This is a genomic window from Leisingera daeponensis, from assembly GCF_019801465.1.
In the GTDB taxonomy this organism is placed as follows: domain Bacteria; phylum Pseudomonadota; class Alphaproteobacteria; order Rhodobacterales; family Rhodobacteraceae; genus Leisingera; species Leisingera daeponensis_A.
Genome location: NZ_JAHVJA010000001.1, coordinates 390921 through 504852, shown reverse-complemented (window position 1 = coordinate 504852; position 113932 = coordinate 390921). Strand labels below are relative to the sequence as shown.

General features: G+C 63.3%; 100 protein-coding genes, 1 tRNA gene and 1 pseudogene. 53 read left to right on the top strand and 49 right to left on the bottom strand.

The window, feature by feature from the left end:
- Positions 1-94 precede the first annotated feature (94 nt).
- Positions 95-427, top strand: coding sequence for a PilZ domain-containing protein (locus KUV26_RS02455; protein ID WP_222502545.1), 333 nt, complete (start codon positions 95-97; stop codon positions 425-427).
- 31 nt (positions 428-458) lie between these two features.
- Here KUV26_RS02455 and KUV26_RS02450 read toward each other — a convergent pair whose 3' ends face one another.
- Positions 459-1331: a LysR family transcriptional regulator gene (locus tag KUV26_RS02450; protein ID WP_222507200.1), complete on the bottom strand. Its 873-nt coding sequence runs from the start codon at positions 1329-1331 to the stop codon at positions 459-461.
- Between the two features lie 99 nt (positions 1332-1430).
- Here KUV26_RS02450 and KUV26_RS02445 point away from each other — a divergent pair, with 99 nt between their 5' ends.
- The 3 genes from KUV26_RS02445 to KUV26_RS02435 are packed head-to-tail and all read left to right on the top strand — an operon-like array spanning position 1431 to position 3835.
- Positions 1431-2564, top strand: a complete 1134-nt coding sequence (locus KUV26_RS02445) for a gamma-butyrobetaine dioxygenase (RefSeq protein ID WP_222507199.1) — start codon at positions 1431-1433, stop codon at positions 2562-2564.
- A 3-nt stretch (positions 2565-2567) separates the two neighbouring features.
- On the top strand, positions 2568-3173 hold the full coding sequence (locus KUV26_RS02440) for an HD domain-containing protein (RefSeq protein ID WP_222507198.1): 606 nt from the start codon (positions 2568-2570) through the stop codon (positions 3171-3173).
- Positions 3170-3835: an ureidoglycolate lyase gene (locus tag KUV26_RS02435; RefSeq protein WP_222507197.1), complete on the top strand. Its 666-nt coding sequence runs from the start codon at positions 3170-3172 to the stop codon at positions 3833-3835. The genes KUV26_RS02440 and KUV26_RS02435 overlap by 4 nt, the downstream gene beginning before the upstream one ends.
- A gap of 66 nt (positions 3836-3901) precedes the next feature.
- Here the strand turns inward: KUV26_RS02435 and KUV26_RS02430 are convergent, their stop codons facing one another.
- The 9 genes from KUV26_RS02430 to KUV26_RS02390 form a co-directional block, all read right to left on the bottom strand.
- Positions 3902-5122, bottom strand: a complete 1221-nt coding sequence (locus tag KUV26_RS02430; protein WP_222507196.1) for a cysteine desulfurase — start codon at positions 5120-5122, stop codon at positions 3902-3904.
- A complete protein-coding gene (locus tag KUV26_RS02425; protein ID WP_222502539.1) occupies positions 5115-5699 on the bottom strand; it encodes a YIP1 family protein in 585 nt (194 codons plus the stop codon). Before KUV26_RS02425 ends, KUV26_RS02430 begins: the two co-directional genes overlap by 8 nt.
- Positions 5696-6181 (bottom strand): YIP1 family protein, encoded by a 486-nt coding sequence (locus KUV26_RS02420; protein ID WP_222507195.1) that lies wholly within the window; start codon positions 6179-6181, stop codon positions 5696-5698. Before KUV26_RS02420 ends, KUV26_RS02425 begins: the two co-directional genes overlap by 4 nt.
- Complete coding sequence (locus tag KUV26_RS02415) at positions 6181-7461, bottom strand: SufB/SufD family protein (RefSeq protein WP_222507194.1); 1281 nt, start codon at positions 7459-7461, stop codon at positions 6181-6183. The genes KUV26_RS02420 and KUV26_RS02415 overlap by 1 nt, the downstream gene beginning before the upstream one ends.
- Complete coding sequence (gene sufC, locus KUV26_RS02410; protein ID WP_174146999.1) at positions 7462-8217, bottom strand: Fe-S cluster assembly ATPase SufC; 756 nt, start codon at positions 8215-8217, stop codon at positions 7462-7464. It lies immediately after the preceding gene.
- 74 nt (positions 8218-8291) lie between these two features.
- Complete coding sequence (locus KUV26_RS02405; RefSeq protein ID WP_222502536.1) at positions 8292-8606, bottom strand: YbjQ family protein; 315 nt, start codon at positions 8604-8606, stop codon at positions 8292-8294.
- Between the two features lie 38 nt (positions 8607-8644).
- Positions 8645-10168 carry a Fe-S cluster assembly protein SufB gene (gene sufB, locus KUV26_RS02400; RefSeq protein ID WP_222507508.1) on the bottom strand — a complete coding sequence of 508 codons (1524 nt, stop codon included), beginning with the start codon at positions 10166-10168 and terminating at the stop codon, positions 8645-8647.
- Between the two features lie 14 nt (positions 10169-10182).
- The gene (locus tag KUV26_RS02395) at positions 10183-11226 is read right to left on the bottom strand and encodes a cysteine desulfurase family protein (RefSeq protein WP_222507193.1); all 1044 of its coding nucleotides are present in this window, start codon (positions 11224-11226) and stop codon (positions 10183-10185) included.
- Between the two features lie 129 nt (positions 11227-11355).
- Positions 11356-11814 (bottom strand): Rrf2 family transcriptional regulator, encoded by a 459-nt coding sequence (locus KUV26_RS02390; protein WP_222507192.1) that lies wholly within the window; start codon positions 11812-11814, stop codon positions 11356-11358.
- A 185-nt stretch (positions 11815-11999) separates the two neighbouring features.
- On the opposite strand from KUV26_RS02390, the gene KUV26_RS02385 reads away from it, so the two are divergent.
- From KUV26_RS02385 to KUV26_RS02375, 3 genes are read left to right on the top strand one after another with little or no spacing between them, the layout of a single operon-like run.
- Positions 12000-12653, top strand: coding sequence for an alpha/beta hydrolase (locus tag KUV26_RS02385; protein WP_222502533.1), 654 nt, complete (start codon positions 12000-12002; stop codon positions 12651-12653).
- Positions 12653-12898: a hypothetical protein gene (locus KUV26_RS02380; protein ID WP_222502532.1), complete on the top strand. Its 246-nt coding sequence runs from the start codon at positions 12653-12655 to the stop codon at positions 12896-12898. The genes KUV26_RS02385 and KUV26_RS02380 overlap by 1 nt, the downstream gene beginning before the upstream one ends.
- Complete coding sequence (locus KUV26_RS02375) at positions 12895-14064, top strand: HD domain-containing protein (protein WP_222507191.1); 1170 nt, start codon at positions 12895-12897, stop codon at positions 14062-14064. Before KUV26_RS02380 ends, KUV26_RS02375 begins: the two co-directional genes overlap by 4 nt.
- 30 nt (positions 14065-14094) lie before the next feature.
- Here the strand turns inward: KUV26_RS02375 and KUV26_RS02370 are convergent, their stop codons facing one another.
- Positions 14095-14877, bottom strand: a complete 783-nt coding sequence (locus KUV26_RS02370; protein ID WP_222502530.1) for a class II glutamine amidotransferase — start codon at positions 14875-14877, stop codon at positions 14095-14097.
- 253 nt (positions 14878-15130) lie between these two features.
- Between KUV26_RS02370 and KUV26_RS02365 the strand changes: the two genes are divergently transcribed.
- From KUV26_RS02365 to KUV26_RS02355, 3 genes are all read left to right on the top strand, one after another.
- Positions 15131-15466, top strand: a complete 336-nt coding sequence (locus tag KUV26_RS02365; protein WP_222502529.1) for a DMT family transporter — start codon at positions 15131-15133, stop codon at positions 15464-15466.
- Positions 15467-15559: 93 nt separating this feature from the next.
- Positions 15560-17380, top strand: coding sequence for a translational GTPase TypA (gene typA, locus KUV26_RS02360; RefSeq protein ID WP_222507190.1), 1821 nt, complete (start codon positions 15560-15562; stop codon positions 17378-17380).
- Positions 17381-17711: 331 nt separating this feature from the next.
- Positions 17712-18569 carry a hypothetical protein gene (locus KUV26_RS02355; protein WP_222507189.1) on the top strand — a complete coding sequence of 286 codons (858 nt, stop codon included), beginning with the start codon at positions 17712-17714 and terminating at the stop codon, positions 18567-18569.
- 123 nt (positions 18570-18692) lie between these two features.
- On the opposite strand, the gene KUV26_RS02350 is transcribed toward KUV26_RS02355, so the two are convergent.
- The 3 genes from KUV26_RS02350 to recA all read right to left on the bottom strand — a co-directional run bounded on the left by KUV26_RS02350 (position 18693) and on the right by recA (position 22934).
- Entirely contained in the window at positions 18693-18980 is a 288-nt protein-coding gene (locus tag KUV26_RS02350) for a DUF1330 domain-containing protein (RefSeq protein WP_174147010.1), read from the bottom strand.
- 78 nt (positions 18981-19058) lie between these two features.
- Positions 19059-21710, bottom strand: a complete 2652-nt coding sequence (alaS, locus tag KUV26_RS02345) for an alanine--tRNA ligase (protein WP_222507188.1) — start codon at positions 21708-21710, stop codon at positions 19059-19061.
- Positions 21711-21866: 156 nt separating this feature from the next.
- Positions 21867-22934 (bottom strand): recombinase RecA, encoded by a 1068-nt coding sequence (recA, locus tag KUV26_RS02340; RefSeq protein WP_222502525.1) that lies wholly within the window; start codon positions 22932-22934, stop codon positions 21867-21869.
- A 192-nt stretch (positions 22935-23126) separates the two neighbouring features.
- On the opposite strand from recA, the gene KUV26_RS02335 reads away from it, so the two are divergent.
- A complete protein-coding gene (locus KUV26_RS02335; RefSeq protein ID WP_222507187.1) occupies positions 23127-23726 on the top strand; it encodes a gamma-glutamyl kinase in 600 nt (199 codons plus the stop codon).
- Between the two features lie 49 nt (positions 23727-23775).
- Here the strand turns inward: KUV26_RS02335 and KUV26_RS02330 are convergent, their stop codons facing one another.
- The 3 genes from KUV26_RS02330 to guaB all read right to left on the bottom strand — a co-directional run bounded on the left by KUV26_RS02330 (position 23776) and on the right by guaB (position 28844).
- The gene (locus KUV26_RS02330; RefSeq protein ID WP_222507186.1) at positions 23776-26091 is read right to left on the bottom strand and encodes an ATP-binding protein; all 2316 of its coding nucleotides are present in this window, start codon (positions 26089-26091) and stop codon (positions 23776-23778) included.
- Between the two features lie 95 nt (positions 26092-26186).
- Complete coding sequence (locus tag KUV26_RS02325) at positions 26187-27359, bottom strand: RsmB/NOP family class I SAM-dependent RNA methyltransferase (RefSeq protein ID WP_222507185.1); 1173 nt, start codon at positions 27357-27359, stop codon at positions 26187-26189.
- A gap of 36 nt (positions 27360-27395) precedes the next feature.
- Positions 27396-28844: an IMP dehydrogenase gene (gene guaB / locus KUV26_RS02320; RefSeq protein WP_222507184.1), complete on the bottom strand. Its 1449-nt coding sequence runs from the start codon at positions 28842-28844 to the stop codon at positions 27396-27398.
- A gap of 186 nt (positions 28845-29030) precedes the next feature.
- Here guaB and KUV26_RS02315 point away from each other — a divergent pair, with 186 nt between their 5' ends.
- From KUV26_RS02315 to KUV26_RS02300, 4 genes are all read left to right on the top strand, one after another.
- The gene (locus tag KUV26_RS02315) at positions 29031-30215 is read left to right on the top strand and encodes a CaiB/BaiF CoA transferase family protein (protein WP_222507183.1); all 1185 of its coding nucleotides are present in this window, start codon (positions 29031-29033) and stop codon (positions 30213-30215) included.
- Between the two features lie 128 nt (positions 30216-30343).
- The gene (locus KUV26_RS02310) at positions 30344-32392 is read left to right on the top strand and encodes an ASKHA domain-containing protein (protein WP_222507182.1); all 2049 of its coding nucleotides are present in this window, start codon (positions 30344-30346) and stop codon (positions 32390-32392) included.
- A 73-nt stretch (positions 32393-32465) separates the two neighbouring features.
- Positions 32466-32539 (top strand) — tRNA-Gly (locus tag KUV26_RS02305).
- Between the two features lie 156 nt (positions 32540-32695).
- Complete coding sequence (locus tag KUV26_RS02300; RefSeq protein ID WP_222502518.1) at positions 32696-33178, top strand: hypothetical protein; 483 nt, start codon at positions 32696-32698, stop codon at positions 33176-33178.
- A gap of 44 nt (positions 33179-33222) precedes the next feature.
- On the opposite strand, the gene pgi is transcribed toward KUV26_RS02300, so the two are convergent.
- From pgi to zwf, 3 genes are read right to left on the bottom strand one after another with little or no spacing between them, the layout of a single operon-like run.
- On the bottom strand, positions 33223-34830 hold the full coding sequence (pgi, locus tag KUV26_RS02295; RefSeq protein ID WP_222507181.1) for a glucose-6-phosphate isomerase: 1608 nt from the start codon (positions 34828-34830) through the stop codon (positions 33223-33225).
- Between the two features lie 17 nt (positions 34831-34847).
- Positions 34848-35519 (bottom strand): 6-phosphogluconolactonase, encoded by a 672-nt coding sequence (gene pgl, locus KUV26_RS02290; protein ID WP_222507180.1) that lies wholly within the window; start codon positions 35517-35519, stop codon positions 34848-34850.
- On the bottom strand, positions 35516-36991 hold the full coding sequence (zwf, locus tag KUV26_RS02285; protein WP_222502515.1) for a glucose-6-phosphate dehydrogenase: 1476 nt from the start codon (positions 36989-36991) through the stop codon (positions 35516-35518). The genes pgl and zwf overlap by 4 nt, the downstream gene beginning before the upstream one ends.
- A 139-nt stretch (positions 36992-37130) precedes the next feature.
- On the opposite strand from zwf, the gene KUV26_RS02280 reads away from it, so the two are divergent.
- The gene (locus KUV26_RS02280) at positions 37131-38084 is read left to right on the top strand and encodes a radical SAM protein (RefSeq protein ID WP_222507179.1); all 954 of its coding nucleotides are present in this window, start codon (positions 37131-37133) and stop codon (positions 38082-38084) included.
- Between the two features lie 352 nt (positions 38085-38436).
- A pseudogene (locus KUV26_RS02275) lies at positions 38437-38928 on the top strand (caspase domain-containing protein); the annotation flags it as partial.
- A gap of 572 nt (positions 38929-39500) precedes the next feature.
- Here KUV26_RS02275 and KUV26_RS02270 read toward each other — a convergent pair.
- Positions 39501-39770 carry an usg protein gene (locus KUV26_RS02270; protein WP_222502511.1) on the bottom strand — a complete coding sequence of 90 codons (270 nt, stop codon included), beginning with the start codon at positions 39768-39770 and terminating at the stop codon, positions 39501-39503.
- A 222-nt stretch (positions 39771-39992) separates the two neighbouring features.
- Between KUV26_RS02270 and gyrA the strand changes: the two genes are divergently transcribed.
- Together gyrA and KUV26_RS02260 are read left to right on the top strand one after the other, a co-directional pair.
- Positions 39993-42701 (top strand): DNA gyrase subunit A, encoded by a 2709-nt coding sequence (gene gyrA / locus KUV26_RS02265; protein ID WP_261399731.1) that lies wholly within the window; start codon positions 39993-39995, stop codon positions 42699-42701.
- A gap of 129 nt (positions 42702-42830) precedes the next feature.
- Positions 42831-43181 (top strand): DUF6614 family protein, encoded by a 351-nt coding sequence (locus KUV26_RS02260; protein ID WP_222507177.1) that lies wholly within the window; start codon positions 42831-42833, stop codon positions 43179-43181.
- 193 nt (positions 43182-43374) lie between these two features.
- Here KUV26_RS02260 and KUV26_RS02255 read toward each other — a convergent pair whose 3' ends face one another.
- The 3 genes from KUV26_RS02255 to KUV26_RS02245 are packed head-to-tail and all read right to left on the bottom strand — an operon-like array spanning position 43375 to position 46806.
- Entirely contained in the window at positions 43375-44844 is a 1470-nt protein-coding gene (locus tag KUV26_RS02255; RefSeq protein WP_222507176.1) for a carboxypeptidase M32, read from the bottom strand.
- A 3-nt stretch (positions 44845-44847) separates the two neighbouring features.
- Positions 44848-45993 (bottom strand): heme A synthase, encoded by a 1146-nt coding sequence (gene ctaA, locus KUV26_RS02250; RefSeq protein ID WP_222507175.1) that lies wholly within the window; start codon positions 45991-45993, stop codon positions 44848-44850.
- A 60-nt stretch (positions 45994-46053) separates the two neighbouring features.
- Positions 46054-46806, bottom strand: a complete 753-nt coding sequence (locus KUV26_RS02245; RefSeq protein WP_222502506.1) for an RNA methyltransferase — start codon at positions 46804-46806, stop codon at positions 46054-46056.
- Between the two features lie 166 nt (positions 46807-46972).
- Between KUV26_RS02245 and KUV26_RS02240 the strand changes: the two genes are divergently transcribed.
- On the top strand, positions 46973-47605 hold the full coding sequence (locus tag KUV26_RS02240) for a thiamine phosphate synthase (protein WP_222502505.1): 633 nt from the start codon (positions 46973-46975) through the stop codon (positions 47603-47605).
- A 26-nt stretch (positions 47606-47631) separates the two neighbouring features.
- On the opposite strand, the gene KUV26_RS02235 is transcribed toward KUV26_RS02240, so the two are convergent.
- A complete protein-coding gene (locus KUV26_RS02235) occupies positions 47632-48783 on the bottom strand; it encodes a HupE/UreJ family protein (protein WP_222507174.1) in 1152 nt (383 codons plus the stop codon).
- Between KUV26_RS02235 and KUV26_RS02230 the strand changes: the two genes are divergently transcribed.
- From KUV26_RS02230 to KUV26_RS02215, 4 genes are all read left to right on the top strand, one after another.
- Complete coding sequence (locus KUV26_RS02230; protein ID WP_261399705.1) at positions 48722-49591, top strand: DUF4198 domain-containing protein; 870 nt, start codon at positions 48722-48724, stop codon at positions 49589-49591. The two genes, KUV26_RS02235 and KUV26_RS02230, sit on opposite strands and share 62 nt — an antisense overlap.
- Positions 49592-49632: 41 nt before the next feature.
- Positions 49633-50541 (top strand): PfkB family carbohydrate kinase, encoded by a 909-nt coding sequence (locus KUV26_RS02225; RefSeq protein ID WP_222507172.1) that lies wholly within the window; start codon positions 49633-49635, stop codon positions 50539-50541.
- Entirely contained in the window at positions 50538-51452 is a 915-nt protein-coding gene (locus KUV26_RS02220; protein ID WP_222507171.1) for a pseudouridine-5'-phosphate glycosidase, read from the top strand. The genes KUV26_RS02225 and KUV26_RS02220 overlap by 4 nt, the downstream gene beginning before the upstream one ends.
- A gap of 80 nt (positions 51453-51532) precedes the next feature.
- Positions 51533-52249: a DUF502 domain-containing protein gene (locus tag KUV26_RS02215; RefSeq protein ID WP_222502500.1), complete on the top strand. Its 717-nt coding sequence runs from the start codon at positions 51533-51535 to the stop codon at positions 52247-52249.
- On the opposite strand, the gene KUV26_RS02210 is transcribed toward KUV26_RS02215, so the two are convergent.
- Together KUV26_RS02210 and KUV26_RS02205 are read right to left on the bottom strand one after the other, a co-directional pair.
- Positions 52246-53274 (bottom strand): patatin-like phospholipase family protein, encoded by a 1029-nt coding sequence (locus tag KUV26_RS02210; RefSeq protein ID WP_222507170.1) that lies wholly within the window; start codon positions 53272-53274, stop codon positions 52246-52248. The genes KUV26_RS02215 and KUV26_RS02210 overlap by 4 nt on opposite strands.
- Positions 53275-53375: 101 nt before the next feature.
- A complete protein-coding gene (locus KUV26_RS02205; RefSeq protein WP_222507506.1) occupies positions 53376-54149 on the bottom strand; it encodes a 3-hydroxybutyrate dehydrogenase in 774 nt (257 codons plus the stop codon).
- A 429-nt stretch (positions 54150-54578) separates the two neighbouring features.
- Between KUV26_RS02205 and KUV26_RS02200 the strand changes: the two genes are divergently transcribed.
- Together KUV26_RS02200 and KUV26_RS02195 are read left to right on the top strand one after the other, a co-directional pair.
- Positions 54579-56294 (top strand): extracellular solute-binding protein, encoded by a 1716-nt coding sequence (locus tag KUV26_RS02200; protein ID WP_261399704.1) that lies wholly within the window; start codon positions 54579-54581, stop codon positions 56292-56294.
- Between the two features lie 616 nt (positions 56295-56910).
- On the top strand, positions 56911-57141 hold the full coding sequence (locus KUV26_RS02195) for a hypothetical protein (RefSeq protein WP_222502496.1): 231 nt from the start codon (positions 56911-56913) through the stop codon (positions 57139-57141).
- An 8-nt stretch (positions 57142-57149) separates the two neighbouring features.
- On the opposite strand, the gene KUV26_RS02190 is transcribed toward KUV26_RS02195, so the two are convergent.
- On the bottom strand, positions 57150-57773 hold the full coding sequence (locus tag KUV26_RS02190; protein ID WP_222502495.1) for a helix-turn-helix domain-containing protein: 624 nt from the start codon (positions 57771-57773) through the stop codon (positions 57150-57152).
- 64 nt (positions 57774-57837) lie between these two features.
- Here KUV26_RS02190 and KUV26_RS02185 point away from each other — a divergent pair, with 64 nt between their 5' ends.
- From KUV26_RS02185 to KUV26_RS02170, 4 genes are all read left to right on the top strand, one after another.
- The gene (locus KUV26_RS02185; protein WP_222507168.1) at positions 57838-59343 is read left to right on the top strand and encodes a class I adenylate-forming enzyme family protein; all 1506 of its coding nucleotides are present in this window, start codon (positions 57838-57840) and stop codon (positions 59341-59343) included.
- Complete coding sequence (locus tag KUV26_RS02180; RefSeq protein ID WP_222507167.1) at positions 59340-60005, top strand: DsbA family oxidoreductase; 666 nt, start codon at positions 59340-59342, stop codon at positions 60003-60005. The genes KUV26_RS02185 and KUV26_RS02180 overlap by 4 nt, the downstream gene beginning before the upstream one ends.
- A gap of 152 nt (positions 60006-60157) precedes the next feature.
- Entirely contained in the window at positions 60158-61381 is a 1224-nt protein-coding gene (locus KUV26_RS02175; protein ID WP_222507166.1) for a multidrug effflux MFS transporter, read from the top strand.
- Between the two features lie 60 nt (positions 61382-61441).
- The gene (locus KUV26_RS02170) at positions 61442-63115 is read left to right on the top strand and encodes a tetratricopeptide repeat protein (RefSeq protein WP_222507165.1); all 1674 of its coding nucleotides are present in this window, start codon (positions 61442-61444) and stop codon (positions 63113-63115) included.
- 53 nt (positions 63116-63168) lie between these two features.
- Here KUV26_RS02170 and mfd read toward each other — a convergent pair whose 3' ends face one another.
- Both mfd and KUV26_RS02160 read right to left on the bottom strand, forming a co-directional pair.
- Positions 63169-66624 (bottom strand): transcription-repair coupling factor, encoded by a 3456-nt coding sequence (gene mfd / locus KUV26_RS02165; protein ID WP_222507164.1) that lies wholly within the window; start codon positions 66622-66624, stop codon positions 63169-63171.
- Between the two features lie 42 nt (positions 66625-66666).
- Positions 66667-67188, bottom strand: coding sequence for a component of SufBCD complex (locus KUV26_RS02160; RefSeq protein ID WP_222507163.1), 522 nt, complete (start codon positions 67186-67188; stop codon positions 66667-66669).
- Between the two features lie 182 nt (positions 67189-67370).
- On the opposite strand from KUV26_RS02160, the gene hemB reads away from it, so the two are divergent.
- Positions 67371-68369, top strand: coding sequence for a porphobilinogen synthase (gene hemB, locus KUV26_RS02155; RefSeq protein ID WP_222502488.1), 999 nt, complete (start codon positions 67371-67373; stop codon positions 68367-68369).
- A gap of 150 nt (positions 68370-68519) precedes the next feature.
- Entirely contained in the window at positions 68520-69095 is a 576-nt protein-coding gene (locus tag KUV26_RS02150) for a YSC84-related protein (RefSeq protein WP_222502487.1), read from the top strand.
- A 97-nt stretch (positions 69096-69192) separates the two neighbouring features.
- On the opposite strand, the gene KUV26_RS02145 is transcribed toward KUV26_RS02150, so the two are convergent.
- Positions 69193-70095, bottom strand: coding sequence for an NAD(P)-dependent oxidoreductase (locus KUV26_RS02145; RefSeq protein WP_315900075.1), 903 nt, complete (start codon positions 70093-70095; stop codon positions 69193-69195).
- Positions 70096-70181: 86 nt separating this feature from the next.
- On the opposite strand from KUV26_RS02145, the gene KUV26_RS02140 reads away from it, so the two are divergent.
- The gene (locus KUV26_RS02140) at positions 70182-72659 is read left to right on the top strand and encodes a penicillin acylase family protein (RefSeq protein WP_222507161.1); all 2478 of its coding nucleotides are present in this window, start codon (positions 70182-70184) and stop codon (positions 72657-72659) included.
- A 49-nt stretch (positions 72660-72708) separates the two neighbouring features.
- On the opposite strand, the gene hflX is transcribed toward KUV26_RS02140, so the two are convergent.
- The 4 genes from hflX to trkA all read right to left on the bottom strand — a co-directional run bounded on the left by hflX (position 72709) and on the right by trkA (position 77253).
- Complete coding sequence (gene hflX, locus KUV26_RS02135) at positions 72709-73980, bottom strand: GTPase HflX (RefSeq protein ID WP_222502484.1); 1272 nt, start codon at positions 73978-73980, stop codon at positions 72709-72711.
- Complete coding sequence (hfq, locus tag KUV26_RS02130) at positions 73980-74219, bottom strand: RNA chaperone Hfq (protein ID WP_005611588.1); 240 nt, start codon at positions 74217-74219, stop codon at positions 73980-73982. The genes hflX and hfq overlap by 1 nt, the downstream gene beginning before the upstream one ends.
- A gap of 120 nt (positions 74220-74339) precedes the next feature.
- Positions 74340-75875, bottom strand: coding sequence for a TrkH family potassium uptake protein (locus KUV26_RS02125; RefSeq protein ID WP_222507160.1), 1536 nt, complete (start codon positions 75873-75875; stop codon positions 74340-74342).
- 1 nt (position 75876) lies between these two features.
- Complete coding sequence (trkA, locus tag KUV26_RS02120) at positions 75877-77253, bottom strand: Trk system potassium transporter TrkA (protein WP_222502482.1); 1377 nt, start codon at positions 77251-77253, stop codon at positions 75877-75879.
- Positions 77254-77366: 113 nt separating this feature from the next.
- On the opposite strand from trkA, the gene KUV26_RS02115 reads away from it, so the two are divergent.
- A complete protein-coding gene (locus KUV26_RS02115) occupies positions 77367-77834 on the top strand; it encodes a hypothetical protein (RefSeq protein ID WP_222507159.1) in 468 nt (155 codons plus the stop codon).
- Between the two features lie 407 nt (positions 77835-78241).
- Complete coding sequence (locus tag KUV26_RS02110) at positions 78242-80584, top strand: caspase family protein (protein ID WP_222507158.1); 2343 nt, start codon at positions 78242-78244, stop codon at positions 80582-80584.
- A 41-nt stretch (positions 80585-80625) separates the two neighbouring features.
- On the opposite strand, the gene KUV26_RS02105 is transcribed toward KUV26_RS02110, so the two are convergent.
- The 5 genes from KUV26_RS02105 to dusB form a co-directional block, all read right to left on the bottom strand.
- Positions 80626-82035 (bottom strand): sigma-54-dependent transcriptional regulator, encoded by a 1410-nt coding sequence (locus KUV26_RS02105; protein ID WP_222502479.1) that lies wholly within the window; start codon positions 82033-82035, stop codon positions 80626-80628.
- Positions 82032-84314, bottom strand: a complete 2283-nt coding sequence (locus KUV26_RS02100) for a sensor histidine kinase NtrY-like (protein WP_222507157.1) — start codon at positions 84312-84314, stop codon at positions 82032-82034. The genes KUV26_RS02105 and KUV26_RS02100 overlap by 4 nt, the downstream gene beginning before the upstream one ends.
- A 100-nt stretch (positions 84315-84414) precedes the next feature.
- Positions 84415-85782 (bottom strand): response regulator, encoded by a 1368-nt coding sequence (locus tag KUV26_RS02095; RefSeq protein ID WP_222507156.1) that lies wholly within the window; start codon positions 85780-85782, stop codon positions 84415-84417.
- Positions 85783-85785: 3 nt separating this feature from the next.
- A complete protein-coding gene (locus KUV26_RS02090) occupies positions 85786-86865 on the bottom strand; it encodes a two-component system sensor histidine kinase NtrB (RefSeq protein ID WP_222507155.1) in 1080 nt (359 codons plus the stop codon).
- Positions 86862-87848 (bottom strand): tRNA dihydrouridine synthase DusB, encoded by a 987-nt coding sequence (dusB, locus tag KUV26_RS02085; RefSeq protein ID WP_222507154.1) that lies wholly within the window; start codon positions 87846-87848, stop codon positions 86862-86864. Before dusB ends, KUV26_RS02090 begins: the two co-directional genes overlap by 4 nt.
- Before the next feature lie 182 nt (positions 87849-88030).
- Between dusB and KUV26_RS02080 the strand changes: the two genes are divergently transcribed.
- The 4 genes from KUV26_RS02080 to KUV26_RS02065 all read left to right on the top strand — a co-directional run bounded on the left by KUV26_RS02080 (position 88031) and on the right by KUV26_RS02065 (position 91485).
- Entirely contained in the window at positions 88031-89167 is a 1137-nt protein-coding gene (locus KUV26_RS02080; protein ID WP_222507505.1) for a bifunctional 2-C-methyl-D-erythritol 4-phosphate cytidylyltransferase/2-C-methyl-D-erythritol 2,4-cyclodiphosphate synthase, read from the top strand.
- Entirely contained in the window at positions 89164-89670 is a 507-nt protein-coding gene (locus KUV26_RS02075; protein ID WP_222507153.1) for a phosphatidylglycerophosphatase A, read from the top strand. Before KUV26_RS02080 ends, KUV26_RS02075 begins: the two co-directional genes overlap by 4 nt.
- A gap of 2 nt (positions 89671-89672) precedes the next feature.
- Complete coding sequence (locus tag KUV26_RS02070) at positions 89673-90164, top strand: CinA family protein (protein ID WP_222507152.1); 492 nt, start codon at positions 89673-89675, stop codon at positions 90162-90164.
- A 139-nt stretch (positions 90165-90303) separates the two neighbouring features.
- Entirely contained in the window at positions 90304-91485 is a 1182-nt protein-coding gene (locus tag KUV26_RS02065) for an ammonium transporter (RefSeq protein WP_222502472.1), read from the top strand.
- 92 nt (positions 91486-91577) lie between these two features.
- On the opposite strand, the gene KUV26_RS02060 is transcribed toward KUV26_RS02065, so the two are convergent.
- Positions 91578-92075 carry a hypothetical protein gene (locus KUV26_RS02060; RefSeq protein ID WP_222507151.1) on the bottom strand — a complete coding sequence of 166 codons (498 nt, stop codon included), beginning with the start codon at positions 92073-92075 and terminating at the stop codon, positions 91578-91580.
- 145 nt (positions 92076-92220) lie between these two features.
- Positions 92221-92670 carry a type II toxin-antitoxin system RatA family toxin gene (locus KUV26_RS02055; protein ID WP_222507150.1) on the bottom strand — a complete coding sequence of 150 codons (450 nt, stop codon included), beginning with the start codon at positions 92668-92670 and terminating at the stop codon, positions 92221-92223.
- Positions 92671-92744: 74 nt separating this feature from the next.
- Between KUV26_RS02055 and hpt the strand changes: the two genes are divergently transcribed.
- Complete coding sequence (gene hpt / locus KUV26_RS02050) at positions 92745-93290, top strand: hypoxanthine phosphoribosyltransferase (RefSeq protein ID WP_222502469.1); 546 nt, start codon at positions 92745-92747, stop codon at positions 93288-93290.
- A 293-nt stretch (positions 93291-93583) separates the two neighbouring features.
- On the top strand, positions 93584-93964 hold the full coding sequence (locus KUV26_RS02045; protein WP_222502468.1) for an RcnB family protein: 381 nt from the start codon (positions 93584-93586) through the stop codon (positions 93962-93964).
- Between the two features lie 3 nt (positions 93965-93967).
- Here KUV26_RS02045 and KUV26_RS02040 read toward each other — a convergent pair whose 3' ends face one another.
- A complete protein-coding gene (locus KUV26_RS02040) occupies positions 93968-95110 on the bottom strand; it encodes an amidohydrolase (protein WP_222507149.1) in 1143 nt (380 codons plus the stop codon).
- Positions 95107-96057: a lipoyl synthase gene (gene lipA, locus KUV26_RS02035; RefSeq protein WP_222502466.1), complete on the bottom strand. Its 951-nt coding sequence runs from the start codon at positions 96055-96057 to the stop codon at positions 95107-95109. Before lipA ends, KUV26_RS02040 begins: the two co-directional genes overlap by 4 nt.
- A gap of 209 nt (positions 96058-96266) precedes the next feature.
- Here lipA and KUV26_RS02030 point away from each other — a divergent pair, with 209 nt between their 5' ends.
- Together KUV26_RS02030 and KUV26_RS02025 are read left to right on the top strand one after the other, a co-directional pair.
- Complete coding sequence (locus KUV26_RS02030) at positions 96267-97181, top strand: hypothetical protein (protein WP_222507148.1); 915 nt, start codon at positions 96267-96269, stop codon at positions 97179-97181.
- A 196-nt stretch (positions 97182-97377) separates the two neighbouring features.
- Positions 97378-97926 (top strand): peroxiredoxin, encoded by a 549-nt coding sequence (locus KUV26_RS02025; protein ID WP_222502464.1) that lies wholly within the window; start codon positions 97378-97380, stop codon positions 97924-97926.
- 72 nt (positions 97927-97998) lie between these two features.
- On the opposite strand, the gene KUV26_RS02020 is transcribed toward KUV26_RS02025, so the two are convergent.
- Positions 97999-99072 (bottom strand): DUF6456 domain-containing protein, encoded by a 1074-nt coding sequence (locus KUV26_RS02020; RefSeq protein ID WP_222502463.1) that lies wholly within the window; start codon positions 99070-99072, stop codon positions 97999-98001.
- A 232-nt stretch (positions 99073-99304) separates the two neighbouring features.
- Between KUV26_RS02020 and KUV26_RS02015 the strand changes: the two genes are divergently transcribed.
- Positions 99305-99655, top strand: coding sequence for a DUF6477 family protein (locus KUV26_RS02015; protein WP_222507147.1), 351 nt, complete (start codon positions 99305-99307; stop codon positions 99653-99655).
- A 15-nt stretch (positions 99656-99670) separates the two neighbouring features.
- Here the strand turns inward: KUV26_RS02015 and KUV26_RS02010 are convergent, their stop codons facing one another.
- Positions 99671-101218 carry a trimethylamine methyltransferase family protein gene (locus tag KUV26_RS02010; protein WP_222502461.1) on the bottom strand — a complete coding sequence of 516 codons (1548 nt, stop codon included), beginning with the start codon at positions 101216-101218 and terminating at the stop codon, positions 99671-99673.
- 245 nt (positions 101219-101463) lie between these two features.
- Between KUV26_RS02010 and guaA the strand changes: the two genes are divergently transcribed.
- From guaA to KUV26_RS01965, 9 genes are all read left to right on the top strand, one after another.
- Positions 101464-103032 carry a glutamine-hydrolyzing GMP synthase gene (gene guaA, locus KUV26_RS02005; protein WP_222502460.1) on the top strand — a complete coding sequence of 523 codons (1569 nt, stop codon included), beginning with the start codon at positions 101464-101466 and terminating at the stop codon, positions 103030-103032.
- Positions 103033-103422: 390 nt separating this feature from the next.
- Entirely contained in the window at positions 103423-104928 is a 1506-nt protein-coding gene (locus KUV26_RS02000; RefSeq protein ID WP_222507146.1) for a hypothetical protein, read from the top strand.
- A 104-nt stretch (positions 104929-105032) separates the two neighbouring features.
- Positions 105033-105917 carry a DMT family transporter gene (locus KUV26_RS01995; RefSeq protein WP_222502458.1) on the top strand — a complete coding sequence of 295 codons (885 nt, stop codon included), beginning with the start codon at positions 105033-105035 and terminating at the stop codon, positions 105915-105917.
- Between the two features lie 103 nt (positions 105918-106020).
- On the top strand, positions 106021-107145 hold the full coding sequence (locus tag KUV26_RS01990) for an OmpP1/FadL family transporter (RefSeq protein WP_222502457.1): 1125 nt from the start codon (positions 106021-106023) through the stop codon (positions 107143-107145).
- A gap of 139 nt (positions 107146-107284) precedes the next feature.
- Positions 107285-108148 carry an ATPase gene (locus tag KUV26_RS01985; RefSeq protein ID WP_222507145.1) on the top strand — a complete coding sequence of 288 codons (864 nt, stop codon included), beginning with the start codon at positions 107285-107287 and terminating at the stop codon, positions 108146-108148.
- Between the two features lie 59 nt (positions 108149-108207).
- Positions 108208-109125: a homoserine O-succinyltransferase gene (gene metA / locus KUV26_RS01980; RefSeq protein WP_222502455.1), complete on the top strand. Its 918-nt coding sequence runs from the start codon at positions 108208-108210 to the stop codon at positions 109123-109125.
- A 1-nt stretch (position 109126) separates the two neighbouring features.
- Positions 109127-110080: an alpha/beta fold hydrolase gene (locus KUV26_RS01975; RefSeq protein ID WP_222507144.1), complete on the top strand. Its 954-nt coding sequence runs from the start codon at positions 109127-109129 to the stop codon at positions 110078-110080.
- Positions 110081-110139: 59 nt separating this feature from the next.
- Positions 110140-111009: a polyphosphate kinase 2 gene (gene ppk2 / locus KUV26_RS01970; RefSeq protein ID WP_222507143.1), complete on the top strand. Its 870-nt coding sequence runs from the start codon at positions 110140-110142 to the stop codon at positions 111007-111009.
- Positions 111002-111619: a TetR/AcrR family transcriptional regulator gene (locus KUV26_RS01965; RefSeq protein ID WP_222502452.1), complete on the top strand. Its 618-nt coding sequence runs from the start codon at positions 111002-111004 to the stop codon at positions 111617-111619. The genes ppk2 and KUV26_RS01965 overlap by 8 nt, the downstream gene beginning before the upstream one ends.
- Here the strand turns inward: KUV26_RS01965 and KUV26_RS01960 are convergent.
- The 3 genes from KUV26_RS01960 to KUV26_RS01950 form a co-directional block, all read right to left on the bottom strand.
- On the bottom strand, positions 111616-112674 hold the full coding sequence (locus KUV26_RS01960; RefSeq protein ID WP_222502451.1) for an adenylate/guanylate cyclase domain-containing protein: 1059 nt from the start codon (positions 112672-112674) through the stop codon (positions 111616-111618). The genes KUV26_RS01965 and KUV26_RS01960 overlap by 4 nt on opposite strands.
- A complete protein-coding gene (locus tag KUV26_RS01955) occupies positions 112671-113039 on the bottom strand; it encodes a group I truncated hemoglobin (RefSeq protein WP_222507142.1) in 369 nt (122 codons plus the stop codon). The genes KUV26_RS01960 and KUV26_RS01955 overlap by 4 nt, the downstream gene beginning before the upstream one ends.
- A gap of 133 nt (positions 113040-113172) precedes the next feature.
- The gene (locus tag KUV26_RS01950) at positions 113173-113784 is read right to left on the bottom strand and encodes a CatB-related O-acetyltransferase (RefSeq protein ID WP_222507141.1); all 612 of its coding nucleotides are present in this window, start codon (positions 113782-113784) and stop codon (positions 113173-113175) included.
- Positions 113785-113932: the final 148 nt, after the last annotated feature.

The following is a 113932-nucleotide window of genomic DNA, read 5'->3' as shown; positions in this document are numbered from 1 at the left end:
AAAAGCATCAAAAAGTCTCGCCTCTTTAAGGCTTCTTAAAGGGCGTGATGTTAGCAACACTGGCTACAGTTCTTGGTGCGGCCAGCGAGGCAGAATGGTACATTCAAACTCTATATTCCGCGAAGCGGAACCGACAGAACCCCGGCTTCGACTGAACTTGCGGTGTTCCCTCAATCTCTCCGGATCCAGACTGGACGCCGCGCTGTACAACATCAGCTACAGCGGCTTTGCTGTCCGCCTGCCGGAAGGGCAAAACACTTTTCCTCTCGCTGAATTAAAGTCTGTGACCATCGAGCAAATCGACGAGTTTGAGGTATGTGCCCGCTGGCGCAAGGACGACAGGATAGGCTTCAAATTTCTGAGCAAGCGCGGCGCCCGTCCGGTGCTGGATGAATTTTTTGCCGGAATTGGAGAGTACCCGACCTGACATCGCCGGCGGTTATTCTTCCCAATAATCTTTACAAGTTCTGGAGCGCTGCGGTGAGTGATGCCAGAACTTCAGCCTGCCGCTTGGATTTTCCCAGGCTGGCGGGCCAGGTCATCCAGTAGCCGTCGATGGTGGCCAGCTCCGGAGCCGCAGCACATTCGAGCTGCCCGGTCTGCAACAGGCTGGATGCCAAAGCCCTGGAACCCAGAACCACCCCAATGCCCCGCCGCGCCGCCCGCAGCGCGTGCCCCATGGAATCGACGGAGACCGGCCCCATCTCCGGCTCGCCTTCGCCGGTTACACGTGCCCATTCGGACCAGCCCGGCCGCTCGCCGCGCAGCTCGATCGCCGGAAGGCTGCGCCAGGCTTTCGCATGTTCCGGTGCCGTCATCGGCTGCAGAACCTCATTGGCCAGCAGCACACCTTCACGCCCGTCCCAAACACCGCGCCCGTAGCGGATATGCAAAGCCCGGTCGGCAGCCTCAAAGTCCTGCCGCTTGGGCACGGTTTCCGTGACAATCCGCATGTCAGGATAGCTTTCAGAAAACACAGTAAGCCGCGGCAGCAGCAGCATTTCCAGATGGGACGGCTGCGCGGCAATACGCAGCTCCCTGACGCTGTGTCCGAACAGGTTTTCGGTCCCCTGCTCAAGGGCGCGCAGGGAATCATGCACCAGCGGCAAATAGCTTTCACCGTCCACTGTCAGCGAAACGCCGCGGGCCGAACGGATGAACAATTGCCGCCCGAGCCAGGATTCCAGGTTGCGGATCCGCTGGCTTACGGCAGCCTGCGTTGCGCCGAATTCCTCTGCAGCAGCGGTAAAGCTGCCGTGGCGGCCTGCGGCCTCAAACACCTTAAGCCAGTCCAGTGGCGGCAAGCCCTGTTTGCTGATTTTCCTAGACATTAGAAAACCTAACTCTCGAACCCCGTTTTCCGTCGTTCTCTTGATGACTCAGTCGCGATAGCAAGGCAAGCAAGAACCAGGCCAACCGGAGAAACCCTTATGCCCCGTTCCGTATCCGCCGACGCATCCGGCAGTTTCCTGACCCTGACATTCGACGACGGCAGCAAGCGCCGTTTCCATGCGATCTGGTTGCGCGACAATGCGCTGGATCCCGAGACCCGCTCACCCGGCAATGGCCAGCGGCTGATCACCATCGGCGACATACCGGCCGACACCAAAATCAGCACCGCTTCGGTGGAAAATGATGCATTGACCGTAACCTTCGCCCCGGATGGCAAAACCGTTAGCTTTCCCGGTGCATGGTTGAGGGATCACGCCTATGACATTGAACAGGCTTCGCAATTCGGCCGCGTGGCCCCGGGGATCGACACTTGGAGCAGCAGTCAGCCCGCACCGGCCTTCGACTGGAACAAGGTGACATCGAGCCCTAAGGCCAAACGCGACTGGCTGGACGCCATTGCCCGGCTCGGCTTTGCCAAACTGGTGAACGGCCCGGTCAAAGAGGGCGCGCTGGTCGACTGCGCCGAAATGTTCGGCTTTATCCGCGAGACCAACTACGGCAAGTTTTTTGAAGTCCGCACCGAGGTGAACCCGACCAACCTGGCTTACACCGGTCTGGGACTGCAGGCGCACACTGACAACCCCTACCGCGACCCGGTGCCCTCCTTGCAGATTCTCTATTGCCTGGAGAACTCCGCCGAGGGCGGCGAAAGCATTGTGGTGGACGGATTCCGCGCAGCCGAACGTCTGCGTGACGAGAACCCGGAAGGCTTTGCGCTGCTGGCCGGCTACCCGGCCCGGTTTGAATACAAGGGCTCCGACGGTGTGCACCTGCGCTCGCGCCGCCCGATGATCGAACTGTCCCCTGACGGGGAGATGATCGGCATTCGGTTCAACAACCGCTCCTCCGCCCCGTTTGTGGACATCCCGTTTGACAAGATGGAATCCTATTACGCCGCCTACCGCCGTCTGGGCGAGTTCATCGACGACCCCGATATGGGTGTATCCTTCAAACTTGAACCGGGCGAGAGCTTCATCGTCGATAACACGAGGGTGATGCACGCGCGCCTGGGCTACTCCGGTTCCGGCTCGCGCTGGCTGCAGGGCTGCTACGCCGACAAGGACGGACTGCTCTCGACCCTGAACGTTCTGCACGCCCAACTGGAGGGCTGAACCATGAGCAAGCCGGATTTCAGCAAGCTGACCCAGGACAACATTGTCGCCTTCATCGGTGATATCTTCGACCGGCGCGGCGACGAGGAGTATTTGGGCGAGCCTGTCACAATGACCGAACACATGCTGCAGGGCGCCACCATCGCCGAGGCGAACGGCCAGCCGGAAGAGATCATTGTGGGGGCGCTGCTCCACGATATCGGCCATTTCACCAGCGAGTTCGGCACTTTCTCCATGGACGACACCGAGGACCGCTTTCACGAGGAAGCCGGCGCCGAAGTATTGGAGCAGTTCTTTCCTTCAGTGATCACCGACTGCGTGCGGTACCATGTGGCGGCCAAACGCTATCTCTGCGCCACCAGACCGGAATATTTCAACCGGTTGTCAGAGGCTTCCATCCATTCTTTGAACCTTCAAGGCGGCCCAATGAACGCCGAGGAAGTTGCCGAGATGGAAAGGAACCCGAACCTCAAGCAGATCATCGCGGTACGCTATCTGGACGAGGCCGGAAAGCGTGCGGACATGGAAACACCTGACTATTGGCACTTTGCGCCGATGGTGCAGCGGATGGTCGACAAACACCTCAAGGCGGGAGGGGCGGTACTATGAACGCGCCGGAGTACATCTTTGAAGCCAGCACAAAACCCTCATTGCCCTGGCATGAGGTTCCGCTGATCCGTGCGACCGAAGAAAGCGTCAAGGGCTATGGCTGCCTGGTGGATGATCCGGAAAACTTCGAGATCGAGATCGTGCAGTGGCCCGCACAGGGCTGGCGGCCGATTGATCAGGGTACAGGTGACGAAGCCGGCTGGGTTGAGGGCATCTTCCGCGGCCACTGGCGCGGTGACGTGCTCTATGGTGAGAACGAAGCGGTCAATGGCAACTATGTGCTGGGCTGGTCCACAGACCCGCAAAAGGCGCAAGTGGAGACGCAGACCGCACCGCGGGACCAAGTGCTGCTGTGGCACATGAACTACCACCCCGATGGCGGACAGCTGTTTTATCCGCTGGACAACAAGCCATTCATCATTCCTGCAGCCCTGCCGGGGGATGATCTGAAGCCCGAGAAGGTGGTGGCCTTTTGGTGTGACGGCTCCAAGGGGCTCTATATCCACCCGAATATCTGGCACGAGGGCATCTTCCCGGTGGAGGACAGCCAGCGCTTCCTGGACCGTCAAGGCAAGGTACATGCGCGCGTCAGCTGCGATGTAGGGCAGGAATTCGGCGTCTACCTTTCCTGCCCGCTGCGGGCGGACAAGATCCAAGGCTAACACTCTGCACATGAATCAAAAACGGCGCCCAATAGGGCGCCGTTTTCTTTTCGCATACGGCCAGCGTCAGGCGAACAATTCGTGTGCCAGCTCCAGTGCGTCGATCAGGGTGTCGACCTCATCCTTGGTGTTATAGAGGCCAAAGGACGCGCGGCAAGTTGCAGAGACACCAAGGTGATCCATCAACGGCCCGGCGCAATGGTGGCCGGCGCGCACAGCCACACCTTTCTTGTCAAGGATAGTGGAGATGTCATGCGCGTGCGCCGCGCCTTCCATGGTAAAGCTGAAAATCGCTGCCTTCCCAGGTGCTTGCCCTTGCACATTTATCCAGTTCAGTCCGGTCAGACGCTGCATCGCATAATCGCGCAAGCCGCCCTCGTGCTTGGCGATGTTGTCCAGGCCAAGCGCCATCATGTACTCCAGCGCCACCCCCAGGCCGATGGTCTGCACAATGCCCGGTGTCCCGGCTTCGAACTTCATCGGCGGATCGTTGTAGATGATCTGCTCCTTGGAGACTTCTTTGATCATGTCGCCGCCGCCGATGAAGGGGCGCATTTCCGCCATCCGCTCCGGCTTGATGTAGATCGCGCCGGACCCGGACGGGCCATAGAGCTTATGGCCGGTGATCGCGTAGAAATCGCAACCGATGTCCTGCACGTCCACCGGCATATGCACGGCCCCCTGCGAGCCGTCGACCAGCACCGGTACGCCCTTGGCATGAGCGCCGCTTGTGATAGCCTTCACGTCCACCACGGTGCCCAGCACATTAGAGCACTGGGTAACCGCCACCAGCTTGGTCTTCGGACCGATGGCGTCAATCACCTTCTGCGGGTCCAGGCTGCCGTCATCCGCAACATCGACCCATTTCAGAACCACGCCCTGACGCTCGCGCAGGAAATGCCAGGGCACGATGTTGGCATGGTGTTCCATCACTGACAGAACAATCTCGTCGCCCGCTTCAAACCGCGGCATCGCCCAGCCATAAGCGACCAGGTTGATGCCCTCGGTGGTGCCGGAATTCAATACGATGGTGTCTTCATTCCCGGCATTCAGGAACCGCGAGATGATGCCGCGGACGGCCTCGTACTTCTCGGTCGCCAGGTTGGAAAGGAAGTGCAAGCCGCGGTGAACGTTGGAATATTCCTCAGCATACGCCTTGGTCACCGCGTCGATTACCACCTGCGGCTTTTGAGCCGACGCGCCGTTGTCGAGATAGGTCAGCGGCTTGCCGTTCACCTCACGTGAAAGGATCGGGAAGTCGGCACGGATTTTTTCCAGGTCATACATTGTCGGGAAGTCCCAGATTGGCAGGGCCGATCAGACCCACGATGAAGAGAAGGGCAAAAACCAGGATCATGCTGGCCATCAACACGACGCCGAGCGAGCGCCATACGGAGCCGAAGCGGTGCGCCGCGTTGACAAAATGCAAGAGGATAAAGAACACAACGATATTGGCGGCGATGTTGAGCAGCGCAGCCACAGCGGGCATCACCAGGAATGCTGCCACGATGGCCCCGTTCAGCCCCGCCTGCAAGAGCTGCAGCCAAGTGATCAGCGCCAAAAGAGACGTCAGATCGCCCTGCCCGCCCAGCCAGCGGCCAGTTGCGGACAGCATGGCGATAAAGCAAAGCTGAAGCACCAAAACCACCGCGAAATAGGCACCTGGCGCAAAGCGCGGCAGCAGAACCTCCGGCGGCAGCGGGAACAGCACCTGTTGCAGGGTATAGACGCATGTATTCAGCACCACTGACAGCAGGAATGCGGTCCACAGCGCCTCTCGCGGCCACTCCCGTGCCAGGATTTGCTGCGCCGCATCCCGCGGCGCTTTGAGAGTCAGCAGTGCAAAGGCAGCCAGCGCATTCATGACTTGGCCCAATACCCCTGAAGCATTCCGGACACCCAGAACCAGAAAAAGACTGCGCACCACAGGAGGCCCACCAGATTCAGGGCCGGGCCTGCGCCGATAAACCCTGCCACCAGGCCGTTCAAAAGCATCAGCGGGCTGGCCGCCAGGAAAGCCCAAAACAGCGCCAGGCGCGCACGGTAGGCGTCGCCCTGCCCGCCCGCCGCCCGGGCGATCCAATGAGCTGCCAGCGCCAACGTGTAAAGCAGCAAGGGCGCGATGAAGACGAGGGCCAGCAGCGAACTTCCGAGCAGCATGTTCAGCTCCTGGCCGCTCAGATGCGCTTCGCGGGCCAGCCTCGGCATCTGCGCAACAAACGTCAGCACACAGCCCGCGATGAGGAAAATCAGCAGCCGGTCCTCTCGGGCACCCATGTTCAGAAGCCGCGCAAATACCTTGCGCGGCCCCTTGTAGGTTGCCGGGATATCCGTGGTGACAGACATCAGTGGCGCCGGGCCAGCCAGCCTTCGAGGCGTCCGATGATTGCAGCGGCAACCTCGGCGTCCTCGATCTCGTCCACCGCTTCGGCCAGGAAGGCCAGCGTCATCAGGTCCGTCGCCTCGGCCTTCGGCACACCGCGCGAACGAAGGTAGAAGAGGCCTTCCTCGTCGATTGCACCGGAAGTCGAGCCATGCGAACAGGCGACGTCATCGGCATAGATTTCCAGTTCCGGCTTGGCCAGGAACTGGCTGTCGTCGTCCAGCAGCAGCGATTGGGAGATCTGGTAGCCGTCCGTCTTCTGCGCGCCTTCCTTCACAAGGATCTTGCCCTGAAACACGCCTGTAGCGCCGTTGCGCAGAACCTTCTTGAAGACCTGGCGGCTTTCGCAGTTCACTGCGTCATGGGTGATGAACACGGTGTCGTCGTGGTGGAAATCGCCATCACCGACACAGGCGCCTGCAATATGCGCAACCGCATCGTCGCCGGTCAGTTCGACAACCGCCTCGTTGCGGGTCAGCACGCCGTTCACGGTCAGGGTGAAGGACTTGAACACGGATTCACTGCCGAGGCGCGCGAAAAGATGGGTCGCGGCACGGCGCTCGTGGTCGCGGCCCTGAGCCCGCACCAGATGCAAAGCGCCGCCATCGGCCACGTCGATTTCCATGCACTTGTTGAAACGCGCGGCAGCCGGACCGTTTTCCAGAATGGTTGCCGACGCTCCGGAATCGACCTTGATGACGTGGTGCAGGATAGCGTCGGACTTCTCGTCCGCGTGACGGTAGACCAGGTTCACCGGCTTGGAAGGGGTGCCGGTCACATGGATCACCACGCCATCGGTAGCAAAGGCAGTGTTCAGGGCCGCCAGCGGCCGTTCAACCGGCGTCTGGCCCCGCGCCTCAAGAACCCCGTACAAGTCCTTGGCCCAGTGAATGTCTTTCTCGCATATATCCGCGATGCGCTCGATGGAAATCCCCTCCAGCGACAGGTCGTCGGAGGCTTCCGCGTCAAACACGCCATCGACAAAGACAACCTTCAAGCGGTCAAAGCCGTCAAACATCGGTGCTTCGCCGGTCTCAAAGACAGCGGCCTTGGACGCCTCGGCCTGCACCAGCGTGTCGGGCTTGGTGTATTTCCAGTATTCGTCCCGGCGCGACGGCAAACCCATGGTTTGCACCCGCGACAGCGCCGCATGGCGGGCTGCCTTTAGGCAGCCGCCTTCGGGCAGGGTGAGCGCCGACAGCCGCGCCTCGGTTGCGCTTTGCTTGACTTCGGGCAGAGCCATTTACGCCTCCTCTGCCAGAATGCCGGCGTAACCGTTGTTTTCGACTTCCAGCGCCAGCTCGGGGCCGCCGGTCTTGACGATACGGCCGTTCGCCAGGATATGCACCACGTCGGGTTTGATGTGGTCCAGCAGGCGCTGATAGTGGGTGATCACCAGGAAACCGCGGCCTTCATCGCGCAGGGCGTTCACACCATCGGCCACCAGCTTCATCGCATCCACGTCGAGACCGGAGTCTGTCTCATCCAGGATGCACAGCTTCGGCTCCAGCATCGCCATCTGAAGGATCTCGTTGCGCTTCTTCTCACCGCCGGAGAAGCCGACGTTGACCGGGCGCTTCAGCATCTCGGCGTCGATCTTCAGGGTCTTGGCCTTGGCGCGCACTTCCTTAAGGAAATCGGACGCCGACAGCTCCTCCTCGCCGCGCGCCTTGCGCTGTGCGTTCACTGCGGTGCGCAGGAAGGTCATGTTGCCGACGCCGGGGATTTCCACCGGGTACTGGAATGCCAGGAACATGCCCGCCGCGGCGCGCTCTTCCGGCTCCAGCTCCAAGATGTCCTCGCCTTCCAGTTCAGCAGAACCTTCGGTCACTTCATAGCCGTCGCGGCCGGACAGCACATAAGACAGGGTGGATTTGCCCGAACCGTTCGGCCCCATGATGGCGTGCACCTTGCCGGCCTCGACCTTCAGATCGACGCCTTTCAGGATCTGCTTTTCCTCGTCTTCAAGTTTGACGTGCAGGTTTTTGATTTCGAGCATTTTTTCCTCGTCTCACATGTCGTGCGGGCAAGCCGCCCGCGATATTCCCATGGCCCACCGGGGCCGTTTCATTTCTATCCCAGCACCACTGCGGTGCCGCTGGCCGAGACCATCAGCATGGACTGCCCGACCACTTCGTAATCCAGATCGACACCGACCACGGCGTTGGCGCCCTTGGCCCGGGCACGGTCCTCGAGCTCTGCCAGAGCCGTTTCGCGGGCATCCTGCAGCTTGCTTTCATAAGCCCCGGAACGGCCGCCGACGATATCGGTGATCTGGGCAAAGACATCGCGCACCACATTGGCACCCATGATCGCCTCGCCCACCACGATCCCCTTGTACTCGGCAATCTGATAGCCTTCGACGGAGTTGGTGGTGGTAACGATCATGCTGCTGCCTCCTTGAGTTGATGCCCAGGGGCCTGCCATCAGCCGACAGACCCTTCCAGCGAGATCGCAACCAGCTGCTGCGCTTCCATGGCGAACTCCATCGGCAGCGCCTGCAGCACGTCCTTGCAGAAGCCGTTGACCACCAGGGCCACCGCTTCTTCCTCGTCCATGCCGCGCTGACGGCAGTAGAACAGCTGGTCGTCGTCCACCTTGGAGGTGGTCGCCTCATGCTCCACGCGGGAGGAGTTGTTCTTGACCTCGATGTAGGGAACCGTGTGGGCGCCGCATTTGTCGCCGATCAGCAGGCTGTCGCACTGAGTATAGTTGCGCGAGTTCTTGGCCTTGGGGTGCATCGACACCAGGCCGCGGTAGGTGTTCTGCGCCTTGCCGGCCGAGATCCCCTTGGAGACGATGCGCGACTTGGTGTTCTTGCCCAGGTGCACCATCTTGGTGCCGGTGTCGGCCTGCTGCATGTTGTTGGCAATGGCGATCGAGTAGAACTCGCCCTGGCTTTCATCACCACGCAGGATGCAGGAGGGGTATTTCCAGGTCACAGCGGAACCGGTCTCCACCTGGGTCCACATCACCTTGGCGCGGTCGCCGCGGCAATCGGCGCGCTTGGTCACGAAGTTGTAGATGCCGCCCTTGCCGTTCTCATCGCCCGGGTACCAGTTCTGGACGGTGGAGTATTTCACCTCGGCGTCTTCCTCGATGATGATCTCCACCACCGCGGCGTGCAGCTGCGCGGTGTCGCGCTGCGGCGCGGTGCAGCCTTCGAGGTAGGAGACGTAGGACCCCTTGTCGGCGATGATCAGAGTGCGTTCGAACTGGCCGGTGTTTTCCGCGTTGATGCGGAAATAGGTCGACAGCTCCATCGGGCAGCGCACGCCCGGCGGCACATAGACAAAAGAGCCGTCCGAGAACACCGCAGAGTTCAGCGTCGCATAGAAGTTGTCGGAAACAGGCACCACGGAGCCGAGGTACTTCTTCACCAGCTCCGGGTGTTCGCGGATGGCCTCGGAAATCGAGCAAAAGATCACGCCCGCTTCCTTAAGCTCCTTCTGGAATGTGGTGCCCACGGAAACCGAGTCGAACACGGCATCCACAGCGACCTTGCGGCCTTCCTCAGGAGCGTTGCCCGCGCCTTCGACGCCTGCCAGGATCATCTGTTCTTTCAGCGGGATACCCAGCTTTTCGTAGGTCGCCAGCAGCTTTGGATCGACTTCATCCAGCGACTTGGGCTTGGTTTCCATCGATTTCGGGCGGGCATAATAGTACTGATCCTGGAAATCGATCTCCGGATAGCTGACCATTGCCCATTTCGGCTCGTCCATCTGCTCCCAGCGTTCAAAGGCCTTCAGGCGCCACTCGGTCATCCATTCGGGCTCTTCGTTCTTTTCCGAGATCAGGCGCACGATATCGGGGTTCACGCCCTTCGGCGCGTATTCCATTTCGATATCGGTTTCCCAGCCGTATTTGTACGCACCGCCAACCTCGCGCACCGCATCCACGGTTTCCTGGTCAACACCTTCCTTGACTTGGGTCTGGTCCAAAGCGGCCATCGTCATCTCCTCACTCACGCCGCGCGGGCGCGATGTTTCTTTTCTTTTTGCAGCCACGCCTCGGCAAAGCGCAGCACATCTTCTTCCGTTGTCTCGGGCCCCAGCGACACGCGCACGGCGCCCTGGGCTGTGGCCTCGTCATATCCCATCGCGGTCAGCACCGCGCTGGCGCGCACCTTGCCGCTGGAACAGGCGCTGCCGGCGCTGATCGCGAAGCCCGCAAGGTCCATCTGCATGACCTGGGTTTCGCCCTTCCAGCCCGGCGTTGCGAAACACAGGGTGTTCGGCAGCCGCTTCTGATCCTTTCCGACAAAAATAGTATGGCTTACGCCAGACACAAGCGCCTTTTCTAGAATATTTCTAAGTTCTGCAACCCTGTCCCAGACACCATTTGCCAGATCTTTTGCCGCCGCTTCAGCTGCGGCGCCGAAGCCCGCGATTCCTATGACATTTTCGGTGCCAGAGCGGCGTCCCATTTCCTGGCCGCCGCCCTTGATCCGGGCCGTCAGATCGGTGCCGCGTTTCATAACGACCGCACCGATACCCTTGGGGCCGCCCAGTTTATGGGCCGAAATCAGCGCCATTTGGGCGCCGAGCCAATTAAAGGCAACCGGCAGTTTGCCGAGAGCCTGGGTCGCATCCGTCACGGCCAGACCTTCCGGCAGTGCCTGAATGATACCGGTTTCGGAGTTCGCAAGTTGCAGAGCGGACTGAGCGGGGTCGCTGATCTCAACCGCGCCTTCGCTTGTCACGGGCAGGTCCTTGGTGATCCAGGCGCGCACGGCGTCATGCTCCACAGGTGCGCCATGCAGACCGCGGCCGGCCAGTGCCAGAGCCGCGCCTTCGGTAGAGCCGGAGGTGAACACGATATCCGCCCCGTCCGCCCCGAACGCGGCAGCCACCTGTGCCCGCGCCTTCTCAACCAGAGCCTTGGCAGCCCGGCCCTCGGCATGCACCGAAGACGGGTTGCCGCAGATCTCCATCGCCGCAATCATCGCGGCCTGTGCCTCCGGGCGCAGGAGAGCGGTGGCATTATGGTCAAGATAAACGCGCTTCATAGATACATCTTTTTGCGGATCACTGCCGCGTCATAAGCCGCCTTGCGGTAATTGGCAAAGGTTCCGCGCAAATTCCGTTCGGAATACGTCCTGGCGGGGCGGGATGATGCGGGTTGCTCGCCCCCCAAATCAGTCGTCCACAACAGCAAACAGATTGGGCACTGCCGGGCATGGGGCCAGATCGTTGTTGATCACATCCGACAGCCGGGTCTGGTGCAGGAACACGTACACATGCGCGCTCAGCCCTTCCCACAGGCGGTTGGTCAGCGATTGCGCACGGCTCCCGGACAATGCGCCCGATGCCCCTGCTCCTTTGTGCATGGCGTCAACTGTTTCATCCACGGCGGAAAGCACGTCCACCACCCGCACTTCGGACGGCGGCATGGCCAAGCGGTAGCCGCCGCCGGGGCCGCGCACCGACTCGACCAGCCCGGCCCGGCGCAGCTTGACGAACAACTGCTCCAGATACGGCAGCGAGATATCCTGGCGCTTGGAAATATCGCCCAGCGGCACCAGATCGCCCTGCGGCTGCAGCGCGATATCCGCCAGCGCAACCATCGCGTAGCGCCCTTTGGTGGAAAGCTTCATAATTTATCCCTCGAAACCAGGGCGCGAGTGCGAAAACATTGACCTTCCCTCCGACTGTGCGTATCTCAGCCTGACGGTGTATGGCGAGGCCAGCGCCTTTGATTAGAACTGTTCTAAGATGCCTGACCGAACCCGTCAAGTATTCTGCGGCAGACCCGACAACGAGAGTAGGATTTTAACCGCCCATGCCCGAGGTCATCTTTCCTGGACCCGAAGGCCGCCTCGAAGGCCGCTATCACCCGCAAAAAGAAAAAGACGCCCCGATCGCCATCGTGCTGCACCCGCATCCGCAGTTCGGCGGCACCATGAACAACAAGGTGGTCTACAACCTCCACTATGCGTTCTACAACATGGGCTTCACGGTTCTGCGGTTCAATTTCCGCGGCGTCGGCCGCAGCCAGGGCGAATATGACCAGGGCGTGGGCGAGCTGTCCGATGCCGCCTCGGCCCTGGATTACCTGCAGTCGATGAACTCCAACTCCAAGCATTGCTGGGTTGCGGGCTTCTCCTTCGGCGCCTGGATCGGCATGCAGCTCTTGATGCGCCGGCCCGAGATCACCGGCTTCATCTCGGTCGCGCCGCCGGCCAACATGTACGACTTCTCCTTCCTGGCGCCCTGCCCGTCCTCGGGCCTGATCATCAACGGCACCGCCGACCGCGTGGCGCCGCCTGCCGACACGGCCAGCCTGGTCGGCAAGCTGCATGAGCAAAAGGGCATCACCATCACCCACACCGAGGTGGAGGGCGCGGACCATTTCTTCCAGGAGCCGCATATGGACACGATGATCGGCAGTGTGACCGATTACGTGAAGCGCCGTCTGACGGAGAACACCCGCTGATGAGCGGCACCATCGAAACGCTGGCCCAAAAACTGGCGGTCGATACCCTCAAGGTGCAGGACGCCAGCGGTGAAGAGCGGCTGTATGTGGAGGTGGGGCAAGTTCTTGGCGCTGCGTCCCAGTCGCTTGAAGAAGCTTTTCTGACGGAAATCCGCGTGCGCCTGGCTGAACGCAAGGCGCGCGACTTCCTCAACAAAAAAGTTGCCGAGCTGCAGGCGCAGCTTGGCGCCTCAGGTGAGGCGTGAACGCCCGCCTAGAGGCGCAGTTTGCCTTTCTGCTGGAAGCAGACAAGCTGCGCCGAGTTGAGCGCCAAAACCTGATTATTGATTGCAGCCGCTGCGAAAACTCGGCTGAGCACAGCTGGCACCTGGCGCTTTATGCGCTGGTGCTGGCCCCCTTTGCAGCGCCGGAGGTGGATGTTTTCCGCTCCATCCGCATGCTGCTGCTTCACGACCTGGTTGAGATCGACGCAGGCGACCATCCGATCACCAGTGAAGTTGACTGGGACGCAGTGGCCAAAGCGGAAATGGCGGCCGCCAAGCGGCTATTCGGTCTGCTACCCCCGGATCAGGGCGCTGAGTTCCTGTCCTTGTGGCGGGAGTTCGAAGCGTCCGAGAGCCCGGACGCGCAGTTTGCCAAGCGGGTGGATCATTGCCAGCCGATTTTCCAGACGCTTTACGGCGCAACCCCGCTCGACTGGCATGTCGACGTTGTCCGGCACAACCTGTTTGGGGGCCGCGCCGCCGCTTTGGAGCAACATCTTCCCGAAGCCTTCCATCACGCACTGGCGCTGCTGGGCGAGGACACCGGATACGACTGCAGCCGCCTGACCGCCCGCCTGCCCTTCCTGAATGAAGCAGACAAGCTGAAACTTGTCAGCCGCGCTTCCAAGCTCGGCGACGGCTCGCGCCACGAGAACTCTGCCGAGCACAGCTGGCACATCATGCTGTACGCCTGGGTGCTGGCCGAACACAGCCCCAGCACCGTCAGCACCGACCGGGTGCTGCAGATGCTGCTTCTGCATGACTTGGTGGAAATCGACGCAGGCGACGCCCCAATCCACGGTGTCACGGATCCGGCCGCTCTTGCTGCGCTGGCCGTCAGGGAAGAAGAGGCCGCAGACCGCCTGTTCGGCATGCTCCCCTCGGACCAAGGTGCGCCGATGCGCGCGGTCTGGGAAGAATTCGAGGCAGCCGAGACCGCGGATGCCGTCTATGCCAAATCCATTGACCGGGTGCAGCCCGTGCTTTTGAACCTGCTGAACGGCGGCGGCAGCTGGCTGGATTACAACGTCAGCCTGCCGCAGCTTGACACCCGTGTCGGCGGCAAGGTCAACCGCGGCGCGCCCGAGGTCTGGACCTATGTCCGCGCTCAAATCGAACCCTGGTTCCGCAAGGCCGGACGCCTCTGAAGCTTCCCCGCCCTGCGGCGCCGCAATTTCTCACTCCGTAACTGGCAGAAACGGCTGGGTTTCAGCGCCCTTGGGCGTCAGCGTCAGAAACTCACCCGGTTTCAGCTCATTCCACGCCTCGCCTGTGTCTTCCAGCGGTTCCGACACCACTGCCCAGCCCTTCATGCTCTCGCTCCACCGGTAGTAGACTGACGGCGCAATGCTGTCAGAGGAATAGCGCGCAGCAAAAAGTGTCTTGCCGTCAGACATCGCCACCGACAAGCGCATATGCGGTGTGCATCCGCGCGCCCGGGACAGGGCTTCCATCCGGGCAACAGCCCGTTCCAGCGCCCCCTTTGGGTCCGCATCCAGGCCTTCGCGCAGGGCAAGCAAAAACAGCACCTCGCTGTCAGTCGCCCCCTTGCGGTGTTCATACAGCTCGTCCGGAATGCACATATCCGCGTGGCGGCGGAACTTTTCGAACCCGCCGACCTGCCCGTTGTGCATGAAGCTCCACTTGCCAGCGGTAAAGGGATGACAGTTGTTCCGGCTTGTGGCGGACCCGGTGGACGCCCGGACATGCGCCAGAAACAGGCGCGATTGCACCTGGTGCACCAGCGCCCGCAGATTGCAGTCGGACCACGCCGGATAGACATCCCGGTACAGCCCCGGCTCCTGCCGCCTACCATACCAGGCAATGCCGAAACCGTCGCCATTGGTCGCGGTCTTGCATTTAACTGCCTTCTGGCTTTGCGCAATCAGCGAATGGGCCGGTGTCGAGATGATGTCTTCCAGAAAAACCTCCGCACCCGTGTAGGCGGCCCAGCGGCACATATGGCAGTCCCCATTCTGTTTTCGGGAATCAGGTCAGCGTTTCCGCCTGCCCCTCATTATCGGAACAGGGTCCTAAGATTTCTCCAATTCACAGTCCAGCGTATCCGTGCACAACCGCATGTTCATTTCCGCTGCAGGCGAAAACGCAGCACCCGGTGACGCATCGGGACTTCCTCCCGCCGACAGGATGCTGTAGCGGAGGAACTGGCAGAGGCCCGCCACGCCGGGCAAAGCGCGGATAACGGAGGCAGCGATGCCGGTACATTACGTCTACCTGATCATTGCAGTGGCAGCGGAAACCATCGGCACCACAGCCCTGCAGGCCAGCCAGCAATTCAGCAAGCTGGGACCGTCACTGATCGTTCTGGTCGCTTATGCCTTCTCCTTCTACATGATGGGGCTGACCCTAAAATTCATGCCAGTCGGCATTGTCTATGCCATCTGGTCCGGCCTTGGCATTCTTCTGATCGCGGTCATTGCCTTCATCGTCTTCGGCCAGAAACTGGATCTGCCTGCTGTCATCGGCATGGTGATGATCATGTCAGGAATTGTCATCATTCACCTGTTTTCCAAGTCGTCGGGCCACTGAACCGCATTTGCAGGCGCCCGCGGCCGTTTTCCTCTGGCCTTTGTGCGGGGTTCGGGCTATGCGCGGCCCAACTTCCTTACAAAGGCGAACGTCATGGATATGCGCAACATTGCGATTATTGCTCACGTTGACCACGGCAAGACCACCCTGGTTGACGAGCTGCTGAAACAATCCGGCGCCTTCCGCGAAAATCAGGCTGTGGCGGAACGCGCCATGGACAGCAACGATCTGGAGCGCGAACGCGGCATCACCATTTTTGCCAAACCCACCTCGGTGGAATGGCACGGCACCCGCATCAACATCGTCGACACCCCCGGCCACGCCGACTTTGGCGGCGAGGTGGAGCGGATCCTGTCGATGGTGGACGGCGTAGTGCTGCTGGTCGACGCCGCCGAAGGCCCGATGCCGCAAACCAAATTCGTGACCTCCAAGGCGCTGGCCCTGGGCCTGCGCCCGATCGTGGTTCTGAACAAGGTCGACAAGCCCGACGCCGAGCCCGACCGCGCGCTGGACGAATGCTTTGACCTGTTTGCCTCGCTGGACGCAACCGAAGACCAGCTGGACTTCCCGCATCTTTATGCCTCCGGCCGCTCCGGCTGGGCCGATGCCGATCTGGACGGCCCGCGCAAGGACCTGCACGCGCTGTTCAACCTGATCGTGAACCACGTGCCGGAACCCAAGCAGATCAAGCAGCAGAACGACGACTTCCGGATGCTGGCCACCACTCTGGGCAGCGACCCGTTCGTCGGCCGCATCCTGACCGGCCGCGTCGAATCCGGCAAACTTAAGGTCGGCGCAACCGTGCAGGCGATTTCCCGCATCGGCCAGAAGATCGAACAGTTCCGTGTGACCAAGATCCAGGCCTTCCGCGGCCTGGCCCAGCAGGACATCGAGGAAGCCCAGGCTGGCGACATCGTCTCCATCGCCGGCATGTCCAAGGCCACCGTTGCCGACACCATCTGTGCCCTGGCTGTGGATGAGCCGCTGGACGCCCAGCCGATCGACCCGCCGACCATCACCGTGACCTTCGGCATCAACGACAGCCCGCTGGCCGGCCGCGACGGCAAGAAGGTGCAGTCCCGCGTCATCCGCGACCGTCTGATGAAAGAGGCCGAAAGCAACGTCGCCATCAAGATCCAGGACACCCCCGGCGGCGAAGCTTTCGAGGTTTCCGGCCGCGGCGAACTGCAGATGGGCGTTCTGATCGAAAACATGCGCCGCGAGGGCTTCGAACTGTCGATTTCCCGCCCGCAGGTGATCATGAAGGAAGTCGACGGCGTCAAAATGGAGCCGATCGAGGAAGCCACCATCGACGTGGATGACGAGTACTCGGGCGCGGTGATCGAAAAGCTGACCGGCGCCCGCAAGGGTGAACTGGTCGAGATGAAGCCCGCAGGCGCAGGCAAGACCCGGATCATCGCCCACGTCCCCTCGCGCGGCCTGATCGGCTATCACGGCGAATTCCTGACCGACACCCGCGGCACCGGCGTGCTGAACCGCGTGTTCCACGGCTGGGCGCCGCACAAGGGGGCAATCCCGGGCCGCCGCGCCGGCGTGCTGATCTCGATGGAGAACGGCCAGTCGGTGGCGTACGCGCTGTGGAACCTGGAAGAGCGCGGCAAAATGATGATCGGGGCCCAGGCCGACATCTACACCGGCATGATCATCGGCGAGCATTCGCGCGACAACGACCTGGAAGTGAACCCGCTGAAGGGCAAGAAACTGACCAACGTGCGGGCTTCCGGTACAGACGACGCCGTGCGCCTGACCACGCCGATGACGCTGTCGCTGGAAGAGGCCATCGCGTATATCAACGACGACGAACTGGTTGAGGTGACGCCGAACAACGTGCGCCTGCGCAAGCGCTACCTGGACCCGCATGAACGCAAGCGGATGGCCAAAGCGGCCAGCTGATCAGAGAAAGGCGCCTGCGGGCGCCTTTTTTTATGGAAACGGCGTCAACCGTGCATCCAGCTCATGCGGTCTCTTCGATCTCTAAAGTCTCAAGTTTTTTATAGATCCGACTTCGCCTGGAACTCCTGAAGCTCTCTTTGCCTTACTGCGGCTTACTCCCTCTAACTCCCTGGATCGCCTGAGAACTTTCAACGCGCAGCTTCTATCTGCAGGCGAAATGGCGCGAGAAGATTGGTTAGGATTGTATTAATTTCATCCAATAACACACCCTTGAAGTGATTTTTTCAAGCACCACTCCTCTAATGACAGTTTCAATCCAAGGAGAGGACCGATGCGAATTTCGAAGTTCATAGCCAGCCGAGCCCTGCCTGCAGTGTTTCTGCTTTCGGTAACCGCAGCTCCCGGTTCAGCCGATCAGAAACCCGTCCTTGAGGCTGCCAGTCCCGCGATCGAGCTGATGCGGGAAGAGGGCTTTACGGTTTCCAAGCTCAAACCCTTGATGTTCAACCGGATTGAAGTCTCTGCCTATAAGGACGGATATTACCGTGCGATTGTATTGAACAGGCGCACAGGAAAAATTCTTTCGGATGAAATCATCATGCCGACAGCCTCGGCACAGCAAACCTTCGCCGGCCGAGCAGACAGAAGCGGCTCGCTTTCAAACACGTCGCCTGGCAACGGCAGCGGGTCCGGGAACGGAATTGGCGGCGGCTCTTCAGGCGGAGCCGCTAACGGATCCGGCTCGGGAGGCGCCTCCGGCGGCGGAGTTGCCTCCGCCGGCGCTGGTGCAGGCGCGTCCACCGGTGGCGGCGGCGTTTCCGCTGGGGTTGGCGCAGGCGCGTCCACTGGCGGCGGCGGTATCTCCGCTGGGGTTGGCGCAGGCGCATCCACTGGCGGCGGCGGCGCTTCCGCCGGGGTTGGCGCAGGCGCGTCGACTGGCGGCGGCGGTATCTCCGCCGGGGTTGGCGCGGGCGCGTCCACCGGCGGCGGCGGTGTCTCCGCCGGGGTTGGCGCAGGCGCATCCACTGGCGGCGGCGTCTCCGCCGGGGTTGGCGCAGGCGCGTCCACTGGCGGCGGCGGTGTCTCCGCCGGGGTTGGCGCAGGCGCGTCGACTGGCGGCGGCGGTGTCTCCGCCGGGGTTGGCGCAGGCGGTGTCTCCGCTGGCGTCGGGGCTGGTATATCGGGTTAAACGGCCTCCATGTCCCACACAAGCAAAGCTGCATGGAAAAAGGCGCGGCCTTTGCCGCGCCTTTCTTGATCTTCAAGCGGGCCTAAACTCTGTCATGCCGCAGCCGAAAGTGTAGCAATCCTGCTACTCGCTGGTCTCCACCACCATCAGTTCGCGCTCGGAGGCGCCGCGCGCATGGTCCAGTGCTTCCTGATACTCCGGGCTGTGGTAGCAATCCACTGCCGCTTCGACGCTCGGGAACCTGGCCACCACATTGCGCGGCCGTTCCTTGCCTTCCAGCTGCACAAAGCGCCCGCCGCGGGCGATGAATTCCCCGCCATGCTTGGCAATCGCCGGGCCTGCCAGCTCGGCATATTTGCCATAGGCATCGGCGTCGGTAACGGTCACATGTGCAATCCAAAGTGCGGGCATCGCAGCCTCCCAGTTTCAAGAATTTTCCGGCAGCTTAGGCAGTTTGCCGGAAAGACCAAGTGTTTTTTGACCAAATGGTCAGCCAGCCAGCACGGCCTCGGCAGCCTTGATAGCTTCCTCGGCGCCAGAGAAATCCTTGCCGCCGCCCTGGGCCATATCCGGCCGGCCGCCGCCGCCCTTGCCCCCGACAGCGGGAACAGCCGCTTTCAGCACGTCCACTGCTGAAATTTCACCGGTCAAATCATCTGTAACACCCGCAGCCACGGCCACCTTGCCGTCTTCCTCGGCGATCAACAGGATCACCCCTGAGCCGATATTCTGCTTGTGCTTGTCGATGAGGCCGCGCAGATCCTTGCCGGACACGCCCTGCAGCGCCTGGGCCAGAAACTTCTTGCCATTCACATCCTTGGCTTCGGCGCCGCCGCCGGAGCCGCCGCCCATCGCGATCTGCTGCTTGAGATTGGAGATCTCATTCTGCAGCGCCTTGCGTTCCTCCATCATCGCCTTGAGACGGTCCAGGACATCCGCAGGCTGCGCCTTCAGCGCCGCGGCAACCTCGGCCATGCGGCCGGCTTCGCGCTCCAGGTGTTCAACGGCAGCGGCGCCGGTCAGCGCCTCGATCCGGCGCACCCCGGCCGAGGAGGCGCTGTCGCCCAGGATCACGAAGGTGCCGATGTCACCGGTCTGCTTCACATGGGTGCCGCCGCACAGCTCGATCGAGTAGGTGTCGCCGTCGTGCCCCTTGCCGGTCGGCGCGCGTCCCATGGAGACCACCCGAACCTCTTCGCCGTATTTTTCGCCGAAAAGCGCCTGGGCACCCAGCTCGCGCGCGTCATCCGGGGTCATGATCCGGGTGGAAACCGGCGTGTTCTGGCGGATGAAGTCATTCACCTCCGCACCGACCTTGGCCAGTTCATCGGCGCTCATCGCCTTGTTGTGGCTGAAGTCGAACCGCAGCCGGTCCTCAGCATTGAGCGAGCCTTTCTGCGCCACATGTTCCCCCAGCGCATTGCGCAGGGCTTCGTGCAGCAAGTGGGTGGCGGAGTGGTTCGCACGGATCTTGCTGCGGCGCGCGTGATCCACTTCCATCGCAGCGCCCTTGCCGACGGCAATTTCGCCCTCGGTCACTTCGGCAATGTGCAGAAACAGCCCCTCCACCTTTTTGGTGTCGGTGATGCGGGCCGCGCCGCCTTCGACGGTCAGCACACCGGTGTCGCCGACCTGGCCGCCGCTTTCGCCGTAGAACGGTGTCTGGTTCAGGATCACCTGCACCGTGTCGCCCTTGGCCGCGGATTGCAGTTGCGCGCCGTCCTTGACGATTGCAACGATCTGGCCTTCGGCCTTTTCGGTCTCATACCCCAGGAAATCGGTGGCGCCCGCTGCATCGAGAATGTCGAAGTAGACCTTCACATCCGCAGCTTCGCCCAGCCCGATTCCGCCGGCACGGGACTGCTCCTTCTGTGCCTTCATGGCGGCATCGAAACCATCGGTGTCGACTTCGATCTCCTTGGCACGCAGCGCGTCCTGCGTCAGGTCGAGCGGGAAGCCGTAGGTGTCGTACAGTTTGAAGGCGGTCTCACCCGGCAGCACGTCGCCCTTGCCCAGATCGGCGGCGGCTTCATCCAGCAGCTTCAGACCGCGGTCCAGCGTCCTGAGGAAACGGGTTTCCTCCTGCTCGAAGGTTTCCTCGATCAGCGCCTGCCCCTGGCCAAGTTCCGGATAGGCCGCGCCCATCTTCTGAACGAGCGCCGGAACCAGCTTGTGCATGACAGGATCGGTGGCGCCCAGCAGTGAGGCATGGCGCATCGCGCGGCGCATGATCCGGCGCAGAACATATCCGCGGCCCTCGTTCGAGGGCAGCACGCCTTCAGCGATCAGGAAGGAGCAGGAGCGAAGGTGATCGGCGATCACCCGGTGATGCACGTTCTGATCCCCGAACGGATCGGTGTTCGTCACGTTGGCCGAGGCTTCGATCAGCGACTTGAACAGGTCGGTCTCATAGTTGTCGTGGGTGCCCTGCAGCAGCGCTGCAATCCGCTCCAGCCCCATGCCGGTGTCAATGGACTGCATGTCCAGATCGACCATGGAGCCGTCCGCGAACTTCTCGTTCTGCATGAAGACGAGGTTCCAGATTTCGATGAACCGGTCGCCGTCTTCCTCCGGCGAGCCCGGAGGGCCGCCCCAGATGTGGTCGCCGTGGTCATAGAAAATCTCGGTGCAGGGCCCGCAGGGGCCGGTATCACCCATCTGCCAGAAGTTGTCCGAGGTCGCGATCCGGATGATCCGCTCCTCCGGCACGCCCATCTTCTTCCAGATTTCAAAGGCCTCGTCATCAGTATGATAGACGGTGGTGTAGAGCCGGTCTTTCGGAATATCGAATTCCTTGGTGATCAGCTCCCAGGCAAAGGGGATCGCCTCATGCTTGAAGTAATCGCCAAAGGAAAAGTTGCCGAGCATCTCGAAGAACGTGTGGTGGCGCGCGGTGTAGCCGACGTTGTCGAGGTCGTTGTGCTTGCCGCCGGCGCGCACGCATTTCTGCGAGGTGGTCGCGCGCTTGTAGTCGCGGGTTTCCACGCCGGTAAAGCAATTCTTGAACTGAACCATGCCCGAATTGGTGAACATCAGGGTGGGGTCGTTGCGCGGCACCAGCGGACTGGAATCGACCACCTCATGCCCCTGTTTGGCAAAGTAGTTCAGAAAGGTTGAGCGGATATCGTTGAGCGTCGGCATGTGCGGGATCTCTTGCGGGCTTAAAACAAGCGTTCCGGGCAGGTTTACCCGTCAGCCTGCATACTGTCCACAGCGGGAAGCGGCATGGCCAGCGAAAAAGGACGCAGCCTGCGCCGCGCCCTTCCGGATTCGAGTTTTGATCAGATTTACCGGCGCTTAGGCCTCAAGTATGTCGTCCGCGTCGCCCATATCCGGGCGCTCGAACTCCAACCCGTGCGACGCGCGGATCTTGTCCTCGATGTCAAAGGCGATGGCCGGGTTTTCCTTCAGGAAGGTCTTGGCGTTCTCCCGCCCCTGCCCGATCCGCTCATCCCCGTAGGAGAACCAGGCGCCGGACTTGTTCACGACACCGGCCGCGACGCCCAGATCCAGCAGCTCGCCCATCTTGGAAATGCCTTCGCCGTACATGATGTCGAATTCCACCTGCTTGAACGGCGGCGCCACCTTGTTTTTGACGACTTTCACGCGGGTCGCGTTGCCGACCACCTCGTCGCGGTCCTTGATCGAACCGATGCGGCGGATGTCCAGACGGACGGAGGAGTAGAACTTCAGCGCGTTGCCGCCGGTGGTGGTTTCAGGGGAGCCGAACATCACGCCGATCTTCATGCGGATCTGGTTGATGAAGATCACCATGCATTTGGAGCGGCTGATGGAGCCGGTCAGCTTGCGCATCGCCTGGCTCATCAGGCGGGCCTGGACGCCGACGTTGCTGTCGCCCATGTCGCCTTCAAGCTCCGATTTCGGGGTCAGCGCCGCCACCGAGTCGACGATCACCATGTTGACCGCGCCGGAGCGCACCAGCGTGTCGGTGATTTCCAGCGCCTGCTCGCCGGTGTCGGGCTGGGAGATCAGCAGCTCGTCCAGATCAACACCCAGCTTGGCTGCATATTGCGGGTCCAGCGCGTGTTCCGCGTCGACAAAGGCGCAGACGCCGCCCTTTTTCTGCTGCTCTGCAATGCAATGCAGCGTCAGCGTGGTCTTGCCCGAGCTTTCCGGGCCGTAGATTTCAATGATCCGGCCCATCGGCAGTCCGCCGATCCCCAGCGCGATGTCCAGGCCCAGGGAGCCGGTCGAGCTGGCTTCGATCTCCTGCATGGCGCTGCCGTCGCCAAGCTTCATGATGGAGCCTTTGCCGAACTGCCGCTCAATCTGGGCAAGCGCGCTGTCCAGCGCCTTTTGCTTGTCACCGCTTACTTTATTTTTCATGGTCAAAAGATCCGCCATAGTCCCTTGTCCTTCTCGTTGTGTCACACACCGGAGCGCGCGGCAATCACTGCTTTGTTCACCTCTTGTTCCTTATGAGATCAAAAAGAGAACATTGCAACAGAATTCTCGTGTACCCACTTCGGGAGCAGGGTGTTAAAGATTGGTTTATGGTTAATCCGCAGCAAGAATTTTTACCGGGCAGTTAACGGAATGATGATATTTTTCAAGGAACGGCTGGCGCTTCTCTCTGTTCCCAAAACCGGCACCACCGCGTTTCAGGCGGCCCTGCGCGATCGCGCCGATCTGGTGATTTCCGACCCGCCGGAACTGAAGCACGCGCCGCTTTACCGCTACAACCGCTGGATCCGCCCGATGTTCGAAAAGGTCTGCGGCGCGGAACTGGAGGTCGCGGCCGTGATGCGGGAGCCGATCAGCTGGCTGGGCAGCTGGTACCGTTACCGTCAGCGGCCCGCGCTGGACGGCAAACCCAATTCGACCAAGGGCGTCAGCTTCGAAGACTTCCTGCACGGCTATTGCAAGGGCAAGCCGCCCGCCTGCGCCAATGTCGGCAGCCAGGCAAAATTTCTGGAAGCGCAGCCCAACGGCTGCAAGGTCAGCCACCTGTTCCGCTATGAGGATCAGCAGGCTTTGAAGCTGTTCCTGGAGCTGCGCCTGGGCACGGAAATCCAACTGGAGCGCAAGAACGTCAGCCCTCAGGCGGACCTTGCCCTCAGCCCGGGCGCAGAGGCGCATGTCCGCCGCAAACGCGCAGCCGAATTCGAGCTTTACAGCTCCATTCCCTCGCGCTGAAAGCAAAACGCCGCCGGGTCGGGCGGCGTTTCACCGGCTATTTCAGGCCTTAATGCAATTGCGCGTGCACCGTCTCGGTCAACTGGTTGAGCGAGAACGGCTTGGGCAGGAAGACTGAGTTCGGCACGTCCGGCTCCGCCTCGCCGAAAGCACCTTCGGCATAGCCGGAAACAAAGACAACGCGCGTCTCCGGCCGCTCCTTCAGTGCTTCACGCACCCAGCTGGGGCCGTCCATGCCGGGCATCACCACGTCTGTCACAAAGACGTCCACTGTCAGCCCGGGGTCTTCCAGCGTGCGCAGCGCATCCTCGGCAGACTCGGCCTCCAGAACTGTGTAGCCGCGCATCCTGAGCGCACGGGAGGCAAAGGCGCGCACCGGCGCCTCATCTTCGACCAGCAGCACCACGCCCTCGCCATGCTGCGCGGCTGCTGCCTTGTCAGCGGCCGCTTCAGGTTTCTCTGCGGCCAGGTGTTCAGCCTGCTGCTTGTAGACGGGGAAGAACAGGGTGAACTGGGTGCCGTGCCCTTTCACCGAATCGACAAAGATATACCCGCCGGTCTGCTTGATGATGCCATAGGCCGTGGACAGGCCCAGGCCGGTCCCCTCGCCCGTGCGCTTGGTGGTGTAAAAGGGCTCGAACACTTTCTGCAGCTTGTCCGGTGCGATCCCGACCCCCTCGTCGGACACCTTCACCGTCACCCAGTCCCCGGCGGGCACGGTGGCCCGGTTCCGCTCCAGCGGCTTATCCAGCGATACAACTTCGGTCTCGACTCGGATTTCGCCGCCCTGCGGCATGGCATCCCGGGCATTCACGACCAGGTTCATCAGCACCTGCTCCAGCTGCCGCTTGTCGGCGCGGATCGCCTTCATCACCGGGTCGTGGCTGAGGGTCAGGGTCACCTTTTCCCCCACCAGACGGTTAAGAAGATGCGTCAGGTCCGACAGCGTGTCCCGCACGTCCAGGATTTCCGGCTGCAGGGTCTGTTTGCGCGAAAACGCCAGCAGCTGGCTGACCAGCGAGGCCGCGCGGTTGGCGTTCTCGTGAATCTGGATCAGATCGCCGTAATCCTGGTCGCCCTGATCGTGCCGCAAAAGCAGCAGGTCGCAATGGCCGGAGATTGCTGTCAGCAGGTTGTTGAAGTCATGCGCAACGCCGCCCGCCAGCTGGCCGATCGCCTGCATCTTCTGGCTTTGCACGAATTGGGCTTCCAGGGTCTTCAGCTCGGTTGCGTCGTTCAGAACGGCGATCAGCAGCGGCGTCCCCTCCTCCACAACGCGAGTCAGCGTGACCTGAACAAAAACCTCCTTGTCGGAGCGCGACAGCCGCAGGAATTCCGATTTGTTCGGGGCCAGCCCGTCCGCAGTATCGCGCAGCCAATCCGACATCGGACGCCCCAGCCCCTCCATCAGCTGCCCCAGTTTCAAATTGGCGCAGCTTTCGACGCCCAGCAGCCGCAGCGCCATCCGGTTGCTGCTCATGATCTCCCCGGTCGGGGCAACCTTCAGGAACGGCACCGGCAGGGCTTCAAACCCGGCCTGGGCTGAAGCGAAACTGCTTTCGTCCACCTCCATCAGGAACAATTCGCTGCGGCCCTGGGTGCGGTTCTTTTCGCTGACCAGAACCTGCACCGGCCCGTTCTTGGTGCTGAGCGTGTTGATCTGCCCCGGCAGCACCGGCAGCGCCGGAAACAGCCGGTCAGTGGATTTCACCCGCTCGCCGATCAGAGTGCGGGCAGCCTCATTCATGAACAGGACCGCACCTGTGCGGCCCACAGTGATCATCGGAACCGGCAGCGCGTCCGCGCCGCGGCCATTGCCGCCCCGGTCTAGGATATCTTCAACCCGCCACAGGAAACTGCCGCCGCTCATCTGGTGCACGGCCAGCCGCACATGGCCGCGCCGGGTAACGATGTCCTCCCGCGCCGCGCCATCCACGCGGGCGCGGCACTGCAGCCGGTAGAGCACCGCGGAGGGGTTGGCCAGGATCGAGCGTAGCGTGCCCGCCAGCGTTTCCCGGCTGGCATCCTCGAACCGCTTGACCGCGGCGCCGTTGCAGGCGTGGATCATGCCCTCGTCATCCGTGACGAAGCTGGGGGTCGCGTCCTTTTCGATGAAGCCGGTCAGCAGTTCCGCCGCCATCGCGCGCGCGTTCAGCCGCATCCGCGCCTGCACCGCCATCAGCACCGCGACCGCCGCCAGTGTCAGCCCCACCATGATGAAGCCGCGGCCCATCCAGTCAGGCAGCGGCAGCAGCCACGGCCCGGCCATCAGCATCAGCGCCAGCAGCAATGTCGCCGCCAGCCTGGCGTGCTCAGGTGCGTAAACGCGCAGTTCCGGAACGGAGGTGTCTTGGCGACCGGACATTACGGCTCCATGGTCTGTAGAGATTTCCGCCATAACGCGGCGGTTTAGGTTAAAACCACGTTAAGAAACACACAGGTCTTCCAGCGGGAACCCTATCAACCGTGTTTCGCGCGCGTCAACACGGCAACATAGAAGCCATCAGTGCCGTCCTGTACTTGCCAGCGTTTCTGACCGGTCAGCTCCCACTCCGGGTTCTCATCCGTAAATCGCCGGACCTGCTCGATATTTTCTCCGTCCAGCATGGAGCAGGTCGCGTAGGCCAGCACTCCTTCCGGCGCAGTCAGCCTGGCGGCCTTGCGCAGGATTTCCGCCTGGATCCTTTGCAGGCCCGCAAGCCTTCCGGGAGTCAGGTTCCATTTACCTTCAGGCGCCCGCCGCCACGAGCCGGAGCCGGAACAAGGCACATCGCACAAAACCAGATCAAACGGTGCGCTGCTGGCCAGATCCGCTGCCGGAAGCAACGCGACCTTTGCACCTGCCCGTGCTGCCCGCTCCGGCAGATCCTTCATCCGCTTGGGGTCGGCATCATGGGCGAAACACTGGATACCGGCCCGGGCCGCCATGGCCAGCGTTTTGCCGCCGCCGCCGGCGCAATAGTCCAGCACCTTCATGCCGCCCTGCAACGGCAGCTGCTCCGTCACGGCCTGGCTGGCTGCGTCCTGAAGCTCGACCAGACCGTCCTGATAGGGTTTGGAGTTGCGCAGCTTCCGCGCGCCTTCAGTCACCTCCAGCGCGGTTTCCGCTGCCGGATGCGGCTGGGCCGCAATGCCCTCCGCAGCCAATGCCTTCACGGCCTTCTCGGGTGTTCCGCGCGCAGCATTCACCCGCAGATGCACCGGCGCCCGGCTGCGCAGGGCTAGGGCCGCGGCCTCGGCCTGATCTCCGAGGCTGCCGCGGAACTCCGGCCACAGCCAATCAGGAATATCCAGCGCCTCAGCGCCCTCGGGCGGCTCCGGGAACGCGCGTTCCGCGTCTGACAGCGGCGCGGGTGCATGGCCCTGACCGGTGAAGAATTCCTCTGCGTCCTGCCCCGCCTCGCGAAGCGCGCCCAGGATCAAGCCGCGCCCCGTGCGGGAACCGCCAAGCGCGGCGTGCGAGCGCATGCAGCGCACCGCATCAAACACGTGATCGCGCACAGCTACGCGGTCTTTGGACCCGGCAAAGCGGCTGCGGCGCCCCCAGGAGGTCAGCGCCTTTTCCGCGGGGTCCCCCGCCAGCACCTGATCCAGGATTTCGATGGCCGCCTGCAGGCGGGCGGCGGGGGTCATGCCCCTGCTCTGATGTCACATGCGGCCATCATCCGCTCAGCCCACCCGGTAGTTCGGCGCTTCGCGGGTGATTTGAACGTCATGCACGTGGCTCTCCTTGAGCCCGGCGCCGGTGATGCGGACGAAATTGCAGTTCTTGCGCATCTCGTCGACAGTGGCGCAGCCGGTATAGCCCATCGCCGCGCGCAACCCGCCCACCAGCTGGTGGATCACGGCATTGGCACCGCCTTTATAGGGCACCTGGCCTTCGATCCCTTCCGGCACCAGCTTGTCGCTTGCCGCATCCTTCTGGAAGTAGCGGTCGGCCGAGCCCCGCGCCATCGCGCCCATCGAACCCATGCCGCGGTAGGACTTGAAGGAACGGCCCTGATACAAGATCACCTCGCCCGGGGATTCGTCCGTGCCTGCGATCATGGAACCGACCATGGCGCAGGAGGCACCGGCAGCAATCGCCTTGGCGAAGTCTCCCGAGAACTTGATACCGCCGTCGGCAATCACCGGAATGTCGCCTGCGGCACCGGCACAGTCCATGATCGCGGTCAGCTGCGGCACGCCCACGCCCGCAACCATGCGGGTGGTGCAGATGGAGCCCGGGCCGATGCCGACCTTGACAGCGTCGGCACCGGCATCGATCAGCGCCAGTGTGGCTTCGGCCGTTGCCACGTTGCCCGCAATCACCTGGACTCCGCTGTATTGCGCCTTGATACGTTTCACGGCGTCGATCACACCCGCGGAATGGCCGTGCGCGGTGTCAACCACCACAACGTCCACGCCCGCATCAATCAGCGCTTCGGAGCGTTCAAAACCGCTGTCGCCGACAGAGCTGGCAGCAGCCACCCGCAGGCGGCCCAGTTCATCCTTGCAGGCGGTGGGGTTCAGAACCGCCTGTTCGGTGTCCTTGAGGGTCAGCAGGCCGGTCAGCTTGCCGTTCTTGTCGGTGACCAGCAGCTTCTCGATCCGGCGCGCCTTCATCAGAGATTTGGCTTCTTCCAGATCTGCCGGCTCCTGCAGCATTGCCAGCTTCTCCGAGGTCATCATCACCGAAACCGGGGTGCTGTCGTCGGTGGCAAAGCGCATGTCTCGGTTGGTGACAATCCCGACAACGCGGCCTGCCCCATCAACGACCGGGAAACCGGTGACCCGGTAACGCTCCTGCAGCGCCTGGGCATCCGCCAGGGTCTGATCCGGGGTCAGGGTAATCGGGTTGTAAACGATGCCGGAGACGAACCGCTTGACCCGGCGCACTTCGCGGGCCTGCTCCTCGGTATTCAGGTTCTTGTGAACGACGCCCATGCCGCCGGCCTGCGCCATGGCAATCGCCATCCGCGACTCGGTCACCGTATCCATCGCCGAGCTCAGGAGCGGAATATTGAGGGCGATCGACTTGGTCACCCGCGTGCGCGTATCCGCCGTGTTGGGCAGAACGCTCGACGCGCCTGGCACCAGAAGAACATCATCAAAGGTGAGAGCCTCACGAATCTGCATTGGTCGTCCTCATGCATAACCCCGTTTGGCGGTGACCCTATGGCACAGAACCTTGCGGGTGGAAAGAGGCCCGGGGCAAGAATTCCTGCACCGCAGCAATTCTTTGGCAGGCAGCTGATCTGGGTCAAGGCGCGCCGCGCCGTCGGGGCTATCGGTAAAGCTGCGGAAATGATGCAGGATTTTGCCATGCCAGCCCCCTTGGAAGACCTCACTATCCTGGACCTGACCCATGTTCTGGCAGGTCCCTATTGCTCAATGATCCTGTCCGGCCTCGGTGCCATGGTAATCAAGGTCGAGCGCCCGGGCGAAGGCGACGACACCCGCGCCTTCCCGCCCTTCAAGGACGGTCAAAGCGCCTATTTCGCGACCATCAACCACGGCAAGAAGAGCATTGCGCTGGATCTGAAAGCGGCCGCGGACCGGGAAATCTTCGAACGGCTTCTGGCCCGGGCGGACGTGCTCCTGGAAAACTACCGCCCCGGCGTGATGCAGCGGCTGGGCTACGGCTGGGAAGACCTGCACGCCCGGTTTCCGAGGCTGATCTACGGGGCCGTCTCAGGGTTCGGCCATACCGGGCCGGATGCCCTGCAACCAGCCTATGACATGGTGGTGCAGGCGCGCGGCGGGGTTATGTCGGTCACCGGCGAGAAAAACCGCGAGCCGGTCCGGGTCGGCGCCTCCATCGGCGATATCGTTGCCGGCATGTTCCTGGGCCATGGTATTCTGGCCGCCCTCTTGGACGTGCGGAAGACCGGCCAGGGCCGATTCATCGATGTTGCCATGCTGGACAGCCAGCTGGCACTGCTGGAACACGCCATCGCCATCACATCCGTCACCGGCGAGGCGCCGCAGCCCTCCGGCGCGCGGCATCCGTCGATCACCCCGTTTGAAACCTTCCACGCCGCGGACGGGCTCTTTGTGATCGCCGCCGGCAATGACACGCTGTTTGCCCGGCTGTGCAACGCCCTGCAGCTGCCGCTGGCCGCGGCCCCGCGCTTTGCCACAAACCCTGCGCGCTGCGAAAACGCCCGCCTTCTGAAACGCCTGATCGAGGCCGTGACGCTGGATCACCCCAAGGATCACTGGATCGCGCTGCTGGCAGAAGCAGGCATTCCGGCGGGACCGATTCAAACCGTTGATCAGGTGCTGCGCGATCCTCAGATCCTGGCGCGCAACATGGTTGTCGACGTGCTGGGCGAGGACGGCCGCCCGGAGAGCCTGGCCGCAGGCAACCCCATCAAGATGAGCGGCCTCGCCGATCCGCAAACCCGCCGCCCGGCCCCGCGGCTCGATGGCAACCGGGAAGAGATTCTGGCATGGCTAGAGGACGTTGAGACACAAAGCGCCAGCAGACCGCCCGGCCGCCGGTAACCCGCATCCCGGACTCATCAAATCTTTAAAAATGCCGCCGCCGGACGGGAAAATGCCGCCCATTGCCTTTCGCTTGCCGCAAAAGACCATATGCTCCGCCTAAATTGCGGAATGAGAAGGCCACAGGCATGACTGACGAACCCCTCGTTGTGTTTACCCCCTCCGGCAAGCGCGGGCGTTTTCCCGTGGGAACGCCGATCCTGACTGCCGCCCGGCAGCTTGGGGTCGACCTCGACTCGGTCTGCGGCGGCCGCGGGATCTGCTCGAAATGCCAGATCACGCCCTCCTTCGGCGAGTTTCCCAAGCACGGCGTGACTGTGCAGGAAGGCGCGCTCAGCGAGTGGAACAAGGTTGAGCAGCGCTACAAGGACAAGCGCGGCCTGATTGATGGCCGCCGCCTCGGCTGCCAGGCCACCGTGCAGGGCGACATCGTGATCGACGTGCCGCCGGAAAGCCAGGTGCACCGTCAGGTCGTACGCAAGCGCGCCGAGGCCCGCGACATCACCATGAACCCCTCCACCCGCCTGTTCTATGTCGAGGTGGAAGAACCCGACATGCACAAGCCGACCGGGGATATTGAGCGGCTTATCGAGGCGCTGGAAACCCAGTGGGACCTGAAGGGCGTCAAGACGGACCTCCACATCCTGCATGTGCTGCAGCCGGCACTCCGCAAGGGCGGCTGGAAAGCAACCGTTGCGGTGCATCTTGGCGACGCTAACCATCCGCCGAAGATCATGCATATCTGGCCCGGCTACTATGAGGGCTCGGTCTACGGCCTCGCGGTCGACCTCGGGTCCACCACCATCGCCGCGCATCTCTGCGACCTGCACACCGGCGAAGTGGTTGCCTCCTCGGGCATCATGAACCCGCAGATCCGTTTCGGCGAAGACCTGATGAGCCGGGTGTCCTATTCGATGATGAACAAGGGCGGCGACCAGGAGATGACCCGCGCGGTGCGCGAGGGCATGAACGCGCTGTTCACCCAGATCGCGGCCGAGGCCGGAATCGACAAGGCGCTGATCGTCGATGCGGTCTTTGTCTGCAACCCGGTGATGCACCACCTGTTCCTCGGCATCGACCCGTTCGAACTCGGCCAGGCGCCGTTTGCGCTGGCAACTTCCAACGCGCTGGCATTGCGGGCAAGCGAGCTGGATCTGAACATCCATCCGGCCGCCCGCGTCTACCTTCTGCCCTGCATTGCCGGCCACGTCGGCGCCGACGCCGCTGCCGTGGCGCTGTCGGAAGCCCCCGACAAATCCGAGGATCTGGTTCTGGTCGTCGATGTCGGCACCAACGCAGAGATCCTGCTGGGCAACAAGGAAAAGGTTCTGGCCTGCTCTTCCCCCACCGGCCCGGCATTTGAGGGCGCGCAGATCTCCAGCGGCCAGCGGGCCGCACCCGGCGCTATCGAACGTGTCGAAATCAATCCGGAGACAAAGGAACCCCGTTTCCGGGTGATCGGCTCTGACGTCTGGTCGGACGAGGAGGGTTTTGCCGAATCCATCGCCACAACCGGCATCACCGGCATCTGCGGCTCCGGCATCATCGAGGCGATTGCCGAAATGCGCCTGGCCGGCGTGCTGGATGCCTCCGGCCTCATCGGCTCGGCCGAGCAGACCGGTTCCGCCCGCTGCATCCAGGACGGCCGCACCAATGCCTATATGCTGTGGGACGGCTCCGCCGAAGGCGGCCCGACGATCACGGTCACCAACCCAGACATCCGGGCGATCCAGATGGCCAAGGCGGCGCTCTACTCCGGCGCGCGCCTGCTGATGGACAAATTCGGCGTCGACAAGGTGGACCGGGTGGTGCTGGCCGGCGCCTTTGGCGCGCATATCTCGGCCAAGCACGCGATGGTGCTGGGCATGATCCCCGACTGCGTGCTGGACAAGGTGACTTCCGCCGGCAACGCCGCAGGCACCGGCGCCCGCATTGCGCTGCTGAACACCGAAGCCCGCGGCGAGATCGAGGAAACCGTGCGCCGGATTGAGAAGATCGAAACCGCTGTCGAGCCGCGGTTCCAGGAGCATTTCGTGAACGCCTCGGCGATCCCGAACTCGGCGGAACCATTCCCAATCCTGGAAACCGTGGTGACCCTGCCGCAAGTGAACTTCAACACCGGCGGCGGTGACAGCGACGGGGCCGGCGGCGGCCGCCGCCGCCGCCGCCGCGGCTGATCCGGGGCCGGCAAGAATTTCGCTGCGGCGCCCTTGACCTTACCGGCGCCGCGGCATAATCCTGCCTTCACGAGCGGGTATGGTGAAATGGTATCATGCGAGCTTCCCAAGCTTAAGGCGCGGGTTCGATTCCCGCTACCCGCTCCAATCCTCATGTTTTCCAGACACTTGCCATTCGCTCTCTGCGTCCCGGGCAAGGCTTCGCCGGGCATCCTCGCAGCGTGGCGCAAGGGCCGCCAGTTTATGGTAGACTGACCGCGCAGATCCGATTGTTACGGGCTGCCAGTAAGGGAGTGTACCAGTATGACAAGACACTATTCAGCCGCCGCATTTCTTTGCGCCTTCAGCGCGGGGACCGCAATAGCAAGCACGACATGGGATCAGGGCGGCACTGGCACCGGCATCTCAACCAATTCAGCCTTTGAGATCGCCGACGGCCATATGGTCATGCAAATCAGCAGCTCTTACGAAAACGTGGAAATGGAAGATGCAAGCCACCCGATGAGCGGCGCGGCCGGCCCCTGTTTCGGCGCGGTTGAGGTTTCCTCCAGCGCGGTGTCCGGCGGCGGCATCTGCGCCTTCACCGACAGCGCCGGCGACAAGGTCGTGCTGCATTGGCACGCCGACGGCATGGACGCCTCCGGCGCCCTGACCGGCAGCTGGAAACTGAGCGGCGGAACCGGGCATTGGGATGGCGCCGAAGGCGGCGGAACCTTCTCCTCCCTGACCGACCAGGCGACAGGGAAGTTCGTCAACACCATCACCAGCAGCGTCACACTGCCCTGACATGGCCGCGGGGCGGGGACGCCCCGCCGCGTCCGATGGCACCGTCAGCCCTTGGTTCCACGCACATAGTCCAACAAGGCGCGGGTGGATCCGTCCTTGCCGTCCGGGTTCGTCTCCCCTGCCAGCAGCGGAGCCAGCGTATTGGCCAGTTCCTTGCCCAGTTCCACGCCCCACTGGTCAAAGGAATTGATGCCCAGGATCACGCCTTCAACGAACACCCTGTGTTCATAAAGAGCAATGATCTGGCCCAGCACATACGGTGTCAGCTGCGGATAGATCAGCGTGGTGGACGGCCGGTTGCCGGGGAACACCCGGTGCCGCGCCTGCCGCTCCAGTTCTGCGCCTTCATAGCCCTCTGCCCGCATCCGCGCGCGGGCCTCGTCCAGGCCGCGCCCGCGCATCAGCGCCTCGGACTGGGCCAGACAGTTTGCCACCAGCAGCTTATGATGATGCGCCAGCTCCGGCTCGTGGCCCATCGCTGCCACCAGAAACTCGGCAGGAATGACCGAGGTGCCCTGATGCAGCAGCTGGTAGAATGCGTGCTGACCGTTGGTGCCGGGCTCGCCCCAGACGACGGGACCGGACGGAAACGGCAGTGCAGAACCGTCCATTGCCACCGACTTGCCGTTGGATTCCATTTCCAGCTGCTGCAGATAGGCCGGAAGCCGCCGCAGCCGCTGGTCATACGGCAGCACTGCCCGGGTCGGATAGCCGCAAACCTGATTGTGCCAAATCCCGGTCAAGGCCAGCATCACCGGCATGTTCCGCTCCCAGGGGGCGCTGAGGAAATGGTCGTCCATCGCCTTGCCGCCCGCCAGAAAGGCGCGGAAGTTCTCCGGCCCCACGGCCAGCATAACGCTCAGCCCGATCGGTCCCCAGACCGAATAGCGGCCGCCGACCCAGTCCTCGAAACCGAATACATGCTCCTGCGGAATGCCGAAGGCTTCGGTTTCCTCCTCGGAAGTGGACAAGGCGAGAAACTGCTGCGCCGGATCACCGCCTCCGGCCTCGACCCAGCGCCTCGCCGTTCCGGCATTGGTCATGGTCTCAACCGTGGTGAATGTCTTGGAGGCAACGATGACCAAAGTTGTTCTAGGATCAATCCGTTGCAGGATATCATGAATGTGTGCGCCGTCAACGTTGGAAACAAAGTGGCAGCGCGGCCCGTCATGATACGGCGCCAGCGCCAAGGTTGCCATCACCGGCCCCAGGTCGGACCCGCCGATGCCGATGTTGACAACATCGGTAAAGGCGCCGCCCGGCCCCTGCATGGCACCGGAACGGACCCGGCGGGCCAGGTCTTCCATCCGCTCAAGCGTTTCGCGCAGCGGTCTGCGGATATCTTCACCATCAACCAGCAGCTCGGGCCCCTCTGGGTCGCGCAAGGCGGTATGCAGAACCGCACGCTTTTCGGTTTCATTGATCCGGCCGCCCCGGAACATGGCGTCGCGCTTGGCAGCAACGCCCCGCTCCTCGCAGAGGGACGTCAGGCCAGTCCGGACCCTGGAGGTGATCCGGGTCTTCGAATAGTCGAACAACAATGTTTCATGCCGCACACTGAACGTCGCGGCGCGGTCCGGATCCCTATCAAACAAATCGGTAATATCTTCGCTGCAAATCTCGGAATGCAGCGACTTCAAATCAGTGAACATTTTTACCTTTCCAGAATTCAAGGCGCCCAATGGACGGACACCTCGGACAGAACAGCCTGAACCGGAGCGTTTTCCGGCGGCAGAGCCATCGCCTGTTCCAGCGCCTCGCGCTTGGCATCGCCGAAAATCACCAGATGCTTGGCAATCGCCGCATCCAGGACCCTTGCCGTCAGAGTGATCCGCGCTTCCGGCTGGCTGTCCGGACGCATCACCGCCAGCGGCGGTGCATCCGCCGCCAGCGCCGCCTCTATGCCGGCAGCACCGGGAAACAGCGAGGCGGTGTGCATATCCTCCCCCATGCCCAGCAGCAGCACCGACAGCGGCAGCTCAGGCACCACTCGGCTTTCCAGCTCAGCCAGAACATCCTCGGGCTCGCGCCCCGGCACATGGAACGGCAGAAACTGCGCCGCTGCGGCCCGGTTCTGCAGCAGCCGCTTGCGGATCATCGCCGCGTTGGAGCGGGCATTGTCCTGCGGCACCCAGCGCTCATCCGTCGCCATCACATGCACCCGGTCCCAATCGATATCAGCGGCGCAAAGGTCGTCGAAGATCAGTCCCGGCGTGGTGCCGCCCGCAACCGCAAAAGACACCGTGTCTTGATGCAGCAAATGGGTCTTCAGATCCCCGGCGATCTCGTTCGCAACCTCAATCGCCAGCATGTCCTGATCAGGGTATTCGTTGAATTTCATGGGTTAATCCCCCTCCATTCCCGCCCGTCACGGCGCATCAGCAAATCGGCATCTCCGGGACCGGTGCTGCCGCTCTCATAGGGTTTAGGCACATCGCCCCGGGACTTCCAGCCCGCAATAACCGGATCCGTCCAGCCCCAGGCGGCCTCGACCTCATCGCCTCGCATAAACAACGTCTGGTTGCCGCGCACAACATCCATGATGAGCCGTTCATAGGCATCCGGCGGATCGCCGCCCTCGGGTCCCAGCGCCTCGGCAAAACTCATGTCCAGAGGCACGTCAATCAGCCGCATGCCGCCCTGCCCCGGCTCCTTGATGGTCACGCTGAGCGTGATACCCTCGTTCGGCTGCAGGCGGATTTTCAAGTGGTTGGCATGGCGCCCGGCCTCTGCTCCGAAAATCGAATGCGGCGCATCCTTGAACATCACGTTGATGACCGAAGACCGGTTCACCAGCCGCTTCCCCGTGCGCAGATAGAACGGTGTGCCCGCCCACCGCCAGTTGCTGATATGCGCCTTGAGCGCCACATAGCTCTCAGTCGTGCTGCGCGGGTTGCCGACCAGGCCGCGGTAGGACGGGTGCGGCGCCTCCGGATCCAGCCGTGCCTGGTACTGGCCCCGCACGATGTGGTGCGGCTCCACCGGGTCCAGCGCCCGGATCACCTTGAGCTTTTCGTCGCGCACCGCATCCGGGTCGAACTTGGCCGGCGGCTCCATAGCGATCAGGCAGAGAAGCTGCATCAGGTGGTTCTGCATCATGTCGCGCATGGCGCCGGCGCGCTCATAATATTCCTCGCGCCCCTCCACACCGACGGTTTCCGCCACGGTGATCTGGATGTGGTCGACATACTGGCTGTTCCACAGCGGCTCGAACAGCATGTTGCCGAAGCGGACCGCCATCAGGTTCTGCACGGTTTCCTTGCCCAGGTAATGGTCGATCCGGTAGATCTGGCCTTCGCCGAAATGGCCTGCCAGCGTCCGGTTCAGCTCCCGCGCAGAGGCAAGGTCATGGCCGAAGGGTTTCTCTACAACGATCCGGGCATCCGCATTGGCCAGCCCGTGCCGGTGCAGCCGCTCCGCCAGCGGGCCGAACAGGCCAGGCCCCACCGAGAAATAGAACATGCGGATCGGCACATCATCTGAAGGGCGGAGCTGGCGGCTCAGCTCCTGCCAGCCCTCTTCGCCCAGGGCATCCAGTGCGACATAGCTTATCCGCTCCAGAAAGGCCTCCAGCGCGCCGCCGCCGCAGGCCTTTGGCCCGGCGTGAGCGCGCACCGCTTCGGCCACGACGGTGCGGTATTCCTCGCTTGTCAGGCTGGTGCGCGCGGCGCCGATGATCCGCTCTGCCCCGGTCAGCTGACCGGCGCAATGGCGGCGGAACAGCGCCGGCAGGATCTTGCGCTGCGCAAGATCGCCAGTACCGCCAAAAATCACCAGGTCAAACGGATCGACCGGTATCACACGCGAAACCATTCTTATTCTTCCCGTCTGCGCCGGTCAGGCGCGGCACACTGCCGCTCACATCCCTGTCATGTGCCCGCCCGGCTGCTTTCATTTCCTGCCCAGTATAAGGTAGCTTCCGGCGAAAGGAACTGCCCCAAAGGACATCCGCATGAAAGACCTGCAAAAATCTGCCGCGAACCTAGGCAAGTTCCAAGACGCCTTTGTGACGGCAGACGGTCAGCAGCGCGCCTCAGTGCCGCTCAGCCATCCGGAAACGCTTTGGTTCAACACCGGCACCCTGTGCAATATCGAATGCAGCAACTGCTACATTCTGAGCTCCCCGACCAATGACGCGCTGGTCTACCTGACCGAAGCCGAAGTGAAGGGGTATCTCGACCAGATCGAGGACCGAAACTGGCCAGTCCGGGAAATCGGTTTCACCGGCGGCGAGCCGTTCATGAACCCCGAGATGATCCCGATGGCCCGTGCCGCGCTGGAGCGCGGTTTTGAGGTTCTGATCCTCACCAATGCCATGCGCCCGATGATGCGCAAGACGGTCAAGGCGGGCTTGCTGGCCCTGCTGGAAGACTTCGGGGACAAGCTGACCCTGCGGATCTCGGTCGACCACCACAGCGCCGAACTGCACGACAAAGAGCGCGGTGCGGGCAGCTTTGCCAAGACCATCGAAGGCATGGAATGGCTGCAGGACAACGGTTTTGCAATGGCCGTGGCAGGCCGCACCGTCTGGGGCGAGACAGATGCCGAGGCCCGCGCCGGCTATGCTGCGCTGTTTGCCGAACACGGCTTTGCCATTGACGCGCAGGATCCGGGCCAGACCGTGCTGTTCCCGGAAATGGATGAAACCGTGGAAGTGCCCGAAATTACAACCGCTTGCTGGGGCATTCTGAATAAATCCCCGGACAGCGTGATGTGCGCGTCCTCCCGCATGGTGGTAAAGCGCAAGGGGGCTGGCGCACCGGCCGTTCTGGCCTGCACCCTGCTGCCCTATTCGCCGGAGTTCGAGCTGGGGCAAACCCTGGAAGAAGCCGAGCGGCCGGTCCAGCTGAACCACCCCCATTGCGCCAAATTCTGCGTCCTGGGCGGGGCCAGCTGTTCAGCATAACCGGCCGGGCCGCGGGTCGGAGCAAAGCTGTTTTGACCTTTCCGGCGCAGGATGGCCCCATGAGCCGTTTTGTCTTCCGTGGTGTTGTGTCATGCGTTTCCTGTTTTCTCTCCTGCCTTGCCTTCTGCCGGTTTCTGCAATTGCACAGAACCGGATGGCCCTGATCATCGGCAACAACGACTATTCCGATGTTCCGGCTCTGGCCTAGGCGCGGGCGGATGCGCAGGCGATCGGCACGAAGCTGAATGAGCTTGGCTTCACCGTCACCGCGGCCCTGGATCAGGACCGCCGCGGTCTGAACCGGGATATTTCCGAATTCACCGCCCGGCTGTAACCCGGCGATGCGGCCTTTGTCTTCTTCGCTAGTCACGGGGTCGAGATCGACGGCGAGAATTACCTGCTGCCCACGGACATAGCGGCCCCCAGCGCCGGTGGCAGCGCCTTTGCGACATCCAAATCCATCGCGCTTTCGGACCTTCTGGACCGCGTCCGCAAAACCGGCACCCGGTCTGCCGTGGTGTTCATCGACGCCTGCCGCAACAATCCGTTCAAACTGGTCGAGGGCCGCAGCATCAGCACCACCCGCGGCTTGGGCCGGATCGCCGCCCCGCAGGGCACGTTCGTGATCTTCTCCGCCGGGGCCGGCCGGCTGGCGCTGGACCGGCGTAACGAGGACGACACGTCGGAAAACTCGGATTTCACCCGCGCGTTGCTGCCGCTGCAGTCCGAACTGGGCCTCGAACTGCGCACTCTGGCCGCCGGCCTTCGGCGCGAGGTGCGCGATCTGGCCCTGACCGTGCAGCACATCCAGGTTTCTGGAAGGCTACACAGGCCGCGAGGATGAATACACTTACACGGTGGCGCTGCAACTGAGACAGGGTTTGGAGACATCTCTTCCGCGACCGGACGCTCCTGCCCGGCAAACCTCGGAAATGCCTTCCGTCCCGGTCATACCGGACTCACGTGAAGTGATGCGGTAAACACAGGCGGCGCTGAACAGCATCGGATGCCCGGACGGCGTCCGGCCGGGCGCCCGGATGGCATAGCCGGGCCAAGAACCCGCAGCGCCTTTGCGGCCTATCTTGCCGCGGCAGAGACCCGCCTTGGCGCTGGCGAACTCGGCACCGCGCATGCGCTGGAGGAACACCGCCGGACATCCGGAAAGAACTGCAAGCCCGCGCCCGCCTCCGCTCCGGCGCCTGCCGCAGCAGCAGCGGCTCCGCTGGCGGGCGCCTCAGCGATTCACTGGGCCAGAATGCCAATACCGAGGTCTACCTGAACGGCCAGCAGCTCAACGGCACCGACTATTTTCCGGGCATTACCGTGACATGGCCCGGCCGGCTGGCCGCGGACGGGCGCAGTTTCACCGCCAGCGGCTCCACCGGCTGCGCGGTCTATGCCTGGCGCTGACCCCGCTCAGTGGATCTGGAACTCTCCGACAACATTGCGCCATTCTCCGGGGCCGATCATCTTTCGGTGATTGAACCGCACCGAATGCAGCGGCCCCTCGATTTCGCGCTGCCAGAATTCGATGAACTCGAACAGCTTCGGGTGGTCCGGCGCCAGATCGTACTGCTGCCACACGAAGGTGTTCAGCACATGGATATGATCCGGCATGTGATAGGTGAATTCTGCTGTGGTCAGCCCGTATCCCTTGAGCATCAGTTCGGTTTCACTGGTCTCCATCTCTAGCCTCCAATTTTACCCCCTTCTGATGATGCTAGAGTGCAATTGGTTAATTTCCTCAAAAACAGTGCGTTACCATTGCGTGAGCCGGCGGATCGAGGCTTTCGGGGCTGTGTGCTTGCGCCCCATATACGGTATCTGATAGGGTGCGAACACAATATATAGACCCAGAAGAAAGAGCGGGCAGCCAACGTGAGCGATACGCCGGAAACTCCTGAAAACATGGAAGAAAACAAGCCGGAACGCCCGGCTTATCATGGGCCGACGGTCTCCATCGAGACCGAGATGCGCAACTCGTATCTCGACTATGCGATGTCGGTCATCGTCAGCCGCGCGATTCCGGACCTGCGGGACGGGCTGAAACCGGTGCACCGCCGGATTCTTTACGCGATGCACGAATCCGGCAACACTCACGACAAGGCCTACCGCAAGTCGGCGCGCCCCGTGGGCGACGTGATGGGTAAATACCACCCGCACGGGGACAGCGCGATCTACGACGCGCTGGTGCGGATGGCGCAGGACTTCTCGATGTCGCTGCCGCTGCTGGACGGCCAGGGCAACTTCGGCTCGATGGACGGCGACAACCCGGCGGCGATGCGCTACACCGAGGTGCGCATGGACAAGCCCGCCGCGGCGATCCTGGCGGATATCGAGAAAGAAACCGTCGATTTCCAGGACAACTACGACGGCAAGGACCGCGAGCCCACCGTGCTGCCGGCCCGCTTCCCGAACATGCTGGTCAACGGCGCCGGCGGCATCGCCGTCGGCATGGCGACGAACATCCCGCCGCACAACCTGGGCGAAGTGGTCGATGCAACGCTGGCACTGATCGAGGACCCGGATCTGACCAGCGAACAGCTGATCGAGTATATCCCCGGCCCCGATTTCCCGACCGGCGGCGTGATGCTGGGCCGCTCCGGCGCCCGCAAGGCCTATCTCGAGGGCCGCGGCAGCGTGGTCATCCGCTCGAAAACCCGCGTCGAGGAGATCCGCAAGGACCGTTATGCCATTGTCGTGGATGAGATTCCCTATCAGGTGAACAAGGCCGCGATGATCGAGAAGATCGCGGAACAAGTCCGCGAGAAGAAGATCGAAGGCGTCGCCCATGTGCAGGACGAATCCGACCGCAACGGCGTGCGGGTGGTTGTCGAGCTGAAGCGCGACGCAACGCCCGAGGTGGTGCTGAACCAGCTGTTCCGCTTCACCCCGATGCAGACGTCCTTCGGCTGCAACATGCTGGCGCTCAACGGCGGCCGGCCGGAACAGCTGACGCTGCGCAGGTTCCTCACCTCCTTCATCGACTTCCGCGAAGATGTGGTGGCACGGCGGACCGCGTATGAGCTGCGCAAGGCGCGCGAACGCAGCCATATCCTCTGCGGTCTGGCTGTTGCCGTCTCCAACGTCGACGAAATCGTCGCTACCATCCGCTCCTCCGCCGACGCCGCCGAGGCGCGCGAAAAGCTGATGACCCGCCGCTGGCCGGCCTCCGACATCGCGGCCTACATCCGCCTGATCGACGATCCGACCCACACCATGAACGACGACGGGACCTACAACCTGTCGGAAACCCAGGCCCGCGCCATCCTCGAGCTGCGCCTGCAGCGCCTGACCCAGATCGGCGTGAAGGAAGTCACCGACGAGCTGGAAGAGCTGGCCCGCAAGATCAAGGAATACCTTGAGATCCTGTCCTCGCGCGAGCGCATCATGGGTATCATCGGCGATGAGCTGCGCGAAGTGCGCGACAATTTCGCCGTGCCGCGCCGCACCGAGATCGTCGACTGGTCCGGCGACATGGAGGACGAGGACCTGATCGAGCGCGAGGACATGGTGGTGACCGTGACCTCCGGCGGCTACATCAAGCGCACCCCGCTGGCCGACTTCCGCGCCCAGAAACGCGGCGGCAAAGGCGTGTCGGGGATGCAGACCAAGGAAGAGGACGTGATCACCACCCTCTTCGTGGCCAATACCCATACCCAGCTTCTATTCTTCACCACCGACGGCATGGTTTACAAGCTGAAGACCTGGCGCCTGCCGCAGGGCGGCCGCACCTCCAAGGGCAAGGCGATCGTCAACATCCTGCCGATCCCGCCGGGCGTGTCGATTGCCGCCATCATGCCGGTCGATGTGCCGGACGAGGAATGGGAAAACCTGCAGGTTGTCTTTGCCACCTCCGGCGGCGACGTGCGCCGCAACCGGCTGTCGGATTTCACCAACGTCCGCCGCAACGGCAAGATCGCGATGAAACTGCCCGAGGACGGCTCCGTCCAGCTGGTGAACGTGCGCATCTGCTCGGAAGACGACGACGTGATGCTGTTCACCAATTCGGGCCGCGCCATCCGCTTCCGCTCCACCGACGTCCGCGTGTTCAACTCGCGCGAATCCACCGGTGTCCGCGGCATCAAGCTGACCGGCGAGGACAGCGTTGTGTCGATGTCGGTGATCCGCCACTCCAAATACACACCGGAGCAGCGCACCGCCTACCTCAAGATGCGCCGGGCCATGGCCGGTCTGACCGACGAGGCCGAGGCTTCGGATGAGGATGCGCCGGAGGATCCGAACTTCTCGACCGAGCTTTATGCAGAGATGTCGGCAGCCGAGAACCTGATCCTGACCATCACCACCGGCGGCTCCGGCAAACTGTCGTCCTCGCACGACTACCCGGTGCGCGGCCGCGGCGGCATGGGAGTCACCGCGATGGACAAGGCGATGCGCGGCGGCGAGATCGTTGCCTCCTTCCCGGTCGAACTGGATGACCAGATCATGCTCGCCACCTCCAAGGGCCAGTCGATCCGGGTGCCGGTCGACGGCATCTCCTTCCGGTCGCGTTCGGCCGGCGGCGTGCGGGTGTTCAACACCGGCAAGGGCGAAGAGGTCGTCTCGGTCGCCTGGATTGCCGAAAACGGCGAAGATGAGGACGGCGGCGAGGAATAAGCCCCTTCTGAATAAACAGATTGAACGCCGTCCCGTTGCCGGGGCGGCGTTCGCAGTGTTAACGGCCCCCTAACGGATCTTAGGTATTGTTACGGTCAAGTTCTGATTTCTCATGAAGGGAATACCCCAATGAACTTGTACCACTGCTCCATCGACCTGCATCACGAGGCCAAGGCGCTGAGTTTTGCCAGCGCGGTCGATCAATGGATGGGATATCTGCACGAACGCGGCGCAATCCAAAGCTGGCGCCTGCTGCGCCGCAAGCTGGACATGGCCAGCGACAATTGCCGCGACTTCCTCCTGGAAATAGAATTCAAGGACATGACCCAGCTGGATCAGGCATTCCGGGTTCTGGGCGAGCACGACGAGGAAGTCGAGAAACTCTATTCCCATGTCAGAGCATTGATCGCCGCAGCGGACATCGGCCTTTACCGGCCCTTCCCGGATCCGGAACGGGCGGAGCGGATGGCGCTGATCTGACGGGCATATGCCTCAGACCAGGGTGGCTCCCAGTACATAACTGGCAAAAATCAGGTAGGCGACGGCTGTATGCATCGGATTACTCTCTTACTCACGCCCCAAGGATTAAGAGAATACTGTTAAAATACGGCATTTCCGGGGCAGCGGGTTTTCCGCTGCCGCCAGAAGGCCTTAGCCGTTATGCAGTGCCGACTCAGAGATCGTAGAGCAGGCTGAACTTCTCTTCGAGATAGGCCAGCAGCGGCGCGTGGCTTGGCTCCATGCCCGACGCATGCACGATGGTGTCGCGCGGGCTGCGCAACCCGCCGTGCTGCTGCAGGTTCTCTTTCAGCCAGCTGGTCGCGCCTTCGGTGCTGCCATCAGCCAGTTCTGCATCCAACCCCGGCACATCCCGGCGCAGCGCCTGATACAGGCAGCCGGCATAGACATTGCCCAGCGTGTAGGTCGGGAAATAGCCGAACAGGCCGACCGACCAGTGCACATCCTGCAAACAGCCATTGGACGGTTTGTCGACGGCATACCCAAAGTCCGCCTCGAACCGGTCGTTCCAGGCCGCTTCCAGATCCTTCACCGCCAGATCGCCGCTCATCAGAGCGCGCTCCAGACCGAACCGCATCATGATATGGAGGTTGTATTGCAGCTCATCCGCTTCCGTCCGGATATAGCCCTTATGCACCGCGTTGACGGCAGCATAGAAGGCATCCGCATCCGCAACACCAAAATCTCCAAAGGCGTCTTTCATCTCCCCGAACAGCCAGCCGGTAAAGGCACGGCTGCGGCCGATCTGGTTCTCATAGATCCGGCTCTGGCTTTCATGCACACCCATAGACACGCCGCGGCCCAACGGGGTCAGCAGATAATCGCGGCTGATGTTCTGCTCATAGGCCGCGTGGCCGACCTCATGAATGGTGGAATAGAAGCAGTTAAACGGATCAGTCTCGCTTGTCCGCGTGGTGATCCGCACATCCAGGCCCGCGCCGGAACAGAACGGATGCACCGCCTTGTCGACCCGGCCATGGGACATGTCATAGCCGAACTGCTTGGCGAGCTTGCGGGTCAGCTTCATCTGCGCGGCTTCGTCAAAAGTGCCAGTCAGGCCCTTCGGCGCGGGCTTCGCCAGCACTTTCGCGCGCAGCTCCACCAATCCGGGGCGCATGGCATCGAAAATCTCCGCGATTGCGGCCCCGGTCATGCCATGCTCATAATCCTCGACCATGGCGTCATAGACGTCGCCGCCCGCGGCCAGCGCCAGGCCTTCCTCGCGTTTCAGCGCGACCACTTCCTCCAGCACCGGCACAAAAGCCGCCACATCCTCATCCGCCCGCGCCGCGGCCCATTGGCCCTGCGCGACAGACGTGACCTGAGCAATCTTCTTGGCCAGATCGGCGGGAACCTTGACCGTCCGCTCATAGCTGCGGCGGATCTCCCGCAGCTGCGCCTCGCCGGCCTCATTCGGGGCCACCGCCTGCTCCAGCCACTCCGCGACCCGCGGGTCGCTGCGGCGGGCGTGCAGCACCGCCTCCATCGCGGCCATCTCCTCGCCCCGCTGCGGCGCCGCCCCGCGCGGCATCATGGTTTCCTGATCCCAGCCCAGACGGCCTGCAATCTGCCCCAGCGCCTGGGTTTCGCGCTGGAAGGCCATCAGTTCGTCAAATGCGCTCATGGGTCAATGATCCTTGATCGAGGTTGCAATGGGATAGGCAGACAGGAAGCGCGCGCGCAGGATCAGCGCCCAGACGCCGATTGCCACCAGCTGATGGGTGATCGCGGCGTGCAGCGGCGCGGCGTAGATCACGGTGATGATCCCCAGCAGCACCTGCACCGACAGCGCCGCGAACACAGTATTGAAAGCAAAGCGTGTCCGCGCATGGGCAGAGCCGCGGCCGCGCAGCCAGGCCACCGCGCCAAAGGCAAACAGCAGGTAGCCCGCAACCCGGTGGATGAACTGCACCAGACCGGGGTTTTCAAAGAAGTTTTTCCAGACCGGCTCGATCATGAAGGGGTTCGGCGGGATCACCTGCCCGCCCATCAGCGGCCAGTCGGTGTAGGAGCGGCCCGCGTCGATACCCGCCACCAGCGCCCCCAGCAGGATCTGCAGGAAGGCGAAATGCATCAGGCCGGTCGACAGGCTGAACAGCTTCGCCTCCTTGGCGCGGCGCGCCTGCATCAGCTCGCGCTCCTCGCGGCCCAGCATCAGCACATACCAGGCGATGAAGCCAAGGATCACGAACGCCAGCCCCAGATGCACGGCCAGCCGGTAGGAAGCCACCGCAGTCATCCCCTCGCCCAGGGTCACGCCAGAGGCCACCATCCACCAGCCGATGGCGCCCTGCACGCCGCCGAGGACACCGGGCAGCAGCAGCCGGCCGGTCCAGCCTGCCGGGATCTTGCGCGCTGCAAGAAAGCCGAGGAACCCAACCACCCAGACCACGCCAATGAAACGGCCCAGCTGGCGGTGGCCCCACTCCCACCAATAGATCGATTTGAAATCAGACAGTTCCATCCACTGGTTCTGGATGCGCCACTGGTCGATTTCCTTGTACTTGTCGAACTCCGCCTGCCATTCGGCCTCCGACATCGGCGGGATGGCCCCGGTCACCGGCCGCCATTCGGTGATCGACAGGCCGCTGTCGGTCAGCCGGGTCAGCCCGCCCACCACGATCATCGCAACCACCAGCGCAAACAGGACCATCAGCCAGGCGCGGATCGCCTTGCGGGCGCCGCCGCGGCCGCGGTCGATCAGCCCCGGTTGCACCGCGGGCGCATCCTTCTTCTCGCCCTCGACCTCTTCGAAAATGCTGCGCTTGCTCATGCTTGCCTCTTTGTTTCTGCTGCCAAGCTAGGGGCGGTTTCAGAAATGGTCCAGAGCGGCTTATTCGCCGCCGCGCTCTTTCCAGCGGACCATCTGCCGCATGATGCCATGCAGCATCTGCACATCGGAGCGGGTCATCCGCATCCGCGACCACAAGTTGCGCAGATTGGTCTTCATGCCCTCGGCCTTCTCCGGCGGGAAGAAGAAACCCGCGGCGTCCAGCCGCTCCTCGTAATGCTCCACCAGCTTCTCGACCTCAACGCCGCTCGCCCATTCGCCCTTGCGGCCCAGATCGGTGGTTTCATGCACCACCTCCGCGGACTGGCGCATCCATTCATAACCGGTCAGCAGCACGCATTGACCCAGGTTCAGCGAGGCGTAAAGCGGGTTTACAGGCACCGAGATGATGGCATTGGCCTTGGCGATATCCTCGTTCTCGAGGCCCGCGCGCTCGGGGCCGAACATCACCGCGACCTTCTCGCCCGACGCGATCTTCTGTGCCGCGATCTGCATCGCGCGCTCAGGGCTGTAGACCGGTTTGGTCAGCCCGCGCTGGCGGGCGGTGGTGGCAAAGACATAGGTACAGTCGCCCAGCGCCTCCGGCACGTCAGCACAGAGCTGCGCCTCGTCCAGCAGGCGTCCAGCGCCGGAAGACATCGCCACCGCTTTGGGGTTCGGCCAGCCGTCGCGCGGCGCCACGATGCGCATCCGGTCGAGGCCGAAGTTCCACATCGCCCGCGCGGCGGCACCGATATTCTCGCCCATCTGCGGGCGGACAAGGACAAAGGCGGGCTGGGGCGTATCGGTGGGCATCGTGTTCTCCGGCAAAATCGGCACTGCTGTACTGCCCGCAAGGCGGCGGGGCAAGGTCCGGCGCGGTTCTGGCCTGCGATTCCTGCGGTTCCGCCGCCGCAAATCCTTGCGTCCCGCAGCAAATCGGCTAAACACCGTCCAATCGCCTGAACAATGGAGCACCATCATGGGAAGCCCTGCTGACGCACCCGAGCAGCCGCAGATCTACCTGATCTCCCCGCCGAGTTTCGAGCTGGGCAAATTCCCCGGTCTGCTGGCACGGGTGCTGGATGAAGTGGACGTCGCCTGTGTGCGCCTGGACCTGTTCAGCCGCGATGAGGACACCCTGAGCCGCGCGGGCGACGCGCTGCGCGAAGTGACCATGGCGCGCGATGTGGCACTTGTGATCTCGGATCACCAGATCCTGGCCGAGCGGCTGGGGCTGGACGGCGTGCATCTGACCGATGCGTCCAAATCGGTGCGCACCGCCCGCAAGGCGCTGGGTCCGGATGCGATTGTCGGCACTTTCTGCGGCGCGTCGCAGCATGACGGCATGGTCGCAGGCGAGGCCGGCGCGGATTACGTGAGTTTCGGCCCCGTCGGCACCTCCGGCCTGGGTGACGGTGCGCAGGCAGAGGCCGATCTGTTCCAGTGGTGGTCGCAGATGATCGAGGTCCCTGTGGTGGCCGAGGGCGGTCTGACCGAGGATCTGGTGCGCGGCATCGCACCCCATACCGATTTCTTTGGCATCGGCGATGAGATCTGGCACGCGGAAGACCCGCTGGCGGCGCTCAAGGTGCTGATGCGGGCGATGGGCTGACCTGCTCCTGAGCATTTGGCAGGTGTTTACAGAAACACCCGCTCCACAAACCAGTAGCCGCCGATCATCGCGATGGTGACAGAGGCCGGGATCGCCACCCGGCCGCGGTATTTCGGATGCCGCCCGAACCACAGGCGCACGCCGAGGTAGGCGGCGGCAATCACCGCCAGCTGGCCCAGTTCCACGCCAACGTTGAAGCCGATGAGTGCAGGCAGGAACTGGCTGGCAGGCAAGCCGAATTCCCCCAGCACAGTAGCAAAGCCCAGGCCGTGCAGCAGGCCGAAGCCTAAGATGACTAAACTCCGCCATGCGTGCAGCTTCCGGGCGAAGATGTTTTCCACCGCAACAAAGACAATCGACAGCGCAATCAGCGGTTCGACGATGGCGGGGTTCACATTGACCATGCCCAGCGCGCCCAGCGCCAGGGTGATGGTATGGGCGACGGTGAACAGGCTCACCTGCAACAGCAGCGGCTTCACCCGCGGGCTGAGGAAGAACAGCCCCAGCACAAACAGGATATGATCCAGCCCCTTCGGCAGGATGTGGGTGAAGCCGACCGGAAGATATTCCATGAAGGCCTCGACCGGCGTTTTGGCCGCGCCTCCTGCAAGCGGAATCGGCGGCGAGGTCTCCCCGCCCTGCAAGTAGCCGGTATAGGGTTCCTTCACCCCGTTCTGCCGGAGCACTACTCCGCCGGAGCCGAGCGGCCAGGCAATGCGCAGGCTGCCCCTCCCGGCGGGGACCTCTCCGGTCAGCTCCAGGAAGGACGCCCGCGGCAGGCTGATGTTTCCGGCTTCAGGAATGGTGATCTGCCCGACGCGCAGCGCAACCGGACCACCGGCCTGAACCGAAAAGCTCTCCAGCCACTCCTCTGCAAACAGCTGAACCATCGGCTTCAGTTCAGCCGGCCCCAGCGCGCGCAGTTCATCATAATCGGCAGACTGCGCGGTCTGGTTGGTATCCGACAGGCCGTCCAGATTGATGCCGGCTACAAAGGCCTCGGCGTTAAGCCGCAGTTTCAGAGTGATCCGGCTGTCCTGAACCGTGAAATCAGCAATGGCAGGGGTGACCTCATGCGCGCGGGCAGCGGCAGCGGCTATTGCCACCACACAGAACATGAGCGCAAATAGTGTCCGCAGCCAAGTGTCACCACGCCTGACAGCCAAGGACCCGTTCATGCAATACCGCCTGTTCTGCTCACTTCTCAGTGCCGGGCTGGCAGTCGCAGCAGCTCCGGCGTTATCCCACGAGTTTTGGATTGAGCCGGAGAAATATCAAGTGGAATCCGGGGAGCCCGTAACCGCAAGACTGCGCAACGGCGAGCTGTTCAAGGGGGCCGAGCAGCCCTATCTGGATCACCGTATCGCCCGTTTCGAAGTGATGCAGGCCGGATCCGCGGCGCCGTATGCCGGGCGCATGGGCGATATGCCTGCGTTCACTTCGGGTATCGCGCAGGACGGCCTGGCAGTAATCATCCACCAGACCCGCCCGCAGCGGCTGGTCTACGAGACCTGGGAGGATTTCCAGACCTTTGCTGACCACAAGGGGTTTGGCGACATCCCTGCCCGCCACCGCGCGCTTGGCCTGCCGGAGGCGGGCTTTGCCGAACAATACACCCGCTTTGCCAAGGCGCTGGTGGCGGTCGGCCAGGGCGCGGGCTCCGATCTCCCCGTTGGGCTGGAAACCGAAATTGTTGCCCTGGACAATCCCTATACCGGCAATCCGGCGCAGGGGCTGCCCGTCCAGGTTCTGTATCAGGGCAGACCGCGCCCGCACGCTCAGATCGAAATCTTTGCCAAGGCGCCGGACGCGGGCGTCACGGTCACGACCTTGCCGGCCGAGGCACAGGGCAAGGCCGTCATCCCGGTGCTTCCCGGGCACCGGTATCTCCTTGATGCCGTGGTTCTGCGCCCAGCCCCGGTCGGCCAAGATTACGCATGGGAAAGCCTTTGGGCCGATCTGACATTCGCCGTGCCGCCCCGGTGAAGCCGCTTGCAGAGGCCGGCCAAAGGCGGCAATAGGACACTATGACACAATCCTCACACTCCCAGACACCCGCCCTCCTGTGCATCGGGTCGGTCCTGTGGGACATCATCGGCCGCTGCACCAGTGAAATGCAGCGCGGATCAGACATGCCCGGGCGCATCACCCGGCTGCCCGGCGGCGTGGCGATGAACATCGCCATGACACTGTCGCGCTTCGGCATGAAGCCGGCGCTGCTGACCGCCGTCGGCCGCGACCCCGAGGGCGACGAGCTGATCCATGCTTGCGGCCACTTCGGCCTGATCACCGATCACATCTACCGCTCCGAGGATCTGCCCACCGACCGCTACATGGCGGTGGAGGGCGCCAACGGGCTGATCGCGGCTATCGCTGATGCGCATTCGCTGGAGGCCGCGGGCGACAAGATCCTGCGGCCGCTCTCCGATGGCTCGCTCGGAACCGAGGACGCGCCTTACGCCGGCCAGGTCGCGCTGGACGGCAACCTGACGCTGTCCCTGCTGGACGACATCGCCGCCAGCCCCGCTTTTGCCAAGGCCGACCTGCGGGTGGCGCCCGCCTCGCCGGGCAAGGCAGAACGGCTGCGCCCCTTCCTGACCCGCACCTGCGGCACGCTTTATGTGAACCTGGAGGAGGCCGGCATCCTGTGCCAGGCGGAGTTCACCGACAGCGAAACCGCTGCCAGGGCGATGCTGGACCGCGGTGCCGCGCGGGTTCTGGTCACCGACGGCGGCGCCTCCGCTACCGTGGCCGATTCCGAAGGCACCATCACCCTGGTTCCGCCGCGCGTCACCGTCGCCCGGGTGACCGGCGCCGGCGATACCTTCATGGCCGCTCATATCGTCGCCGAGGCACGCGGCGAAGACCGCAAGACCGCTTTGGCCTCAGCCCTCAAGGCTGCCGCCACCTACGTTTCAGGAGAACCCCCGCTTTGATCGATATTCAGTATTCCTCCGAAGTCGAGGCCGCCAAGGCTGAAGGCCGCGCCATCGTCGCGCTGGAAAGCACCATCATCACCCACGGCATGCCCTACCCGCAGAATGTCGAGGTGGCCGCGCAGGTCGAACAGGACATCCGCGACGCCGGAGCGGTTCCGGCCACAATGGCGGTAATTGACGGCGTGCTGCACGTGGGGCTGGAGCCTGAGCAGCTGCAGTCCCTTGGGCAGGCCAAGGGCGTTGCCAAGATTTCCCGCGCCGACATGCCGGCCTGCATCGCCATGGGCGGCACCGGCGCCACCACTGTCGCTGCAACCATGATCGCAGCGCGGATTGCGGGCATTTCCGTCTTCGCCACCGGCGGCATCGGCGGTGTTCACAAGGGTGCCGAGACCACCTTCGACATTTCCGCCGACCTGATGGAGCTGGCGCAGACCCCGGTCACCGTGGTGGCCGCGGGAGCCAAGGCGATCCTAGACCTGCCCAAGACGCTGGAAGTTCTGGAAACCCAGGGCGTGCCGGTGATCGCCTACGGGCAGGACAGTTTCCCTGCCTTCTGGTCGGCACAGTCGGAGCTGAAGGCACCGCTGCGCATGGATGAGCCCGCCCAGATCGCCCGCGCCCATGCCGCCCGCCGGGCCATGGGCCTGCCCGGCGGCCAGCTGGTGGCCAACCCGATCCCGGCAGATGCTCAGATCGCGGCAGGGGATCTGGCGCCGGTGATCGCCCAGGCCCAGTCCGAAGCCGACGCCCAGGGCATTGCCGGCAAGGATGTGACTCCCTTCCTGCTGAGCCGCATTTTCGAGCTGACAGAGGGCCGTTCACTGACCGCGAACATCGCCTTGGTGCGCAACAATGCCCGTCTCGCGGCAAAGATCGCACAGGAACTCAACAATCTCGCACAATGAGTTGATTTTTGGGGCGGAAACCATTGCTCCGCCCCAAAACAGTGCCTAGGTTTCTCGCGGTATTCCCGGAAAACTGACCTATGACCACGCCATTCGACGAAGAACCCCAACGCCGCCGCGGCCTGTTCGCCAGCCTGCGCGCTTCCTTCTTTACCGGCATCGTGGTGATTGCCCCCGTAGGGCTGACGGTCTGGCTCTTGTGGTCGGTGATGGGCTGGATCGACAGCGTGGTGCTGCCGCTGGTGCCGCACACTTTCCGCCCGGAGCAGTATATCGGCATCAACCTGCGCGGCGTCGGGCTGATCATCTTCCTCTTGTTCACCATCATCGTGGGCTGGATCGCCAAGGGCATCATCGGCCGCTCGCTGATCACCTTCGCCGAAAGCCTGGTGGACCGGATGCCGGTGGTGCGCACGGTCTACTCCGGCATCAAACAGATTTCCGAGACCGTCTTTGCCCAGTCTGAGCGCAGCTTTGAAAAAGCCTGCCTGGTGCAATACCCGCGCAAGGGCATCTGGGCGATCGGCTTCATCTCCACCAATGCCAAGGGGGAAATCGCCAAGCGCGCCGAAACCAGCGGCGGGCTGGTCAGCGTCTTCCTTCCGACCACGCCGAACCCGACATCCGGCTTTCTGCTGTTCGTGCCGGAGGAAGACGTGATCGAGCTGGATATGACGGTGGAGGATTCGGCCAAGCTGGTGATCTCGGCGGGCCTTGTCTACCCGAACCCCAAGGATCCCACCAAGCCGGTGGAAAACGGCAAGAAGACCAAAGTGCTGGAAAAGGAAAGCGCCTAGCCGAACATCGCAGGCAGGTCTGCCGAGGAACGCACGCCGAGACTGTCCCTGTCCCGTTCGAGAAAGCCGTCTGCCGCGTCCCGCCCCGCCTGTTTGAGCCGCGCCAGAATCTGCGGCACCGGGATCAGTTTGGTGGTGACAGACAGCTGCGTCATCAGATCATCGTCACCGATCATGTGAACCCGCACCTGTTTCATCCGGCCCTGCTGCAAGGTTCCGTCTGCCAGCAGGCGCTGCACGAAATTGATCGCCCGCAGCTCCCGCAGCAATGAGGAGTTGAAGCTGATCTCGTTCACCCGGTTCCGGATCTGCTGCGGCGTCCTGGGGATTTCCTCCCGTTCAAGCGGGTTGATGTTCACGATCACCACATCCCCGGGCAGCGCCTCCCGGAACAGCGGAAACAGCGCCGGGTTGCCGGTGTAGCCGCCGTCCCAATAGGCCTCCATGCGGCCGGTTTCGGGATCCTCGATTTCCACCGCCTGAAACAGGTCCGGCAGGCAGGCAGAAGCCAGAATCGCGTCGGTGCCGATCTCCTCCCCCTCGAAGATGCGAATCTTTCCGGTCCGCACGCAGGTTGCGCAGATGAACAGCTCCGGCCCGTCGCCGGCACGGACCTCGGCAAAGTTGAACTGCTCCACGACCTCGCGCAGCGGGTTCCGGTAAAACGGGCCGTAGTGATAGGGCGAAATCACCTGGCTGAGGCTCTCCAGCGGCGAAAACGGCATCGAAGCCTCCAGCACTCCCGCCCAGGCCACTGCATCAAATCGCGTCAGCCAATGAGTAAAGCGCATGTCGCCCACCGCGCCCATCCGCGCCCACAGCCTGTCCAGCGAGGCCTTGGCGCCTGCGCGCCCGTCCCGCACCATACCGGACTTGAACGCGGCGCCGTTCAGCGCCCCGGCGGAGGTGCCGGTAATGCCCGAAACCTCGATCCCCTTCTCTTCCAGCAGCCGGTCGAGCACGCCCCAGGTGAACGCCCCATGCGCGCCGCCGCCCTGCAGGGCAAGGTTAATCCGTACCGTCAATTTCCACCTGCCTGTTTCACCTTTGTGAAAATACTCCGGGGGTGAATTGCCCCGCCAGGGGCAAGAGGGGGCTGGCCCCCTCCCGCCGCCGCTTCAAACGCTTACAGCGCGGTCCAGCCGCCATCGACGCTGATGGTGGTGCCGGTGATCTGCGCCGCCGCATCCGAGCACAGGAACACCGTGGTGCCGCCGAGTTGCTCCACAGTGGCGAACTCCCGGCTCGGCTGGCGCTCCAGCATCACCTTCTTGATCACCTCTTCCCGGCCCATTCCGTACTTCTCCATGGTGTCGGGGATCTGCGCCTCGACCAGCGGCGTCAGCACATAGCCCGGGCAGATCGCGTTGCAGGTGATCGGCTCTTCCGCGGTTTCCAGCGCCACCGTCTTGGTCATGCCCACCACCCCGTGCTTTGCCGCCACATAGGCGGCTTTGAACGGCGAGGCGGTCAGCCCGTGCGCTGACGCAATATTCACGATCCGGCCCCAGCCCGCCGCGCGCATTTTCGGAAGCGCAGCCGCCATCGTGTGGAAGTTCGAATTCATGTTGATCGCGATGATCGCATCCCATTTTTCTTCAGGGAACTCGTCGATCGGCGCCACATGCTGAATGCCTGCGTTGTTCACCAGGATATCGCAGGCGGCGGCTTTTTCGATCAGCGCGCGGCAGTCCGCCCCTTTGGACATATCGGCCTGGATATACTGGGCCTTGACGCTGAACTCACGGGCGAGGTCCGCTGCCAGCGCGTGATCCTCCTCCCGGTCCGTAAAGGAGTTGAGCACCACATTGGCCCCCGCCCGCGCCAGTTCGCGCGCGACCCCCAGGCCAATCCCTGAATTCGATCCGGTGATAACGGCGGTCTTGCCTTGCAATGTCATCGCGTCCTGCCCCTTGGCTGATTGAAACTGCCGGTACTGTGCCATGCTGCAGATGCAAAAGAAACGCGTAAGACTACGGATGCAGCGGTGGCTGAAAACCGGAATTACCATCCGGCGAAAAGGGCGGGAAACGGGCAGAAAAAAACGCCCGCACAAGGCGGGCGTTAGTTATTGAGGCAGGTTTCATACAGGCAAGAAACCTATCGAGCAGTGACCCCTTTATAAGCAATTTCCGGCTTTCGTCCAAGCTAAAAGTTTGAAAAGACGAAAAAGCGCACGTAGCGTGCGGAAGCAAGAAAATAAGGGCAGAGCGGGATTGTTGTGAAACAGCGAAAAGAAAATTTCCGGAGTCTTCGCGCAGCACTGGCTGGAATCACCCTGGCATTCACCGCGAATTTCGCGCAGGCAGAATCGGCCCATGGCATAGCTATGTACGGCGACCCCGCCTTGCCACCGGATTTTGTGTCTTTACCCTATGCCAATCCGGAGGCCCCGAAAGGCGGAAAGGCGGTGTTCGGCAATACCGGAGGCTTTGACAGCCTCAATCCGTTCACCCTCAAAGGAACCTCTCCGTGGCAGCTGAGGTTCTGGGGATACGAGAGTCTGATGGGCCGCTCCTGGGACGAGCCCTTCACCCTTTACGGTCTTCTGGCCGAATCGATTGAGGTTCCGGAGGACCGGTCCTGGGTCGAGTTCACCCTGCGGGAGGAGGCCCGATTCTCTGACGGCAGTCCGGTCACGGCCGAAGATGTGATCTGGTCCTACGAGACGCTGGGCACGAAGGGCCATCCGCGCTACCGCGGTTTCTGGACCAAGGTGGAGACAATCGAGCAAACCGGGCCGCGCAGCATTCGCCTGGCCTTCAATACCGAGGACCGCGAGCTGGCGCTGATCGCCGGGCTGCGTCCGATCCTCAAGAAGGCGCAATGGACAGGCAAGTCGTTCGGCAGCGACGAGATCGAAGGCGCCCCGATCGGGACAGGTGCCTATGTGGTCAGCGCCTACGAGCCGGGGCGCTTTGTAACCTTCGCCCGCAATCCGGACTATTGGGGCAAGGACCTGCCCCTGCGCCGCGGCACCCAGAACTTCGACGAGCTGCGCATCGATTTCTTTGGCGATGAAACCGTGCTGTTCGAGGCCTTCAAGGCCGGGGAACTGAGCGCGGTGCGCGAGTTCAATGCCGACAAATGGGACAGCGTCTACAATTTCCCGGCCATCACCCGCGGCGATGTGGTCAAAAGCGAGATCCCGCACCAGCGCCCTTCCGGCATGACCGGCCTGGTGATGAACACCCGCCGCGCACCGCTGGATGACTGGCGGGTGCGCGAGGCGCTGCTGCTGGCCTTCAACTTCGAATACATCAACGGCACCGTGACCGGCGGCACCCAGCAGCGGATCACCTCCTATTTCTCCGGCTCGGTGCTGGGGATGCGACCCGGCGCTGCCGAGGGCAAGGTGCGCGCGCTGCTGGAACCCTATGCGGACACTCTGCTGCCCGGCACGCTGGAGGGTTACACCCTACCCCAGGGCGACGGCAGCAAGCGGAACCGCGGCAACCTGCGCAAGGCGATGAAGCTGCTGGAAGAGGCCGGCTGGACTGTTGCGGACGGCGTGCTGCGCAACACGGACGGCGCCGGGCTGACGCTGAACGTGCTGATCCGCCAAGGCGATGGCGAGATGAAAACCGTCACCGAGATCTACGCCCGCGCGCTAGAGCGGCTGGGGATTACCCTGACTGCCGAGACCGTGGACAACGCCCAATACGCCGAACGGGAAAACGCCTATGACTTCGACCTCACCCGCTTCCGCCGGGAACTGTCGCTGAGCCCCGGTAACGAGCAGCGCTACTACTGGGGCAGCGAAGGCGTGGATCAGCCCGGCAGCCGCAACCTGATGGGTATGGACAGCCCGGCAGCGGAGGCGATGATCGATGCGATGCTGACCGCCACGGAGCCGGAGGATTTCACCGCCGCCGTGCGGGCGCTGGACCGGGTGCTGACCGCCGGGCGTTATGTCATTCCGTTCTGGAGCTTCGACACCGGCCGCATTGCCCATATCAAGGAAATGCGGTTCCCGGACCAGCTTCCGATCTACGGCGACCGTACGGAGTTCATGCCGGATGTCTGGTGGTATCAGGCGGACTGATCTGATCGCGCGCTGTGCAGCCCGGCAAGGCGCATTGCCGGGCGGAGGGGACAAGCCGAAAATTTCGTGCAGGTGAGAACGGCGGAAAAAAACTGCCGGTTTGGATCCCTTATAGACTGGACCGGCTTTGGGATGTTTGGCCTTGCAATCCTGCAAAGCCCGGCCGCACAACAACACTCTGTCACGCTATCCTCTAACCGGAGTGCTTGCCGGCTTCCCTCTGCTGCCCAGCCGCTTCGGCGGCCTGTGCTCCTGTCCCGCAGCGCAAGCATGCACATGCTGGCATGCACAGCACCGGGGCGTGCTTGCCCGTCGCCTTGGCCAGGTTTCTTGACCAGATTTGCCGCCTCCGCTGCAAGTGCGCACGGCTGCAGCGGCACCTCCGCGCGCAGTTTGCCGGGCACATGGCGGCCTACCTTCCGGCATGACTTACCGGGGCAGGAACCGGCAGCCCGGAACAGGCAAGGCCGCTTCCGCCGCACCAGCGATCAGCAGAATTCCGCTCAAAATGCCGCCCCGTGCCGGCCGCTTGGGGCCGGCGTTACAAAATGCCGCAAAAAGTGTTACCATGGGGGTCCACCAACCATAATCAAACCGTTTGTCAGGGAGTGCCCCCATGCCTGTACAAGCAGCAGCTGCCAGCTGGATTGACAGGATGCCCCGCATCAAACAGCGCTTTCCGCATCTGAAAGCGAGCAACGCGCCGTCAATATTGGATGACCGGGACAGATTTGTTGCCTATCTGGCACGGACCCATCACCTCACCCTGAACGAAGCCAAGGAAGAGGTGGACGATTTCCTGTATATCGAAAGCCTGCTGAGAGAGCTGGACGGCCGCCCGCACTGATCGCGGTTTCAGGCCAGCGACGTCACCCAGAGGATCATCGCGTCCTCAGGGCTGACAGAAATCACGTTATGCCCCATGGCGGCGTCGTAATAGGCGCTGTCGCCGCGGCGCATTTCCACCGGCTCGTAGAATTCCGTGTAGAGCTTGACCACGCCGGTCAGCACATAGAGGAATTCCTCGCCGTCATGGCGCACCCAGCCGTCAAATTCCTCCATCGACCGCGCCCGGACCCGCGCCCGGTAGGGCAGCATCTGCTTGCGCGTAAGCCCGTCGGCCAGCAGTTCATGCTCGTATGTCGCAGTGGCGTGGGCCGAGCCATCGCCGGATTTGGTCACCGTCATCCGCCCGTTCACCTGATCCCGCTGCGGCGGGGTGAACAGCTGCGGAATCGAGATCTCCAACCCTTCGGCCAGCTTCTTCAACGCCTCGTAAGTCGGTGACATCTGGCCGTTTTCGATCTTGGACAGGGTAGACCGCGCCAGCCCTGCCTGATTGGCCGCATGCTCCAGTGTCCAGTCCCGCGCCTTGCGCAGTTCGCGCACGCGGGCGCCCAGATCCAAGGGTTCTGCTTGATCGTCACCGCCGTTGGCGCGGGCGATGGTAATCAGGGATTTCGGGTCGCGGTTCTTCATAGCCAATCTATAAGCCGCACCTGCGCGCCTTGCAACGCAGGACAGAGAGGGCTAGCCATTTGCCATGCTTTCAATTTTCGATCAGGGGCCGTTTGCGCCCTGCCCTTCACCCTTCAACCTTGCGGCCCATGTGCTGCGCCATTCCGCGCGGCTGGCGGGCAAGACCGCTTTGTCGGTGCTTGACGGCGGCGCCAGCGCGGATTGGAGCTATGCCCGGCTGGAGGCCGCCGTGCGCGGCACCGGCACCGGGCTGCTGCGGGCCGGCCTGGTTCCAGGGGACATCGTCCTGATGCGCCTTGGCAACACGGTCGAGTTTCCAATTGCCTACCTCGGCGCCATCGCCGCCGGGCTGGTGCCGGTGCCCACCTCGGCCCAGCTGACGGAGACCGAGACTGCCCGGATGATAGCGGAGCTGCGCCCGGCTGCGGTGCTGCGCGACCCCTCGGTGGCCTGCGCGAGTCACCCCCGGCAGATCAGCACGGCAGAGCTGCTGGAGATGCACGGCCTCCCCCCATGCGGCTACGCCGCAGGAGACCCGGAGCGGCTTGCCTATGTGGTCTACACCTCTGGCACCAGCGGGAAACCGCGTGCTGTTGCGCATGCCCACAGGGCGGTCTGGGCGCGGCAGATGATGGTGGAAGGCTGGTACGGGCTGACAGAGGACGACCGGCTGCTGCATGCAGGCGCCTTCAACTGGACCTACACCCTGGGCACCGGGCTGATGGACCCCTGGGCGGCGGGTGCCACTGCGCTGATCCCGGCCCCCGGCACGGCGCCGCAGGACCTGCCCGCGCTGCTGCAGCGCCACCGCGCGACGATCTTTGCCGCGGCCCCCGGCGTCTACCGTAAGTTCCTGAAGGGCAGCGCGCTGGAACTGCCGGAGCTGCGGCACGGGCTTTGCGCTGGTGAAAAGCTTTCACGGCACCTTCACGAGGCGTGGCAGGCTGCTGCCGGCTGCGGGCTGTACGAGGCATTCGGCATGTCGGAATGCTCCACCTTCATTTCCTCCTCGCCATCGCATCCCGCACAGGACGGCAGCCTGGGCCAGCCTCAGCCCGGCCGCAAGGTGGCAATTGTCGGCGCCGAAGGCCCGGTTCCGATCGGCGAGGAAGGCACCATCGCCATCCACCGCGCTGACCCGGGGCTGATGCTCGGCTATCTGAACGCGCCGGAGGAAACAGCGGCCCGCTATCAGGGCGACTGGTTTCTGACCGGCGACCAGGGGGCAATGTCGGCGGACGGGCAGATCCGCTACCTCGGGCGCAGCGACGACATGATGAACGCTGGCGGCTACCGGGTGTCGCCGATCGAGGTCGAAACCGCGCTGGCCGCCCATCCCGGCATCACCCAGGCCGGTGCCGCCGCGGTGGAGGTGAAGGAGGACACCTATATCATCGCTGCCTTCTACACCGGTCCCGAAGAGTTGAAGACGGACGAACTGCAGGCCTTTGCATCCCGGCGCCTGGCCCGCTACAAGCAGCCCCGCGCCTATGTGCATCTGGACGCGCTGCCCACCGGCGCCAACGGAAAATTGCTGCGCCGCGCCCTGCCTGCCCTGTTCAAAGGATGACCCAAATGGCCACCGTCAAGCTCGACATCCTGTCCGACCCGATCTGCCCCTGGTGCTATATCGGCAAGACCCATCTGGACAAGGCGCTGGCGGAAGTGCCGGACCACCCCTTCGTCACCGAATGGCACCCGTTCCAGCTGAACCCCGACATGCCACGCGAAGGCATGGACCGGCGAGAATACCTGGAGCGCAAGTTCGGCGGCAAGGAAGGCGCGGTGAAAGCGTATGCGCCGGTGGTGGAGCACGCGGAGAAGGCCGGTCTCACGATCAATTTTGAAGCCATGCAGCGCACCCCCAACACCCTGGATGCGCACCGGCTGATCCATTGGGCCGGGATCGAGGGCAAGCAGACGCAGGTCGTCGATGCCCTGTTCCAAGCCTATTTCGTGGACGCCAAGGACATTGGCGACCATGCGGTGCTGGCGGAAATCGCGCAGGAGGCAGGCATGGAGGCAGATGTCGCCGCCCGCCTGCTGGAGGGCGACAGCGATGTGCAGGAGATCCGCGACCGCGACGCGCATTCCCGCAAGATGGGCGTGAGCTCGGTCCCGACTTTCATCGTCGCCAACCAGCACGCTGTACCGGGTGCGCAGCCGCCGGAGCTGTGGAAGCAAGTGATTGAAGACATTTTGCAGCAGCTGAAGGCAGCCGGGACCGAATAGCCCGCCGCGAATTACTTAGCATCGCAACTATGCACAGTTCCCTGTGCAGCCGGGCGCTGGCACGGCAGGCAGGTTTATGGTAGCGGGAGCGGACGGCTCCCAGACCGGCCCCGATCCAGGGGGACCGCCTGCAGTGCCGATCGAGGTTTCAAATGTCACAATCCCCCAACCATGGCATGGCCAAGGCTGAATTCATTGCACTGATTGCAATGATGTTCGCCACCATTGCACTGTCGATCGACGCCATGCTGCCCGCCCTGCCGGAAATCGGCCAGACGCTCAGCCCGGACAACATCAACCGGGCGCAGCTGGTGCTGACCTCCTTTGTGCTGGGCATGGGGCTTGGCACTTTCTTCACCGGCCCGTTGTCGGATGCTTTTGGACGCAAGCCTGTGGTGGCCGCGGGCTGCGCCCTATATGTCCTCTCCGCGCTGACCGCGTGGCTGTCGCCGTCGCTGGAGGTTCTGCTGATCTCCCGCGTGCTGATGGGAATTGGTGCTGCCGGCCCGCGCGTCGCGGGGGTTGCTGTTGTCCGCGACCTTTATTCGGGTCGTGAAATGGCGCGGCTGATGTCGATTGCCATGATGATCTTCATGATTGTTCCGGCCATTGCCCCCTTGATGGGCGCAGGCATCATCGCGCTGTCCGGCTGGCGCGCCATCTTCCTGCTGTTTGCGCTGTTTGCCGCCGTCATTGTCCTGTGGACCAGCCTCCGCCTGCCGGAGACACTGGCGCGTGAAGACCGCCGCGCCATGCGCATGCCGCTGCTGATGGGGGCTGTCAAAGAGATGCTCAGCCACCCGACGGTACGCCTGTCGATCATGGTGCAGACGCTGTGCCTGGGCATGCTGTTCACCATGCTGACCATGGTGCAGCAGGTCTACGACATCATCTTTGGCCGCGCGGCAAGCTTCCCCTTCTGGTTCGGGCTGGTCGCGGTGATTTCCGGCACTGCCAGCCTGCTGAATGCCGCAATCGTGGTCCGGATCGGCATGCGCCGCATCGTCACCGTTTCGCTGGCCGCCCAGATCCTGATCACCGGCGCGATGCTGCTGATCAGCGGCTGGAGCCTGCCGGACCCGTGGATGTTCGGCCTGTTTGTGGGCTGGCAGGCCAGCGTTTTCTGTATGGTCGGCACTACCGTCGGCAACCTCAATGCCATGGCGATGGAGCCGATGGGCCATATCGCCGGCATGGCCGCTTCAGTCATCGGGGCGATTTCGACTGTTCTGGCCGCCGCCATCGCCGCGCCTGTCGGGCTGCTGTTTGACGGTTCGCTGGTGCCGCTGGCGGCAGGGCTTTTGATCATGGCCTGCATCGCGTTCCTGCTGATGCTGCAAATGGCCAAGGCCGAAGCCCGCCTGCCCGCCGAATAACCGCCTTGCCGGCCTCTGGCTGCGCTCATAACCTCTCCAGGCAACTGGGGAGGTTTTTTCATGGCATACGACTACGACCTCGGCAGCTATTCCTGCCCGGTGACATCGGCATCGGCTGAGGCGCAGCTGTGGTTCGACCGCGGTCTGATCTGGACCTACGGCTACAATCACGAGGAAGCCGTTGCCTGCTTCCGCCGCGCGCTGGAGCATGACCCTGACTGTGCCATGGCCCATTGGGGCGTCGCCTATGCCGCCGGGCCGAACTACAACCTGCCCTGGGTTCTGCGCGATGAGAAGGGCCGCGCCAAGGCGCTGGCCGAGGCCTTTGACGCTGCGCAGTCCGCGCTTGCCTGCATCGGAGGCTGCACCGGGGTTGAACAGCAGCTGATCCGCGCCATTCAGGCCCGCTACCCCCAGCGCGGGACGGTGGAGGATATGCACGCCTGGGACTACGATTTTGCCGACGCGATGCGTGCCGCCTTTGCCGCCTGCCCGGATCACCTGGACCTGCGCACGGTTTACGCCGAGAGCCTGCTGAACCTGACGCCTTGGCAGATGTGGGACCTTAAGTCCGGCCTGCCAGCAGATGGCGCCGCTACGCTGGAAGCGCAGGAGGTTCTGGAGCGGGCAATGGAGAACGATCCAACCGCTATGCGGCATCCCGGGCTGCTGCATCTCTACGTGCATCTGATGGAAATGTCGCCGGTGCCCGAAAAGGCGCTGAAGGCCGCGGACACCCTGCGCACACTGGTTCCGGACGCGGGCCATCTTGTGCATATGCCGACCCATATTGACATTCTGTGCGGCGATTACAGCAGTGTGGTTCATTGGAACCAGAAGGCGATCGAGGCGGACCTCAAATTCTATGAGCGCGAAGGCGCCTTCAACATCTATACCGGCTACCGTCAGCACAATTACCATTTCGTCATCTACGGTGCGATGTTCCTGGGCCAGCTGGAACCTGCGCTGGCGGCCAACCAGGGCATTCTTGACACCACCCCGCCGGAAATGCTGCTGGTTGAAAGCCCGCCCATCGCAGACTTCTTTGAAAGCTATCTGGCCATGCACCCGCATATCCTGGTCCGCTTCGGCCGCTGGGAGGACGCGATGGCGCTGGAGCTGCCCGAGGATCAGGACCTGTACTGCACCCTGACCGCCAATACCCATTACGCCCGTGCCATCGCCTGTGCCGCCACTGGCCGCGTTGCAGAAGCCGAGGCTGAGGAAACGCTGTTCCTGGCCGCTAAGGCCCGGGTGCCCGAAACCCGTCTGCTGCACAATAACCGCGTCGTCGATCTGCTCGACATCGCAACGGAAATGCTCCGGGGCGAGATCGAATACCGCAAGGGGAACCATGACGCGGCCTTTGCCCATCTGCGCCGGTCGGCAGAGCTCGACGACAACCTTCCCTATGACGAACCCTGGGGCTGGATGCAGCCCACCCGCCACGCGCTGGGGGCATTGCTGTTCGAGCAGGGCCGTGCCGCAGAAGCCGAAGCCGTCTATCGTGCCGACCTTGGGCTGGACGGCACCCTGTCGCGCGCCGCCGTGCATCCCGGCAATATCTGGAGCCTGAAAGGGCTGCACGACTGCCTGAAGGCGCGCGGAGAAACTGTTGAAATCAGACACATTCAACAGCAGTTGGACCTGGCCCTGGCGCGGGCGGACCGGGCCGTGGGCGCCTCCTGTTTCTGCGCCCAGGCCGCGATGGCGCCGAGCCCCTGCTGCGTCTGAGCAAATTTTTTCGAACAGGTCTGGCAAGGCAGCAAGAATTTTCCGGCTGCCTTTTACCCGGCCTTCGCTTTCTTTTTCTCGGCCACGACTTTCTCTGCCAGATCGCGGGCGATGGCAAAGGCGCCCTTGATCTTGTCCGCGTCCTTTTTCCAGTCGCGGCGCACGACAATCTTGTTGTCCTTCACCTTCGCCAGGCCGTTCTGGCCCTGGATGAACTCTACCAGCCCCTGAGGCGAAGCGAATTTGTCGTTGTGGAACTGGATCGTCGCGCCTTTCGGCCCGCCATCCATCTTGGCGATGCCCGCGCGTTTGCACATCGCCTTGATCCGCACGACCAGCATCAGCGTGTTCACTTCCTTGGGCAGCTTGCCGAAGCGGTCGATCAGCTCCGCTGCAAAACCCTCGAGCTCCACCTTGGTGGTCAGCGACGACAGGCGGCGGTAAAGGCCCAGCCGCACGTCCAGATCCGGCACATAATCCTCTGGTATCAGAACAGGAACGCCCAGGTTGATCTGCGGCGCCCACTGGTCGTCGGCGTCAGACAGGCCTTCCATCTCGCCGGCCTTGATCTTGGCAATCGCCTCCTCCAGCATCGACTGGTAGAGCTCATAGCCGACATCACGCATCTGGCCGGACTGCTCCTCGCCCAACAGGTTGCCGGCGCCCCGGATATCAAGGTCTTGCGAGGCGAGCGTAAAGCCCGCGCCCAGCGTATCCAGCGAGCCGAGCACCCGCAGGCGCTTCTCCGCGGCCGGGGTCAGCCGCTGGCGCGGCTTGGTGGTGAGATAGGCATAGGCGCGGGTTTTCGAGCGCCCGACCCGGCCGCGGATCTGATAAAGCTGCGACAGGCCGAACATGTCGGCGCGGTGCACAACCATTGTATTGGCGGTTGGGATATCCAGCCCGCTTTCCACGATCGTCGTGGCCAGAAGCACATCGTATTTGCCGTCGTAGAAGGCATTCATCCGGTCATCTAGCTCGCCCGCCGCCATCTGGCCGTGCGCCACCACATAGGTCAGCTCCGGCAGCTGCGCCTTCAGAAACTCCTCGACCTCCGGCAGATCAGTGATGCGCGGCACCACATAGAAGCTCTGGCCGCCACGGTAATGTTCACGGAGCAGCGCCTCGCGGATGGTGACGCTATCGAACTCGCTGACGTAGGTGCGGATCGCCAGCCGGTCCACCGGGGGTGTGCCGATGATCGAGAGGTCCCGCACGCCGGTCAGCGACAGCTGCAAGGTGCGCGGGATCGGTGTGGCGGTCAGGGTCAGCACATGGATGTCGCTGCGCAGCTGTTTCAGCCGCTCCTTGTGGGCAACGCCAAAGTGCTGCTCCTCGTCGATGATCAGGAGGCCGAGGTTCTGGAACTTGATATTCTTGGCCAGAACGGCATGAGTGCCGACCACAATATCGACAGTGCCCTTGGCCAGCCCGTCGCGGGTCTGGCTGGCTTCCTTGGATGAAACAAAGCGCGACAACTGCCTGACTTGCAGGGGAAAGCCGCGGAACCGCTCTTTGAAGGAGGCGGCGTGCTGGCGCGCCAGCAGCGTGGTCGGCGCGACCACCGCGACCTGCAAGCCCGACATCGCCGCCACGAAGGCCGCGCGCATCGCCACCTCGGTCTTGCCGAAGCCCACGTCCCCGCAGATCAGCCGGTCCATCGGCTGACCGGAGTGCAGATCCTCCATCACGTCCTCGATGGCGCGCAGCTGGTCGTCGGTCTCCTGATAGGGGAAGCGGGCCGAGAACTCCTCCCAGGCGTGCGGCGGCGGGTCCATCACCGGCGCCTTGCGCAGGGAGCGCTCGGCGGCGATGCGAATCAGCTTGTCCGCCATCTCGCGGATGCGCTCCTTCAGCTTGGCCTTCTTGGCCTGCCAGGCGCCACCGCCGAGCCGATCGAGCAGCCCTTCCTCGTGGCCGTATTTCGACAAGAGCTCGATGTTTTCGACCGGCAGGTACAGCTTTGCCTGTTCGGCGTATTCCAGCAGGATGCATTCATGCGCGGCACCCGCTGCCGTGACCACCTCCAGCCCCTTGTAGCGGCCGATGCCGTGGTCCACATGCACCACCAGATCGCCGTGGCTAAGCGATTGGGTTTCGGTCAGGAAGTTCTCCGCCTTGCGGCGCTTTTTCGGCGCCCGGATCAGCCGGTCGCCCAGCACGTCCTGCTCCGAAATCACCGTCATGTCCGGCGCCTCGAACCCGTGCTCCAGCGCCCAGACCGCCAGATGCAGGCCGGATTTGCCGATACGGGTGCCGTCCATGACCGGGATTGCCTCGGCCAGGCCTTCGTCCTCAATCAGCCCGGTCAGACGCTCCCGCGCACCTTCGGAGTAAGAGGCGATGAGGACAGGCCCCGCCTGCATCCGCGCCTTAATGTGCGCCGCCAAAGCACCGAAAAGGCTGATATTTTCCTGCTGCCGCTCCGGCGCAAAGTTACGCCCGATGCGCCCGCCGGCATCCGCCACGCCGGGACCGGACGCCTGTGGCAAAGGATGGAATTGCACCACACGCTTATCAGCAACCGCCGCTTCCCAGGCGGCGTCATCCAGGTACAGAAGCCCCGGCGGCGTCGGTTTGTACACCGTGTCGATGCGGCCCTTCTGCGCCAGCGCGTGCTTGCGGGTACCGTACTGGTCTTCGATGCTGTCCCAACGCGCCAGACGTGCCGGTGTCAGCTGGTCATCCAGCGTGACGGTTGCCTGCGGCAGGTAGTCGAACAGCGTCTCCAGCCTCTCATGGAAGAACGGCAGCCAGTGCTCAATCCCCTGATGCTTGCGCCCGGCGCTGACGGCCTCGTACAGCGGATCATCGGTACCGGCGGCGCCGAATTCGATCCGGTAGTTCTGACGGAACCGGGTGACAGCCGCCTCATCCAGGATCACTTCGGAGACCGGCGCCAGTTCCACCACCTCCAGCTTCTCGGTGGTGCGCTGGGTGGCCGGGTCGAACCGGCGGGCGCCATCCAGCACATCGCCGAACAGATCCAGCCGCACCGGGCCGCTTTCACCCGGCGGGAAGATATCGATGATGCCGCCGCGGATTGCATAATCCCCGGGTTCCATCACCGTCGGGCTTTGCGAAAACCCCATGCGGACCAGGAAGTTACGCAGCGATTCTTCATCCACCCTTTGATCGACGCGGGCGGTAAAGGCAGCCTCGCGCAGCACCTCGCGCGCCGGCACCCTCTGGCTCGCGGCATTCAGCGTGGTCAACAGCACGAACTGGCTGGGCATCTGATGCACCAGAGCCGCCAGGGTCGCCATTCGCGCCGCAGAGATGTCCGCATTCGGCGACACCCGGTCGTACGGCAGGCAATCCCAGCCCGGAAACACAAACACCGGCATGTCAGGCGCGAAGAAGGCAAGTGCGGCCCGCATCGCCTCCATCCGTTTGTCGTCACGCGCCACATGCAGCACCGGCGTGCCGGACTTCTGCACTTCCTTCAGGATCAGGCGGGCGTCAAACCCTTCGGGCGCGCCGCCCATGGTGATTGCACGCTGTGCCATGCGTTCTCCTCTCCGGGACTTCCTCCGGGGCCGGCCCGGTGCTTAAAGAGCTCCAATCGCCAGGTTCTGGTACATGCCCCAAAACGCCGTGACCAGAATGGAAACCGTTCCGACAAACTGGATGCACAGCCGGCAGAAGGCCAGCCGCCTGCGCAGTTCCGCACCTGCAGCCCGTTCCCGGGCAATCCGGCGCGCGGTGAAAAAGCTGATCAGCCCGACAACCGACATCGGGAAGGCCATCAGGAACACGGCCTGAGCAATTTCCACCAGATAAACAAACCCGAGGGTGGCCAGGGCCGACAGGACAAAACAGGCCAGCGCCACGATCCAGGGTCCTGAAACCTCGGCGATATAGAGCATCCGGTTGACGTTGACCCGGGTGAGATCCTCCAGATCCTGCTCTGCCTGGCCGCCGCGGCGGCGCGCCCGGTAGACCATATCGTAGGGAACACCCAGGATCCAATGACTGGCCGAGGACCACATCACCGCAAGCGAAATCCAGTACCACAGGTTGGAGAACGACCGCAGGTCAATCATCTCATAGATAATTTCAAGCAGATCCACTCCAGCCCCCGTCCGCCGCTGCCGGCCCTTGGGGCCTGACTTTTTAACCGGCCCTATATCAACCGGGAAAGGCGCGCAGGCAAGCCCGCAGGGAACACAAGTTTTCCGGCGCGGCGAATGTGCCTCTTGTTCCCGGGGCTGCTTCCATGCCACCCATGGGCCAGCCCAAACGAGAGACTGCCATGAAGCCTACCGTCGCGCCCTTTCCCGCCGCCCGCCTGCGCCGCACCCGTTCCAGCCAGGCGATCCGCAACCTGGTGCAGGAAAACACCCTGACCCCGTCCGATTTCATCTGGCCGGTGTTTGTCCGCGATGGTGAAGGCCAGGAAGAGCCGATTGCATCCATGCCCGGTGTGATGCGCCGGTCGGTTGACAGGATCGCCGAAGCCGCGGTGGAGGCGCAGGCGCTGGGAATTCCCGCGATTTGCCTGTTTCCCTACACCGATGCCTCGCTCAAGACCGAAGATTGCGCAGAGGCCTGGAACCCGGACAACCTGACCAACCGCGCCATTCGCGCCATCAAGGCCGCGGCGCCGGAGATCGCGGTGATGACCGATGTGGCGCTTGATCCCTACAACATCAACGGCCACGACGGTTATGTGGTGGATGGCGAGATCGTCAATGACGCCACTGTCGAGGCGCTGGTCAAGATGACCCTGGCCCAGGCCGATGCCGGCGCCGACATCATCGGACCGTCCGACATGATGGACGGGCGCATAGGCGCGATGCGCACGGCACTGGAAAAGGCCGGGCATCACAATGTGGCAATCCTGTCCTATTCGGCCAAGTACGCCTCCGGCTATTACGGGCCGTTCCGCGATGCCGTCGGCGCTTCGGGCGCGCTGAAGGGCGACAAGAAGACCTACCAGATGGATCCCGCCAACAGCGACGAGGCTCTGCGGCTGATCGAGCGCGACCTGCTGGAAGGCGCCGACATGGTCATGGTAAAGCCCGGCATCGCCTATCTGGACATCTGCCACCGGGTGAAATCCGCCTTTGGCGTGCCGACCTATGCTTATCAGGTTTCCGGTGAATACGCGATGATCCAGGCCGCGGCGCAGAACGGCTGGATCGATGGCGGCAAGGTGATGATGGAAAGCCTGATGGCCTTCAAACGCGCAGGCTGCAACGGTATCCTGACATATTTCGCCCCCGACGCCGCCCGGCTGCTGAACGGTTGACGCCCCCTCCCCCGCCACAGCGGATCCTTTCAGCGGGAAGCCGCCAATATCTGCCTGGCCGCGGATGACATGCAGCGGTTTTCCGCGTATAACCCTGACCAGAGCCGGACCAAACCGGCCTTGGAGCAATTCTTTACAGGCACCTGAAAAATGAGCGATATTTCCTCTACCCGCATGACCCGACGCGGCTTTGCCCTGACCGCGCTGGCAGGCGCCGGCGTCACCGCGGCCTGCGGCAACGGCGTCGGCAACAGCAACGCCGCCACCATCGACGCCCGCGTTGATGCCACGCTGAACCAGATGTACAGCCAGTACCCCAACACCCGCACCCTGGCGGACAAGGCCACCGGGATGCTGGTGATGCCGCTGGTGACAGAGGCCGGGTTTGTCTTTGGCGGCGCCTACGGCCGCGGCGCGCTGCGGATCAATGGCGTGACCGTCGACTACTACGCCACTTACAAGGGCAACGCCGGCCTTCAGATCGGTGCCCAGCAGTACGCCCATGTGCTGTTCTTCATGACCCAGGACGCGCTGGCAGGCTTCCGCCGCTCCTCTGGCTGGGCGGCAGGAGCAGACGTGGAATATGTGATCAAGGACGAAGGTAACGCGCTGAGCGCCGACACCAACACCCTGACGTCGCCGGTGCTGGCCGTGGTCTTTGCCCAGGCAGGCCTGCGTGTGGGCGCCACCCTGGAAGGCACCAAATACACCCGCATCATCCCCTGAGTGAGAACAGGCGGCAGAAACCGCCTTTGCTTCTGGCTTGAAATATCCCCGCCGGAGGCATGGCCTTTCCAACCGGAAAGGCCATTTTCATTTTCGCTCAGCCAAGCTGGCGCAGCCGCTTGAACAGCGACGAGGTGTCCCAGCGGCTGCCGCCCATTTTCTGAACATCCTTGTAGAACTGATCGACCAGCGCCGTCACCGGCAGGCTGGCGCCGGTCTCATCCGCCGCATCCAGGCAGATGCCCAGATCCTTGCGCATCCAATCGACAGCAAAGCCATGCTCGAAATGATCATCCAGCATGGTCTCGTAACGGTTGGCCATCTGCCAGCTGCCAGCCGCGCCCTGGCTGATCACTTCAACCACCGCGCGCCCGTCCAGACCGGCCTTCTCTGCGAAATGCAGCGCCTCGCTTAGCCCCTGAACGAGACCCGCGATAGCGATCTGGTTGCACATCTTGGTCATCTGCCCGGCACCGCTCTCGCCGATCCGGCGGCAGATGCGGGCATAGGCATCGATCACCGGCTCCACCCTTGCATAGACGTCCTCATCGCCGCCGCACATGACTGACAGCACGCCGTTCTCCGCCCCAGCCTGGCCGCCGGAGATCGGCGCATCGACAAAGGCAATCCCCTGCTCCGCCGCAGTGCCGTACAGCTCCCGGGTGACTTTGGCCGAAACCGTGGTGTGGTCGGTAAACACGGTGCCCGTGGCCATGCCGGCAAAAGCCCCGTCGGCCCCAAGGCACACCGAGCGCAGATCGTCGTCATTGCCGACACAGGCCATCACGTATTCCGCGCCGGATGCCGCCGCCCGCGGGGTGGCGGCGAAATGGCCGCCATGCTGCTTGGCCCAGGCCTTGGCCTTGGCTTCGGTGCGGTTGTAGACGGTGACCTCATGGCCCGCGGCCTGCAGGTGCCCGGCCATCGGATAGCCCATGACACCAAGCCCCAAAAACGCGATTTTTGCCATCTGCTTTTCCCCTGATCTGTCTTCGCATATGTTGGCGCCAACCCTACCACCGCCGCCGCGGGGCGCAATCTGCCAAGCGGCTGGAAACGACAAAAACCAAGGGAAAACAACCGCTGATGGGACTTCTTTTCCGCTGGCTGCTGCGCCTTGCTGCGGGCCTGATTCTGCTGAGCGTTCTGGCCGCCGCGCTGGTCTACTATCTCGCCTCGCAGTCGCTGCCTGAGTACGACAAGGAACTCGCCCTTCCCGGCCTGTCCTCCCCCGTCGAGATTGTGCGCGACAATGCTAATGTGCCGCATGTTTTCGGCAGTTTCGGCGCCAGCGACGAGGATGTCTATTTCGGCTTGGGTTATGCCCACGCCCAGGACCGGCTGTGGCAGATGGCGGTCATGCGGCGCACCGCCCAGGGCCGCCTGTCGGAGATCTTCGGCACCCGCACCGTTGAAACGGACACCTACTTGCGCCGCCTCGATCTCTACCGGCTGGCGCAGCAGTCGGTAGAGGTCCAGTCGCCAGAGGCGATGGCGGCGCTCACCGCCTATGCCGCGGGGGTGAACGCCAGGCTTCTGGAGATCAACGAGGACGCCCTGGGCCGCGGCGCGCCGGAAATGTTCCTGTTTCAGATGCCGCTGGCTCCCTGGCAGCCCGCAGACAGCATCGCAATCATGAAGCTGATGGCGCTGCAATTGTCCGGCCATATGAGGGAGGAGATCCTGCGCGCCCGCACCTCGCTGGCGCTGAATGATGCAGACCGCATCAAGGATATTCTGCCGGATGCACCCGGCAAAGGGCTGACGGCCCTGCCCGAATACGCGGAACTTGTGCCTGGCGCCCGGCAGTATGCCGATGCCGGGTCTGAAGAGGAAAGCAGCCTGTTGTTCCCGGTTGCGCCGCGCGGTCTGGCCGGTGCCTCCAACGCCTGGGCCGCAGCGCCCAGCCGGTCGGCAGCGGGCGGAACTCTGCTGGCCAACGACCCGCACCTCGGCCTCAGCGCCCCTGGTATCTGGTATCTGGCGCGGCTTGAACTGGGCACCGGCGGGGTGATCGGCGGCACCATCCCCGGCATTCCCGCAGTGATCTCCGGGCGCTCCGACGCGCTGGGATGGGGGGTCACCTCCTCTTACATGGATGACCAGGACCTGTTCATCGAAAAGCTGAACCCGGAAAACCCTCAGGAATACCTGAGCGTTGACGGCTACAAGAAGTTCATTTCCCGCCCCTCGATCATTAAGATCAAGGACGAGGCCCCGGTCACCCTGACCCTGCGCTGGAGCGACAACGGCCCTGTGCTGCCCGGCTCCATGTTCAACCTGGCGGAAATCACGCCGCCGGGCCATGTGGTGTCGCTCAGCTGGACCGTGCTCAGCCCCAGGGACACCTCAATGAGCGCCGCCATCAGCCTTATGCGCAGCGGCTCGGTGCAGGAGGCAATCATTGCAGGCGAGGATTTTGTCGCCCCGGCGCAAAACCTGACGCTGGCCGACCGGGACACCATCGCGCTCAAGACCGTCGGAGCGTTTCCGCTGCGCGACGCGGCGCATCAAAGCAAAGGCCGGATGCCCAGCCAGGGCTGGCGCCCGGAAAACCGATGGCAGGGCCAGGCTCCCTATGCCGAAAACCCGGAATTTGTTGCTCCCGCGGGCGGCATCTTGGGCAACACCAACAATAAGCTCCTTGACCGCCCCTTCCCAAAACATGTCTCCTTCGACTGGGGCGACACCCAGCGCATCCACCGCTGGGAAAAGCTGATGCAGAACCGCGAAGTCCACACCCGCGACAGTTTCATCGAAGCGCAGCTGGACACAGTCTCTTACACCGCCCGCACCCTGCTGCCGCTGATCGGGGCGAACCTGTGGTTCACAGGCGAGGCCGCGCCCGCCGGCACCCGCGAGCGCCAGCGCCAGATTGCCCTGACGCTGCTGTCCGAGTGGAACGGCGAGATGAACGAGCACCTGCCGGAGCCGCTGATCTATGCCGCCTGGCTGAGGGCGCTGCAGGCCCGGCTGATTACCGATGAACTGGGTCCTGTAGCCAAATCCTTCCGCCATGTCGAACCGCTGTTCATCGAGCGGGTTTACCGCGATGTCGATGGCGCTTCCGCCTGGTGCGACGTGCGCCAGAGCGCGCCCGAGGAAAGCTGCACTGACATGGCCCGGCTGGCGCTGGATGATGCGCTGGTCTGGATCGAAGAGCGCTACGGGAACGCGCTGGAATCCCTGCGCTGGGGCGACGCCCACCAGGCCGTGCAGGACCATCCTGTTCTGGGCGATGTGCCGCTTCTGCGCTATTTCGTGAACATCCGCCAATCCACCAGCGGCGGCGACAACACCCTGCAGCGGGGCAAAAGCTCGGGCAAGGACCCGGATCCCTACCAGAACATTCACGCGGCCGGCTACCGCGGGGTCTATGATTTTGCCGACCCTGACAGCTCCGTCTTCATCACCGCCACCGGCCAGTCCGGCCACCCGCTGTCGCGCTACTACGACGACATGGCCCAGCTGTGGCGCCGCGGCGAGTACATCCCGATGTCGCTGGATGAGGAACTCGCCCGCGCCGCGGCCGTCGGCATCACCCGGATCACACCCAGGCTATAAAAAAACGGGCGCTGCGGCGCCCGTTTTTCTTTTACAGAGCTGATGAAAATCACAGCCTCTCGAATTTCGCCTTCTGCCGGTCGGTCCACAGCACGGTGATTTCGAAACCGGTCTCGGTCTGCTCCTCTTGCTGCACCAGGTCCTCCTTGAACAGCCAGGCGCGCTGCTTGCCCTGCGCAAAGGTGAGGTTCAGCACATCCTCGTGCCGCACCCCCTGCAGCTTCTCGGCTATGTCGGCCAGGAGGCCGTCCAGCCCCTCACCGGTCAGAGCCGAAATCGCATGAATGCCGTCCTCCCGGGCCGCGCGCTGGCGGCGGGCGTCGGCGTCTTCCGCCGGAAGCTGGTCAAGCTTGTTCCAGACCTCGATCCGGGCGCGGTGCTCGTCCACCCCCAGCGAGGCCAGGATCGCCTCCACATCCTCAGCCTGCTCTTCACTTTGGTCATGGCTGATGTCGCGCACATGCAGGATCACATCCGCCGCCAGCACCTCTTCCAGCGTGGCGCGGAAGGCGGCGACCAGCTCCGTCGGCAGGTCCGAGATGAAACCCACCGTGTCGGACAGGATCACCTCCGGCCCGTCGGGGATCTGCACCCGGCGCATGGTCGGATCCAGAGTGGCAAAGAGCATGTCCTTGGCCATCACCTCGGCGCCGGTCAGCCGGTTGAACAGCGTTGACTTGCCGGCGTTGGTATAACCCACCAGCGCCACGATGGGGTACGGCACCTTGGCGCGCGAGGCACGGTGCAGCGTCCGGGTCTTCACCACCTTGTCCAGCTGCCGGCGCAGCCGCACCAGCTGGTCGTCAATGGCGCGCCGGTCGGCCTCGATCTGGGTTTCACCGGGTCCGCCGACAAACCCCAGGCCGCCGCGCTGGCGCTCCAGGTGGGTCCAGGCCCGCACCAGACGGGTGCGCTGATAGCTGAGCGCCGCCATCTCGACCTGCAGCACGCCTTCACGAGTCGCCGCCCGGTCGGAGAATATCTCGAGGATCAGCCCGGTCCGGTCCAGGATCTTGACCTTCCAAGCCTTCTCCAGGTTGCGCTGCTGAACGGGGGAAACCGGCCCGTCGATCAGGACCAGTTCAATTTCATTCGCCTTCAGGATGCCTGCCAGTTCCTCGATCTTGCCGGAGCCGAACAGCATGCCCGGATGCGCCTTGGGCAGGCGCACCACATTTGATCCGATTACATCAAGATCGGGCAAGGCCGCTGCCAGCGCAACGGCCTCGTCAAGCGCGGGTGCGGCTTCGCGGCGCCCGCTGTCTGATTTGATTTCCGGATGCAGCACCCAGGCGCGGGTCTGCTTCCTTTCATGCTCCATCAATTGGAGTCTTCACCCTCATAGAGACTGATCGGCTGGGCCGGCATGATGGTCGAAATCGCGTGTTTGTAGACCAGCTGCGACTGTCCGTCGCGGCGCAGCAGCACGCAGAAATTGTCGAACCAGGTGATGACACCCTGCAGTTTGACCCCGTTGATCAGAAAGATTGTTACCGGAACCTTGGTTTTGCGAACGTGATTCAGGAAGGCATCCTGAAGATTCTGTCTGTCCGAAGCCATTTTTTGTTTTCTCGCCTTTGTTCTTGCTGCGCGCTGCGGACCAGCACGCACGTTAAAATTCAGTATGGAGAAAGAAAAAATAAGTTTCCACCCGAAAAACACTTTTTACCCGCAGGGCACTCAGCTGCGCCAGAGGTTGGGCGACAGCAGCGCGATAAAGGCCAGCGTCTCCAGCCGCCCCAGCACCATCGCGATGCACAGGATCAGTTTGGCCGGGTCGGTCAGCAGATTGAGCACGATCGGGGCACTGCTGGCGCTTTCGGTCAGCGGCCCGGTGGTGGACAGCGCGGCAATTGCCAGCACCAGGGATTGCTCGAAGCTTGATCCGACCGCTGCCAGCGCGGTGCTGACCAGGGCCAGCGACAACGCAAACAGCATGAAGAACACCCAGGCGACAAAGGCGCCGTTCTTCTGCAGCCGCTTGGTCCGGTCGCCTTCACCGCTGACCGAGTTGGGATGCACAAGCCGCTCCATTTCACGCAAGCCATTGAGGTAGAGCGCATAGACCCGCAGCAGCTTGACCCCGCCCGCAGTGGTCGCCACCCCGCCGCCGAACACCGCAAGCCCCAGCAGGATCATGCCCGGCGTTTCCAGTCCAGACCAGGTGCGGGCCGCCTGCCAGTGGACACTCTCGAAGCCGGTGGTGGACAGGAAGGACATGACCGTGAACAGGGTGCCCCAAAACGCCCGCAGCGCCTGCAGCAGGTCTTCGCCGGCGTCCACCTCATAGGCGGCGAACCAGTGCCGCAGGAACAGCAGCAGCGGCACCCCGAAGACAATCAGCATGCCGGTGCGGAATTCGGGATCCTTGTCGAGACGCCCCTGCCCGGAGGTCACGGTATCGCTGGAGAAGGTCAGCCGCGACAGGGCAAAGAACATGAACAGGAACATTACCATTTCGCCGGCGACGCCGCTGGCCGCATTCTCCACCCCGCCGGTTGCGGAAATGCCGGCGGTCGCCATCACCGACATGGCATGGCACAGGCCCGCCAGCGCCTTTTCGCCGGTAATCATCAGCAGGATCCACAGGACCATGGTCAGACCGGCATAGACCGGCGCCAGGGTGCGGGTCACCAGTACCAGCTGCCGCCGCGGGTCCGCCTTCTCCATTTGGCCCGGTCCGGCAGTGCCGCCGCCCGGCTGCCCCTTGGCGGTGACCTCGAACCCGCCGAGCGACATCGGCGCCAGCACCGCCGAGGCCGCCACCCACATCAGCAGCCCGCCCAGCCAGCCGACCATCGCCCGCCACAGATGCACGCTGGGCGGCAGGCGGCCGGGATCAGCCCAGATATCGGCGCCGGTGGTCGTGATTGCGCTCACCATGTCGAAATAGGCATTCACGAAACGGGTGCTCACCAGCGCGTCCTGAACCGGCACCGCCAGAAACAGCGGCAGCACGGTGAAGGTCGCCAGCAGCGACAGAAGCTGCCCCGGCATGCCGTACCGCGGCACACGGTTGCCCATCGACAAAGCAATCAGAACAACCAGAATCACCCCGGCGAGGCCGGCATAGAAAAAGCTCTGCGACGTGTGGTGATCGTCCAGCACCAAGGCATGCACGGCCGGCAGCCACATCGCCAAGGAGGCGATGCCCCAGATCAGCAGGAACAGCGGCAGGCGCAGCACGCCCAGGGGAGCTTGGACCACGCGGCGCATGTCAGAAGTAATCGATCGACACCTGCAGGAGCCGCTCCACTTCGGGCACGTCATCGGCCATCGCGAACAGCGCGATCACATCGCCCTCCTCGATCCGGGTCTCGCCGGAGGGGCGCAGCATCTCGCCGTTTTTCAGAATACCCCCGACCAGAACGCCTTCGGGGAAGTCGGTCTCCCGGATCATCTGCCCGGTGATCGGCGAGGTCGACAGCACCTCCGCCTCAATCATCTCTGCCTCTGCATCCCCCAGCGAGTAGACCTGACGCACCCGGCCGTAGCGGATGTGGCGCAAGATCGAGCTCACAGTGGTGGAGCGCGGGTTGATATAGGCGTCAATCCCCAGGTGCGGAAGAAGCGGCACCAGGGTCGGGTCATTGATCAGAGCAATTGCCAGCGGGCAGCCCTCGGCCTTGGCGCGCACCGCGGCCAGCATGTTGGTCTTATCGTCGTCGGTGACCGCCAGCATCGCATCTGCCTTGTCGATGCCCGCCTCGATCATCAGCGAACGGTCCAGGCCGTCGCCGTTCAGCACAATGGTGCGCTCCAGCTCCTCGGCGGCGCGTTCGGCACAGCGCCGGTCCCGCTCGATCACCTTGGCGCGGATCCGGGAGGTGCTGCTTTCCAGCGCTTTGGCAACTTCCAGCCCGACATTGCCGCCGCCAACCACAACAACCCGGTCCTGGCGTTTTTCCTTCTTGCCGAAAACCTCGATTGTCCGGGGCACGTCATCGACATGCGAAAACACATAGCAGCTGTCGCCGACAAACAGCTGATCGCCCGGCTCCGGCGCAAACAGCGTGCCGTCACGGCGGACCCCCACCACAATCGCGCGCAGGGTGGAAAACAGGTCCGTCAGCTGGCGCAGCGGCGTGTTCACCACCGGGCATTCAGCATCGATCTGAATTCCCAGGAGCTGCGCCTTGCCGCCCATGAAGGTCTCGGTGTCAAAGGCGGCCGGCGCCGAAAGCCGCTGCATCGCTGCTGCGGCCACTTCGCGTTCCGGACTAATCACCACGTCGATCGGCAGATGCTCGCGCTGGTACAGGTCGGAATAGATCGCGGTCAGGTAGCTTTTTGCGCGCAGGCGCGCGATCTTGCGCTGGATCTTGAACACCGAATGCGCCACCTGGCAGGTCACCATGTTGACCTCGTCCGAGTGCGTGGCGGCAATGATCATATCAGCGTCGCGCGCCCCGGCCCGCTCCAGCACATCCGGGTAAGAGGCAAAACCATGGATCCCCTGCACATCCAGGGTATCCGTCGCCCGGCGCACCAGTTCCGGGTTGTTGTCGACCACAGTGACATCATTGTGCTCACCGGACAGGTGCCGGGCGATCTGCCAGCCGACCTGGCCCGCGCCGCAGATAATGACCTTCATATGCGTGTCCCTTGGCGGAGTTTCGGGCGGAGATTTGCCCGACGTGAATGACAGAAGCCGCTTTCACGGTCAAATTAATTGTAACTTCCTCAGTTTGCGGCCATTCTTTGCGCATGCAACGCAGTTCGACAATCGCGGCGGGCGCAGTGCTGCTGGCTCTGACAACGGCCTGCGGACCGCTGCCGGTCTATTACAAGCAGGGGGCTGCGGTGTCCCGACTGCAATCGGACGAGCTGACCTGCGCCACCCAAGCGCTGAAGGATGCCCCGGTTGCCAATGAAGTCCGCCAGCGCCCGCCGGTCTACTACCCGGGCCGCCAGGTCTGCCATGGCAGCGGCTGCTATTACCGGCCCGGTTACTGGGCAGATGGCGGCATCTACACGGTGGATGTGAACAAGCCGCTGCGCCAGCGGCTGGAGAAATCCTGCATGGCCGCCAAGGGCTACCAGCAGATCGCGCTGAAACGCTGCACCCGGCAGGACGCGGCGGCCTTGCCGGGACCGCGGCTGGCCCCCTTGACCGAGGCCTCCTGCGCGCAGCGCAACCGGGACGGCAGCACCGTCATCCGCACCGGCGGTTGACAGACCGGCCGGTCCGCAGCCGCGGACGGCAGAAATGCGGCGGGACAGTTTTGATTTGCGCCCTAAGATCAAGTAAGCTGAACACCGATTGTTTTGACCAGTATTCTCAAAAGAGAAAGGTACCCGATGCGGATAGATTTTCTGTTTGCCGCGCTGCCCCTGGCGGCTTTTGCCGCAGCCTGCGAACCAACGGCGCCTATCGCACCGCCGCCCGCTGCTGCACCGGCTCCTGCTCCGGCACAGACGACCTACAGAGCCCCCGCCACGCGCCCGGCGTCTGTCGCCACTCCCAAGCCCGCTCCCGCAGCCACTACGCCTGCGCCAGTTCCTGCTGAGCAGCCGACCAAGCCGGTATTTCAAGGTGGTGGGGGTCAAGGCGGCGGCTGGGGCTGATCCCGGACTACGCCATGACAGCCCTTCCCCCCAAACGTCCCGCTCTTGCAGCCGCAGTGCTGGCCCTGGCTCTGCTGCCCGCCGCGGCAGCGCAGGCGGCCTTTGAAACCAGCGAACGGGGCGCCGCCCCGGAAACCGCAATCGTGATCGGCATTCAGGACTATGACCATGTCAGCGACCTGACCAACACCCGCAAGGATGCCGAGGCGATGGCGGAAATGCTCAAGTCCTTCGGCTATACCGTCTATGAAGGCTACGACCTCGACAAGCGCGGCTTCGAGGCGCTGCTGCGCCAGGCGGCGCTCAATATCCGCGACGGCAGCCAGGTGTTCTTTTACTACGCCGGCCATGGCATCCAGCTGGGCCGGCGCAATTACCTGCTGACCAGCGACGCGGAGCTGTCGGGCATTCACGACCTGCCCTTCCAGTCGGTCACACTTGATCGCGTGTCCGCCATTCTGGGCGGCAAGGCGGGCAGCCAGATCCTGATGCTGGATTCCTGCCGCGACAATCCGGTGCCGCAGGCCAAACTCAACGCCGAAGTCGGCGCCCAGCTCTATGAGGCGCGCGAAGGCTTCGACGTGTTCCGCCCGCCTCTCAATACGCTGGTGGCCTTCTCCACCTCTCCCGGCGCCACTGCGCTGGATGGCGAGCCAGGCGGCAACAGCCCCTACACCGCCTCCGTCGTGCGGCATTTCCCGGCCAGCCCTGACGAAGATGCGATGACCGTTCTCGCTGCCATCCGGAGCGATGTCTACAGCTCAACCGGCAACACCCAGGTGCCTTGGGAAAGCTCGACGCTGATGCAGAAGATATACCTGCGCCCGGCAGAGCGGTCGCTGAACATCGCCGCCGCGGACCCGGACACCGCCATGGAGGCCTCATCCTCCGGCATCAGCCAGATTCCTGCCGAGCTTTCAGTCAAGGTGCCGCTTGGCCGGGCGCTGGAGCTGGCGCCGGAAATCAGCCCCTACGTTCAGGCCGGCACCACGGTTTCGATTGTGGAAACCCCCTCAGCCGGTGTCACTTCACTGCAGTCCGGTGACGGCAGCGCCCTCAGTCTCAGCTATGCGCCCAAACTGTCTGAGCTGCCGGCCCGCAAGGACGGCGGCCAGGTCCGCAAGGACCGGATGGTGCTGCGGCTGGCCCAGGCGGATGTTGTGCGCGACGTGACTGTGAACCTGGAAATGATCGCCCGCCAGTGCGACCTGGAAGCCGGTGATCTGCTGGATCCTCAAGGCGTCGGCCTTTACCGCTACCCCAATGAAATCGACCTGAAGGCTGCCGAGACGGCCTGCCGCGAGGCGGTGGAGGCGGCGCCGGGCATCGGGCGGCTGCACTATCAGCTCGGCCGCGCGCTGCAGGGACAGGGCCGCCTGATGGAGGCCTATGAAGCCTTTGAAAAAGCCGCGGAACTGGGCCATGTCCGCGCTTACAACGCGGTGGCGTATCTGCATGTCACCCCGAATGTGGACCGCGAAACCGTGCCGATCCCCTACAACCTGGACAAGGCCTTTGCCCTGTGGGACAAGGGGATCGAGGCCGGCGATCCTTTTTCGATGCACGCCCGAGGCAAGCGGCTGCTGCGCAAAGACGGCACACCAGAGGAAAAGCAGCGCGGCTTTGACCTCCTCAGCCGCGCGGTGGAGCTGGGCCACACCTACGCGCTGAACGAGCTGGGCGTGTTCTTCCTGTGGAGCGGCGATGAACTGGCGCAGCCGGCGCGCGGCCTGTCCTATCTGGAAGCCTCCGCCGGACGCGGCGACATCTACGGCACCGCCAACCTCGGCTATGTCTACCGGGACGGCGGCGCGGGCAGGCCGGTAGACAAGGAAAAGGCCCGGTCGCTGTTCGCGGAGGCAGCCCAGCTGGGCCACCCCCACGCCCCGGGTGAGATCGGCAGGATGATCATGAACGGCGACCTGCCCGGAAGCGACGCCGCCGAAGCGCTGGAATGGTACGATATGGGACTTGCCCGCGGCGATGCCTGGGGCGGCGCCAATGGGGCCTGGGTTGCCTTGAACCGGCTGTCGGACCGCATCCCGCCCCATGCCGCCGCCGCCCGGGCGGGCAAGGCCATGGCGCTGAATGATCCGGATGCCCGCGCAGCGGCGCAGGACCTGCTGGAATCAATGCCTGAGACGGATGTGGCGGCCGGCACCCAGAGCATTCTGCGCCAGCTCGGGTCCGGCATTGCCATCGACGGGCAGTTCGGCCCGGCTTCGCGGCGGGAGCTGGGCAACTGGGCCCGCGAAGCAGGCCTTCCGGCAACAGTGCCCGAGGATGCCATCAGTCAGCTGCAGCTGGCCGCACAGGTTCATTTCGCGCTGAACCCGATCCGCCAGGACCTGTTCTGATCCGGCAGCGCCCGGGTTGATCCGGGCGCGCGCTGGCCTGATCAGGCCTGTTCTTCCTCTGCCTCCACATGCGCGACCCGGGCGCCCGCCTTGTTGGACGTCACCACCCCCAGCGATTTCAGCTTGCGGTGCAGCGCCGAGCGCTCCATGCCGACAAAGGAAGCCGTCCGGCTGATATTGCCGCCAAAGCGGTTGATCTGGGTCAGCAGGTATTCCCGCTCGAACGCTTCCCGCGCTTCGCGCAGCGGCAGCGTGGCCAGCGCGCCGGAGAGCACGACCCGCCCCTCCTCCTGCGGTTTTTCCTCCTCGCGCGGCAGGTCCTTGGCTTCGATCGGGCCGCTGCCATCGCCGAGGATCAGCACCCGTTCCACCAGGTTCTTCAGCTGCCGCACGTTGCCCGGCCACAGCATTGTCTGCATCAGGGCCACCGCCTCATCCGTCAGCTCGCGCAGAGGCAGGCCCTGAGCCTCGTTGAACTGGGCAATGAAATGATTTGCCAGCAGCGGGATATCCTCGCGCCGGTCGGCCAGCGACGGCACCGCCACCGGCACCACGTTGAGGCGGTGATACAGTTCCTGGCGGAAGGTGCCTGCCTCGATCTCGGCGTCCAGATCCTTGTTGGTGGAAGATACCACCCGCAGATCGACCCGGATCTTGTCGGAACCGCCGACGCGCTGGAACTGCTGGTCCACCAGCACCCGCAGGATTTTTGACTGGGTCCCCAGCGGCATGTCGGCGACTTCGTCAAAGAACACCACCCCGCCGTGGGCCTGTTCCAGCAGGCCCGGCTCGACGCCGCGCTCGGACGATTCGCGCCCGAACAGCACCTCTTCCATCCGGTCGGGCTCGATGCTGGCGCAATTCACGGTAATAAACGGGGCCGACGCCCGGTTCGAATTGGCGTGAATATAACGCGCGGCTATTTCCTTGCCGCTGCCCGCCGGGCCGGTCAGCATAACCCGGCCGTTCGACTTGGTGACCTTGTCCAGCTGGCCGACCAGGGTGCGGAATGCAGCCGAAGTGCCGATCATTTCGGCAGGGCCGGTATCCTTGCGCTTGAGGTCGCTGTTCTCCCGGCGCAGGCGCGAGGTTTCCATCGCGCGGCGGATCACGACCATCAGCTGGTCGATGTTGAAGGGCTTCTCGATGAAGTCATAGGCGCCCTGCTTGATCGCGGCGACCGCGATTTCGATGTTGCCGTGGCCGGAGATGATCACCACCGGGATATCCGGGGTGTCCCGTTTCACCGCTTTGAGGATGTCGATCCCGTCCATCTGGCTGTCCTTGAGCCAGATATCCAGGATCATCAGCGCCGGCTGGGCTTCCTCCAGCCTGGCCATGCATTCCTCGGAACTCCCCGCCTTGCGGGTGGCATAGCCCTCGTCCTCCAGAATGTCCGAGACCAGTTCGCGGATGTCGCGCTCGTCATCTACAATCAGAATGTCACTCATGTCAGACCTGCTTTCACTGTGCTCTTGTTAGGCGCCGCCGCTTTCCGGGCTGCGGCGGGCAGGCGGATTACCGCCATCGCGCCGTTGTGCGCGTGTCCCTCGAACACCGGGGCATCTTCCAGCGTCAGCGTGCCCCCGTGCTCTTCGATGATTTTCTTGACGATCGGCAGGCCCAGCCCGGTGCCCGCATCCCGCGTAGTCACGTAAGGCTCGAACAGCCGCGCCCTGTCCTCGGGCAAACCGATTCCATTGTCGGCGATACGGATTTCATAGGCATTGCCTGCCTTTTCAGCCGACACCCGGATTTCCGGAACCAGCCCCTCCGGGGCGCCTTTTTGCTGCAGGCTTTCAATAGCTTCGCCCGCATTCTTGATCAGATTGGTCAGTGCCTGGCCAATCATGGTGGCATCCAGATCAGAGGGCATCTCCGCCTGCTGCAGCTCTGCCTTGATCCGGACACCGGGCTGGCCCTGCTGCTGCAGGACCACTGCATCCCGCACCAGTTTGGCCAGATTCTCCTCGCGCCGTTCCGGTTCTGGCATCCGGGCGAATTTCGAGAATTCGTCGACGATCCGGCGCAGATCATTGGTCTGGCGCACGATCACGTCGGTCATGGATTGCAGCTGATCGCTGTTCTCCTCGCCCAGCTTGGGCGCGAACTTGCGCTTGATCCGCTCCGCGCTCAGCTGGATCGGCGTCAGCGGGTTCTTGATCTCATGCGCGATGCGGCGGGCCACGTCGCCCCAGGCCGCCATCCGCTGGGCGCTGACCAGATCGGTCACATCGTCAAAGGCAACCACATAGCCTTCAAGCCCGCCCTCGCCGGAACGGCGCGGCGACATCCTCACCAGCAGGTTTTCCAGCTGCCCCTGACGTGTCACCTTGATCTCTTCCTGGACCACCTCGGCGCCGGTTTCGATCAGCTCGTCAAACAGCGGCCCGAATTCCGGCACCGCCACGGCCAGTGCCAGCGACTGCTGGTCCTCCTGCCAGTCCAGCAGGCGCTCCGCGGACCGGTTCACAAAGGTCACCCGCCCGTCCGCATCCAGCCCGACAACACCGGACGTCACCGACGACAGCACCGAGTCGAACAGCCGCCGCCGGCGTTCAATCTGGCGGGTGTTGTCCAGCAGCCTGCCGTGCTGGGCTTTCAATTCCCGGGTCATCTGGTTGAAATACTGGCCCAGCTGGGAAATTTCGTCGTCGCCGTCGTCCACCGGCACCTGAACATCCAGATTGCCGGCGCCAACCCGCTGCGCCGCCACCGTCAGCCGTCCGACCGGGCGCGACAGCCGCTCGGCAAACCACATGCCCAGCCACATTGCCGCCAGTATCAGGATCACCGCAAAACCGATGTACAGCAGCGCAAATTCGAACAGCACCCGGCCGCGTTCGCTCTCGAGCTGCTGATAAAGATGCGCCGTCTCCTGGGTATCATCCAAAAGGTTCAGCAACTCGCCGTCCACATCCCGGCTGATGTACAGGAAGCGGTCAACAAAGGCGTCCAGACGCACCAGCGCGCGAAACTCGCTGTTGTCCCAGTCCTCGATCAACATCAGGCCATCGTCGCGGGCAACACCGATCTGCCGGTCATTTGGTTTTTCGAAATCGAATTCATAAGACCGCTCGCCGCGGGCGCGGATCTGGCCCCCGCTGTCAACGATGTAGGCTTCGCGAAGCCCCCGCTGGATTTGCAGCTGGCCCTGTGCCAGCACCAGCCGCAGTTCGGCGTCATTGATGAAGAAACTGCGTGCCCGGCTGTTGTCGAGATAGCGCGCCAGCGCACGGGCATCTTCGGTCAGATCGTCCTTTTGCTGGGCCTGATAGGCTTCGGCCGCATCGAGAGAACTGCCGATCACCTGCCGCACCCGCTGCGAGAACCAGCCCTCAAGCCCGACATTCACCGTCAGCACTGCAAAGACCGCCACGATCACCGTGGGGATCAGCGCCAGAAAGCCGAAGGCCCCGATCAGCCGAAGGTGCAGCCGCGAGCCAGCCGATTTCGAGCGCCGCGCCGCAAACAGGCGCACGATCTGGTTCATCACCAGGGCTGCAATGGTCAGGATGTAAACAAGGTCGGCCAGCAGAATCAGCCGCAGCGATCTGGACGAGGCCCCCTGCCCCAGCGGGCCGATGATCAGAAAGGTCGCCAGCGCCAGCACCGGCCCCAGCAGAACCAGGCCGATGGTGCCGATATTGCGCGCCCGGCGGGTCCTCCGCCACCGGTCCAAGGCCGCAAACGGCCCGTACGCCGCCCTCAGATGTGACTTATGCGCCACTTACTGCCCTCATCCTGATGTGCGACTCTTTGCGAGTCACCGCCATATCTCGTGGCCCTGCCTAGGAAATTCACAACAAGGTCACATTTCTGTGGCGATATTACATCAGTTTGCGGCGGCGTGTCACCTCAATATCCAGATCCGTGATCTTCTTACGCAAGGTATTCCGGTTTATCCCCAGCAATTCAGCGCATTTTGCCTGGTTCCCGCCTGTTGCCGTCAGGGCAATTTCAATCAGCGGTGTTTCCACTTCGCGCAAGAGCCGCATGTACAGGCCCGGCGGCGGCAGCATATCGCCGTGCAGATCGAAGTAGCGCTGCAAATGACGCCCCACCGCCTCCGACAGTTTTTCATTCGCCAGCCCCGCCACAGCAGGCTGCGGACCGGTCTGCGGCCCCAGGACAGCCTCGGCATCCGCTTGGGTGATTTCCTCGCTTCGCGCCGTCAGGGCCAGGCGCCGGACGGTGTTTTCCAGCTGCCGCACGTTGCCGGGCCAGGCAAAACGGCGCAGCACCTCGCGTGCGCTTTCGCTCAGCTCCCGGTGCGGCGCGCCTTCGTTCTCGGCCCTGATCAGGAAATGCTCTGCCAGCAGCGGAATATCCTCCACCCGTTCACGCAGCGCCGGCACGTGCAGCTCGGATCCGCAGATCCGGTAGTACAGATCCTGACGCAGCCCGCCGCCCTCCATCGCCGCCGCCAGATCCTTCTGGCTGGAGGCAATGAACCGCGGCGCATGATCGCCCGGCACGTCCATCATCCGCACCAGCCGCGCCTGCGCCTCCTCGGGCAGGTCGGCCAGCTCATCAATCACCAGCGTGCCCCCCTTGACCTGCGCCAGCAGCCGGGACGGGCCTTCCAGTTCGATCAATGCGGCAGCATCCGCATGCACAAAGGGCAAGGTCCTTCGATCCGAAAAATCATGAATTGCCTGCGCTATCAGCGACTTGCCCGTGCCGCTTTCGCCAGTGATCAAAAGGGGGAGATCAGTGTTCATCACCCGTGCAATCAACCGGTACAGCGCTTGCATCACCTCGCTGCGGCCGATCAGCGGCAGTTCTTCAGGGCGTTCGTGGGCTTCCGCCTTGGCAGCGGCAGGCGCCACCCGCTTGGCCGCCAGCGCCTTGGCGGTGCGCTTCATCAGCTCCGGCAGGTCAAAGGGCTTGGGCAGATAATCATAGGCCTCCGCCTCCTCTGCCTTGATCGCCGTCATGATCGTGTTCTGCGCCGAGATCACGATCACCGGCAGCCCGGGCCGGTCGCTCTGGATCTTGGGCAGCATTTCCAGCCCGTTCCCGTCCGGCATCATAACGTCCGAGATCACCACATCACCCTTGCCCTCGCCCACCCAGCGCATCAGCGTTGTCAGCGAGGAGGTCGCATGCACCTTGCAACCCGCGCGGGTCAGCGCCTGGGTCAGAACAGTGCGGATGGTGCGGTCGTCATCAGCGACCAGAACGGTGCCGTCCATGGATCAGCTCTCCTGCGGTTTCCTGTCACGCGGCACGCGCGACAGCGACAGCCGGAACACCGTGCGCCCGGGAACCGAGCTTACGGATATCCAGCCATTATGCTCCGAGACGATCTTGCTCACCAAAGCAAGGCCCAGCCCGGTGCCGTTTTCGCGGCCCGACACAAACGGGTCGAATATGTCATCCTTGATCTTGTCCGGCAGTCCCGGCCCGTCGTCGCAGATCTCGATCTGCAAGGGCAGCAGCTTGCCGGTTCCGTCGCTGCGGCGCAGCCGGAAGGAATGCTCATAGAAGGTGCGGATGTGAATGGTTCCGCCTTTTGGATCAGCAGCTTCGGAAGCATTCCTCAACAGATTGAGGATCACCTGCAGCAACTGGTCCGCATCGCCCCAGGCCATCGGCAGGGAGGGATCGTAACCCTCGGTGATGGTCATATGGGCACCGAACCCCAGCAATGCCGACCGCCGCGCGCGGTCCAGCACATCGTGCAGGTTTACCGGCTTGAAGTCGGGCTCGGTCAGGTTGCCGAACTGCTCCACCTGTTCCAAGAGCTTCACGATGCGGCGGCTTTCGCTGACGATCAGGTCGGTCAGCTCCAGGTCCTCCGGGCCGAGCCCCATACTCAGCAGCTGCGCCGCGCCGGTGATGCCCGCCAGCGGATTCTTGATTTCATGCGCCAGCATCTCCGCCATGCCGATGGCCGAGGCAGCGGCAGATTTGGCCGAGTGGGTCTGTGTCATCCGCCCCGCCAGCTCCCGCGGAGTGACCATCAGAAGCATCACTCCCTCCTGCCCTTGCAGCGGTGCGATCTGAACCCCGCATTGCAGCGGCGCCCTGCTGCCGGAGCCGACGTCGATATCATTCACGAACAAGGGAGTGCCCTGCACCCGGGCGCGGGCAAAGGCTTCTTCGATCGGCGCGTCGATTGCCAGAATGTCCCAGACCGGCTGCCCTGTCAGCGCCTTGCGGGAGGTGTTCAGGAACCCCTCGCTGGCGGCGTTCACGTCAGCGATCCTGTCCCAGGCATCGATCAGAAACGCCGGCACCGGCAACGAGGCCCAAAGAGCGGCGCTATCCATCATGCGGCCGCCTCCGGGTGCTCTGCGCCCAGCGCGTCCGGCAGCAGGGCCAGCACCTGTTGCGGGTTCTTCTCTGTCAGCACGGCGCGGCGCACGGCGGGTCCGGTCCCAACCTCATCCATGTACCAGCCCAGATGCTTGCGGGCGACGCGCACGCCCAGCTCCTGCCCGTAGAAGTCGAGCATTGCCCGGTAATGCTCTGAAACCATTTCGATAAACGCGGCGCCTTGAGGAACCTCGGGCGCCGGGGTACCCCACAGGTGATGCGCGACTTCGGCCAGCAGCCAGGGTTTTCCTTCAGCCCCGCGCCCGATCATCACGCCATCTGCACCGGACAGATCCAGCGCCTGCCGTGCCGTCGCGGTGTCCACGATATCGCCATTGGCCAGCAGCGGCACGCTGACAGCATCTTTCACCGCCCGGATCGCCGCCCAGTCGGCCGACCCCTTGTAGAACTGGCAGCGGGTGCGTCCGTGAATTGTCACCATCTGCACCCCGGCCTCGCAGGCGCGGCGCGCCACATCCGGCGCGTTCAGGCAATTGCCGTCCCAGCCCAGCCGCGTCTTCAGCGTCACCGGCACATCCACCGCCGCCACCACGGCTTCGATCAGCTTCAGCGCATGGTCCGGCGTCTTCAGCAGGGCTGAGCCGGAATAGCCGTTTGTCACCTTCTTGGCGGGGCAGCCCATGTTGATGTCGATGATCCGTGCGCCCTGCCCGGCGACCTGTTTCGCGGCCTCGGCAATCCAATATTCGTCACGCCCGGCCAGCTGCACCGCGGTGTTCTCGGCATCCGCGCTCAGCTCGGCCCGCTCGCGCACCCCGGGCTTGGCCTGCACCATCTCCTGGCTTGCCACCATCTCGCTCACCATCAGGCCCACGCCAAAGGAGCGGACCAGATCCCGGAACGGCCGGTCGGTGATTCCAGCCATCGGCGCCAGAGCGATCGGCGGGGACATGGGGGTGGTTCCAAGCGTGAAGGACAATTGCCTAATCCTTGTGCAACTGAGAGGTTTTTAACTGAAGCACTTGCTATGCAGCAATGAAATGCGCCTCTGCAAGCGGCTTCCGGTCGCCATTTGCCCAATTTTTAAGCACATTCCGCCGGGTGATTGCCACTTCCCGCGCCACCTCATAAACAATGCAGGAACTTCCGCACGAGGACCGCATGACCACAGCCGCCCTGATTGTCGCCGCCGGCCGCGGCACCCGCGCAGGCGGCGGCGTGCCGAAACAATGGCGGCCGCTGAAGGGCCGCCGGGTGATCGACTGGACGCTGGATGCCTTTGAAACGGCCGGAGTGGACCTCACGGTGCTGGTGCTTTCACCGGATGACGCTTTCGCCTGGGAGGAATTTTCCGGCCGCCCCGGCCTGATCCTTGCTCAGGGCGGCGCGGAGCGGGCAGCCTCTGTCCTGAACGGGCTGAAGAAGCTGGCGCCGCACAGCCCGGATAAGATTCTGATCCATGACGCCGCCCGCCCCTGTGTCAGCCGCTCTTTGATTCACCGCATTCTTGATGCACTGGACGAAACGGCGACGGCAGCTCCGGCTCTCGCAGTGACCGACGCATTGTGGACCGGCGCAGACGGCACCGTCACAGGCACACAGAACCGCAATGGGCTGTTTGCGGCGCAAACGCCGCAGGGGTTCCGGTATCAGGACATTCTGGCCGCGCATCTTGCCCACCCGGGCGGCGCCGCCGATGATGTCGAAGCTGCCCGCGCCGCGGGGCTTGACGTCCGCATCATTCCGGGCGAGCCCGACAACATCAAAATCACCCGCCCCGAGGATTTCGCCCGGGCGGAACGCATTCTGGGAGCAGACATGGATATCAGGCTTGGCAACGGCTACGACGTGCACCGGTTCGGTCCCGGCGACAGCGTGATCCTGTGCGGGGTGGAAATTCCGCATGAGAAGACGCTGCAGGGCCACTCTGACGCCGATGTCGGCATGCATGCAGTGACGGACGCGATCTATGGCGCGCTGGCACAGGGCGACATCGGCCAGCACTTTCCGCCTTCGGACCCGCAGTGGAAAGGCGCCGCCAGCGAGGTTTTCCTGCGCCACGCCGCCAATCTGGCACGCGAATTGGGGTTCACCCTGTCGAACGTCGACTGCACCCTGGTCTGCGAATACCCCAAGGTCGGCCCGCATGCGGCAAAGATGCGCGGCGTCATGGCTGAGATCCTGGGCATTGATGCGGACCGTGTCTCGATCAAGGCCACAACGTCTGAGCGCCTGGGCTTCACCGGCCGCGGCGAAGGTATCGCGGCAATTGCCACTGCCGCGCTGGTGAAGGCATGAAGAAGTCGCGCCTGGCCTTTCTGATCGGCACCGTCGGCGGCGTGGGCTACCTGCGCCCCGCTCCGGGCACCTGGGGCTCGCTTGCCGCGCTCCCCATGGCTTATGCTCTTCATCAGCTGGGCGGGTTTCTTCTCCTGGCCCTGGCGACCGTGCTCTGCATTGTGGTGGGTGTCTGGGCGGCGGAAGCCATGACACGCAACCGCGAGAACATGGACCCTTCCGAATTTGTTCTGGACGAGGTTGCCGGCCAGTTCACCGCGCTCTGGGCCGTTTCCTACCCCGCTTGGGCGCATGATATCGAGATCACCGCACTGTGGCCGGGCTGGATCGCTGCCTTTGTGCTGTTCCGCCTGTTCGACATCCTGAAGCCCGGCCCCGTCGGCTGGGCCGACCGGCAGAAGGGCGCGACAGGCGTGATGATGGATGACATTATCGCTGGCATCCTGGCCGCTATCTGCGTCGCAGCGCTCGCCTTCCTGTCGCATGGCCTGTTGGGGATGTGAGCATGGACACGGGCGAGCTGATCAGACGCGCAACGGCTGCCGGCATCACCATCGCCACGGCTGAGAGCTGTACCGGCGGCATGATTGCCGCCGCACTGACGGACATCCCGGGATCCTCCGCCGTGGTCGACCGCGGCTATGTCACCTACTCCAACGCCGCGAAGATGCAGATGCTGGGCGTCAAGGCGGAAACGCTGGACGCCGTGGGCGCTGTCAGCGAGGAGGTCGCCGCCGAAATGGCGGCAGGCGCCGTGCAGAACGCAGGCGTCACCCTGGCCGTTTCCGTCACCGGCATCGCCGGCCCCGGCGGGTCTGAGTTCAAGCCTGAGGGCCGCGTCTGCTTTGGCCTGGCCCGCGCAGGCCAGACTGCCCAAACAGAAACCGTGGAATTCGGCGCCATCGGCCGGGCAAATGTCCGCGCCGCCACCCGTGACCACGCGCTGGAACTGCTGGCGCAGGCGGTTTTAGAAATCGAACGCGAAACGGGCAGCTGACCCGCCGCAGCGCTCATTTTTTCAGCACTTGCAAAAAAGCCCCGTTTTTGTGCGCTTTCCGCACCCCTGCCGCTTTTTTCTGCGCAGGCTTTCCGCTTTCTCCTGACCCAACCGGTTTTTGAGGGGAAGGAACAATCGGATGAACGGAGCGGATACCGCATGGATCATTGTGGCCACGGCCCTGGTCCTCTTCATGACACTGCCAGGGCTGGCCCTATTTTACGGCGGCCTTGTGCGGGCCCGTAATGTGCTCAGCGTCTTCATGCATTGCTATGCCATTGCCTGTTTGATGAGCGTTCTGTGGCTGGCTTTCGGCTACACGATTGCCTTCGGAAGCGGCACCTCCGGCATCTGGGGCGGTCTGGACAAGATGTTCCTGAACGGCGTTACCGCCGACAGCCTGTCGGGCACCCTGCCCGAGGTGCTGTTCTTCGCCTTTCAGATGACCTTCGCCATCATCACGCCCGCGCTGATCGTCGGCGCCTATGTGGAGCGCGTGGGCTTTGGCTTCGTTCTCGTGTTTTCCGGCCTCTGGATGCTGCTGTGCTATGCGCCCGTGGTGCATTGGATCTGGGGCGGCGGCTTCCTGGCGGACGGCGGTATCTTCGGCGACACCGGCGTGAAGGACTTTGCCGGCGGCATCGTTGTGCATGAAACCGCAGGCCTCGCAGCCTTGATCATCGCCTTCTTCCTGGGCCCGCGCAAGAACCGCACCATCCCGCCGCACAACCCCGGCTATGTGATGATCGGCGCCGCGATGCTGTGGGTCGGCTGGTTCGGCTTCAACGGCGGCTCGCAGCTGGCGGCTGACGGCGGCGCGGCGATGGCGCTGACCGTGACCCACATCTCCGCCGCGACGGCCTCCCTCTCCTGGGCGCTGTGGGAGAAGATCAAATACGGCAAGGCCTCCCTGGTGGGCCTGGTGACCGGCACCATTGCGGGCCTCGCCTCGATCACCCCCGCCTCCGGCTTTGTCGGCCCCGTTGAGGCGCTGATCATCGGTGCCGTTGCCGGCGTGCTGTGCCAGGAGATGGTCAACCTGATCCGCAACAAGATGCAGATCGATGACACCCTCGATGTGTTTGCCGTGCATGGCGTCGGCGGCATCTTCGGCACCATCATGATCGCCGTCTTCGGCGCCGGGGCCTGGGCCGCGCAGCTGGGTGCGCTGGTGATCGTCGGCATCTTCACCGTGGTGGTGACCATCGCGCTGGTGAAGATCTCCGCTTTGATCACATCCCTGCGCGTGGACCTTGAAAGCGAGACCAACGGCCTTGATCTGTCTGTTCACGGCGAACGCGCCTATGACATGAACAGCTGATCCCGCCGGGACGCCCTGCGGCCCTTGTGCAGCAGGCAAACACAAAGCGGACCCTTCCGGGGCCGCTTTTTTCTTAGAACCTAAAAATTTACTTAGACAGCCGCAGCCAGCTCATTGGCTGGCGGTTCCTCGACCGCCATGGCTGCAGCGCCATAAGCAGAAACCGCAGCATAGGGACCTTTCTGACCCGTGGCCTCGGCGGCCTGTCCCTCCCCCATCAGCACCTGCAAATAGGCTTTAGCCTCGCCTGCTTCACGGACACTGTCGAGCAAAGCTTGCACACGGGCATCGTCAAGTGCCGCCTGTGCCCGGGAACGGGCCAGCGCCTCCTCGTCCGGATCGGCGCGCGGCGCGTCTTCTTCCGCCGTGGCTATTGCCGGCTGAGACGCGACAGAAACTGCCTGCGCTTCGCCTTTGCCCGGCGCCGTGGCCGAAGGTCCTGCGCCGGAGGAAGTTGAAGTTTCACTGCTGCTGCCGTCCCCTGAACCGCCGGTTTCGCCGGTGTCCTGCGGCTCTTCCTGGGCCGTCTCCGGCGGCGGATCTTGGGGCTGAGGTTGTGGGGATGGCGGGAATACGAGACTGACGACCATCGATAACTCCTAACGAAACACTAACACCCTCACCTAAACACATAAAACACGGCGCAAAAAAGGCCGGCCCCGCCCCCTGGCAGGGTTTCGGAGACACTGGTTAACAAGGTGTTAACGGGCTATCAGCGCCCAGCGGCGCCCGGGATCAGGAGCCGTACAGCTCCGCCGCCCGGCGCTCGAAAGCGCGCACGATGCGCTGCATCGCTTCGTTGAAGACCACCCCGATAATCCCCTGCAGCACCGCGTTCTTGAACTCGAAGTCGACAAAGAATGATACATCGCAGGTGCCGTCATCGCGCGGGTTGAAAATCCAGTGGGACTTCATGTAGCGGAACGGGCCGTCCAGATACTCGGTGTCGATTTTTCTCTCGCCCGGATAAAGCGTTACCCGGCTGCCGAACCGCTCGCGGAAGACCTTGAAGGAAATCACCAGATCCGCTTCCATCACCTCTGAATCGCCGAGCGGCGCACGGCTGCGGATGCGGGCAGCGGCGCACCAGGGCAGGAATTTCGGGTACTGCGCGACATCGGCCACCAGATCGTACATCTGCTGTGCCGAATAGGGCATCTGGCGGGTTTCCGAGTGTGTGGGCATCTGTCCGCTGATTTTCTGCTACAATTGTGCCGCGTCATGTCCTATGTACGCGCGGGAAATTCAAGGGGGCAGCCATGTCACAGCGTCCATATGTCATTGATGTGATGATCTCGGCCAAGGCAATCGCCGCGCGGATCGAGGAGCTTTGCGAGGAAATCCAGACCGAATTCGGCAATACCGACAAGCTGGTCGTGGTCGGTCTGTTGCGCGGCAGCTTCGTGTTCATCGCCGATCTGGTCCGCGAGCTGGACCTGCCGATCGAAGTCGACTTCCTCGAGGCCTCCTCTTATGGCGATGCCATGGAGAGCAGCCGGGAAGTGCGCATTCTCAAAGACTTGCGCGGCGCCATTGAAGGGCGTGACGTGCTGGTAGTCGAAGACATCGTCGACACCGGACATACGCTGAACCACGTCACCCACCTGCTGCAAAGCCGCAACCCGGCGCGGCTGAAGTCCATTGCGCTTCTCGACAAGCCGTCGCGGCGCGAGGTTGATTTCCGCTCCGACTGGATCGGTTTCGAAATCCCGGACGAATTCGTCGTCGGCTATGGCATCGACTATGCGCAGCGCAACCGGAACCTGCCATTTATCGGCAAGGTGCGGTTCACCGAGGACGGCTGATCCAGGCACCCGCCAAGGGCTGAATCGCCCTTTGCCGTTAGGAACCGCGCCTGCAGGACAGGCAATCCGCCCGCGGCACCGCGGTCCGGGCCTGCCCCCTGCACCTCTTCCGTGCAGCCCGGCCCGGACTGTGCAAAACTGCCACAAGCCGCGGAAAACGTGCCGCAAACCGGAACCGGCGCCGCTCCGCCGGTTCCTGCCCGGATGGCGGCGCTTTCCGGCGCAGTGCATTTGCCTTTCCCGGCTGTCTGGCCCATGTGATTTCCGAACGCAGCGATCACGGGAGATCCGCAATGCAAAAATTTCTGACGGCAGCCGCCGCCGCGGCGATGAGCCTCGCGCTTGCCCCCGCAGCCACCCACGCGGGGCCGCCGAAATGGGCGCCGGGACACAGCAAAAGCGCTGCCCACTACGCCCCCGGCCAAGTGAAAAAGCGCCACCACCGGAAACACAGCCACTATGACGATGACGACCACGATCACGATCATGACCGCTACGACGGCCGCATCCGGGGCGGCGACTGGGTCTATGTCGATGACTACGGGCGCTGGGGCCTGAACCCGCCGCGCGAGGGACATCGCTATGTACGCCAGGGCGACAAGATCTTTGAGGTGGTAAAGAACACGCTGGCGATTGTCGGCGCCGTCGCCGTTGTCAATGCGCTGACCCAGTAAGGGTCAGCCCAACAAGTTTCTGATTGCCCGCAGAAAGATCCCGGCCCCGGCCGGGATTGCTGCATCCGGGAAATCGAAGTCCGGATTGTGCAGTTGCGGCTGCGTCTCGCCGGAGCCCAGCCAGAACATCGCCGCCTTGGCCTGCTTGCCGAACTGGCCGAAATCCTCGGACCAGCGCTGCGGATAGCCCCTCATCTGCGCCGGATGCCCGGCTGCGGCGCAGGCGGCTTTCAAAACCTCCACCGCCTCCGGGTGGTTGGTGCAGGCGTCGAAGACGTCGTCGAATTCGGTTGAATACCTCAGCCCTTCCGCCGCGCAGACCTGATCCACCAGAAAGGTGGCTTCTGCGATGAGCTGATCCATGCGGGCATCGGTGACAGTGCGCAAAGTTGCCCAGACCTCTGCCTGCCCCGGTGCGATGCCGAAGGCCGGTTCCCCCATCCGGGCATGGGTCAGCGTGACCAGTGCGAACTCCGGCCCCAGATCGCCGCCCTTACCCAGGGCAACAAGGCCCGGCAGCAGCCGGGAAATGGCTCCGGCAGGCGACACCCCGTCCTGCGGCGCGGCAGCGTGGGAGGTTTTTCCGGTCAGCTTGATGCGCATCCCGCGTGAAGCGCAGTTTGCGGGGCCGGAGCACAGGGCCGTCTTCCCCACCGGCAGCCCCGGCAGATTGTGCAAGGAGAAAGCATAGTCCGGGGCGATCTGTGCAAAGGCGGGATCTGCGATCACGGCCGCGGCGCCCTTGCCTGTTTCCTCGGCGGGCTGGAACAGCAGCACCGCGCGGCCCTTGCCAGGACGGCTGGCAGCAAGGTCTTCGGCCAGCGCTGCCACTATCGTAATATGGCCGTCGTGGCCACAGAGGTGGCCGCGGCCGGTATGGGCGGAGCGGTAGGGCTGGTCAGACAGTTCCTCGATCGGCAGTCCGTCGAGTTCACAGCGGATCAGAACGGTCGGGCCGTCTGCCCTGCCCTCGTAAACGGCAGCGACGCCGTGGCCGCCAAGGCCGGTCAGCAGCTGGTCGGGCTGATGCTGGCGCAGGCGGTCCGCCACCATCGCGGCGGTCTTTTCCTCGGCGCCGGAAACTTCGGGGATCTGATGCAGGGCGTGGCGCAGCCGGGTCAGCTGCGCCAAACGCTCAGGCGTCATGCCAGGCCCAGCTTCTTGTTGCGGGCCTCGCGCAGGCGGGCGAAATCGTCGCCGGCATGGTAGGAGGAGCGGGTCAGCGGCGTCGCCGAGACCATCAGGAAGCCCTTGCCGTAGGCGGCTTTCTCGTAGGTCTTGAACTCATCCGGGGTGACAAAGCGGTCAACCGCATGGTGTTTCGGGGTCGGCTGCAGGTACTGGCCGATGGTCAGGAAATCAACGTCAGCGGCGCGCATGTCGTCCATCACCTGTTTCACCGCCTGTGCGTCCTCACCGAGGCCGACCATGATGCCGGATTTGGTGAAGACGGACGGATCCAGTTCTTTCACCCGCTGCAGCAGGCGCAGGGAATGGAAGTAGCGTGCGCCCGGGCGGACCTCAGGGTACAGGCCAGGCACGGTTTCCAGATTGTGGTTGAAAACATCGGGCTTGGCCTCCACCACCTTTTCCAAAGCGCTGTCATCGCATTTGATGAAATCGGGCGTCAGGATCTCGATGGTGGTCTTGGGGCTGCGGTGGCGCACCGCGCGGATGGTCTGGGCAAAATGCTCGGCGCCGCCGTCCTTCAGGTCATCGCGGTCAACCGAGGTGATCACAACGTGGTTGAGGCCAAGCTTTTCGACCGCATGGGCCACCCGCCCCGGCTCAAAGGCGTCAAGCGCGTCGGGGCGGCCAGTGGCGATGTTGCAGAAGGTGCAGCCGCGGGTGCAGATCTCGCCCATGATCATCATGGTGGCGTGGCCCTGGCTCCAGCATTCGCCAACGTTGGGGCAGCCCGCTTCCTCGCAAACCGTGGTCAGCTTGTTGTCGCGCATGATCTTGTGGGTTTCGGCGTAACCCTTGCCGCCTGGCGCCTTGACCCGGATCCAGCTTGGCTTCTTGGGCTGAGCGTTATCGGGACGATGCGCCTTCTCAGGGTGGCGCTGCTCCGGGATCTTAAGGTCTCTCACGTGGGTTTCCCTTCCGGCCTTTGGCGTTCTGAGCGGTTTAACACAGCTGATCTGGCTTGGCACGGGCATATCGTCAACCCTGCCTTGCTGTCTCAACATGGCTCACGAGACAGTTCCGGTGCCGTTTTCCTTTGCCAAATTGCCGCTACGGCGCACATAGTCAAGCTGTGCACGGAATGTGCAGGCGTAATTGGTATCTGGAGGGCGTAATGGCGAAGGAGCTGGAAAAGTTCAAGGCAGAGCACAAGAAGCTGGCAGCCGGCACCAGGAGATTCACCGCCGCCGAGGGCGACAAACTGAAAAAGCGGATCGGGATATCGCTGGGCAACGCCTGGGAAGGCGAGGATTACTTCCGCGAGAGCCTGGCCAAGGCGCGGGCTGACGGGGTGAAGTCGGAGAAACTGGCCGATTTCCAGAAAAACAAGCAATTCAAGGACGGGCTGACCACCTGGAACAAGGCTGTCGACATCCACCAGCAGGAAGTCGATGCGATGAAGGGGTTCTGCGCCGAGGCAAAGGCGCATTTGGCCAAGATGAGCAAACTCGCCGCCGACATAGAGAAGGACCTGAAGAAACGCTCCAAGACCTCGGCCTCGAAGAAAGACATCGAAGCGCTGCAGGGAGAGCTGGCCAAGGAGATCGCCGCGGTCAAGAAGGCTTCGGAATACGAGGGCAAGCTGAACGCGGCGCAGAAACTGTACGCTGCGAATTTCCAGAAGAAGGTCAACGCCATCCTGAAGGAAAAGCCTGACAGCCACGACAAGAAGAAGGACGCAACCGAACTGCCGCAGCTTCTGGTGGACCGCAACCTGAAGAAATACACCAATCAGGTCGGCGCGCTGGTGAAAGCGATCAACTCCCATTGCATTGCTGCCATCGACAAGGCCGGACAGGATCTGAAGGCAGCAGTGCCAGAGCTGAAGGCGGCTATGGCGAAATTCAACGATCTGAAGAAGATCAACGACCAGTACCAGACCGCCAAGAAAAAGTTCCCAGGCGCCATCGAGGATTCCAAGGACAAGAAGAAGCTGCTGGCGACTTTGAAGAAATTCAACGACCTGACCGCTGCTTCCGAGCGCAAGCTGCGGGGCACCAAAGTGACCATCATGAAGGCTGCGGCCTAGCGCCGCGCCTGCTGGCCGGAAAGAATGACCGTCAGCAGATAAGTGCCGCGATCAGCGCCCTGGAGGGCGCATCTGCGCCGTTCGCCGCAGTGCAGCAAGATATCCTGTATCCTGAACTCATGGACGTGTTGATACCGGCTTAGAATCATTTTAAGCCTGCGCGCCGAACGAGCATACACCTTCAGGAGATTCAGAGATGAAAGCTGGCGTTAAGCTGCCCGACGTGACCTTCCGCACCCGTGTCCGTGACGAGTCGATCGAGGGCCCGAACCCGTTCCGCTGGGAAGACAAGACCACCGCGGATTACTTTGCAGGCAAGCGCGTTGTGCTGTTCTCGCTGCCGGGCGCCTTCACCCCGACCTGCTCCACCTTCCAGCTGCCGGGCTTTGAAAAAGGCTTTGCCGACTTCCAGGCCGAAGGCATCGACGCGATCTACTGCATGTCGGTGAACGACAGCTTCGTGATGAATGCCTGGGCGCGTGACCAGAAGCTGGAAAACGTCCAGGTGATCCCGGACGGCTCCGGCGAGTTCACCCGCAAGATGGGCATGCTGGTCGCCAAGGACAACCTGGGCTTCGGCAACCGCTCCTGGCGCTACGCGGCCATCGTCAACAACGGCGTGGTCGAAGCATGGTTCGAAGAGCCGGGCCTGTCCGACAACCACGGCGAAGACCCCTATGGCGTCTCCTCCCCGGAGACTGTGCTGAAGCACCTGAAAGAAGCCAAGGCAGAAGTCGCCGCCTAAGGCTTTGACTATCCGGGCATTCAGACGGGTCCGCCTTGTGCGGGCCCGTTTTCGTTTGCGGCTTCGGCCGTTTCAGCCGATCAGTTCCTCCTGCTGCGGACTGGCTTCGCCGTAGTAGTCCGCCAGATGCTGCAGGGCGATCCGCAGCACCACCTTGCCGGAGCGCGCGGGCCAGCCCAGGTTGCGCTCTGCCGTTTCCAGCCCTTCCAGGTGGCAGCAGCAGCGCAGGGCGATATCGCTGAGGCCCGCCCCGAGTTTCTGCAGCGCTCCGGTCATCCGCTGCTGTGCCGTGGCGGCGGCCTGGTGGCTGGTGCTGCGCATGGGGTGGCTCGCCTGGGCGAAGTACAGCTCTTCCTGCATCAGGTGGCTGCTGATCTGCGCCAGTTCGAAATCCTCGCGCAGGCGCCGCCCGGCCCGCACCATGGGCTGGGTCAGGAATGCCTTTCCATCCTTGTCGGACAGCCTGGCCAGCATCTCCAGCGGGGTTTCAGCGCCGCCATAGCGCGCCTTCCGCCCCATGCCTCCTGGCTCTGCGGCCTGCGAGGGCTCAAACGGCGCCTGCGCCTCGGCGAAACCGCCTTCCAGCCGGGCGCGGGCGCGGTTTTCCTGGTCGGCAATGATCCGGTTCAGCGCGGCGCGTCCGGCGGCGGTGATCGCGTAGCGGCTGATCCGGCTCCGGCGCGAGCAGGCAATCCAGCCATTGAGCGCCAGCGCCCCTGCCAGAGGCCGCGACACCGCCACCTTCTGCCCGTCCGCCTCGCGGCCTTCGCGCACCACCACGGCCATTTCCATGCCCTCGGCAGCAGCCAGAACCGCGCCGCCGCGGCTGAGCAGAGTGAGCACGCTGGCAGCCTCCCGCTCGAAACCCGACCGGAGGCTGCGGCTCGCGGCGGATGGCCTCTCCTCCCGCCGCGGGGATGCCGAGGCGGATTTATAGCGCCCGGCCAGATAGGTCAGCACCTCGTCAATCAGCGGGTCATCCCGCAGCGTCTCCACCCGCCGTACCTGCCGCAGGATGGTGGAGGGATGGCAACCGGCCTTGCGGGCCAGTTGCCGGATCGGGCGGCCTGCCTCGGTGTGCTGCAGATAGCGGCATGTTTCCAGCGGCACCCAGCCTGGAAAGGGTGCCTGTGTCATGTCTTGCATTCTTAACCCCCGGTCGTGCGCCAGGCCGGAAAGTCTGCCGCACTCACTGGTGCCTGCGGCATCCCCCCTTGCGCCCGGCATCAATTGGACAAAAGCGCGGATTGGACATCATTGTTTCCAGAAAAAACATAATCATCACAAAACGCACCGTTCGCCGGTCGCCCCATCTCCGCAACACCACCCTGGGTTGTGTTATAGCAGAGCCAGTCCAGAGATAGGAAAGGAGAGCACAATGCAGGATGTTTTCACCCGGCTCACGTTGCTTCGGCGCCCGCGGATCCTGGCGCGGGCCGCACGGCTTGGCGCCCGGAACTATTGCCGACGGCGCGACCTGCGCCGCATCCTGGGTTATGGCGGCATGCCGCGGCCTGCGGCGGCCGTGATGCGGCTCTTGGAGCTGGAAGAGGGAATGAATGCGGCGCGCAGAGCCGGTGAAGCGGGGTATTCGATCATCCGCCATGTGGATGTGCTGATCGCGCTGGCCGGTGAGGCCGCCTATCTAGGCGCCCGCGCGAATGCAAAAACGGCGGCCCCTGCGGACCGCCGTTTCGCTGCGGCAGCGGGTGTTCCCCCCTGCCCCTGAATTGTGCCTGCGCGGTCACATGAAGGCGTCGGGCATGGAGGCCTTCTTCTCGGCCACATACTCGTCCAGCGCCATCTTGATCGACGGATCCAGAGCGGGCTGCTCGTAAGTGGCCAGCAGCTTCTCAACCCGGTTCGAAGCCAGCGCATAAGTGTCGCGCGCGCCTTCTTCTTCCCACTGTTCGAACGGTTTGTAGTCGAGCAGGTCGGATTTCCAGAAGGCCGACTTGAAGTTGGCCTGAGTGTGGGCGCAGCCGAGGTAGTGGCCGCCGGGGCCGACCTCGCGGATGGCTTCCATCGCCTGGCCGTTCTCGTCCACCGAAATGCCCTTGGCGAGACCGTGCAGCGCACCCAGCTGGTCGGCGTCCATCACGAACTTCTCAAAGTCGGCAACCAGGCCGCCCTCGAGCCAGCCGCAGGAGTGCAGCATGAAGTTCACGCCGGACATCAGGCCCATGTTGAGCGAGTTGGCGGTTTCATAGGCGGCCTGCGCATCCGGCAGCTTGGAGCCGCAGAAGGAGCCGGCCGAGCGGAACGGCACACCCAGGCGCCGGGCCAGCTGGCCTGCGCCATAGGTGACCAGCGACGCTTCGGGGGTGCCGAAGGTCGGCGCGCCGGAGTTCATGTCGATCGACGACACGAAGGCGCCGAAGATCGCGGGCGCACCGGGGCGGCACAGCTGGTTGTAGGCGATACCGGCCAGAACCTCTGCCAGCACCTGCGTGAGGGTGCCTGCCACCGACACCGGCGCCATGGCGCCGCCGACGATGAACGGCGAGATGATACAGGCCTGGTTGTTTTGAGCGTAGACTTCCAGCGAGCCCATCATCACGTCGTCGAAGGTCATCGGCGAGTTGATGTTGGTCAGCGAGGTCATCACGGTGTTGTTCTGCACGAACTCCTTGCCGAACAGGATGCCGGCCATGTCGACGGAGTCCTGGGCGCGGCTGGGTTCGGTGACGGAGCCCATGAACGGTTTGTCGCTGAGGGTCATATGCGCCATCAGCATGTCCAGGTGGCGCTTGTTCACCGGGATGTCGGTGGGCTCGCAGACGGTGCCGCCGGAGTGGTGCAGCCACTTGGACATGTACGCCAGCTTCACGAACTTGTTGAAGTCGTCCATGGTCGCGTAGCGGCGGCCGCCGTTGCGGTCACGCACGAAGGGAGGGCCGTAGACCGGTGCCAGAACCAGGTTGCGGCCGCCGATGACCACCGATTTCTCGGGGTTGCGGGCGTGCTGGGTGAATTCGGCCGGTGCGGTTTCGCACAGCTTGCGGGCCAGGCCGCGGGGGATGCGCACGCGCTCGCCCTGGACATCGGCGCCGGCATCGCGCCAGCGCTGCAGCGCCGCCGGATTGTCAACGAAATTGACGCCGACCTCTTCCAAAATCGTGTCCGCGTTGTACTCGATGATTTCCAGCGCTTCCTCGTTCAGGATCTCGAAGTTCGGGATGTTGCGCTCGATGTACTTGGCGGTCTCGATCTTGACGCTGGTGCGCTCGGCGCGGCGGGCGGCACCGCCGCCGGCTCCACGGGCGCGGCGGCGCGGGGCTGCTTCTGTCATGGTTTATCCTCACCACAGGCATTTCATTGCGATGGGTATTATAGCCCCCGTGCGGCCCGCCGCCGCAGGATTGCGGCCATTCAAGTTGAAAAGCGACATTGGCAGGGCATTTTGCACCGCCGCGGTGGACTTTGGCATACCCTCGGGGCGCGCGCCGCCGGACCGCGGCCGGAAATCCGGGCGCGTGGCGGCGCTTAAGGCCAAAGCCTCTTGCAGAAAATGCGTTCCTGCCCTATGGCGCGTGCATGACAGAGACATCCCATGACCGCCTTCTCATCATCGACTTTGGCAGCCAGGTCACGCAGCTGATTGCGCGCCGCCTGCGCGAGCTGAACGTCTATTGCGAAATCCACCCCTATCAGAATGTCACCATGGACTTTGTGCGCGAGATGGCGCCCAAGGCGGTGATCTTCTCCGGCGGGCCGGACAGCGTGACGCGCGAAGGCTCGCCCCGTGCGCCCCAGGAGATTTTTGATCTCGGCGTGCCGATTCTGGGCATTTGCTATGGCCAGCAGGTGATGATGCACCAGCTGGGCGGCAAGGTGGAAAGCGGCCACGGCACCGCCGAATTCGGCCGCGCCTTCGTGACGCCGACGGTTGAGCGGCTGGAGCTGCTGGACGGCTGGTTCGCGGATGATGCCGACCGCGAGCAGGTCTGGATGTCGCACGGCGACCACGTCAGCAGGATCGCCCCGGGGTTCGAGGTTTACGGCACCTCCCCCAATGCGCCCTTTGCCATCACCGCCGATGTCAGCCGCAACTTCTATGCGGTGCAGTTCCATCCGGAGGTGCACCACACCCCGAACGGCGCCAAGCTTTATGAGAACTTCGTGCGCTTGGCCGGTTTCAGCGGCGACTGGACCATGGGCGCCTACCGCGAGCAGATGATCGAGAAGATCCGTGAGCAGGTCGGCGACAAGAAGGTGATCTGCGGCCTGTCCGGCGGCGTCGACTCTTCGGTCGCTGCGATCCTGATCCACGAGGCGATCGGCGACCAGCTGACCTGCGTCTTCGTGGACCATGGCCTCTTGCGCAAGAACGAGGCGGAAGAAGTCGTCTCGATGTTCCGCGACAACTACAACATCCAGCTGATCCATGCGGATGAGAGCGATCTTTTCCTGGGCGAGCTGGACGGCCAGTCGGACCCGGAAACCAAGCGCAAGATCATCGGCAAGCTGTTCATCGACGTGTTCCAGAAACACGCCGACACCATCGACGGCGCCGAGTTCCTGGCCCAGGGCACCCTGTACCCGGATGTGATCGAATCCGTGTCCTTCTCGGGCGGGCCTTCGGTCACCATCAAAAGCCACCACAACGTCGGCGGCCTGCCGGAGAAGATGGGCCTCAAGCTGGTGGAACCGCTGCGCGAGCTGTTCAAGGACGAGGTCCGCGCCTTGGGCCGCGAACTGGGCCTGCCGCAAAGCTTCATCGGCCGCCACCCCTTCCCCGGGCCGGGTCTGGCGATCCGCTGCCCCGGCGAGATCACCCGCGAGAAGCTGGAGATCCTGCGCGAAGCGGATGCGATCTATATCGACCAGATCCGCAAGCACGGCCTCTATGACGAGATCTGGCAGGCCTTCGTCGCGATCCTGCCGGTCCGCACCGTCGGCGTGATGGGCGACGGCCGCACCTATGACTATGCCTGTGCGCTGCGCGCAGTGACATCGGTTGATGGCATGACCGCGGATTACTACCCGTTCAGCCACGAATTCCTGGGCGAAACCGCCACCCGGATCATCAACGAGGTGAAGGGCATCAACCGCTGCACCTACGACATCACCTCGAAGCCTCCGGGAACCATCGAGTGGGAATGATCAAGGCCAATCCAGCGCTTTGAAACCGCGGTGGCATCCGCGCCCTTTCCAGGCAACCTTTAAGCAAATTTGTTCCATCTTGAGCGGAACACCAGGCCGCCGGTTTGAAACCGGCGGCCATCTGTTTCAAGATATGCGAAGGCGGAAGATGGCCGTTTTCAATTAGAATTTCGTTCTGCCGCACTTCGCACATGTTACCGAGTCCGCACTGAGCGCCAAGCACAGGGCCTCCCCCCTATCCCATGACGAACCGGGCCGCCTTGCCCGGCTTCGGCCCGTATTTCCGGGTCCGGGCTTGGCTGGCCGGCCGCTGGCTTGCCGCCTCAGGTTAATCAATCTGTCAGGTGTTTTGGCGACACTAAGCCGGACACCGCAGGCTTGGAGACACTGATGATTATTTGCCACCCCCTGAAACTCATCTTCATCAAGACCAAAAAGGTGGGCGGCACGTCTTTTGAAATCGCCTTGTCCAGTTTCTGCGACGAAGCGAGCATCATCACGCCGATCACCCCTGGAGATGAACGCACCCGTGCGGAATTGGGCTATCCAGGCCCGCAGAACCACCGCCGCCAGGTTTGGCCCGATGGCACTGAATCAGAGGCAGATTTCTATCACCACATCCCCGCTGCGGAGGCCAAGACTGTCATCCCGAAGGAGATCTGGGACAGCTACACCAAGGTCACCATCTGGCGCGATCCCTATGACGCGATCATCTCGCGCTATTACTGGGAAAAAGCGGATGCGGCCGGCATGCCCTTTGGGCAATTTGTCCGCCGGTTTCCCGGGCTGCTGAGGGAGAACTGCGAAATCGCGCCGCTGGAAGGACCGGCTGCGCCCGACGTTTTCCTCCGCTACGAACATCTGGAGGAAGACATAAAGGCGCTTGGGATCAACGGTCTGTGGGACCGGTTTTCAAGCTTGCGCGCCAAGGGCAACATCCGCCCGCGCACCGGCACCGATCCGGAAACGCTGTATTCCCAGCATCCCGGCACAGCCGCTATCGTCGCTGATCGGTGTGCCGCGGAGATCCGCAAGTTCGGCTACACGTGCCCGGGCGCACCGGCTGCCGTCCCCAAGCAAGAGCTGGCCGGAACACGCGATTTCATGTTCACGCTTTCGGCCGGGCGCACCGGCACTGCCTGGCTGGCGGAGTTTTTGCAGAGCAACCTGCAGATCAACTCGGTGCACGAGCCGCTGGGGGTGGAGGATTTCGGCACGGCCATGCCGGAAATCGGCCACATGCGCACCTTCAACACGCTTGGCATGAATCCAAGGATGCAAGAGTTCTGGAGGACCAAGCTGGGCGCTCTTGCAGCGCCTTATGCGGAATCCAACCACACGCTGGGCAAATGCGGGCTGATCGAGGCGCTTGCGGAAAGCAGCATCTGCGACCGCACAACCGTTATCATCCTGCGCCGCGATCTGGCCAAGCAATGCGCCAGCTACGCCGGCCGTGGCGATTTCAGCAACTTAACCCTGATCTGGCAGTGGTATCTGGACGTGAGCTATGAAAACGTCATCGTCGATCCCGCTGCTTACTTGAAGCTGGGACAAATCGGCTGGGCCATCTGGTACGCCCTGGAGATGGAAGCGCGCTATGCCTACTACCTGCTGAAATACCGCCAGAAGATAAATTTCGTGGAGGCCCGGCTCGAAGAGGCGGTCAAACCGCATGGAGCTGCCGAACTGCTGGCGGATCTGGGCCACAGCGGCCGGATCGTGCTGCCGGAGAAGAAAAATGCCACACAGGATCCGTCCGGGGTCACCGAGGAGCTCACCGCAGAGATACGCGCGCTGCTGGACCGGCTGAACTTCGACCCGGTGGCGGCTGCCGCCTCCTATATCGAGGCCGGACGTTCCCTGGATATGCGCTCCCCGCACAGAGCGGCCGCCTGAATCCCGCGCGCGGCCTCCCCCGAGAGCAGCCGGCGCCCCCGGTTGCGCTTGACCCCGGAGGAAAATTCCGCCTTCTCTCTCCCCAGCTGATCAAGGGGGCAGGCATGGCACAAGGCGAGACGCGCGCGGGACTGGCAGCGCTGTGGATGGTGGGCGCCATTGTGTCGTTCTCTGCCATGGCCATTGCCGGACGCGAGGCCGGGCTGACGCTGGACACCTTTGAGATCATGGCCTACCGCAGCCTGGTGGGGGTGCTGATCGTGCTGGCCGTCCTGACTGCCACGGGCCGCTGGCGCCAGGTGCGGCGGCAGCGGCTGGGGGTGCATCTGCTGCGCAATATCTTCCACTTCACCGGCCAGAACCTGTGGTTCCTGGCTGTGACTCTGATTCCCCTGGCGCAGGTCTTTGCACTGGAGTTCACGTCACCGCTGTGGGTGATTATCCTGTCGCCGCTGCTGCTGGGCGAGGCGCTGACCCGGCGGCGGATGCTGGCTGCAGCAATTGGCTTTGCCGGCATTCTGATCGTGGCGCGGCCCAGCCCGGAGACGCTGAACATCGGCCTCGCGGCGGCGGCCAGCTGCGCCGTCTTCTTTGCACTGACCGCGATCCTGACCAAGCGGCTGACCCGGCATGAGCACACCGCCTCGATCCTGTTCTGGCTGACCACGATGCAGCTGGCGATGGGGCTGATCGCGGCGGGATGGGACGGCGATATGGCGCTGCCTGATGCTTCCACCCTGCCCTGGCTGGTGCTGATCGGAATCGCCGGCCTGACAGCGCATTTCTGCCTGACCACCGCCCTGTCGCTGGCGCCGGCCAGCGTGGTGGTGCCGGTGGACTTTGCCCGCCTGCCCGCCATCGCCATCCTGGGCATGGTGATCTATGGCGAGGCGCTGGATGCCTGGGTGCTGGGCGGCGCTGCCATCATCTGCATCGCAAATTACCTCAACATAGTTGCAAGAGCGCCCCACGGAACCCCTCAAAGCTGATGGAAAGCAGCTAGTTGCCGTGCGGTTAATGTTGATTTGCTGAAATCCGCCCGATTACGTTCGCGTAAAGCGGCTTGGAGGAGCTGCAATTCAGGGAGGAACAATGAAACGCTATCTTGCAACCTCAGCGGCACTGGCGCTGGTATCGGGGTCTGCCATGGCGAGCGGTCTGGACCGCACCGGCCAGCCCATCGGTCTCATCTTCGAAGACGGCAACTACGCGGAGTTTTCGTTCGCGACAACGTCGGTGGACCTGTCGGGCAATGACCGCACGTCACTGAATCCGCTTGGCTCTGCAACCGGCGATGTCGGTGACCGGTTCAACATGTTCGGGGCGGGCTACAAGCGCGACATCAACGAGCAGCTGTCGTTCGCGCTGATCTTCGATCAGCCGTGGGGCGTGGATATCGCCTATCCCACCAGCGGCTCCCTGCTGCTTGGCGGCACCACAGCGCAGGCGGATTCCAACGCCCTCACCGCCCTGCTGCGCTACAAGTTCAATGACCGCTTCAGCGTCCACGGCGGCATCCGCTACCAGGAAATTGACGGTGAGATCAATCTGCAGGGGGGCGCCTACACCTCCATCGGCGGCTCTTACAATGTGAAGGTGAACAAGGACGGCGCCTTTGGCTGGGTGGCCGGCGTGGCCTACGAGATCCCCGAGATCGCCCTGCGCGCGGCACTGACTTACAGCTCCGAGATTGAGCATGATTTCGATCTGAATGAAACTTTCGCCACAACAGCAACCGCCGCCACCGCGACCAAGACCAAGACGCCGCAGTCGGTGAACCTGGACTTCCAGACCGGAATCGCCAAGGACACGCTGCTGTTCGGCGGCATCCGCTGGGCGGAACACAGCGTCACCGATCTGGTGGTGCCTGGCCTGAGCACCCTTGCCGGCCGGTCAATCGACCTGATCGACCTGGACGACTCGGTGACCTACACATTGGGCGTTGGCCGCGCCTTCAACGAGAACTGGTCCGGCTCGGTGGCTCTGATTTACGCCGATGCGGACGGGGACGACCTGGTTTCGCCGCTGGCGCCGACCCACGGCTATGAGGCGATCCGCGTGGGCGTACAATACAAGCAGGACAACATGACGGTCTCCGCCGGTGTGCGCTACACCCAGCTGGGGGATGCGGTTGCCTCGCCCGGCGGCAACCCTGTCAGCAACTTTCAGGACAACGATGCCGTCAGCTTCGGCCTGAAGGTCGGCTTCCACTTCTGATCAAGGCACGTAGCAGACAGCATGCCCCGCCCCCTTCCGGGGCGGGGTTTTCTTTTGCCGCGGCGCAAGCGCGCATGGAATTGACCAAGGCCCCGCAGGTGGCTAGCAAGGCGTGACACCTTCAGGGACTTGAACTTTCATGCTTTACTCTTCCGCACAGGACTGGCGCGGCGCGCCGAACAAACGGGTGCTGTTCTTTGGCATGTCCGGGCTTGGAAAAACCTATGTCAGCAACGTTTTGCGCGGGGCCGGCAGCTGGTTCCACTACTCGGTCGATTACCGCATCGGCACCCGCTACATGGGCGAGTACATCGCCGACAACGCCAAGGCCGAGGCGATGAAAGTGCCGTTTCTGCGCGAGCTGCTGCTGTCGGATTCGATCTTCATCGGCTCCAACATAACCTTTGAGAACCTGACGCCGGTTTCCGCCTACCTCGGCAAACCAGGAGACGAAGCCAAAGGCGGCCTGCCCATCCTTGAATACAAGCGGCGCCAGGAGCAGTTCCGGGTGGCCGAGATCCGCGCGCTGCTGGATACGGAGTACTTTGCCGGCCGCGCCCAGCAGCTTTACGGCTACCCCAATTTCATCTGCGACACCGGCGGTTCGATCTGTGAATGGGTCGACGCGAGCAACCCGAATGACCCTGTGCTGACCGAACTCAGCAAGCACACGCTGATGGTCTGGATCAAGGGCGACGAGGCCCATACCGAGAAGCTGGTGCGCCGCTTTGACCGCGCGCCCAAGCCAATGTCCTATCAGCCGGAGTTCCTGGACCGGGTCTGGCAAGAGTATCTCAAGGAAAACGGCATAGCTGAAAGCGATGTGGACCCCGATGCGTTCATCCGCTGGACCTATGCCCAGGCGCTGGCGCACCGCCAGCCGCGCTATCAGGCGATGGCGGACAATTGGGGCGTGACCGTAACCGCCGACCAGATCTCTGCCGTCAAGGATGAGGCCGGTTTCGTGGATTTGATCGCCTCGGCCCTTGAGGCCCGCGGCTAGGCCGCTTATCTGACAACCTCCGCTATATCGCACAACCTTCCGCAAATCAGGACAGTGACATGCCCATCAAGATCCCCGCAGACCTCCCCGCCTATGACGTTCTGACGAACGAAGGCGTGATGGTCATGTCGCCGGATCAGGCGGCGCGTCAGGATATCCGGGCCCTGCGCATCGGGCTGCTCAATCTGATGCCCAAGAAGATCCAGACGGAAAACCAGTTCGCCCGGCTGATCGGCGCCACGCCCTTGCAGATCGAGCTGAGCCTGATCCGGATGACCGAGCATCAGACCAAGAACACCGCGGCTGAGCACATGGAGGAGTTCTACCACTCCTTCCAGGAAGTGAAGCACGAGAAGTTCGACGGGCTGATCATCACTGGCGCGCCGATCGAGCATCTGGAGTTTCCCGAGGTGACCTATTGGGACGAGATGCGCGAAGTCTTTGAATGGACCCAGACCAACGTGCATTCCACCTTTGGCGTCTGCTGGGGCGGGATGGCGATGATCAACCATTTCCACGGCGTGAAGAAGCACATGCTGGACCACAAGGCGTTCGGCTGCTTCCGGCACCGGAACCTGGCGCCGGCCTCGCCTTATCTGCGCGGGTTTTCGGATGATTTCGTCATCCCTGTCAGCCGCTGGACGGAAATGAAGCAGGCAGAGGTCGACGCGGTCCCGGGGCTGACAACGCTGCTGGGCAGCGATGAGGTCGGCCCCTGCCTGATCGAGGACAAGGCGCATCGCGCGCTCTATATCTTCAACCATTTCGAATACGACAGCGATACGCTGAAGCAGGAATACGACCGCGACGTGGCCAATGGCACCCCGATCAATGTTCCGGGCAATTACTACCCGGACGATGATCCCAGCCGTCAGCCGCAGAACCGCTGGCGCAGCCATGCGCATCTTCTGTACGGCAACTGGATCAATGAGATCTACCAGACGACGCCTTATGATCTGGATGAGATTGGCCGCTAGGATGCTGATCTGGGCGGGTTTCGCCATGGCGGCCGGCGCCGCGCTGACCGCCTGGCAGGCGGCCCGGCGCGAGGCCGCGGCAGAGGCCCGCCACCCGCCCCAGGGCGAGATCCTTGTCGTGGGCAGCCACCGGGTGCATGTGGTGGAAATGGGCCGGCCCAAGGGCAGCGCCCCGGATCTGGTCCTGCTCCACGGCTCCAGCGGCAACACCCGCGACATGACCTTCCGCCTGGCGCCTGCCCTGGCCAACGAATTCCGCATCCTGATCTTCGACCGCCCGGGCCTGGGCTATTCCAGCCCTCTGAACGGCAGCGGAGCCACCATCCGCCAGCAGGCCGAAGTGCTGCGCCAGGCTGCGGCGCAGATGGGCGCCGGGAAACCTGTCGTGCTGGGCCAAAGCTACGGCGGCGCGGTAGCGCTGGCCTGGGCGGTGGATCACCCCGACAGTGTCGCGGCCCTGGTGTCGGTGTCCGGTGTTGCCTACCCCTGGACCACGCCGCTGGATCCGCTGTACCGCGTCACGTCCTCCCGCTTCGGCAGTGCGGTGGCCGTGCCCTTGCTTGCGGCCTATGTGCCGGAATTTGTGGTCAGCCGCTCCTTGCAGGAAATCTTCGCCCCGCAGTCCGTGCCGGCTGGCTATGCAGAGCATTTTGGAACCGGCCTGTCGCTGCGGCGCGGCTCCCTGCGGGCAAATGCACGGCAGCGGGCGAACCTGCTGGAGGAAGTGACCGAACTGTCCCGCCGCTATGGCGGCATCACGGTGCCGCTGGAGGTCATCCACGGCAGCGAGGATGACCTGGTCAGCCCCGATCTTCATGCCGGCGGGCTGGCGCGGCACGTGGCCACCGCGCGGCTGACCCTGCTGGACGGGATCGGCCATATGCCGCAGCATGTGGCAACCGATGAGGTCGCCGCCGCCGTCCGCCGCGCTGCCGACCGCGCGCATTTGCGTTAAACCGATTCACATTCCATACTGCCATCCCATATAAGGGTTTGAGGACAGGAGGGTTTTACATGCAGCGGCCGTTTGACGGCGCGATCAGCGCCTACTTTGAAAACGCAGCCCCGAAGGACATCCGCAAGGCCATCGAAACGGCCGGCAAGGATGACATTCTGAACCCCTCCTACCCGCATGATGAACGGATGGGCCGCAAGGACTATGACAAGGAGATCGCGGCGCTTCAGATCGAACTGGTCAAGCTGCAGGCCTGGGTCAAGGCCACGGGAGAGCGGATCGCAATCATCTTCGAAGGCCGCGATGCCGCAGGAAAGGGTGGCACCATCAAGCGCTTCCGCGAGAATCTGAACCCCCGCGGCGCGCGGGTGGTGGCCTTGGCAAAACCCACTGAGGCGGAGCAAAGCCAATGGTATTTCCAGCGTTACATCCAGCATCTTCCGTCGGGCGGCGAGATCGTTTTCTTCGACCGCAGCTGGTACAACCGGGGGGTGGTCGAAAAGGTTTTCGGCTTTTGCACCGACGCGCAGCGTGAGCGGTTTTTTCACCAGGTCACGGGATTCGAGCAGGCGCTGGCGGAGGACGGCGTGCGGCTGTTCAAATTCTGGCTGAACGTCGGCCGCGCGGAGCAGTTGCGCCGGTTCCTGTCCCGCGAGCGCGACCCGCTGAAACTATGGAAGCTGAGCCCGATCGACGTCAAGGGCCTGGAGAAATGGCAGGCGTACACCGCTGCTATCGCCGAGACCCTGACACGCAGCCATAGCGCCGAAGCGCCCTGGACCGTCATCCGCTCCGATGACAAGCGGCGGGCACGGCTGGCGGCGATCCGCAGCGTGCTGCACGCAATTGAGTACGAAAACGAGGACAGCAGTGCGATCGGCGCTCTGGACACCAGGATTTGCGGAGGCCCTGATATCTGGGATGCCTAAACGCGGTTATCATCACGGCAATCTGCGCCAGGCGCTGGTGGAGGCCGCCCTGCAGCTGATCGAGGCCAAGGGGCCGACGGGTTTCACCCTGTCGGAAGCGGCAAAACAGGCGGGCGTCACCCCGGCAGCGGTCTACCGGCATTTCGAAGGGCGCGAGGACCTGATCGCGGAGGCTTCGCGGCAGGGCTACATCATGTTCGCCGACCTGATGCAGCATGCCTATGACAAGTACCAGCCTTCCGCGCTGGCGGCGTTCGAGGCAACCGGGCGGGCCTACCTCGCCTTTGCCCGCAAACACCCGGGCCACTATATCGCCATGTTCGAAAGCGGCATCTCGGTGAACCGCACGCCGGAGCTGGCCGATGCCGCCGCCCGCGCGCGGCAAATCCTGGAACGTGCCGCGGCGGACCTCAGCCAGCATATCCCGGCCGAGAAACGGCCGCCGGCCTCCATGTTCTCAGCCCACGTCCTGGCAATGAGCCACGGGGTGGTGGAGCTTTACGCCCGTAATTCCCCCGGTGCCGCCTCCCCCTTTCCTCCCGAGGATCTGCTGGAAAGCGGTATCGGCATTTACCTGCGCGGACTGGGGCTGATCGGACCGGACAGTTAAAACCGGCTGCTGGGCTGCGGTGTGCTCAACTCATCGCCAACATTGACCAGGTTCACTTCGCCGATGCCCTTGATGGTCTCCGGCCCGATATCGGTGACGCGGAACTCCTCCGACAGGGCGTCCTTCATTTCCTCCGGGGCGACGATTTTCATCGGGTTCGCAAAGACCTGCAGGCGGGAGGCAAGGTTCACCGCAGGGCCGAACACGTCATAGACGTATTTCTGGATGCCGACCACCGACCCGACAGCAGAACCGGTGCCCAGGCCGATGCGGGCCTCCCACTTGTGCTGGTGGCTTTGGTTGCGCCGGTCAAGGTATCGCAGGAACCGCGTGGCGCAATGGGCCACTGCGGTGGCGTGATCCGGCGCCGGTTCCGGCATTCCGGACACCGCCAGATAGGCATCCCCGATGGTCTTGATCCGCTCGCAGCCGTATTGCTCGACGATGCGGTCGAAGGCGGTGAAAATATCGTTCAATTCGCCCAGTGTGACCGTCGGGTCGGTTCGGGAGGCGAAATCGGTAAAGTTCACGAAGTCCAGCATCACAACCGACACCGCAGGATAAAGCTGCGGGGTGACAACGCCGAAGGTCTTGAACTCCTCGTAAACCGTCCGCGGCATCAGGTTCAGCAGCAGCCGCTCCACCCGCTCCTTCTCGCGCTCCAGCTCGCGGGTATTGCGCTCCACCATCGCGGAATAGCTGTCGATCATGCTTTCCAGTTCGCGGATTCGGGTGATGTTCTGGCATTCCACCACCAGAAGCGCCTCGTTCCGGTGGCTGGCCTGGGAGATATTGATGGCAAAAACCAGGGTGCGGCGCTTGCGCTTGATCTTGAACTCCGCCGAATAGCGCAGGCCCTCGTCGCAAATCGGTGCCAGCTCCTCCTGGCTGAGTCCGTCAATGGACTCTGTCAGCGCAGCACCTTCGCCGGGCGTGCCGAACCATTCCGCAAAGGGCTGATTGTGAAAGACAAACCCCAGGTCAGACGCGCGCACCACGGCCACCCCGACGCCGATCGCGCGCAGCAGCTGCTCGTTGATGGCGGCGATGCTCATGCCGCGTCCCGCGTGACGATGATGCTCCGTTTGTTCTCGATGGCGCTGAGCGTGGTGCGGATATCCGGTTCCGACAGGCCGTGCTGTTCCAGCGCTTTCTTCAGCAGCGCGCCCATTTCATCGAAATCCTCATGGCTGATGCCCAGGGCCCGGTGCACCGCCTCCAGCCGCTCGTCGCTGAAGGAGGCCGGTCCGCCCAGCAGAGAGGAAATGAATTTGGTCTGATGGTCGATCAGCCGCGCCATATCCACGTCGGCGAAATAGTCGCCGATCTGATCGGAATCGAGCGCGAGTTCATAAAAGGTCATCACGACCCGGCTGATCGCGCTGAATCCGCCGTATTTCTCGTAGATTGTTTGCGGCATGCCAGCGGCCCCCAAAGGGAAGCGGTCCGATCATGTTACGCCAATTTTGCGGAAAAGTTAACGCCCGGGTCATTACGTGCCGCCCGGGCCGGAAACAGGCCGGAAAATCCGCAAGCCCGAGGGCCATCCGGGATCAGGCAGCACCTGCGTCCGAGAAGGTCACCAGATCGCTGACAATCCCTTGCAGGCCTTCGATCAGATCCACTGTCGGCTGCGCTGCCAGCAGCGGTGCCATTTCCTGGATCAGCGGCAGCGGCAGGTCCCACCAGCGAAGCGCTTGCAGCTTCCTGCAAACCTCGTCGTCAAAGCGCTTGCGCACAAGCTGCGCCGGGTTGCCCGCCCAGACTTCATAAGCGCCCACATCTCCGGTCACGGTGGCATTCGGGCTGATGACGGCGCCGTCGCCGATCGACACCCCTCCGAGAAGGGTTGCGTTTGCACCGATCCAGACATCGTTGCCGATCACCACGTCCCGCCCGCGCTGCTGCGGCGCATGTGTTTCAGCGCCGCCCAGATGCTCCGTGAAAGCTTCGCCAAAGGGGAAAGCAGTGATCCTGTCCAGCGCCGGGGACTGATCCAGCATCACCCGCACGCCACGGCCGATCGAGCAGAAGGAGCCGACCGCCACATTGGCACCGCCGCCCTGCCCCTCGATCTCCATGCCCTCGTAGCCATGGGTGAAGCGGCCGATTTCCAGCTGGCCATTGCCGATCGGGGCGGTCTTAAAGTTTTCCGGTGATGTCATGGTGTTCTGCCTTCCGGTTCCCGTCCTAGGATTTCCGGGACACCCTAGGAAATCTTTCTAAAGGAACCCTGAAGGCAGCGCGACATCACCGGAATACTGGTACGGCGATGGAATGCTCCTCTTTCAAATGCGGCACCGGGGCCAGGGC

Bases quoted from the DNA above. Each gene is read 5' to 3' on its own strand.
- KUV26_RS02455 (WP_222502545.1), top strand. From the start codon at position 95: ATGGTACATTCAAACTCTATATTCCGCGAAGCGGAACCGACAGAACCC.
- KUV26_RS02450 (WP_222507200.1), bottom strand. From the start codon at position 1,331: ATGTCTAGGAAAATCAGCAAACAGGGCTTGCCGCCACTGGACTGGCTT.
- KUV26_RS02445 (WP_222507199.1), top strand. From the start codon at position 1,431: ATGCCCCGTTCCGTATCCGCCGACGCATCCGGCAGTTTCCTGACCCTG.
- KUV26_RS02440 (WP_222507198.1), top strand. From the start codon at position 2,568: ATGAGCAAGCCGGATTTCAGCAAGCTGACCCAGGACAACATTGTCGCC.
- KUV26_RS02435 (WP_222507197.1), top strand. From the start codon at position 3,170: ATGAACGCGCCGGAGTACATCTTTGAAGCCAGCACAAAACCCTCATTG.
- KUV26_RS02430 (WP_222507196.1), bottom strand. From the start codon at position 5,122: ATGTATGACCTGGAAAAAATCCGTGCCGACTTCCCGATCCTTTCACGT.
- KUV26_RS02425 (WP_222502539.1), bottom strand. From the start codon at position 5,699: ATGAATGCGCTGGCTGCCTTTGCACTGCTGACTCTCAAAGCGCCGCGG.
- KUV26_RS02420 (WP_222507195.1), bottom strand. From the start codon at position 6,181: ATGTCTGTCACCACGGATATCCCGGCAACCTACAAGGGGCCGCGCAAG.
- KUV26_RS02415 (WP_222507194.1), bottom strand. From the start codon at position 7,461: ATGGCTCTGCCCGAAGTCAAGCAAAGCGCAACCGAGGCGCGGCTGTCG.
- sufC (WP_174146999.1), bottom strand. From the start codon at position 8,217: ATGCTCGAAATCAAAAACCTGCACGTCAAACTTGAAGACGAGGAAAAG.
- KUV26_RS02405 (WP_222502536.1), bottom strand. From the start codon at position 8,606: ATGATCGTTACCACCACCAACTCCGTCGAAGGCTATCAGATTGCCGAG.
- sufB (WP_222507508.1), bottom strand. From the start codon at position 10,168: ATGGCCGCTTTGGACCAGACCCAAGTCAAGGAAGGTGTTGACCAGGAA.
- KUV26_RS02395 (WP_222507193.1), bottom strand. From the start codon at position 11,226: ATGAAGCGCGTTTATCTTGACCATAATGCCACCGCTCTCCTGCGCCCG.
- KUV26_RS02390 (WP_222507192.1), bottom strand. From the start codon at position 11,814: ATGAAGCTTTCCACCAAAGGGCGCTACGCGATGGTTGCGCTGGCGGAT.
- KUV26_RS02385 (WP_222502533.1), top strand. From the start codon at position 12,000: ATGCCCGAGGTCATCTTTCCTGGACCCGAAGGCCGCCTCGAAGGCCGC.
- KUV26_RS02380 (WP_222502532.1), top strand. From the start codon at position 12,653: ATGAGCGGCACCATCGAAACGCTGGCCCAAAAACTGGCGGTCGATACC.
- KUV26_RS02370 (WP_222502530.1), bottom strand. From the start codon at position 14,877: ATGTGCCGCTGGGCCGCCTACACGGGTGCGGAGGTTTTTCTGGAAGAC.
- KUV26_RS02365 (WP_222502529.1), top strand. From the start codon at position 15,131: ATGCCGGTACATTACGTCTACCTGATCATTGCAGTGGCAGCGGAAACC.
- typA (WP_222507190.1), top strand. From the start codon at position 15,560: ATGGATATGCGCAACATTGCGATTATTGCTCACGTTGACCACGGCAAG.
- KUV26_RS02355 (WP_222507189.1), top strand. From the start codon at position 17,712: ATGCGAATTTCGAAGTTCATAGCCAGCCGAGCCCTGCCTGCAGTGTTT.
- KUV26_RS02350 (WP_174147010.1), bottom strand. From the start codon at position 18,980: ATGCCCGCACTTTGGATTGCACATGTGACCGTTACCGACGCCGATGCC.
- alaS (WP_222507188.1), bottom strand. From the start codon at position 21,710: ATGCCGACGCTCAACGATATCCGCTCAACCTTTCTGAACTACTTTGCC.
- recA (WP_222502525.1), bottom strand. From the start codon at position 22,934: ATGGCGGATCTTTTGACCATGAAAAATAAAGTAAGCGGTGACAAGCAA.
- KUV26_RS02335 (WP_222507187.1), top strand. From the start codon at position 23,127: ATGATGATATTTTTCAAGGAACGGCTGGCGCTTCTCTCTGTTCCCAAA.
- KUV26_RS02330 (WP_222507186.1), bottom strand. From the start codon at position 26,091: ATGTCCGGTCGCCAAGACACCTCCGTTCCGGAACTGCGCGTTTACGCA.
- KUV26_RS02325 (WP_222507185.1), bottom strand. From the start codon at position 27,359: ATGACCCCCGCCGCCCGCCTGCAGGCGGCCATCGAAATCCTGGATCAG.
- guaB (WP_222507184.1), bottom strand. From the start codon at position 28,844: ATGCAGATTCGTGAGGCTCTCACCTTTGATGATGTTCTTCTGGTGCCA.
- KUV26_RS02315 (WP_222507183.1), top strand. From the start codon at position 29,031: ATGCCAGCCCCCTTGGAAGACCTCACTATCCTGGACCTGACCCATGTT.
- KUV26_RS02310 (WP_222507182.1), top strand. From the start codon at position 30,344: ATGACTGACGAACCCCTCGTTGTGTTTACCCCCTCCGGCAAGCGCGGG.
- KUV26_RS02300 (WP_222502518.1), top strand. From the start codon at position 32,696: ATGACAAGACACTATTCAGCCGCCGCATTTCTTTGCGCCTTCAGCGCG.
- pgi (WP_222507181.1), bottom strand. From the start codon at position 34,830: ATGTTCACTGATTTGAAGTCGCTGCATTCCGAGATTTGCAGCGAAGAT.
- pgl (WP_222507180.1), bottom strand. From the start codon at position 35,519: ATGAAATTCAACGAATACCCTGATCAGGACATGCTGGCGATTGAGGTT.
- zwf (WP_222502515.1), bottom strand. From the start codon at position 36,991: ATGGTTTCGCGTGTGATACCGGTCGATCCGTTTGACCTGGTGATTTTT.
- KUV26_RS02280 (WP_222507179.1), top strand. From the start codon at position 37,131: ATGAAAGACCTGCAAAAATCTGCCGCGAACCTAGGCAAGTTCCAAGAC.
- KUV26_RS02270 (WP_222502511.1), bottom strand. From the start codon at position 39,770: ATGGAGACCAGTGAAACCGAACTGATGCTCAAGGGATACGGGCTGACC.
- gyrA (WP_261399731.1), top strand. From the start codon at position 39,993: ATGGAAGAAAACAAGCCGGAACGCCCGGCTTATCATGGGCCGACGGTC.
- KUV26_RS02260 (WP_222507177.1), top strand. From the start codon at position 42,831: ATGAACTTGTACCACTGCTCCATCGACCTGCATCACGAGGCCAAGGCG.
- KUV26_RS02255 (WP_222507176.1), bottom strand. From the start codon at position 44,844: ATGAGCGCATTTGACGAACTGATGGCCTTCCAGCGCGAAACCCAGGCG.
- ctaA (WP_222507175.1), bottom strand. From the start codon at position 45,993: ATGAGCAAGCGCAGCATTTTCGAAGAGGTCGAGGGCGAGAAGAAGGAT.
- KUV26_RS02245 (WP_222502506.1), bottom strand. From the start codon at position 46,806: ATGCCCACCGATACGCCCCAGCCCGCCTTTGTCCTTGTCCGCCCGCAG.
- KUV26_RS02240 (WP_222502505.1), top strand. From the start codon at position 46,973: ATGGGAAGCCCTGCTGACGCACCCGAGCAGCCGCAGATCTACCTGATC.
- KUV26_RS02230 (WP_261399705.1), top strand. From the start codon at position 48,722: ATGAGCGCAAATAGTGTCCGCAGCCAAGTGTCACCACGCCTGACAGCC.
- KUV26_RS02235 (WP_222507174.1), bottom strand. From the start codon at position 48,783: ATGAACGGGTCCTTGGCTGTCAGGCGTGGTGACACTTGGCTGCGGACA.
- KUV26_RS02225 (WP_222507172.1), top strand. From the start codon at position 49,633: ATGACACAATCCTCACACTCCCAGACACCCGCCCTCCTGTGCATCGGG.
- KUV26_RS02215 (WP_222502500.1), top strand. From the start codon at position 51,533: ATGACCACGCCATTCGACGAAGAACCCCAACGCCGCCGCGGCCTGTTC.
- KUV26_RS02205 (WP_222507506.1), bottom strand. From the start codon at position 54,149: ATGACATTGCAAGGCAAGACCGCCGTTATCACCGGATCGAATTCAGGG.
- KUV26_RS02200 (WP_261399704.1), top strand. From the start codon at position 54,579: ATGTACGGCGACCCCGCCTTGCCACCGGATTTTGTGTCTTTACCCTAT.
- KUV26_RS02195 (WP_222502496.1), top strand. From the start codon at position 56,911: ATGCCTGTACAAGCAGCAGCTGCCAGCTGGATTGACAGGATGCCCCGC.
- KUV26_RS02190 (WP_222502495.1), bottom strand. From the start codon at position 57,773: ATGAAGAACCGCGACCCGAAATCCCTGATTACCATCGCCCGCGCCAAC.
- KUV26_RS02185 (WP_222507168.1), top strand. From the start codon at position 57,838: ATGCTTTCAATTTTCGATCAGGGGCCGTTTGCGCCCTGCCCTTCACCC.
- KUV26_RS02180 (WP_222507167.1), top strand. From the start codon at position 59,340: ATGACCCAAATGGCCACCGTCAAGCTCGACATCCTGTCCGACCCGATC.
- KUV26_RS02175 (WP_222507166.1), top strand. From the start codon at position 60,158: ATGTCACAATCCCCCAACCATGGCATGGCCAAGGCTGAATTCATTGCA.
- KUV26_RS02170 (WP_222507165.1), top strand. From the start codon at position 61,442: ATGGCATACGACTACGACCTCGGCAGCTATTCCTGCCCGGTGACATCG.
- mfd (WP_222507164.1), bottom strand. From the start codon at position 66,624: ATGGCACAGCGTGCAATCACCATGGGCGGCGCGCCCGAAGGGTTTGAC.
- hemB (WP_222502488.1), top strand. From the start codon at position 67,371: ATGAAGCCTACCGTCGCGCCCTTTCCCGCCGCCCGCCTGCGCCGCACC.
- KUV26_RS02150 (WP_222502487.1), top strand. From the start codon at position 68,520: ATGAGCGATATTTCCTCTACCCGCATGACCCGACGCGGCTTTGCCCTG.
- KUV26_RS02140 (WP_222507161.1), top strand. From the start codon at position 70,182: ATGGGACTTCTTTTCCGCTGGCTGCTGCGCCTTGCTGCGGGCCTGATT.
- hflX (WP_222502484.1), bottom strand. From the start codon at position 73,980: ATGGAGCATGAAAGGAAGCAGACCCGCGCCTGGGTGCTGCATCCGGAA.
- hfq (WP_005611588.1), bottom strand. From the start codon at position 74,219: ATGGCTTCGGACAGACAGAATCTTCAGGATGCCTTCCTGAATCACGTT.
- KUV26_RS02125 (WP_222507160.1), bottom strand. From the start codon at position 75,875: ATGCGCCGCGTGGTCCAAGCTCCCCTGGGCGTGCTGCGCCTGCCGCTG.
- trkA (WP_222502482.1), bottom strand. From the start codon at position 77,253: ATGAAGGTCATTATCTGCGGCGCGGGCCAGGTCGGCTGGCAGATCGCC.
- KUV26_RS02115 (WP_222507159.1), top strand. From the start codon at position 77,367: ATGCAACGCAGTTCGACAATCGCGGCGGGCGCAGTGCTGCTGGCTCTG.
- KUV26_RS02110 (WP_222507158.1), top strand. From the start codon at position 78,242: ATGACAGCCCTTCCCCCCAAACGTCCCGCTCTTGCAGCCGCAGTGCTG.
- KUV26_RS02105 (WP_222502479.1), bottom strand. From the start codon at position 82,035: ATGAGTGACATTCTGATTGTAGATGACGAGCGCGACATCCGCGAACTG.
- KUV26_RS02095 (WP_222507156.1), bottom strand. From the start codon at position 85,782: ATGGACGGCACCGTTCTGGTCGCTGATGACGACCGCACCATCCGCACT.
- KUV26_RS02090 (WP_222507155.1), bottom strand. From the start codon at position 86,865: ATGATGGATAGCGCCGCTCTTTGGGCCTCGTTGCCGGTGCCGGCGTTT.
- KUV26_RS02080 (WP_222507505.1), top strand. From the start codon at position 88,031: ATGACCACAGCCGCCCTGATTGTCGCCGCCGGCCGCGGCACCCGCGCA.
- KUV26_RS02075 (WP_222507153.1), top strand. From the start codon at position 89,164: ATGAAGAAGTCGCGCCTGGCCTTTCTGATCGGCACCGTCGGCGGCGTG.
- KUV26_RS02070 (WP_222507152.1), top strand. From the start codon at position 89,673: ATGGACACGGGCGAGCTGATCAGACGCGCAACGGCTGCCGGCATCACC.
- KUV26_RS02065 (WP_222502472.1), top strand. From the start codon at position 90,304: ATGAACGGAGCGGATACCGCATGGATCATTGTGGCCACGGCCCTGGTC.
- KUV26_RS02060 (WP_222507151.1), bottom strand. From the start codon at position 92,075: ATGGTCGTCAGTCTCGTATTCCCGCCATCCCCACAACCTCAGCCCCAA.
- KUV26_RS02055 (WP_222507150.1), bottom strand. From the start codon at position 92,670: ATGCCCACACACTCGGAAACCCGCCAGATGCCCTATTCGGCACAGCAG.
- hpt (WP_222502469.1), top strand. From the start codon at position 92,745: ATGTCACAGCGTCCATATGTCATTGATGTGATGATCTCGGCCAAGGCA.
- KUV26_RS02045 (WP_222502468.1), top strand. From the start codon at position 93,584: ATGCAAAAATTTCTGACGGCAGCCGCCGCCGCGGCGATGAGCCTCGCG.
- KUV26_RS02040 (WP_222507149.1), bottom strand. From the start codon at position 95,110: ATGACGCCTGAGCGTTTGGCGCAGCTGACCCGGCTGCGCCACGCCCTG.
- KUV26_RS02030 (WP_222507148.1), top strand. From the start codon at position 96,267: ATGGCGAAGGAGCTGGAAAAGTTCAAGGCAGAGCACAAGAAGCTGGCA.
- KUV26_RS02025 (WP_222502464.1), top strand. From the start codon at position 97,378: ATGAAAGCTGGCGTTAAGCTGCCCGACGTGACCTTCCGCACCCGTGTC.
- KUV26_RS02020 (WP_222502463.1), bottom strand. From the start codon at position 99,072: ATGCAAGACATGACACAGGCACCCTTTCCAGGCTGGGTGCCGCTGGAA.
- KUV26_RS02015 (WP_222507147.1), top strand. From the start codon at position 99,305: ATGCAGGATGTTTTCACCCGGCTCACGTTGCTTCGGCGCCCGCGGATC.
- KUV26_RS02010 (WP_222502461.1), bottom strand. From the start codon at position 101,218: ATGACAGAAGCAGCCCCGCGCCGCCGCGCCCGTGGAGCCGGCGGCGGT.
- guaA (WP_222502460.1), top strand. From the start codon at position 101,464: ATGACAGAGACATCCCATGACCGCCTTCTCATCATCGACTTTGGCAGC.
- KUV26_RS02000 (WP_222507146.1), top strand. From the start codon at position 103,423: ATGATTATTTGCCACCCCCTGAAACTCATCTTCATCAAGACCAAAAAG.
- KUV26_RS01995 (WP_222502458.1), top strand. From the start codon at position 105,033: ATGGCACAAGGCGAGACGCGCGCGGGACTGGCAGCGCTGTGGATGGTG.
- KUV26_RS01990 (WP_222502457.1), top strand. From the start codon at position 106,021: ATGAAACGCTATCTTGCAACCTCAGCGGCACTGGCGCTGGTATCGGGG.
- KUV26_RS01985 (WP_222507145.1), top strand. From the start codon at position 107,285: ATGCTTTACTCTTCCGCACAGGACTGGCGCGGCGCGCCGAACAAACGG.
- metA (WP_222502455.1), top strand. From the start codon at position 108,208: ATGCCCATCAAGATCCCCGCAGACCTCCCCGCCTATGACGTTCTGACG.
- KUV26_RS01975 (WP_222507144.1), top strand. From the start codon at position 109,127: ATGCTGATCTGGGCGGGTTTCGCCATGGCGGCCGGCGCCGCGCTGACC.
- ppk2 (WP_222507143.1), top strand. From the start codon at position 110,140: ATGCAGCGGCCGTTTGACGGCGCGATCAGCGCCTACTTTGAAAACGCA.
- KUV26_RS01965 (WP_222502452.1), top strand. From the start codon at position 111,002: ATGCCTAAACGCGGTTATCATCACGGCAATCTGCGCCAGGCGCTGGTG.
- KUV26_RS01960 (WP_222502451.1), bottom strand. From the start codon at position 112,674: ATGAGCATCGCCGCCATCAACGAGCAGCTGCTGCGCGCGATCGGCGTC.
- KUV26_RS01955 (WP_222507142.1), bottom strand. From the start codon at position 113,039: ATGCCGCAAACAATCTACGAGAAATACGGCGGATTCAGCGCGATCAGC.
- KUV26_RS01950 (WP_222507141.1), bottom strand. From the start codon at position 113,784: ATGACATCACCGGAAAACTTTAAGACCGCCCCGATCGGCAATGGCCAG.